This is a genomic window from Spongiivirga sp. MCCC 1A20706, from assembly GCF_046524175.1.
Lineage (GTDB): Bacteria > Bacteroidota > Bacteroidia > Flavobacteriales > Flavobacteriaceae > Spongiivirga.
This window is the reverse complement of record NZ_JBEFZF010000002.1, coordinates 57,672-173,014: the sequence shown is the minus strand read 5'-3', so window position 1 is coordinate 173,014 and position 115,343 is coordinate 57,672. Positions and strand designations below refer to the sequence as shown.

The window sequence follows — 115,343 nt, the reverse complement described above, 5'->3', positions numbered from 1 at the left end:
AAACTGAAATACCACTAGTGAGTTACGCACATTTGCATCTCCCATATTTTTTGAACTTAGGCCTTTGAGCACTTTGGCAGGAATGAACCTTGTCATAAAAAAAGCAGGATACCAGCCTGAGAATAATCCCAAAATTGCAGTCGCCACCAATAACATAATCCAGAAAACTGGGTTGAAAAATGGAATTTCAATCGACTTATCAGCCAAAGCATTGAAAAACGGTAACGCAAGAAATGCAATTACCAAAGCAAAAAGTAAAGAAATAAATGTAATAAGACCGGACTCGAATAAAAACTGCTTGATCAAGCTTATTTTGGTTGATCCTAGCGTTTTTCGAATGCCAACTTCCTTTCCTCTTTTTAGAGAATGAGCTGTAGATAAATTCATGAAATTAACACTGGCCAACACCAACAAAAAGAGCCCTATAAATGACAAAATATATACATTGTTAATCGTACTATTTGCGCTCATTTCGCCATCTAGATCAGAATACAAATGAATATCAGTCAATGGCGTGCTGCCAAAATATAGGTGATTCCCAGATGCTTCAAATTGCGCCGCGGTAATACCAGGAAAGAAGTTTTGGGCATAGGGTATAACATAGGTGTTGAACATTGATTGCAGTGCCTCCTGAAAATCATTCATATTTGTATTTGGCAAAAGCTTTACCAGGGTGTAATAATTATGACTCGTCCACTCTGTATCAGATGCGTCTTCAAGTCCTGCCATCGCCATAAAAACAGAATAATCCCGAAGAAATGAATTATTTGGCATGTCTTCTATTACCCCGGTAACAGTATACGTATCATTATTATCAAGAATTACTGTTTGACCAACTGCTTCATTAATACCAAAGTGTTTTTCTGCAGCAGTTCGGGTTAGTATTACTGTATTTGGCTCGTTTAATGCTGTCTTTTTATCCCCGCTCAGCAAATCTAAATCCAGCATTTCAAAAAAGGAAGCGTCGACAAATGTTGAAAATGGCTCCTTTGTATTTTTTTGTGAGTTTTCCTTTCGTATTAGCATATTACCTGTGCTATTAAATCGGGTGGCTAATTCAACCTGAGGAAAATCCGTAACCATTGTTTCTGCCATTGGAGCCGATACTTCAGCCATAACACTTTCTGTTCCTCCAAATTTGACATCGACATGAATACGATGAATACGATCAGCATCAGTAAACATTTTATCGAAACTCAATTCATCATAGATATATAGTGAAATAAGAAGGCCCCCCGCAATACCAATGGCAAGACCAAAAGTATTTAAGAAGGTAAAGAATGGCTGTTTCCTTAGGCTCCTCCAGGCAATTTTTAAATAATTCTTAAACATGATTTCCTGTTTTTGATTGATGATTTATTCACTTTGCAGGCTTTTCAAAGGTTGTATAAATGCAGCACTAATTGACTGGTAGCTTATTGTGAGTATGGCAATCCCAAGGGCAATAATTCCTGACAAGGCAAAAACCTTCCAATCAATATCAATTTTATACGCGAAATCTTCCAACCATTTTGACATGATATAAGCCCCAATTGGCGTAGCAATAACAATTGAAATGATAATAAGTTTCATATAACTCAAGGTTAGCAACTTATAAATGCTTTTAAAAGGAGCTCCTAATACCATACGGATACTAATTTCTTTTTTACGCTGCTCTACCATAAAAGCAGACAAGGCAAACAAGCCTAAGCAAGCCACAAAAATTGCGAAGAATGCAAAGCTGTTAAAAATCACTCCCATTCGTTTTACATCTTGATGCATCGTTGCAAAGTCTTGGTCTAAAAAGGTATAGCTGAAATTTTGATCGGGCATATTTTTATTCCAAACAGACGCTACCGATGAAACCGCTTCATTGATGGAGTTTCCTTTTAACTTAATCATGATGGCGCCGTAATTTCTGCCGATCACTAGAGACAGCGGTTGAATATCTTCTTTTAGCGATTTAAAATGAAAATCTTCAATAACCCCAACAATCTTCCAAGTGGCATAGTTGTTATTAATAAACTTACCTATCGGATTTTCAAGACCTAATTGGCCAGCCATTTTCTCGTTAATAATAATGGCTTCGGAGGCATCAGAGGCATATTCTTCTGAAAAATCTCGCCCCTGTTTTAATTTAATTCCAAGCGTATTTAGATAGCTATAATCAACTCGCCATATTTGACCTGGTACACCCCTTGTTTCCGCTCCCTCTCCTTCATTTTTAAATGTATTCCCATTGCGCTCGTAACCATCTACTGGTAAATACCCGCTTTGAGATACTTGGCTTACAAATGATAACTCACTTAACTGATTTTTAAAGCTCTCCACCTTTTTTCCAAGCGATTCAGCCCCGTTAATTACCAGTACTTGCTCCTTTTCATAACCCAATTCCTTTTGAAGGATAAAGTCCATTTGCTTATAAATAACCAATGTACTTATGATCAGAACAACCGAGGTCGTAAACTGAAATATGACAAGGCCACTTCTCAGTTTCCCGCTTTTAGCTCCTACTTGTAAACTCCCTTTTAATACATTGACCGGTCTAAATGCCGATAAATAAAATGCCGGATATAGCCCGGCAACAAGCCCTACTACTAAAGCGGCTAAAGGAAGAATGGTAACAAACCATACTTGTCCCCAAGGCATACTAATGCTTTTTCCTGCTATTTCATTGAATGTAGGAAGCAACAACCATGTCAATAAAATTCCCAGTGCGAACGAAGCGATGCTAAACAGCACCGACTCCGTTAAAAACTGGGTAACGAGATTTCGCTTGAAGGCTCCCACCGTTTTTCGTAATCCGACTTCTTTTGCTCGGTTAGCCGATTTTGCAGTTGATAAGTTGATGAAATTGATGCAAGCCAATAACAATATAAAAATTGCGATAGCACCAAACAACCAAACAAATCTGATATCTCCATGCCGCAATCCGTCGTTCATTCTTATATCAGATTTTAAATGTACATCTGCGATTGGCTGTAGCTTATACTCAATGGTTTTTAAAACTTCTATAAAATCTGCCGATCTACTTCGTTCAATTTGTGCGGGAATGATGTAATCTTCCATTATCGAAAACATCTTTTTTTCTAAATCGGCGACATTTGTGTTAGGAGCAACTTGTATATAGGTATAATAATTTTGATGCGTCCAATTCATGTTTTGATCCTCAATCCTCAACAAGAAATCAAAGTTTAAATGCGATTTATGTAATGAAGGATTTATCACCCCAGTTACGGTATACGTTTCGTCAGGATTGTCATCTAAAACCACTGTTTTACCAACAGCATTACCGTTAGGAAAGTAGATTTTTGCTTTTTCGTGTGACATTACCATGCTTTTAGGCTGCGTCATTGCGCTTTCAAGGTCGCCTTCTCCGAGTGATATTTCTAGTACCTCTAGTGCATTCTGATCCGCCAGTAAAAACCCATCTTCTAAGTTATTTCTTGACTTGCCACTAACTTTTAAAGAACGTTTGCCGGCTCCGAAAAGTTCTGAAGCGTTTACCTTTCCTGCCTTTGTTATTTCAGGAAAGTCGTTTTGAAGTGCTTCTGCAAAGGGCAATGGAAAATGAACACTTTTCATTACCTCACCATTGAACATCCCCTGAAAAACAACTCTGTAAATCTGATCTTTTTTCTCGTAATGCTTATCGTAACTTAACTCATCTTTTATAAAAAAGGTAATGAGTAAACAGGCGGCGATACCAACGGCAAAACCGCCAATTTTTATACTCGTAAACAGTTTATCTTTTAAAATACTTCGCCATGCTATTTTTAAGTGATTCTTAAACATTCTTTGATTGATTTATGATGATTGATTATTCGGTTCGTAAACTTTTTACAGGATTTGCGCGAGCTGCTTGAAAGGATACTCCTCCAACTACTAAAGCTATCAGTAAAAAAGTAAATAGCGGTACCAACAAAAAAACGGTCGGCTGTATTTGCACTTTATAAGCAAAGTTTGAAAGCCACTTTCTAATTACAATCCAAGCTATGGGCGCTCCTATTAGGAAAGAAACAATAATAAAAGAGATATATTCTTTTACCGATAATTTAAGTATCGCATACAATGAAGCACCTAATATTTTCCGAATCCCGATCTCCTTAGTCTTCCCTACTACTAAGAGTAAAGTGATACCAATTATTCCTGAGAACGCTAAAAATGTCGCCAAGAAGTTTAAAATAAAAATGAGATTAGCAGTTTTTGAATCCTGTTTATGTAATTCTTGAAAGCTATTATCTGCGTATTCTATTTGTAAAGGGTTTTTTTCATCAAGATCACTGTGTATGGCCTTTATTTTGTTAACTACTTCTGGCATTATTGAAGCATCAACCGAAACTATACTGCGCCCAGACATTCTAACTCTATCAGAAACAGTAATAAAATAACTGGTAATGTTTTCCTTTAATGAAAACACATTAATGTCTTCATAAATACCATCTACTGTAAAAGGAAACCCCATAGTACCATCTTCATTTTGGTAAGAAGGTTCTGTAACAACAGTCATTCCAATAATATTGTCAGGACTAACTTGCCTAATAGCCGCAAAGCGTTCAGCTGCCGATCTATTTATTAGTGTTCGCCTAAATCGCTTTTCAGTTGAATTAAAAATTTCAGGCGACAATGTGGTTTTTAATTGATAAGCCTGAATGGCATCATAATCAAGATAAAACTGATTTGAATCTGAAAAAACTTCATCAGAATCTTCAATTTTATAATTAATGTTGTTGAATGTTTCTATCGCGAAAGAGGACCCGTTACCCACATAATTAACTCCTGGTATTGCTCTTATTTCTTTTTGAAACAAGTCTAACGTCTCCTCTGAGGAATAGGTGTAAATTAAATTCTTGCTGTTATACCCTACATCTTTATCTTCTATATATTTTATTTGTTGATACATGAAATAGGAAACACAGGTAACACCAATTAAAATTGAAAATTGGCTGATCACAAGATATTTTCTTAGCGAAAACTGTTGAAAGCTCTTTTCTTTTAATTTTTCGTTGAATAACGTTATTGCCTTTCTTTTTGATAACAAAAATGCAGGAGCAATGCTGGACAAAACTCCAAATACCAATGCAAGAATAACAAAATACAGCAGGGTTAATGGTTCTGTTAGCATATTGGAGGCCAACTGTACTCCCATAAATTCATTAAAAATTGGAGTGATAACACTTATTAGTAAAAAAGTAACTGGCATACACAAAATGACTAATACTATTGCTTCTACCACAAACTGTTTGACTATGTTGTTACTAGATGCCCCCATTACTTTTCTTACCCCAATTGTTTTTGATTTTTTCGCTTTAAGCGCCAGCGTGAAATTGGTATAATTAAAAATGGTGATTACTAAAATCAAAAAACCCACTATCCCAATAATGTATATATACTGAATGTTACCGGGTGTTTTTAATTCATATAGAATATTAGACTTTAAATGGATATCAGTTATTGGTTGAAAAAAATGCCCTTTGTGTATTTCAGAATTGGCCAAACGAGGTATTATTTTTTTCATTTCAGAGTCAAACGTTGTTTTAAGGCCAGCTAAATCAATCTTAGGTGCTAGCTGTACATATAAATGACTCCCCCAATAGTTGATCGTTTTCTGATTTAAAGCAAGTTGAAAGTCGAAATGAGAATTTTTAGGAACATCTTTTATCACTGCTGCGATGCGAAAGTTTATACCATCGATTTCAACAGTTTCACCTACGACTTGCGAAATATCCTGTTCAAAAATCCTTTTCGCTTCCGATTCAGTTAACATAACGGTGTTTGGACTATCGTAGAAACTATCCAATGAGCCGGACAAAATTTGCCAAGAAAACATTTTCACAAATGACTCTGGGGTGTTGGTATGTAATACTTGCTTTATTTCATAATTTTTCCCATCCTTATTTAGGTATTCAACCTCATTGAAAACCATAAATTGAGTAGCATTCTTTATTCCGGTGATGTTCTTAATTGTCTCTATTTGCTTTTCTTGCTCCTCGGCAGTGCTATCATTAAAGCCCACAACTGCATAGTCTTGGGACCTTATCTTTCTTGCAACACGGTATAATTCTTCGCTGTTTTCATGAAATGTATCATAGCTATTTTCAAAAATTAAATACCCAGATGCTAAATACATTACAGAGAATCCTACTATCAAACCAAAAACATTTAAACCAGTAAATACTGGGTTGGCTATTAATGATCGAAATGTTGTTTTCAAATAACTAGTAATCATTTTTTTAATTTTTTGGTTAAAAACTACTCTGTACGCAAACTCTTAACTGGGTTTTGCAATGCCGCCCGAATTGTCCCTGTACTAATGGTTGCTAATGCGATCAGAACCGCCAATGCTCCTGCGGCAATAAAAAACCAAATAGAAAGGTCGACATGATAGGTATAGCCCTCTAGCCAATTTTTTGCAGCGAACCAAGCAAAAGGCACCACTAGTACAAATCCTATAACAACCAACTTTACAAAGTCTTTCGCTAGTAATACTGCAAGCGAAGCGACACTGGCTCCTACCACTTTTCTAACCCCAATTTCTTTGGTGCGTTGGTTAACCACCAGAAGTGAAATTGCCAACAATCCGATACAGCTAAGAATAATTGCTACAATTGCCCCACTAGTGATGATGGTGATCATTATTTTTTCACGACGCAATGCACGGTCGATATTCTCATCTAAAAAAGAACCCAAAAACTCCGCATTCGGTTCTATGGCCTTCCATGCGGTTTCAATTGCACTAAATGATGAAGCGAGATTTTCAGGTGCTACTTTGATATATGCATAGTATAGATCCCAATCATTATTCATGAAAAGAGTGAGAGGTTCTATTGTTTTATCCAATTTATGGAAGTGATAATCTTTAACAAGTCCAACGATTGTATAATTGATACTATCACTAAGAATGAAACGCTTTCCTACAGGATCTTCTTCTCCAAGTTCTTTCGCCATTGCCTCGTTAATCACTACCGATAAGCTATCGGCAGCAAAATCTCTATTAAAAGTTCGTCCGTTGATCAATTCTAGATCGAGTGTTTTTGGGTAATCATAGTCTACCACCAACATATGAGTTTTGACTGAACGGTCCTTATAATCGAAGCCTAATCGACTTATATAGGCGCTTCCATCTTTACCACGCCCCAAGGCATTATCTGATCCTGAAACGCTTAGAATATTACTATTTCCTGAAAGCTCTTCCCGTAATAACTGAACCGCGGTGTACGAGTTTTTCTTTCCGTTTAAAGGCACTGATACAACTTGCTCCTTATTATAACCAAGATCTTTGGTACGCATATACTCCAGTTGCCCCCACAGCACAAATGTGCCACTGATTAACAAAATTGCAATTGCAAACTGCACGACCATTAACACATTGCGCAAAGCGTTACCGCTTTTTACTTCTAACTTTCCTTTTAGGGCTTGAAGTGTTCCTAGTTTAGTAAGCAACAGTGCGGGATAACCCCCAGCAATTAATGTTATGATAAAAAATATGATAAACGCGCCGGTTAAAATCGCTGGAGAAAAGGTATTACTGTAGGTCGCTCCTGTTCTGAATAAGATTTTAAAGTCGTCTAGTAACAATGCACTTAATAAGGTTCCTATAATAATAGTTGCCAGAAATATTAAAATGCTCTCATTCCAAAATTGAAAGAATACATGTCGTTTTGCTGCACCTAATGTTTTTCGCATTCCAATTTCTTGCAGTCGCCCTGTGTTTTTGGCGATGCTCATGTTAATGAAGTTCACACTAGCGATAAACAGGATTAAAAAAGCGATTCCTAAAACGATATATGGAAGACTTTTATTAGTGGTCGCAGTACCTCTTGAGTAACCGGTAAAATAAGCATCCTTAAAAGGAGATAAGCTTAAGTTTACATATTGACCTTCCTTATCTACTGAAACGCCATCACGCTTTGCATTCTCAATTTCATTGGTGTAATGTAAATTGACAAATGAATTTGTGGCAGTCTCAAATTGTGCCGTGGTAACACCTTCATCTAATATTAAAAATACTTGATGATTGCTAGATCCCCAATCGTCCATTGCTTCATCATGACCCGGTATATTTTTGAAATTGACTAAAACCTCAAAATCCATTGTACTGTTTTGTGGTGCATCTTCAATAATAGCAGTTACCTGAAAAGGTCTTGCCTGGCCTTCAACCATTAAATTTATGGTCTTACCAATTGCATTGTCATCACCAAAAACGGCAGTTGCTAATTCCCTAGCTAATACAGCGGTATTTCCTTCTTCAAAAGGGTTTTGGCTGTTTCCCTCAAGTATCGGAAATGAAAAAATTGAGAAAAAATCGGGATCTACCCATGTAAGATCAGCTCCTAACTCCTTGTCTTTATAGGCGAGCAAGGTGTTTTCTTCTAAATGCCTCGTAATTTTTGAAATTCCAGGTATTTCTTCCTTTAAGGTTGATGCAAGTGGAATAGGATGTGAGGTATTTGCTTCGGGTCCTTTGATTCGCTGAGAAGTGATATACACTTGCTGAATATCGTCGGTATTTTCATGAAACTGATTGTACGATAACTCAAAAAGTGCGGCCATACTGAGTAGTATAGCAGCACCAAATGCAACCGAAAGTCCAATAATATTGAGGAACGTAAACCCCTTGTTCTTTAGGAGGCTTCTCCAAGCAATTTTTAGATAACTTTTAAACATGATTGATTATTTTGATGATGATTATTCAGTGCGTAAACTTTTAATTGGGCTTGTTGTGGCCGCCTTTAACGTTTGATAGCTGATAGTTATAAGCGTAATAAGCATTACCGCAGCAATTGCTAACACAAAGTACCACCAATGTATTTTGGTTCTATAGGCATATCCTTGAAGCCATTGTTCCATCAAATACCAAGCAAACGGAGTTGCCAAAGCTCCTGCGATAAGAATAAGCTTAAAAAAGTCAACTGTAAACAAGGTTAAGATGTTTACTACATTGCTTCCTAAAACCTTTCGAATCCCAATTTCTTTGGTGCGTAGTCCTACAAAAAATAGGATGAGTCCATACAACCCTAAACAACCAATGAAAATAGCTAAGCCTGCAAAAATTTTAGAAAGTGCAAGGTAGCGTTGCTCAGTCTCGTACTGCTCGGCAACACGCTCATCTAAGAAACGATAGTCGAAAATATAATCAGGAAAGGCAGTAAGCCACTCAGCTTCGATTGCCCCTAGGGTCGCTTTTGTACTTTGATGATTGATCTTTAATGCGATCTCACCATACCAATTATGATTTGCTACAATCATCACGGGTCGGATCTCTTGAGTGAAGTTTGCATCGTGAAAGTCTTTAACGACTCCTACAATTGTTGCATTAATATCTCCCCCATTGGCTTCTATTTTTTTACCTATTAATTCATCAGAAGATGCCACTCCGATCTTTTGTCCAAATTTTTCATTAACTAATACCTCAGAAATCGAGTCGCTTTTAAAAAAGTTGCGGCCAACAGCCAGTTCTATATCAAAAGTTTCCAGATAATTTACATCGGCTATTTTGGCTTGAATACTGAACTCTTCAGCTTCTGGTCTGTTATTGTATTTTACACTGGTGCCCCAATTATTTACCGCTCCGCCAGGACTACTTAAGCAAGCCGAAACATTTTGTACTCCGGGAATTTTAGCCAGCCTTAGCTTTAAGCTTTCAAATTTAGCTGGTTCGATATCTGCAGGAATTTCAGACATTACAATAGACTCTTTATCGAAGCCCAAATCTGTATTAATTGCATAGTCTATTTGTCTTGAAATAATAAGCGTTGCCACAATTAAAACAATAGAAATTGCGAACTGAGCCACTACTAAAAACTTTCTGATTGACGCACCTCCTGTATCATTATGATCCACCTTCCCTTTTAATGCTAGAACGGGAACAATACGAGACATGATGATACCCGGATAACTACCTGATAAAAATGAAACCAGCATTAATGCTCCCATCAAGAATGCGAAAAACTTATAGTCTAAAATGTCTTGAAATGACAGTTGGAGCTCGAAAAGACTATTAAATGATGGTAAAAAAACCAGCGCAAGTCCAATCCCAACTAATATTGCAAATAGGCTAATTACAAAGGTCTCAGATAAAAACTGCCAAAATAGATGCGTTTTAAAGCTCCCCAGTACTTTACGCACTCCTATTTCCTTTGAGCGGTAAAAGGTTTGAGCTGTTGATATATTTACAAAATTAATACAGGCTATTGCTAACAGAAAAACCCCTATGATGCCGAAAACCCATAAAATCACAGGATCAATCCCTGTATAATCGGGGTTTAGATGAATGTCTGAAATAGACTGTAGCTTATATACATGACGATTCTTACTTTTTGGTCTGTGTTTTGCCGGAAGTTCTTCAAGCGCCTTTTCAATTGCACTAACATTTTGTCCCGGATTAAGTAGCGCATAGCATTGTAAATTACTGGTAATGCCTCCCCAATTTTCACCTCCTGCGAACTCAAAAATGTCATTCACATTCTGAAAGGATACAAACATTTCAGAATTTAAGAAGGTTGTTTTAGGAAGATCCTTTAACACCCCGACAACCTCTATCGTTTTGTTATTATCAAGAACAAATGTCTCGCCAACTACATCAGTTTTACCAAAAACACGTGCAGCAGCTTTCTCTGTCAAAACACCAGTATTTGGAGCCTCAAGCCCCGTAACTTTTTGTCCGTTTAAAAGTGGAAAATTGAAAATTTGAAAGAAATCGGCCTCTACAAATGCGATATCTTCCTTTAGCTTTGTAGTTCTCCCATTTGCCTCGGCATTAATGGTCAGACCATCTTGAAATACAATTTTTGCAACCTTTTCTGCATACTGATAATCTTCTCGAAACACCTTAGCAAAAGCAGGAGGGACACTTGCTTCGTATTCAATCTCATCACGATGTTCTTCGGTATTAACTCTGTAAATTCTGTCCGAATTTTCATGAAACTTATCAAAGGAAAGATGGTAATTAAGAAATATATAAATCAAAATACTACTTCCAAATCCAAGTGCTAAACCAAAAATATTGATAAAGGCAAACACTTTGCGCTTGCGAAGATTTCTCCAAGCTATTTTTAGATAATTTTTAAACATAACGTATTCGTTTTTGATGCTGAATCAAGTTCGGCTAAGTTTGATTGATTATTCTGTACGCAAACTCTTCACTGGGTTGGCTACTGCAGATTTAATGGATTGAAATCCTACAGTAAACAGTGTTATGATCATTGCTGCTCCTCCGGCTAAGGCAAAAACCCACCAGCTGATGTCTATTTTATAGGCAAATTCTTCTAGCCATTGATTCATTAAAAAATATGCAATAGGCGATGCAATTACGAAAGCAATGACCACTAACTTCACAAAATCTTTAGTGATTAATTTCACCACACTTTGCACGCTGGCTCCTAAAACTTTTCGAATTCCTATTTCCTTTTTCTTTTGTTCGGCGATGTACGAAATAAGTCCTAATAAGCCCAGACAACTAATTAAAATTGCAAGGAACGTAAACACCTTGGCTATCTTACTAAGACGTTGCTCTTCAGCAAACATTTTCTGTACATTATCATCAATAAATGTATATTCAAAAGGAGCGTAGGGATTCACTGATTTCCAGCTTGTTTCTAAATTCGACAGCAAAGAGGCTAAATCTTTTGTTTCGGTTTTTAAAACCACCCAGTTGGGTTCATCTTCATAAAACAACAGCATGGGTTCTATACTTTCTTTTAGGCTTGCAAAGTGATAATCTTCTACAACGCCTACTATTTCATATTCGGTACTTTGACCTTCATAGCTTTGCACCAGTTTGGCACCGGCGGCTTTATCAAGCGGAATATTAAAGGCATCAATGGTCGATTTATTTACTAATACTTGGGTACTGTCGTTAGCGCGAAGCCTTCTACCTGTTAGCAAAGGAGTGCCTACCGTATTGAAGTAATTTTCAGATACTCCTGTATAATGCACAAGTGTTTGCTGCGAAGGGTCACCACCGGGAAGATGCATCCCTAAATCGCCCAATATAAATTCTGAAGGGTAATGATTACTCCCTGTAACTTCTGAAACACCTGCAACCTTAGAGATTTGAGTTTTGATAGCATCGTACTTATTAGAAAGCTCATCTGTTCCTAAACGAATTGCCAGTAAATTCTCTTTGTCAAAACCAATGTCCTTAGTTTGTACATATTTTATTTGCTGAGAGACTATAATTACCGTCGTAATGAGCCCAATAGAAACTATAAACTGAAAAACAACTAGTGCTTTTCTGAAGTTTCCATTAGAAGACTTAAGGTTCACCACACCTTTCAATACCTTGATCGGTTTTATCGATGATAAAACAAGTGCCGGATAAAAACCGGCTACCAATCCAGTAATCACCCCAAGTACCAAAAGCGCAATAAGGATTTTGACATTTAGTACATCCATTATAGTTGCACTCCCCTGAGTAATTTCATTTAAAAAAGGAAGCAGAATAATGGTCAGTGGTATTGTGATTAATGTCGCAAAAAGTGATAAAAACAATGACTCGCCTAAAAACTGTCTCACCAAAGAGCTCTTTTTTGCCCCAACGACTTTTCTTACACCTATTTCTTTACCTCTTTTATTGGCTCTTGCGGTGCTTAGATTAATAAAATTGATACATGCAACTACCTGAATAATCAATGCTAGTATCAACATGATATATAGCGTTTGAATATTGGACACTTTGTCTATTTGGTTGGCAATTCCCTTTGAGTATAAATGAATTTCAGTTAAAGGGTGTAAGCTTAGTCTCTTATCGAACCCCACTTGTGCCAAATCTTCAGCACCACGCTCTTGCAAAAATGCCGGAAGTTTCTTTTCTAAAGAGACTTCGTTTGCACCGGGAATTAGCTTTACATATGAATGAGTGAAGTTTTGAGTCGCATAATTATCTTCATTACGCACAAACTCTCCTAAGCCAGGAGAATTCATCGTTAAAACATAGTTTGGGTTCAGATGTGTTTTTCCAAAATTTTCATCAAAAACACCTTTTACAGTTACGTTCATTGCGTTTTCGCCCGCCCCCAATACTAGTACTTTGTTCAGCGATTTTTCATTACCAAATATCTTTTTTGCCAGTTCTGATGATAGAACCACTGAACTTGGCGATGACAATGCATCTTTTGCTGTTCCTTCTATAAGCGGATAGTTAAAAATATTGAAGAAAGTAGAATCTGCTACATATCCTCTGGGCTCATAATAGCCTGTATTACTATCTGCTGCTCGCATTAAACTTTCGTTTCCTTCACCGAAGTAAACAAGTCGGCAGGCTTCCGCTACCTCAGGAAAATCTTCCTTCATCGCAAATGCTATTGGAGGTCCGCTAGTAGCTGTATGCGTATTTTGTACAATTTCACCACTCATATTAATATGAGTTTGTATTCGGTAAATTGAATCTGCGTCTGCATAATGTTTATCGTACCCCAATTGACCGGAAACATAAACTAATATGCATAAACAACTAAGTGTTCCAACGGTTAGACCTAATATGTTTATGAACGACTGAAGCTTATTTTTTACTAAGTTTCTCCAGGCTACTTTAAGATATATTTTAAACATAACTAATTCGTTTTTTGATGCTGAAACAAGTTCAGCTTTTTGATTGATTGATTGATTACTCTGCTCGTAAACTATGAACAGGGTTAGCTAATGATGCCTTAACCGCATGAAAACCAACTGTTGCTAAGGCTATGATTGATGCTGTTATTCCTGCAAGAACGAATATCCACCACTGCAGATCTATTTTATAAGCAAAATTGTCTAACCATGATCGCATCGCGAACCACGCAATGGGCGCAGCGATTAAAAATGCAATCCCTACAAGTTTCATAAATTCTATTGAAAGTAAATTCACCACGGTGCTAACGGAAGCACCAAGTACTTTACGAATGCCTATTTCGCGACGGCGTTGCAACATGCTATAAGCAGCAAGGCCCAATAAGCCAAGGCACGAAATGAATATTGCCAATACGGCGAAATTGACAAATATCTTCCCAAAACGTTCATGAGTTCTGTATTGCCTGTCAAAAGCTTCATCTAAAAAATAGTAGTTAAATGGGTTTGTTGGCAAGACCTCATTCCATTCTTTCTCAATACCAGCCATCGTTTGGGCGATATCATTTGAGCTCACGGTAACGGATAAAAAATCTCCCCCTGATGGCGAAACCGTAATGCTCATAGGGTTAATGTTCTCCTGTAGTGACTTAAAGTGAAAATCTTGAACCACACCAATCACTTCTCCTTTTTTCCCCCACTGAGAAAAACTTGCCCCCAGCGCATCTTCTGGAGAGGCATAACCCAATAGCGCTACTGCTCGTTCATTAATAATCATTGAAGACGTAGAGTCTTTTGCAAAATCTTCAGAGAATGGTCTTCCTGCTAAGACTTTTAAGCCGTATTGATTCATAAAATCATAGTCAACAAAGAAAGCATCGATATGCACCACCAACTGTTCATTGGTGCTATCTTCAATTAATGAATATGCTACATTGCTTTGAACCCCGGGAATACTAGAGGTATAACTAGTTGATTTTATCCCTGGTATTCTATTTAATTTTTGCTGAAGGATTTTTCTTTCCGGCACATAACCGGTTTCTAAAACAACGACATGTTCTTTATTAAAACCAAGTTCTTGATTACTCATATAATCCATTTGCTTATAGATTACAATCGTACCTATTATCAACGCAATAGAAATGGTGAACTGGGCAATTACCAATCCTTTTCGTAATAAAATACCTCGAGTTCCGGTTGAAAAATTACCCTTTAATACATTAACTGGCTTAAAAGAAGAAAGTACAAACGCTGGATAAATTCCGGCAAGCGCGCCAATTAACAATGAGGTTATAAATAAGGCCAGTATGTAGTTTGGATTTGAGAAAATTCCCTCACTAATTTCCTTCCCCACTAGTTCCTTAAAAGCTGGTAAGGCAATAGCCGAAAAAACAACTGACACAAAAAATGCTAATATCGCTATGATAATTGATTCGCCTATAAACTGTCTTGACAGTTGGCTTTTTTCTGCACCAATTACTTTCCTTACTCCAACTTCTTTTGCCCGTTCTACCGATCGGGCTGTAGTTAAATTGATAAAATTAATACAAGCGATGAGCAGTATAAAAATGGCAATTATTGAAAAAATATAAATAGAATTCATGTCACCACTCAATCCTTGATTACGATTAGACCGCAAATACACATCTTGAAATGGCTCCATTTTTAAGGTAACCAACGATTTATCTTGACGCATTTGGTCCCCGGTATGTTTCTCTAAAAAAGCAGGAAACTTCGATTGTAGTTGTGCCACATTTACATTGGGGTTTATCCGGACATACGCCTCGGGATCATAAGTTCCCCACATATCATTTATGTTGGTCATGACCCCATCAAAATAAGTAGAAAAAGAAATAAGTAACTCCGGTCGAAAACGTGAGTTTTGTGGTGCCGCTTCCATAATGCCGGTGACCGTAAAACTTAAATCATTTATATCTTCATTTTTTATTTTTAAGGTTTTGCCTATGCTGTTTTCAGTACCAAAATATCGCTTTGATGTCTCGGGGGTTAGTACTACAGAATATGGTTCTTTTAAAACAGTTACTTGATCTCCTTGTATTAGGTTATAATCGAACATGTCGAAAAAAGTGGCGTCTACAGCAACTGCATTTTCCTCTTTAAATTTTAAATCCCCATTTCGAACCGCCAAGGATAGACCCATTACGCGAACGGCGTCTTCTATTTCTTCAAAGTCATCTTTTAAATGAGAAGGAACGGCCAGTGCTGGGCGATCAATTTCTAAAACATCATTTGGGACTTCGACATCAGCTATTAAACGATAAATATTATCTTTTTTAGTATGGAAAGTATCATAGCTTAGCTCAAAACTGATGTATAATACAATAAGAAACGTTGCGCTTAAACCTACGGCAAGCCCGATAATGTTAATTGCAGAAAACCCTCTTCTTCTCCAAAGGTTTCTAAAGGCTATCTTGATATAGTTTTTAAACATAACTGACTCGTTTTTTGATGATACTGAAACATGTTCAGCACAAGTGGTTAATAGGTAAAAGACTTACAAGGTTTATGGTTGTGGTTGATTGATTTTTGATTGATGATGTTTAGATTTTTAAAACCTTGTAAGTCCTGATTTAATTGGTTGATTGATGTCTTTTTTAAAAAACTGCGCTAGGCTGATGGAGCCGCAGCTGCAAATGGTTTGTTCTGACTTTCTGTTACAATTTGTCCATCAAAAAGGTTGATCACTCGGTGGGCGTAATGCGAATCACGATCAGAGTGTGTTACCATTACTATGGTAGTCCCTTCTTGATTAAGCTCGGTTAATAAGTTCATTACCTCAATTCCGTTTTTAGAATCAAGGTTTCCTGTTGGCTCATCAGCAAGAATTAGCTTAGGGTTAGTTACCACAGCTCTTGCAATAGCCACACGCTGTTGCTGCCCTCCAGATAACTGCTGCGGAAAATGCTTTTCGCGATGTGCAATTTTCATTCGCTCAAGGACCTTAAGTACCTTCTCCTTGCGCTCACTTTTTTTCATATTTAAATAAATAAGTGGCAACTCTACATTTTCAAAAACCGTTAATTCATCGATTAGGTTAAAACTCTGGAAAACGAACCCAAGATTTCCTTTTCTAATTCCTGTACGCTGATTTTCTTTTAACCCACCCACTTCATGATTTGCAAAATGATAGGTTCCTTCTGTAGGGTTATCTAACATCCCTATAATATTTAGCAGGGTAGATTTCCCACATCCTGAAGGTCCCATAATTGCGACAAACTCGCCTTCGGCCACACTTAGGTTTACGTTGTTAAGCGCTAAAGTTTCAACTTCTTCGGTTCTAAAACTCTTTTTTAAGTTCTTTGTCTGTATCATTTCTTGATTGTTATGAATTCTAAATCTTTAAATTTTCCTGCTGAGTTAAAGCCGGTCCAAAGCCCAACTTTATGTGATTTTGTCTTGGTAAGGCGTTTAACTTTAAGTGAGGGTGTTTTTGAATCATTTACAAAAACAGTTACATAGTTCTTATCAATATCAATTATTGCCTTAAACCATTCGTCTGGATTCGGCGGATTTACTATTTCATTCTCAAACTCACCTGTTCGCTCTTCTCTTAATTTTTTCCAGGTAAACTCAGGATGGTATATGTATTGAACCATATGAGATTTTCTTATTTGTTCTTTAGCAACAAAATTGAATGGGCGAAAATAAATTGCTTCGTACACGGAGTCATTTTGAATATTAAAAGCGAAGCCTACAAAACTTCTTCCTGGTTTATTCTCTCCTTTTATTGACAACATCAATTTGCCATGTTCAAATGATTGATCTTCTAATATACCGAGACCATCTCCTTCTTGCGCATTAAACACTATTGCATCGCGGTTTTTTTCATCCACCTGAATATCTCTGTTAACAGCACTAACTTTCTTTTCATTTTGCTTCTCGCCTATATTTATTGATTGGGATATAACGCTATTCCAATGCAACAACATTAAAAATGATACTATTAAAAACTGACCTGATTTCATTTTTTTTATTTTGCTTAGCTTATTTTAAAACGATTCGTTCTGCATCACCAAAGCTATCGTAACCTGATGTAATTACCTGTTCGCCAGCCTCTACTCCTTCCAACAGCTCATAATATCTTGAGTTTTGTTTTCCTATTCTAATAGGTCTTTTAAAGGCTTCACTTCCAGCAGCGTCTACTACAAAAATCCACTGACCACCGGTGCTTTGAAAGAAGCTTCCCTTTGGTAATAATAAAGCTTCATTAGACGCCCCTAGCTGTAATTTAATATTGTAACTCTGACCCGTACGGATGGTTTCTGGTTTATCTGATGTAAATACAAGATCTACTTTAAACCTCCCGTTTCTAACTTCCGGATACACCTTACGAACTCTTAGCTCATATTCTTTACCGTTTCTTTCGAAAGAAGCATTTAATTCGCGCTTTACTCGATCAATATAATGTTCGTCAATCTCCGCCTCAATTTTGTAATTGGTCAACACATTCACCTGACCTATACGTTGTCCTTGACCAATATTTTGCCCAATTTCTGCATCTAGAAACCCTAGTTGTCCATCAGCAGGAGCACGAACATTTAAATGGTCGAGTCGTTCATATACCATAGAAAGTGTTTTCTGCATTCTGTCAAGATCGGTATCTAAACCAGCTAATGACGTTTTACGTAATTTATCATCTTGTTCTGTTTGAATTTTAGCAATTTCGTATTGCTTTTTCGATAGTTCATAGTTTTCCTTAGCAGTCAAATACACTTCTTTAGAAATCAATTCTTCATCGAACAAGGTTTTATTTTGATCGTACGCTCTTTTGTTTCTTTGTAAATCGTATTCAGCAGTCGCTAATGACCGTCTTCCCTCCACCTGTCTAGAATCAAAATTCAATTTGGTAGAACGCAGGTCATTCTGCTTTAAGGCAAGGTTACTTTCGCTGGCCAAAATCTGCTCGTATAAACTACTGTTTTCTAATTTTAATATAATATCTCCCTTTTTCACCATCGCGCCTTCTTCGATCAATTTTTCACTGACGCGACCTCCTTCATAAGCATCCATATAAATCGTGCTAATTGGCGCAACCGACCCATTAATGGTGATATAATCATCAAACTTTCCGAAGGAAACAGCCGCAATAGACACCTTTTCTTTCTCAGCTCTATAGGTAGATCCTGAACTTCCTGAGGCCAATTTCCACACGGTGAACAGCACAAGAGCGGCAATTCCTATATATAAGTAGTGCTTTGGTCTAAGTCCTTTTTTCTTTTCTATTTTTATGTCCATTACTTTGTATTATCAATATTAAACACCGGTAGTCCGTTGTAAAAATCCAACGTACTTTTATTTACTTTTAATCGCAGGTTTACCTGCAGGTTTTCATTTTGCGCTGTCGCAAATAAGTTTTTTGCTTGATTAAGTTCAATAGCATTTATTAAACCTTTTTCATAGCGTTTCTGTGCGATTTTAAAAGATAGCTCTTGTGATTTTACACGCTGCGCACTTTGATCAGATTCGGTTGTCAATGCAGCACCGTCTTGAACTAATTGTTGTATAAGTTGAAATAACTCTTGCTTCTGCACCTCATAGTTATTCTGAGCCCTCATCAATTCCACTTTTTGTTGCTTCACTCTTGACCTTCCCGACCAGCCATTACTGATAGGAATATTAAGTGCAACCCCAACAAATTGTGAAGCATTATCCGTAATCTGAGTATTAAATGGTATAACGCTACCATCATCATTCGTATTGGTTTCGAAATAACCGGTACCATAACCGGCAAATAATCGCAACGAAGGATATAAATTTCCTCTTTCAACAGCCAGTTGCTTTCTAGCGGCCTCTGCTCTTAATTCTTGCGCTTTTACAATGGGAATAAACCCTTTAGCGTTTGTAAAAATAGAATCTTGATCAACGACTTTTGCCTCATTACTTTGGTCTGGGTCATAAGCAGAAATACTATTTATTTCTATGGTAGATTGACCCTCTAAGTTCATTTCTTGCATTAAGGTAAGCCTTGCTGTTTTTAATGTATTTTCATTTTGGGTAACTAATAATTTATCTGCCAATAAGGCTGACTCCGCTTCGTACAAATCAGCTCCTGCTCGTTGTCCTAATTCAACTTGCCTCTTTACCAGATTGTAATTTGTTTGTGATACTTCAACTTGCTCTTTAGAAATCTGAAGTAGGCCTTCCATGAATTGGATATCATAAAACGCTGCCATTACTCTAAAAGCGAGTAGGTACTTTTGTTGTTGCACCTCTTCTTGGGTCGCTTTATAAATGAGCTTCGAAGCCTTAATAGCGTTTAATTTTTGAAACCCTCTAAACAAGTCTAAATTAGCATCTACCGAATAGTTGTTCGAGAAAAAATCGGTAAATACAATGGCGTTGTTATTCGGGTCAATCGATCGGCCATATCTTACAAAATAGTTAGAGGATGCATCAACTGTTGGTAATAAATTTCGAACTGATTGTCTGTATGTCTCTTTACCAGAGTCTTTGTTGAATTCAAAATCCTTTAATTGCAGGTTATGCTCGAGAGCATAAGAAACACAATCATCCAAACTCCACATTTGCTGAGAATACCCAACATTGATTGTTAGTAGGGTAAGGATGATCGTGTATAAATACTTACTGTTCATTTATTGATTGTATATGATGCCAAACTATATACTATCGCCGTGCCACAAAATTATATTGTTGATTATCAGTCTTTTAAATATTATTTGTTTTTGGGTTTTATTATACTGTGTAAAAATTTTATACAAATAGTGTCTATTTTTTTTACAGTTTTAAAAATTGCTGCGATAAGAATTGTAGTTTTAAACAATCGATACACCTTAAGCTCCTAACTGATATTGTCTCGATAGGAATTGAGAGGAAAGGAGCTCTTCCTGCCGGTGTCAGAAAATGATGAAAATATGCAAAAAGCGAACATATTAATTGTAGACGATAATAAAAGTGTTTTGAGTGCACTTGAGATCCTTCTTCAATTTGAATTTGAAAAAGTTGAGGCAATCTCCAATCCAAATCAGATATCATCATACCCTAAATTAGAAGAGTTTGATATTGTATTACTCGATATGAACTTTTCTGCAGGGGTCAATACCGGAAATGAGGGTTTGTTCTGGTTAAAGGAAATCAAGAAAAAAGCTCCTGGTATTTCGGTAATTATGATGACTGCTTATGGTGCGATTGATCTTGCTGTTACTGCAGTAAAAGAAGGCGCATTGGATTTTATTTTAAAACCCTGGAAAAATGAGAAACTATTACTGACTATTAAGTCGGCAATTGAACTCAGAAAATCTAAAAAAGAAGTACAACAGCTTAAAAGCAGCCAAAAGAATTTAAAACAAGTCATCAATCAAGACAGAAATTTAATTGTCGGCAATTCGAAAGCATTGCATGATGTGCTGAATCTTGTTCGAAAAGTAGCGAGGACTGATGTAAATGTTTTAATCACCGGAGAAAATGGAACAGGAAAAGAGCTTATAGCTAGAGAATTACACCGCGAATCAACCCGTAAAAAGGAGGTATTTATCGGAGTTGATATGGGGTCGATCTCCGAAACACTTTTTGAAAGTGAATTATTTGGTCACACCAAAGGCTCTTTTACCGATGCAAAAGAAGATCGGGCAGGAAAATTTGAAGCGGCGAATTCCGGAACGTTGTTTCTTGATGAAATAGGAAATTTATCATTACAAACCCAAGCTAAACTACTTTCGGCTATTCAAAACCGGTCGATTGTTCGTGTAGGATCAAACAAAAATATTCCTGTTGATATTCGGCTCATTTGCGCTACCAATTGCAACCTTCCTGAAATGGTTTCAAATGGTATTTTTAGAGAAGATTTATTATACCGTATCAATACCATTCACATTGAAGTGCCTCCTCTTCGAGATCGCGAAAATGACATTATTGTACTGGCAGAATTCTTCTTAAATAAGTTCAGTAATAAATATGGCAAACCTCAGCTAAGGATGAATCAAACTGCGCAAGAAAAATTACTTGGCTACCGTTGGCCTGGTAATATTAGAGAGCTTCAACATACGATGGAACGTGCTGTAATTCTATCTGACGGAAATGTACTGAAACCAGAAGACTTTTTATTAAGTCCTTCGAAAAATGATATACCCGATAATAATCCCGCAACCTTAGATGAGATGGAAAAACAAATGGTCAAAAGTGCACTACAAGCTCATGACGGGAATTATAGCGCTGCAGCTGATCAGTTGGGTGTTTCCCGACAAACCTTGTATAACAAACTTAAAAAATGGGGGATGTCATGATTGGAGAAAACTTTTACACGCGAATTACCATCCGAGTGCTATTTATGGTCGTTACTATATTTTTAGCCGCCTATTTCTTTACTAAAACAGAGTACTTATTTGTAATCATATTGTTGGCTGTAGTGATCGTGCAAACGATTTCACTTGTTAAATATATTGATAGTACTAACCGAAAAATCGCCTATTTTTTTAATGCTATTAAAAACGAAGATTTTACACTAAAATTTCCCGATCAAAAAAATGTGACCAGTTTCAAGGAACTAAACAAAAGTATTAATCGCCTTAATTCATTAATACAAGAAGTTCACATTAAAAAGCAAGAGCAGGAACAGTACTATTTAGAAATTTTAAAACAAGCGCAAATAGGGGTCTTAACGCACAATGACAAAGGCCACATTTTATTTGTAAACCCTAGAGTTGAGCAACTTTTAAACTATACTCCTTTAAATCACATTAAACAGCTAAAAAAAGTTGACAATAATCTGTATGAGTTGTTTGAAGAAATGAAACCTTTTGAGCGAAAAGTGTTTCAACTTACCAATGAACGCGAAACTGTGCAATTAGCTATCAAATCGACTGAGATTAATGTAGACAAGCAGTTGCTTCGATTGATTACTGTTCAGGATATTAAAAGTGAGCTCGAGGAAAAAGAAACCGATTCTTGGATAAAATTAATTCGGGTGTTAACACATGAGATCATGAATACGGTCGCGCCAATTACTTCAATATCAGAATCGATATTAAACTATTTTAAAGTTGGTGATGACACTACAACCGTTGAAAACTTTGATCAAACTAAACTAGACAATACAGCAAAAGGGCTAGGTGTAATTAAAGATCAGGGTAAAGATTTAATGAATTTCGTACAATCGTACCGTAGTTTTTTAAGCGTCCCTAAACCTGATAAAAAAATAATTTTGGTAAAAGAACTGCTTGAACGAATTAAAATGCTTGCCATTCAGGAAGCCGGTTTTAATAAAGATGCTTGTACCATTACCAATCACCATCCGGAATTAGAGCTTTTTGCTGATGAAAAGCAACTTTCGCAAGTGCTTCTCAATCTTTGCAAAAATGCCATACAAGCAATGGCCACAACAGCAAACGCACAGCTTCATATTGAATCGGGAATGAGTAGTGAAGGCTACAAATTTATTACCATTAAAGACAACGGGCCAGGAATTCCGCAGGATGTTTTAGATCAGATTTTTGTTCCTTTTTTTACAACTAAAGAACAAGGTACTGGTATAGGTTTAAGTCTATCTAAACAAATTATGCAGTTACATGGAGGAAGTTTAAATGTGTATTCTATACCTAATAAAGAAACTGTGTTTAGATTGGTGTTTTAATAATCTAAGCATAACAGAATCAATCTTTTTTTAACATGGCTAAGAATAAAAATTGCATTTTCTGTACTAATTTATTTTAAAATCATTCTTCTTTTTCAATTAAAGCTAAAAAGAACAACATTTTCTTTATTAAATCACTGTTAATCTTTATGTAAGCAATGATTGTTACCTAAATATTAAGTCGAAAAAAATATGCACTTAATTGATATTTTCACTACCATTTGGTAATGAATGATATCCGGTTGTAAACATGGTCATGAAGTAATTTTGGTGTGTAATTAAAAACCTTTAAAACTTCAAATCATGAGAAAGTTAACTTTTATTATCCTTGTTTCTTTGGGATTACACATTGCTATCGCTTCTGACGACGCTAAGCCCGCAGAACAATTAAGAAACGAAATCGTTAAGTTATTGCAATCTCCAAGAATGGAGCTAGAAAATAATGAAGCTCAGGCAGTAATTAGTTTTACAATTACTACTGAAAGAGAGTTGGTCGTACTTTCTGTTAAATCAGAAAACAAACTAATGGATAGTTTTGTAAAAGCAAGATTAAACTATAAAAAAGTAGACTACAATGTGATTGAAAATGGTCAGGTCTTTCGAATTCCTTTAAAAATTGTCATAAAAAACTAAACCATCTAGCCACATAAAAAAAGACGCCAACTGCATTCAGTTGGCGTTTTGCTTTTTAGGCACATAAATTAGGTTAAGATCCGCAAGAAATTTTTAGATATACGCACATCATAGGAGTTTGGATCTTTAAAATCAGAAGTTTTGATAGCCAAGCTTTTATTTTTTGATTTGTCTCGTAATAGTAGGATCAATAATCGTATCATCTTCTGCCAATAAAAATGCCTTACTGAGAATTACCGACAATCCTCGATCTCCTTCAAAGGGTAAATACAATTTGTCTGTTGTATTTTTAACACCGGATGGTACTATACATAAATACTGGTCATTTGGTTCCATGAGAATATTGGTACTTCCTATGTGTATTTTATACGTACGAAGTTTTCCTTTTACCCTCAAAAACCGGCCTTCTATGGTACTTACATCTTTAATTTTGAGCCTAGGCACTAAGTTTTCGAGGATTGTTTTTCTGGTTTTTGCAACTTCCGTTAAATCGCCAAATGAATATGATTGCCAGTAGTCCCTATATTGGGGTAGCCCTCCATTATCTTGCCATTCGGGATCATTACCTACACTGCAAACTCCAACAAAAAGGTCGACATCGCGCATAATTTCAGAAAAGACTATTTTCGGAACATCAATTAAATCCAAAGGCTCTTCACCCTTAGTAAAACGGACTTGATCTGTACTCATGTATAATAAAATCCCAGCATCATTTATTTGACCATCATCATAAATTTCATTGGTCCAATATTCCGCAGTGAGGTTCCATTTATCCAGGTGCTTTCTTGCGATACAATCTGACCCATGATCCCAAGCGCCAATTAATTGGTATTGCCAGTTACGAAGCTTGGCTAGCGTATTAAATTGATGCTGCTTAACAATATGAGAAGCCATCCGATTGCTATAGGTTTTTGTATTTACCTCGGCAGGAGTCAAGATGTAAATTTCTCTAAAGGCTTGTTTTAGTGGTTGAACAATTTGATGATCGATTAACAACTGTCTCCAACGTAATACCTCATCAGTTTCAGCATAGATAGGATGCCATAGTTGAAACGTACAGTTGTTATCAATAAAATCAACTTCTTTGTTATATTGATCAACCCACTTGTTTTCAATCCATATTGCATCAACACTTTTTTCTTTCTTAGAAATCCTCCAAATTAGCTTTCTAGCAATGAAAGAGACCAGACCATGATTGAAATAATATTGATAAAACGCTTCATACGAAATCTCTTTTTCTTCAATAAATAAATCATCCAATCGATCTCGCTGCGAGGTCACAAATTTTTGAATCTCCTTTATCTCAGCTTTGGACTTTTTTAGCCTATTTGAAAGTGATTTATTGCTTTTTACAAATGCAGGAATTGATTTTTGGATTTTACCATCCGGTTTAATCCAAGCATTGGCGACTTTACCGATGCGTTCAATTTTAATTTCAAAATTGTAATCGTCAAATACAACTATTTTATATCCGTTTTCTAAGCCAAACTCCGGAACAACAGTTTGCTCTATATCCGACTTACTCATACCAAGCTTGTTCGAAAGCTCTACAATGTATTTTTCAATCAGTTTCTTAGTTGATGTTTGTTTGATTCGCTGTTTTAAAACGGTCAAATGTCCAATACCCTCAGTCCCTTTGGTATTTGCCAACACATAAATACAAGCATTGCCAAGAGCGGCAGCAGTAGGACCCTCTCCTGGAATTTTTTTAAAGCACTTTTCAGTCAACTTAGACAATAAAGCAAGCGATTTACTATCATGAAATTTGACCATGGTCCAAACCAGCCCCTTTAAAGTATTTAGGTTACTCGCATCAATAAACTGGTATGTATAATAAAACTGTTCCTCATTTTGGTATGTATATGACTGGGTTTTTCTGACAGGGTCAAGATCGATCACTTTTTCGCACAAGGATGCTATAAACTCTTTATATACTTTATAATTTTCCTTTGATAAAAGCTCGTCCGTCTGTTTTAGAAACTTTTTGGTGGGTTTAGAACCTGAAATCTTTATACAATTATGTAAAACAGGATGTAGCACCTTTTGTAATGAATCGCTACTTTTTGCTAATTGCGTATTGGCATATTGACCAAACTCATCTTTTCTAAATGAAAATGGATTGATCGCTCCCTCTTGGCCACTTACAGAAAATAGTATTTCTTCAATTCGTCTTTTTACTTTTCCCAAATCTGATCCATAATATGATTTTCCAGCATCAAGTTCAGACCATGTTATCATTTCATTTAAATACTTTTTCAAAGTATCACTACAACCAGATTTTTTAACATGACGATCTAGTTGCTGCACTAAAAACCCTATTGGCCAATACGACAAGTCATTTCGTTGATGAAACTTATTCTTTTTAAAATACGATAAGTAGTACATAAATTCCTCTTCTGTAAGGTCCAGATTAGACCGAAACAGTAGCGGTAGTAGCTCTTGTTCTACTAAAAAAGCATCATTTTCATATTTTTTAGGATAGGTGCGCATTCCAGAATTTCGCTTCCCAATCCTAACAATATCTTTAACTAGCCAATTAACAAACTTTTTCTTGTAGGCCGTATTAGCGGTTTTGAGTTTTTTGTACTCAGAAAGTTCCCCAAACTTCACATCATACACTGAAAAGTAATTGCTTTGTTTAGATTTTTTAATCTCTCTTATAATATCTGTCACAAGCCGGTAAAACTGGTGATCAGTTTCTGATGCAGGGTCTTTAAAAAGTTTTTTGAAAATCTCTATCATTGTATTATCCTCCAACTAAAGGCGTTAGTTTAACAAAACTAATTTCGGTGTTTTCATTAATGGTAACTTTTTCATCTATTTCGGACAATTGATGGTCATTCACTAAAATGAAAAAGCCGTTTTTTTGGAAAGCATCCAAAGCAACGTACACCTGTTTTTCGACATCTATTGGTTTAAACTTTTTATCGTTTAGTTGTTGTTCTCGATTAGTCGGCTGTACCAAACCTTTAAAAACATTTGCAGCTCGGCTGTTATAGTTTTCTACTTCTTGAGTAACTCTCGCTTTGATAATATCTTCCGCGGTAACCGATTCGTTTAGATCAACCTTAATCTGATTTTTGGTTTCTCCTGAAATGGTTTGATCAATTATTGTAACTAACATGACGAAAATTTTTGATGTAAGTTAAGTGAAATTGGCGTGCTCCAAGCTGCATCTACTTAATATTTTTCCAAGGCTCGCTCCAATTTCTTCCGAATTCGTTTTCTTAGTTGTCTTGGTTGCAAAACTTCAATGCTATCACCAAAACCAAGTATCAATCGCTCTAATTCAAAATTAAGGTGGACTTTCATCTTAAAAACAATTCCGTTATCCGGGGTTTTTTCTACCAATTCTTGTGAGCTATGGAATGGTTTCGTAAGCACGTATGGTGCGTTTTTATGATCGACTTTAATAACAACTTCCTGCAGTTGTTCTTCATTAAGCACTGTTACTCCAATGGTGCTTTCATAGTAAGAATCCCCATCAAAATCCTCTTTCAAAAATGGGATTTCAAGATCATAGTCAATAGAAATTATTCGGTCTAAAGCCAAGGTAATAATAGGCTTGTCAGCCGCATTTTTACCCACTAAAAACCATCGATTGTTAAACTCCTTCAATATAAAAGGATGAAATATTAATACGGATGGATGTCGTGCCTTAAATGACTGATAAGATATTTTAAGAACTAGTTTTTTCAAAATAGCTTGGTATAACACATCCAAATGTTCTAGTCCTTTCAAGCGTTCATTTTTATCTAAATGAATAATTGATGATTGATGTGTCTTCTCAGTATATACCTTATCTTCCAAACGTTGTATAATGCCACCTAATTCAGAAAACAATGAAAAATCTTTAAATTGTCTTAACATTTCTACGGTTTCAGATAAGACGTTCATATCATTTTCCGTAATTGGGATATCGGTAATAGAATAATTTGGATGTTCATAGCGATAATATTTTTTCTCATACACCTCTATAGGTGCATTGTATCCTAATTTATCACTTCGCATTAGCTGGATATCCAATTGAACAGTCCGCTTACTCACATTTACTTCTCTACCTTCATATTCGTACAGCGCATCGGAACAAGCAGTGATCAAATCGTCTAAAGTCCATTTTCTGTATATATTTTGAAGGCATTTGTCGATTGTTTTATATCGGATGAGTGCATTTTTGTTAAGAGCCATTTTTAATATCTATATTACTAACACAATGTAAAAGTACAACTACGCAAAACTATTGCGTACATAAAAATAACATTTGTATTGGAATTATGAATAAGTCAATTTATAAGACTTTACAAGTAGTGTCCTGCCGAACTTGGAGTCGGCAGGGCTTATCAAAACAAGAAAATGAAAAATACAATACATATAAACGGACAAACATTGATCGATCTTGGTTACAAGCCAGGTAAATGGTTTAAGGACGCGATAGAGCATATCAATACGCATCAATTAAACGGGATGGCAATGTTAGATTATTTAGAGCAGTTTAAACTGCCTCCTGAAATGGAATTGCATGAAACACAAATCCCATTTGCCGTGAACATAAAAGCGGAAAATGAGCTAGAAGAGTCCAATGTAAACACCGTAATACAATCAATGGAAACTTTAATGAAAACACCAACATTAGTAGGTGGTGCGATAATGCCAGACGCTTGTCCAACTGGTTCTAAAGGTACAATCCCAGTAGGAGGTGTTGCGGTAGCTAAAAATGCCATTCATCCAGGAATGCATAGTGCCGATATATGCTGTAGTGTGATGTTGACTGATTTTGGTAATGCGAACCCTAAAGATGTTTTAGATGCAGCTCACGAAAGCACCCATTTTGGCCCAGGAGGAAGAGATCGAAACGATCAATATCGTTTTCCAGATGAATTATTGAAGCAATTTGAACATAATTTTTTGCTAAATGATGACAACCTGATCAAGGCTGCACGTGCCCATCTGGGTACACAAGGTGATGGGAATCACTTTCTATTTGTTGGTAAATCAAAAGCGACGGGAAATACGATGTTAATCACGCATCACGGTTCTAGGGCGCCTGGTGCGAAATTGTACAAAAAGGGAATGCAGATTGCTGAGCGGTTTCGAAAGGACCTATCTCCTAAAACGCTCAAACAAAATGCATGGATTCCTTTTGACACGGAAGAGGGACAACAGTATTGGGAGGCTCTTCAAATAATTCGTCAATGGACAAAGACCAACCATGAAGTGATTCATAATGCAAGCCTAAAACGATTGCATGTAGAAGCACAAGATCGATATTGGAATGAACATAATTTTGTGTTTAAAGACGGTGATTTGTTTTACCATGCGAAAGGAGCAACACCACTTGATGCGAAGTTTATGCCTGATATTACAGGTCCACGTTTGATTCCATTAAATATGGCAGAACCAGTGTTAATCGTTCAAGGTGATACCACAAATACGAATTTGGGATTTGCCCCACATGGTGCAGGTCGAAATATGAGTCGAACACAACATAAAAAGAACAAAGCCCATCAAACCAATGATGAGGTTTTTGCCGAAGAAACTGCGGGATTAGATGTCCGTTTTTTCTCGAATGAAATTGACGTATCTGAATTGCCAAGTGCTTATAAAAATGCTGAAGCCGTAAGAAACCAAATGGAAGAATTTGGCTTAGGAACTGTTATTGATGAAGTCATGCCTTATGGTTGTATCATGGCGGGTGATTGGGAAAAGAATGCGCCTTGGAAGAAGCGAAAAAAGAAGAAATAATATGAGCTATTCAAAACAATATGTAAGACACTCAAGTATAAGTTCGGAAGAAAAGCTATCTAAACGGCTTGGTTTGTATTGGAATAAAAATGAACAAGATTGGGAAATAGTTGTATCCGATTTTCAAAGGATAGAAGAATTTCTAAAACTATATAAAAATGAACTATCTGATGATAACGAAAAATTTACTCTAATGGGTTTGATCGTTTCTTCATTGGATGATGGTATATCTGAATATCCCAACTAAGCAAAGAAAAATTGGGATGTCTGTAAAACCATTCTTGTTAAGGAATGTTTCTTGCATTTTTCAACTATTCATTATTGGAGTTTAATTGAAGATGAAACTGAAGAGGAGTTTTCAATTACACCATTTATAAAAGAGGTATGGAAAGAAGTAAAACATAATTTTATGGAGTAATAAAATAAAAACACCATATTTGCACCAACAAAAATGAAAACAATACAGAACCATAGCATTGAACGTAGGGCATATTGCCTGAACGATTTTCCATCAGTAAATACAGATGGACAAGGATGTTATAGTACTATATTAAAACGAAGTTGAATACAAAATAAACCAACCATTATAGTACTAAAGCGTCCAATTTCTTGGACGCTTTTTTTATGGGTTGCCAGATCGGGAATCCATTTTGATGCAATAAAAAATAAAAAAATATCGAACGAAGAATAACACATAAACAAGCAAGCTTTTGGGTCAAGTAATTGATGGACAAATGGTTACTAAAAAAGCGATTATCTGCTATAAAGCGGACAGGATTTCTATTGCCCATTTTTAATTTAACTACCTGAAAATCAACAAATTAAATTAAAATTTTATTTGGATAATTGAAAAAAGGATTTCATATTTGCACCGTTGAAAATTCAACAACAGGATGAGATCCCGCTATGCAGTGGGATTAGTTCAACAATCAATTTTGAATACGCCAAAAAAGGCTTTTCAAAACAGTGTTTCACTAAATTAAAAACGAAGTCATGCGATTTTATCACATACAAGAAAATGACAAAACGTCAAGATCGATACTTCGGCACCTTCCATAACCAGATTCTCTGGTAGTAGAAAGTCCGAAGTGTTCCAAGCGAATGTTTCGGACTTTTTTTATACTCAAATTTTAAAAAAGTAGTGCTCGTAGTAAAAAACAAGCCAGACAACTCATGTCAAAAATTTAGGCTTTTGAAAGTGTCTCTGGGTTTATAAATCAGTCTAAACATCAACATAAAAATTAGATAATACAAATTTTAGAACGGTTGTAATGAAACCGAAACACAAAAAAGAACAGCTCGAAAATCAGATTCGAAATGATTTAAAACGGTTGGGAGAGCTTCATTGGAGACGCAGAGATCTGGGCTATATCGAATTAGAAAAACCAATACGAAACGGTTGGTTTAAAGAAGCGATTATTGTTCGGGAGGTCGAAGCGTACAAAAATGAAGATGCGATAAAAGAGGTTTATAAAATTTTAGAAAAACAAGTCTGGGGAAGAACAAAGGACGAGGCGAACGAAAAGTGGTTGGCGATGACGAGTAAATATATTTCAAATAAAAATTTACCCACCATTAGCCGTAAACAATACAACCGCTTGAGCGATGCAGCTAAACGACTTTGCGTTCCTTTTAAGTATTACAATGAGAAGAAAAAACTTCGATTACGGTTTTATGTAAATCTGCCTCTGGGAAGTTATAGGATAAAATTTACCCGAGCCTATGTGACGCATAGCAAACGAATTGATCCTTTAATAGAAAGTGAAATCGATTTGATATGGCAGCGATTTTTAAAATCAGGATTTTATGAAGCTCGCGAACGAGTGGATGGTTGGAAAGACTATTGGAGTATAAATCAAAAGAGAAAACGAAGAAGAATTGACGAGCAAAAAATAAGAACGCTAAAACAATACCCGATTCATCAGCTTTTAAATGATGAAATCGAGTTTTAAATGATAACAAAATGGAAAATTTAATACATAACCCATATTTATTTAAGGCGTTGGCAGCCTACCCCTATGATTTAGAGGAAACGATGGAGGCATTGAATTATGCATTATCATATGACGATCAAAACGTACAAGCCCTTTGTTTATTAGGCAAAGTCTATGCTAATGATTTAAATGAATATGAATTGGCAAAATCATGTTTTGAAAAGGCCATGGCGAGCAACTTAGAAAATCCAAGTATTTATCTGGATTATTTATACACGTTAATCCGAAATGAAGATTTAAAGGAAGCTCAAAAATTACTAGACTTTGCAATGAAAATTAAGGGAGTTGACAAAGTATATTTGATGTTGATACAGGGCCAGCTTTTTGAAGTACAAAAGCGATTTAAAGAAGCTTTAGTTCAATTCAAAAAGGCTAAAAAGTCGGCTTTGAACAACCACTTTAAGCGCTTTGTTAATGATGAGATAAGCCGAGTAAAAGAGAAGTTGGGGGCTAAGAAAAAAAGAAAGCCCAAAAAGAAGAAGAGGGCAAAAAAAAGTAGCCTTTAACTCCCCTTTCTTAAGCAAAGCTGAATTTGAATTCATTCCCATCTTTATTAAAGAGGGAAGCTTTAAAATGGTATCTATAGTGTACTGGCTAGCACGAGAAGTATATCTTCTAAGATGAACGGGTTCGATTCCCCATAGATACCAATAATTTTTAACTACGCACAATAATTGCGTAGTTAATGTAGAGGTTTGTGGTGTTGTTAGGGTAAACCTAAGCTGGTAAAGGGTTTACTAGTATTCCCTGCAGCAACGAGGAGTGTTGCAGGGATTTTGAAAAAATGAAAAAGTAAATCGTGATTGCGGGACATAAGAGATTCCCGCCTTCGCGGGAATATATCAAGTTAAGTCCGGTTAGGTGTTTCGGTATAGCACCAATGTATAAATCATTGCAGTTTTTGTATGATGAATTTATATGCAACGAGGCTTGATACCTAGACTGTAGTTAACAGTCACTGTCAATAGGTCGTGGGTTCGAATCCCACTCTCAATCCATTTTTGAGATAGTTCAGTTTGGTTAGAACAATTGAAGACTTGCAGGTTCGAGTCCTGCTTCCGAAAAATCGGAATGGCGAAATTGGTAAACGCACCATATTAAGGATATGGCAACTTAAGCTGACCATCTTGTAAAACTGGTCTCCAAGCCACGCTGGGCATAAAACAGCAAAAAAGAACAGCATTTGTAACTCGGTTTTTTAGGTTAAAGCACCTTAAAAACAGTCTTGAAAATGCCTGAAATAGCCATTTTATTGATGGTTTAAGCAATTACTTTTTAGTATGCGGCTTTGCAAACGATATAGGGTTTTAATTTGATATCAGCTGCCAACTCAACTATTAAATACTGATTGTAGCGATTATACAAAAAATGAGATTTCCGCGATGGAAAGATGGGTTATTTATGCTGTTTTTAAATTAAAAAAGCGACCGGCGAAAGCCTGTCTGCAGACAGGCAGGCCCGACCATGATCGAGCAATTAAACAAGTATCATGGAAACGCCCAAAAATATGACATAGCCTCCGTTACAGCGCATGTCTTTGTCAAGATTATGTATTAGAACTTCGTTAAGAAGGTTGAAAATGAAATAGATTTTCTAATACTTAATCTTGGCTTTATTAATGTTGAACAGGTTTGAATTATCAAACCAAAAAATGAAAACGATGAAACGAGTAAGAATTAATGCAGGAAACATTGGTTTAGTTTTTAAAAGAGGTGATTATCGTAAGTTAGTTAAAGCTGGTACGCATTGGCTGCCATTGAATAACTCTGTGATGATATTTAATCTTGCTAAACAATTTTTAGCACCCATTGCGATTGAACTCTTATTAAAAGATACGGAGTTGGAGGCCATGCTTGAAGTTATTGAAGTTAAGGATGGTAACATTGCATTGCGTTTTGAAAATGGTAATTTTAAAGACGTGCTTACCGCTGGTAGATACTTTTTTTGGAAGGGGCTTATTGACCACAGTTACGTAATTGCAGATTTGAACAAAATTTACATTACCGAGCAGATTGATAAGACGACTTTGAGTACCTACAAGGTCAACCAATATGTGCGCATGTTTGAGGTTGCCGCTTACGAAAAGGCCGTACTTATAATTGATGACAAATATGAAAAAACACTTGGGCCTGGTGTCTACAGGTTTTGGAAAAACAGTACATCAATTAAAGTTGCAAAAGCCGACTTACGTATGCGACAATTAGAAATTGCTGGTCAGGAATTGTTGACAAAAGACAAGGCTGCAATTAGAATGAGTTTGTATGCACAATACAAGGTTATCGATATTGAAAAAGCTTTGTTGAGCAATAAAGATTACGAAAAGCAATTGTATGTTGCTTTGCAATTGGTATTGCGTGCCTACATAGGCGGATACACCTTGGACGAATTGTTGGAACAGAAAGAAGGTATTGGCAATGCCGTATTGGAAACTGTTAAAAAAGACATCGCAAAATTAGGTGTTGGCGTATTGAGCATTGGTATTCGAGATGTCATCCTTACGGGTGAGATGAAGGATATTATGAACCAGGTGCTTGTTGCCCAGAAAAGAGCACAGGCCAACGTCATTACCCGACGAGAAGAGACTGCTTCTACCAGAAGTTTGCTAAATACAGCAAGGCTTATGGAAGAAAACGAAATGCTCTTCAAGTTAAAGGAAATGGAGTATGTAGAAAAAATCGCTGATAAAATTGGTGAGATTAGTGTTACCGGAAACGGTGGTGTAGTCAAACAGTTGAAGGAGATTTTTTCGGTGAATAAATAGATAAATGCGTTGACGGTTGTTAACGCATTTTTTAATTTATAAAAAATCATATGAAAATAATCCAACACCAATTTTCATTAATGCTGGATTATAAAACTCTACTAAATATGAATAAAACTTAGGTCATTTGTATTACCTGCAAATACAATGGCATGCCTAACGTAATATTAAAAGGGAATGTAATGGCCAAAGCCATTGGTAAATACAAACTTGGATTTGCTTTGGGTGCGACTATGCGCATCGCTGCGGGCACTGCTATATACGAAGCACTTGCTGCTAAAATGGCCAGCAAAAACCGATCTCCATCCTGTGTTAAAAATGATCCTGAGGCACTCGCTATCATCAATCCATTGATACAGGGTACAATAATGGCAAATAACAATGCGAACCAACCTTTTTTTAGAAATGCCCCTATTTTCTTTCCGCTGGTAATACCCATGTCTAACAGAAAGACCGCTAGAAAACCTTTAAAAATATCAGTAGTAAAAGGTTTAATCCCCTGGGCTTGAGCGTCATTCGCCATAAATCCTATAATTAAACTACCCAGTATTAATAAAACACTACCGTTAGTAAGGGCGTGTTTTAGTATCGGACCCATGTCTTTACACGATTTTTTGCCGTTGGCATAAAATCGCATTAATAATACACCTACAATAATTGATGGAGCTTCCATGAGTGCCATGACAGCTACCATGTGTCCTCCAAATGAAATACCCTCCATTTCCAGAAAACTAATAGCGGTAACAAAGGTAACTGCACTTACTGAACCGTACGCTGCCGCAATTGCACCGGAGTTTTCAACACTAAACTTTAAACGTAAAATATAATAGGTATAAACTGGTACTAAGGCTGCTAACAAAAGTCCCGCTACAATCGCCCATACAATGTCTGCGCTAAAAGCGCTATGGGCTAACTCCTGTCCGCCTTTAAAACCAATAGCAAACAGGAGGTATAACGAAATAAATTTAGAGGAATTTGGAGGAATTTCTAAGTCACTTTTTACCTGTGATGCAAATAATCCCAACACGAAAAAAAGTAGTGCTGGGTTGGTTAAATTATCAACCAATAAGTGTAAATCCATTCGTTAATTGATCGCTATTTAGTCGACAACTTCTATTTCTAAAGTGCCGCTAATTCTTAAGTTTTTCCCTGAAGCCTTTACTTCTTGAAAAAATTCAACAAATTGTTCTCGATCCCTGTGTAATTGAGCTACACGACCATCGTCATAACTCGTATCGCTATTTTCATTTCCTTCACAAACGGAAAGTCTATGCAACTTATGAAAGTTGATCTTTTCTCTTATTAATGCATTGACCAAATCGAGTGCTTCAATGGCACTAAACTTACCCTCGACTAATTTTACCTGATGTTGAATGTCTACTGTTGTCATGATTTTATTGTTTTTAATTATTTCTTGTTGTTAGCCAGCGCTAAAAATGTCACGATACTGGTTATTATCCCTACTTTAACCAAGTTCCAAAAAAGAACCGTGCTTAGGCTATAAGCAGATAGCAGTGAAACTAAGAAGACAATGGCTAGAAGAATGATAAACATAATTCTAGCGTACTTGACAAGTTCTTTTAACTGTATGCTTATTAATAAAACTCCCGCTGTTTTGCGCAAATGAACTGTTTTATTCAATGTGGATATTAACTGTGTCATTTTATGGTATGTTCAAATTCTGAGCAAAGGTTAAACAGAAATTTCATATATTTTTATTTATATTTATTATTATATACATAAATATTATTTATGAATTATACGTTGCACCAGCTACAAGTATTCATTGAAGTGGTAAATAAAAAGAGTATTACCAAGGCTTCAGAAGCACTGTTTTTAACACAGCCTGCTGTATCGATACAACTAAAAAAATTTCAAGACCAGTTTCCTTTTCCCTTAACCGAGGTAATAGGAAGAAAGCTATACGTCACTTCATTTGGAGAGGAAATAGCCCATTTAGCAAAGAAAATTTTGAATGATGTTTCTAGTCTGGATCATAAAACCAAACAATATCAAGGAAAACTCGCAGGAAAATTATCGATTTCTGTAGTTTCTACCGGAAAGTATGTTATGCCGTATTACCTATCAGGCTTTGTGCAAAAACACAGCGGTATCGATTTTAGCATGGATGTTGCCAATAAGCTTAAAGTTGTTAATGATTTAGAGAACAATCTAGTGGACTTTGCATTAGTATCTGTTTTGCCCGATCATATTGAGTTAAATCGGTTTCCGCTTTTAAAAAACAGTTTGTACTTAGTTGGGGGTAGCGAACTTGAACGAAATAGAAAAGGAACGTCCTCGTTAATATTTAATGAACAACCTTTATTGTATAGAGAACCAGGATCGGCTACCAGAAATGCGATGGAAACATTTATTCAAGGAAAGAACTTTCCTGTCTCAAAGAAAATCGAACTAACCAGTAACGAAGCACTCAAACAAGCAGTTATAGCGGGCTTAGGATACTCAATTATGCCTATGATCGGTATACGAAACGCTATAGATATGGGACTTATAAAAGTGATCCCTTACAAAGGTTTACCCATACATACTCAATGGAATTTGGTGTGGTTAAAACAAAAGAAGCTCTCACCTGTAGCTGAAGCATTTCTTGATTACTTACAAGAAGAAAAGGATGTTATAAAGGATAAATACTTTAAGTGGGTACTCTAAAAAACAATTTTAATCAATCGTAAAAAACGAAACAACACCATTTTTTGGAGTCAAAGAGCTATAAAAAGCTAGTTAATTTTCGTAATTTTATTCGGCGATTGAAAACTACCATTCGTCGACACTAAAGCATCTATTCACCGAAATTTAATGTCAAATTATAAAGACAATAGACATCTTTATAAAAACCTTATGTCTATTTAAAAATGAAAACACTGTCGATCTTATTAATTGAAGATGATGAAATAGAAACTATTAAATTTAAAAGAGTGCTGGATAGCATGAATATAAAATACAATCTAACGCTATCAAAAAATGGTGAAGAGGCTCTTACTATTTTACAAGAAGAAAACAAAACCCCCGATGTGATCTTTTTAGATCTTAACATGCCTAAGATGAACGGAACAGAATTTCTGAAAATTCTTAAAAAGAACGCAGCCCTAAAATATATTCCGGCTATGATACTTACCACATCAAATAACCGAACGGATATTTTAGAATGCTATACCATCGGAATTGCTGGCTACATATTAAAACCTTTACGTTATGAAGACTACAAGGAAAAAATAAAAATTGCTGTTGCGTATTGGTCAAATAACGAACTAATTAAATTATAAATGAAAGGAATTGTATTTACAGAGTTTTTAGAACTTGTTGAAGATAAATTCGGATTGGAAATGGTCGATCAACTCATTCAGGAATCTGATCTTAAATCAAAAGGAATATATACCGCTGTCGGCACTTATGATTTCGCAGAAATGCTAAGTTTAGTATCAAATCTAAGTAAAAATACTTCCATTGCAGTTGATCAACTACTCTGTGTTTATGGAGAACATTTTTTTGATGTTCTTAAAAGAGATTACCCTCAATTTATCGCTTTATATGATGATCCTTTGGAAATGCTCTCTTCTATCGAAAATCACATTCATGTAGAGGTGCGGAAAATATATCCTGATGCCGAATTACCTACTTTTGAAATTATTGAGAAAAAAGAAAATTCCCTCATAATGATCTACCGATCGAACAGGGCTTTACATCAGTTTGGGCTTGGATTAATGCGCAAAACATTTCTTCATTTTGATGAAAAAGGTAGTATCGATACGGAAAATATAGCCAAAGACGGAACCGAAGTAAGGTTTAATATTAAAAGACTTTGATGTCCAAAGAAACAGACATATTAAAACGTGCTTTAGCCCGAGAAAAGAATGCTAGGAAACAAGCTGAAAAAATACTTGAAGAAAAAGCCTCTGATCTATTTCAATTAACAACAGAGCTCCGAACGGCCAATGAAAAGCTCGAAAGTTTAGTAAGCGAACGAACTTCAGAGTTGCAAGGTGTTTTTGAAAATATTGTAGACGCCTATGTGGTTATGAACTTATCTGGTGATGTCCTTAAAATGAATGATGCTGCAAAAACACTGTTCGGGTATGATATTGACAAAGAACCTTTAAACGTTGTTGGTCTTATCTACAAGCAAGATATCCCTTATGCGATGAAGTCTTTTCAAGAACTAGTGAAAAAAGGTGCTTTTACCAACTACAATGCCAGGGTATATACAAAACAACGGGAGGTGAGAAATGTGCAAATTAATGCCAGTTTAGTCTTCAACGCTAAAAAAGAGCCCATAGCCGCACAAGGTATCGTACGAGATACTACAGAGCAGGTTAAAAATCAACAAGTTTTTGAAGAGCAAAAAAAACAGTTAAGTGTTATTGTAGAAAACTCTTCTTTAGGGATTGCCTTAACACAACATGGAAAAATTTTACAAACAAACAGTGCTTTTCAACAGTTATTAGGGTTTACTGCTGATGAGCTAAATACAATGCAGGTTAAAGACATTTCTGTCAAAGATGAATACAATGCTTCTAAAGAAAAAATGGAAGCCCTAAATAATGGAGATATTGATAATTTCACCATTCAAAAAAAATACCGTAAAAAAGACGGAGGCATCTTAACGGCCAAAACAAGTGTAAGTGCCGTACGAAATGATTTGGGAAATATAAAGTATCAGGTTGCACTTATTGAAGACATGAGCGAACAGCTTAAACAACAACTAAAGGAAAAACAGCTGTTAAGCGATCTGGAAAAAAGTAACCAAGAGCTAAACGATTATGCTCACATCGTTTCGCACGATCTAAAATCACCTCTTAGAAGTATTAGTAGCCTAATTTCTTGGTTACAAGAAGACTATGCTGATGTCTTCGATAAAAAAGCCAATACTACTTTTGACATGTTGCATAAAAAAGTAGATAAAATGGACCAACTAATTAATGGAGTGCTAGAGTATGCCAGTGTAGACCGAATTGAAAAGAAAATTTATAGTATTAACCTCAACCAGATTGTACAGGATGTTATTGAGGTCATTTATGTACCAGAGCATATATCAGTAAAAATAACGAATACGCTACCAACTGTTCAAGGGGATGAGTTTAGACTGCAACAGCTCTTTCAAAACTTAATAAGTAATGCCATCAAATACAATGACAAACAAAAGGGCGTTGTCAAAATTAGCTGTGAAGAAAAAGAACGTTTTTGGGAGTTTTCTATTGAAGATAACGGTATAGGTGTTGAAAAAAAGTATTTCGAAAAGATCTTTAATGTTTTTCAAAGTCTTGAAAATGAGGATAATTCAACTGGAATAGGATTGTCAATTGTCAAAAAAATTGTCGATTTTTATGGTGGTAGAATTTGGCTTACTTCGCAAGTGGGTGAAGGCAGTACTTTTTACTTTACCATTAAAAAATGAGTGAAACACCCAATCTTAATTATATTAATGAGCTTGCTGCAGGAGATTTAGGTATCAAGACAAAGCTCATTAATATTATGAAAAATGAATTTCCTGAAGAACGTGCTGAGTTTGCTATTTATATGCAATCATCTGAATATAACAAAGCGTCAGAACAGGTACACAAACTAAAGCATAAAATCAATATTCTTGGTTTGCAAAAAGGTTACGTGTTGGCCAAAAACTTCGAAAACGACCTTAAAAATGAAAATACCTCCTTGAATGATCGCTTTAGAAAGTTATTAAATACCATAGAAAACTACCTAAATACACTTTAACCTACACTATGAATTGTATAATTATTGATGATGAAGCAACCGCTAGAGCAATTATTAACCATTTATGTGATCAAATATCACAATTAAAGGTGGTATCTGAATTTTCAAATGCTATAGAAGCCATAAAGTTCCTAAATCAAAATGAGATCGATCTGATTTTTCTCGATATTCACATGCCCGATTTTACGGGTTTTGATTTTATTCAGACATTAAAATCCCCTCCTAAAATAATACTAACAACTTCTGATGCCAATTTTGCCATACAAGCTTTTGAATATGATTGTATTGTTGACTATTTACTAAAACCTATTGAACTCTTGCGGTTTAAAAAGGCGATTGAAAAAGCTGAGCAAACAACCATAAGTGAAGAAAAAACCTCAGTCGAGAAACAAGATAATAACAATGACCTCTTTGTGAATATTGATCGTCGTTTAGTTAAAATAAACATTCCTGATATTTATTTAGTCGAAGCCAAAGGGGATTATATCAATATCAAAACTGAACAAAAAAATTACATTGTTCATTCGACTTTAAAGAAAATAGAAGAAAAACTACCTGATACGCTATTCCTAAAAGTACATCGATCATACGTAATTAATACCAATAAAATTATCGATATCGAAGATAATAGCGTTCTTATTAAACAAGATATCATACCTGTGAGTCGTGCAAATCGTCCAGAACTTAGAAAGCGGTTGAATTTGTTGTAAAATACGTTTTCAATACCCTTGTAAGCGCCATATTAAAGTCTCCCCTTGAGGAGAGATATAGAGGGGTGTTCTCTTCAGGATATTAAAATGTAATTGAACACCCTTCCCTCAAAGGAAGGGAGCAGTCTACCTCTTGATCCCTAAATATTTGAAATATAATTTCTAATCACCGAACTAAAAACTCCTCTCGTCGACACTAATTTACCCTTCTATCGATTAATATGATATAAACAACTTTATGGGGTTAGTTTGGCTGTATGAAAGCCCCAATTTTCATAGCACTTTTACTAGTCTCTACATTAGCTAAACCCCAAGAAATTGACTCTTTGCTGATGAAGAGTCATGTTATTTATCAGGATGCAAACACGCTCCTTCATTTTCCTTATTCATATGAAGATATCAACTTTGATATTTTCAAAATGCTTGATTCCATTAGTCCTACATGGCATGAAATAAGAATAAAAGATTTAGAATCAAATGAATACAAAAAAGACTGGGGCTTGCAAATAAAAGCTAATAGCTATCGCAATTTCCAAGGAGTTCTTGATGATGAAACAAATAACATAACGGTATCTAGATTTAATGCGGAATTAGAATGGGATATATTAAAGGGCGGATTCTTTGCAAATAGAACGAAAGCAACAACCGCGCTACTCGAAAAACAACTATTGAATGACGCTTTAGAGCGAGAAAACAAAATTATTTGGCGGCGCCAATTTCGGTTGCATTACAATTATGCTATTAATCAAGAACTCTTAAACCATTATACAAGCAAAAGTAAATTTCTAGAAAAATACTTTGACATTTTAAATGAACTCTACTCTCAAAAAATGATCAAAAGAGAAGAGGTTATCAAAATATCTAATGAGTTATATAACAGTAGAGAACAATCTAAGCAAATACAATTTTATCAAGATCATGTAGCAGATAGTATTCCTGCATTGTTCTTAAATGAGAAACTTCCATTAATAAAGATTGATTTAAATAAAGATGATATTTTCAAATCGCCTAAAAACGAAGACAAAAAAATATGGAAGCAACACATTATTAAGCTAAAAAATCGAGCATTCAGAGACATTAAGTTTTCGATTTATGCTAATTATAACTGGACGGAGACCATAACGAGGCAATTTAGTAGCCCTTTAATTGGTGCCAGATTCAGTGCTCCTATTCGTTTTAACAATCGGAAAAAAATTATTCAAACAAAAATACAACAAGCTACTGCTCAAGAAGATGATCGATTAGTGGGTAAACAGAATCAGCTTGTCACTTATTTAAATGCACATCAAGAAAAAATTAACGATCTATACACCCTTCATAAAAAATGGTTGATCATCCAACAGCGAAAAACCATCACCCAAATTATAAAGGAAGAACTAAATACCTATAACTGCGGTTTACTTTTGTTACAGTATACTAAGGAGCAATATGATATTATAGAAAATGTATTACAGCTAAAAAAACAATTGTATACGATTGTTTCTCATATTATCGAGCTTAGTCCGGAATCCAATATTCATCAATTTATCTCATCTGTTGCATTCAACACAGGTATTAGTTTAGACCCTGTGGTAATTACAAAAAGTTCTTTTTCGCAAAGACTACAACTACAATTTCTAAAAGCGAAAAACATACAACGTATTCAGATGACCTTTCAAGATGGTGCTTTTGAAAACCTACTGAAGAAAGAAGGCATCCAGGTCTCATTTGAACAACCAACTCCTAATGCTGTTTTTTTAAAAGACTTGATTTCAAACGAGTTAGAATTAATCTCTAAAAAATAAGAACATGAGGACATTTTCTTATCAAAAAGAAACCGCAAAGATTCGAACCCTTAAAGAACCGGTAGTGAAGAAGAAGAAATTCAACTTCGATAGGTTAGTATATTTTATTCTTGTATTAATCGCCTTTGGTTTCTTAGCAAAATATCTATATACCAAAGTGGCTATCGTTAAAGCAAATGGTATGGTTGTTATGGATAAAATAGATGTAAATTTTACACAAGATATTCGGATTAAACAACTATCTGTTCAAGAAGGTGATTCCGTACAAATAGATCAGAACCTATTTTCATATCAACAAAATGAGTTTGACAATGAAGCAGCTGTCTTATTACGATCTGAGGGGAAAAACGAGAAAAAAAATGATGCCTTGCAGGATTTAGCTTTCAAAATAGCCCAAAAGAGAATAGAACGAAACAACCTATACAATCATACAAATCAGTTAGATCAACAACTAGAAAAGATGATAAAACTGGTGTTATTAGATGTGTATACCAAAGAAAAATTAGAAGGGATTAGGAATCAAATTCTACTTGCCAAAAACAAGATTTCATTGCTTAATAACGAGATACGTTTTTTGCTTTCCCAGACTTCCCTATTAAGAAACAACAATAATCACGCAACACAACCTACTATTTTCGACCTAAGTACTGGTGGTTATTCCAGCCATAGAAGCAGTTACCTATCTCCTATTAATGGTATTATTGGTCAAATTCACAAAAATAGAGAAGAGTCTTGTTATAAAGGAGAGCGGGTAATGACCATACACAACACCGAAAAAGTATTTATAAAAGGATATTTTGATCTTAAAGACGCGGCACATCTTGACGAGGGGGACATCGTCGATATACTATTTCCGGATCAAACAAAAGAAAAAGGGGTTATTAATAAATTATATGTATCCACTTATACGGCTCCTATAGAATTCCAGAAAAAGTATGAGCCCACAGAACGAAATATTCTTGCAGAAATAATCCCTTTGCGAGCGGAACAGAAAGATCGCTGGGGAGCTTATCATATGTTAAACGTTTCCATTTCATTAAACAAGACTTTCCGCTAAAAACCATCCGTCTAAGGATAACGACCATTCATCTACAAGAGTCTTCTATCAAACTAAAAAGCAGCTCTTTACAACAATATCAAAACTAATTTAGTATCAGAAATTATAACCCATTAAATCTTACTATTATGAACACACAATTAAAATACAACCTACATGTAAATGATTTTGATCAACCTACACTTGGTTACAAGCAAAGTGATCTTTTCAAAAAACTAAAAAACAAAGAAGAACAAATCGCTGTCGTTGGTCTGGGATATGTAGGGCTTCCTTTAGCGGTACATATGGCTGCTCACTTTAAGGTAGTAGGTTTTGATATTAGCGAAGAAAAAGTTGTTCAAATTGCACAACATCAAGATCCCTGTGGCGAACTAGCCGCTGACGAATTTAAAGGAAAAGACATTGCTTTTAGTGCAAACGATAAGGTACTGGCTAGCGCAAAGTTTTATATTGTAGCGGTACCTTCTCCTATAGATCATTTAAAAAAACCGAACCTAAGACCGATAATGGCTGCTACTGCTACCGTAGCTCGTCATTTAAAAAAGGGCGATTGTGTTGTTTTCGAATCTACCGTATATCCGGGCTGTACAGAAGAAGTGTGCGTACCCATTTTAGAGCGTATTTCACGCCTAAAATATAATGAAGACTTTACCATCGGATACTCTCCTGAGCGAATTAATCCAGGGGATACACAACATACGTTTACAAGTATTAAGAAAATCGTTTCCGGAAGTACTCCAGAAGCTTTAGAAGTTATTGCTGATGTTTACGAAAGTGCTGTGAAAGCGGGCGTATACCGGGCAGCTACCATTCGAGTTGCAGAAGCCGCAAAAGTTGTTGAAAATATTCAACGAGATGTAAACATCGGTTTAATGAATGAGCTTTCTCAGATATTTAACAAATTGGATATTAATACAAAAGAAGTTTTAGAAGCTGCAGGAAGTAAGTGGAATTTTCATCACTACTATCCAGGTTTAGTCGGAGGTCATTGTATTGGTGTAGATCCTTATTATCTAATTCATAAAGCAAAGCAGCATAAAATCGAACCCAAACTTCTTGAACAAGTTCGCAAAGTCAATGAAAGTATGGTTCCACATATTGTAAGCGAAATTAGTAAACGAGTATATAGAAACGGTTTGCAAAAAAAGCAACACACTATTCTGGTAAAGGGAATCACCTTTAAAGAAAACGTCAATGATATTCGTAACTCAAAAGCTGCTGAACTTTGCCTTGCTCTAAAAGAAAAAGGATTTCAAGTTTGCGTACAAGATTATATGGCTAATGCTGATGAAGTAAAGCAGCATTATGGGATTGAACTTACTAAAAGCACTTCTGAACGTTTTGATGCGATCGTGCTAGCCGTTGATCATACAGATTATCAAGACTTAGGCTATTTCGATTTGTTGAAAAATGCAAAAGACGACGCCATCATCTTTGATATTAAAGGGAATATGAAAGATAAAATCCCTGCAAGCGTATATATGTCGCTTTAATTTTAAACTAGTCCCCTGACAATAGACCAAGTCATGTTAAATGTTCTACGACATAACGACCGTTCCAATAAGATTCAGTTCTCAGGTTACACCATGCTAAAAGTTGATCACCTATCGGTGCTGCTGCATGAGCCTTTAACCTATATCGATGCTGTTATTATCAACACGGAAAACAAAGAACATGCAACAGACTTGGTCTTTCATATTCGCAAAAACGCCGATTTGGCAATTGCGTTAAAACCCATTTTTATAAACGCTACTTGCCAATTACATAAGACTGTTGGCATACATACTGATGGATATATTGATATCGATCAGCTCCCAATAGCTGTCAACCGTATTGACGTGATCAGCAAGCGTCTTAAAAGGATATCGCTTACAAAAAATGGAGCCCACGATGACCAATTGCAATACAAAATCTTGGCTTTTCTTTTCACCAGAAATCATCCAATAGAACCGATTGCAGATAGAACAAGCTTAATTGGGTATATCCTTCCATTAATTGATCTTTTTTATAAAAAGGAGGAAGTACTGCCTAAATTATTAATGCTTGAAAAAAGCGTGGCATCTGGTCATCTGACGATGAAACTACATGACCATGTTCATTTATGTAAAAATTGTCACGGTAATTACTTGAATTTTATTGAAACCTGCCCTAAGTGTGATAGTATCGATATCAAAGCACAAGACATTGTACATCACTTCGTTTGTGCCCATGTTGCCCCGGAAAAAGACTTTAAAACAAAAGAGGGATTATCTTGCCCTAAGTGCGATAAGCAATTAAGGCATATTGGTATCGATTATGACAAGCCATCATCCATGTATAACTGCAACTGTTGTAACCATGAATTTCAAACACCGAATATGGTGGCTAAATGCATTGATTGCGAAACGGAAAATGAACTTTCCGCCTTAATAAAAAAGACCATTGGCACATACAGTATCACATCGTTAGGAGAAGAATGGTTACTAGGAAATGTGCAACAAAACAGCCAAATATCTATTTCTCCCGATGGCATAATGACCTTGTCTTTGTTTAAAATTATTGCAGGACAAGAGTTAAAAAGAATAACTATAAGTAAAGCAACAAGTCAAATGGCTTCTATCCGTTTTGAAAACAACCGCTTAGGTCATTTTGATGATGACACAAAAAAGGCATTAGTAAAGGAAATAGGAACAATTATTCAATCCTATTTATTACCAAGTGATGTTTTGGCCGCAGACGCTTATAATTCATATTACCTATTACTGCCCGACACAAAAGAACCACTACCTCAACGCCTTGAAACCATTCAATATAACTTAGGAAAACTTCTAGGTGATAATTTACAAGAGCAGTTGTTAGCTATTAATATCCAAACACATCAGCCTAAATCAGGTGAAACAATTGATGATATTTTAAAACAATTCAACTAATTGCATGTCATTACAATTAGAAAATATAGTACCTGAATATATTAACTATTGGAATGAAGTAGGGTTACCAAAATTCATTCGGGTTTTTTGGTATTTCATTTTGTTTGAGTTTACCCGATACATCATTATTGATTATATAGTGGCATTAATATTTTGGATTAACAGAAAAAAGCGCGCTAAAAAATTCGAAAAAGCCAGGCAATTATTACGTCTTGAAAATCCATTTGTTTCAGTTATAATTCCGGGTAAGAACGAAGGAAAACATCTTTACAAATTAACAAAATCATTAGCAGAACAAACTTTTTCAAACTTTGAACTCATTATTGTTGATGATGGCTCTGACGATGACACCCCAATTATCGGTAAAAACTTAGAACGCCTAGGTTTAATCGATAAATTTATTAGAAACGAAATGCGAGGAGGTAAAGCCTCTGCTGCCAATTTAGCGTTGCGATATAGTAGCGGCAAATACATTGTACATCTTGACGCCGATTGTTCTTTTGATTATGATGCTATCGAAAATGTATTGGTTCCTTTTTACATGAACGAAAAAATTGCAGCCGTGGGTGGCAATGTAAAAGTTAGAAATTATAAGGAAAGTTTATGCGCCAGATTGCAGGCAATTGAGTATCTAAAAACCGTTTCAGTAGGCCGAATCATCACCTCATATTTAGGAATTTATAAAATTATTTCAGGAGCATTTGGCGCTTTTAGAGCAGATGTCATTGATGCTATAGGAGGTTGGGATATTGGCCCCGGTTTAGACGGAGACATTACCGTTAAAATTAGAAAATCAGGTTATAAAGTTTGTTTTGAGCCCAGTGCTATTTGCTTAACCAATGCGCCTTCCAAATTTAAAGTATTAACCAAACAACGATTGCGCTGGGATAAATCGATCATACGATTTAGAGTTCGCAAACACAAAGATGTATACTTCCCCAACGCTAACTTCAACTGGTCGACCTTCTTTTCGCTTGCCGAAAATGTATTTTACAATGTAGTACTTGATATACTATGGTGGTTTTACATTATTGATATTATTGTTAATTACAGCAGTCAACTGCAATTTGTCATTCCCATGAACTTTACCCTATATTTTGTAATGAGCTATGTGCAAATGTGTAGTATTTACGTTTTTTCAGAACGCAGAAAAGAAGAACTGTACTTATGGCCATATGTTTCTTTGATGACCATTTATACTGGCACATACTTAAGAATCGTTCGTACAGCTGCCTACTATAAAGAATTCTTTTTTAAGCGGTCTTTTGAAGATACATGGAACCCTTACAAATCTTCTATCCAAGCAAAGAAAGCAGGCTTATAACCAATAATCCTCTTCTTTTTTCCATCCATCTACAGCAAACGTCCACCCGCCGAAAAACAACTCACTAAAGGGTAATCTAACGCTAAATTTATCATTGTAATTAAACCCCAAGTATTATGCAATGGACAGGAAATAAAGACTGGAAACACGTCAAAACAGGAGACGGATATCACCTTAAAGCTGAATTTTTAAAACCTTCAAAATTTTGGTGGATTGTATACAAAGGCAATCAAATGATTCGTGTTTCAAGAGACGAAACCGATTTTCAACCAACATTGAAAAAGGCACAAGTAAAAGCACAACAAACCATGATTCGTCATATACAAAATACCTCAAATTAAATAACTATGAAGACAGTAAAAATACTATTTAAAATAGTCCTTATTATAGGATTCCTAAGTTGTAGTACAGAAGAAAATACAGCTGAATTAATTGAAGCACCAATCGATGAAAATCCTTTTTCGGTAAACAATGACAGAAATGAGTTAACAAAACGGCTGCGTTTTATTAATAGAACTGCCACTATTAAACCAGTTGTAAAAACAAAGACCGGAAAATTTTCAACCGCTAAAGTAAATGGTGCGCAAGAAAATTACTTCTGGGAGCATGTTGCAGAAGTAGACCCTCTGGTTCTTGGAGGGTTTACCCTAAGCGCGACACATATTACCTTGGCTGACGACAAGGCATATGTAAGCTATCACAAGCAAGGTGATTTACACAAGGGTGCGGTTGAAATCATTGATCTTTCCAATCCTAATTTTCCTGAAATAATAAGTCAGGTTTACTTTAATAATGCCGATGTCAATGCGTTGACGTCTGACTTTGAAGGATCAAATAGTCTGCGGAAAATTTGGACTGCCATGTCGGATAATGTGCACGGAGCTCAATTATTTGAACTCACAACAACAAATGGGCAGTTCAACTCCGATTTCAAACGGGTTAATTTGTCAAATGTATTTGAAAACTCAGGAGTTTCTGCCTCAGCAAATGGTATTGCTTCTACTGATAATTATATCTATATCACTTCGGGAAAAACACATGGTGGTACCGTTATTCTAAATAAGGATAATCTCAATGCCTTAGACCACGAAGTATATGCCAATGCGAAGTACTTGGCGCTTAATTCCGACAACTCGAAAGTAGCAAGTCTGATCACAGGAGATGAGGCTTTTATAAGGGTTGCCGATGTAAATGATGCATTGAATACCACTAGCTTTCCTATAGGCAGCATTTTTCATCAAAATGTAGTAGAAACATATCGCGGTAAATCTACGATGGAATTTTCCCCAATACATAGTAATCAACTATATGTCGCTAAGGGCAAGTATGGTTTGGCCAATGTTGATGTCAATTCTGGCACGATCTTAAATGAATCTGAAGGGTTAATGCTAGTTGTTGGTAATACAAACGGAATTACTACCGATAATGACTATATCTATATGGCCAATGGTGCAGACGGTATTGCTATTGCGAAGCACCCTACGGTCGAAGGCGAAGAAATAAATCCGGTATTTTTCTGGGATATGCAGGAAGATGACGCCTCTGCTAACTTTATCATGGCTGATGGTGAATGGGTTTTTGTTGCCAAAGGTGGTGGCGGATTCAAAATTCTGCGCAAAAGAGAAAAGGACGAATACAAAACGGTTACTACCTATGATGAAAAAGGAGTGCCAGACGGAATGGAAGAAGATGTTGAAGTGTGCAGTACATTACTCCCTAATATCTACCAAAATGTTCTTCCGGAACGACAAAATGCGATGCAAGCACATCCCGAGTACTTTACAAACCCAGTAAAAGAATTATATATAAGTGAAGAAACCGATCTATACTTAACATTTATTGATGAAGGCGCAGGGTATAAAAATGTGCTAGGCTACTATACCTATAATCAGGATAATCCTCCGGCAAGTGTAAATGACCTGGATAAAACTGTCATATTTCCAAATGCTTCGGCACAAGGATCCGGTGGCGGACTCATTCGAGGTAATACAATGCGATTACTAGGTAGTTTTGAATCAGGTACGGTAGTTGGATTTTTCCTGATCGCCAACGGATGGAGAAACGGAAGTATCACTGATGGATATTATTCTCAACACACCGACATCAATTTTAATTTAAGCGGACGACAGCAAAGTATTCTGTTTTACGATCAAACCTGTCAGTCTACGGTCATTGCATTCGAAGACATTTCAGTACCTAACGGAGACAACGATTTTAACGATGCTATTTTTCAAATTGAAGCCTCTAACCCTAATGCAATCGACACATCATCATTTAACCAAATAGGACAATAATAACTTTTTAAAACATACTATTATGAACACGTTAAACACATTCTACCGAATCGGATTTTTAAATTTTGTAAGATTATTAAACGTATTGCTCGTTGCAATGTTGATGCTTATTCCGCTTACCATGATCTATCATGCGGTTGGTTAAACTGCAGTTCCCCTGTCTTACTCAAGTTGGCGCCAGTAGCAATACTGGCGCTTTCTATTTTAAACAAAAAATCCAATCTATTGAGTTAGATTGGATTTTTAATAGTGTGGTCCCACATGGGCTCGAACCATGGACCATAATTTCTTTACTTACAGTCTATTAATAGCTTGTCAACTTTTCTGGCAACCGAATTGTATGCCTATTTTAATAACAATTTATTTAGATTTGTGTCTATGAATTCAAGCAAAAATCAAAAAATGTTAAGTTGGATTATTTTTATTTGTGTGGTAATTGCAGCTGTTGCGGGACTTTTATATCGAAATAATGGTATTACAAAAAACCAAGAACAAGACAAAACTCTTAAAGAATTAAAGCCCCTTCTAGGGTTAGCAAGATATTTCAAAGAAAATGATGTAGATATAAACAACCCAGATGAAGCATTTGAAATATATATACAAAATCAATATAACTTAGATATAAAAGGATTGAAGTTATTTCTCGAAAAATCCAAATCCAAAAATGCTTCAAATACTCAAAAGGCAATAGCTCATTTTATCTCAGAAGAGTATAATGAGTCTTTGAGTTCTTTTGAAGTTGTTCTAAAGGAAGTTTTTGACCATAAAATTATTGCAATCGCTAACTCTTATATTGGACATATATTTCTACAAGGGTTAGCTTCTACTAAAAGAAATCCTGAACCATATCTTAAAAAATCCCTAGCATCCTTTAGTAAAATTTCTAATAAGGATAACTTTCTCTTAGCAAATGAAGCGGAAACCTTAAGGGATTTAGGTATATTTTACAGGACAAAAGGTTTAGGTGAAAAATCGTTCCATAATTATCAAAAGGCGATAGATATTTATAATAAATTAAAAAAAGAAAATAATAATAAAGGATATGATGCGGAATTAGGGGCAATAAATCAAAATATATTTGCGCTTTTAAATAACCCAAATATAGAATTTGAAATTGCTACAAATAAGGAAGATTATCTTCTAAATGCACTAAAACTAAAAGAAAAAGCCTACAAAAAAAACAACACATATTTTAGTGAACTAATGACAACTATTATATCTTCAATAAATCATTTTGGTCATCAGAAAAATTATGAATTAGTAGATGTATATTTTAAAAAAGCAGAAAAAATACTAAATCATTATCCCAATAAATCTGAATATATATACAAATTAAGATACGCTGCAATATTATCTAGTTACGCTATTGTAATTAAAGGAAATAAGGAATTTAAGAAAGCTAAATCGTTTTTTTTACAATCTGACAAATATTTTAAGCAAATATTACCTCTCAGAAGCACGTTTGATAAGGTTGGATATGCAAATAATCTACATTTTTTAGGTATGATTCATACTGATCTAAATGACTATAAAAACGCAAAAACTTTTTACGAAGATGCTATAGAAATTCTAACTAATATTAATAGCAAAAGACCTGATGTCAACTCTGCGGCTAGGTTAGCAGATTCTTATTTAGCTTTTGCCTTACTTTATATGAGATCCAACAAAAATAAAAGTCTCAGGTTAGCAAAGGAAAAAGCAGAAATAGCTAAACAACTTTATATTGGATATCCGCAACATAAGAAAGTTCTTGAAGGAAGAATTAATGAGTGTATTCGGATTTTGGATTTTAAATAAACTTAAACGCATACTTCCAAATAATATTAAATATTCTATTTATTTATCTTCGGTATTAAACCGATTGCGTATGTATACTTTTGTTTACTATCGATCATTAGTATTACCATATTAACATCTAAAAGAGGTTGTTGAGGCATAAGTAATTGATAGTCTTTGTAATTATCCGGATCAATTTTAACCCCCGTTTCTCCTCCCGAGATAGATACCCCATTAATATTAATTTTAAAATCTTTAAGTACAATTAAATAATCTTGGGTTTCCTTATCACGATATATTCTAGAGCCATAATATTCATAGTCTCTATGTTCGCCAAAAGCTTGAACGAAATCATCAAAATCCTCATTCTGCTTAACAACTGTATAACCCAAAGGGAAATCTTTTTTTAAATAAGAGAAATTAGTTTTATTAAAATAGTTTGATGACTCTACATAGTTTTCCATCTTTTTTGAAAGCCGAAGATTTTCCTCAGAAATTTCTTTTAATTCCTTTCTAAGTATACTATTCTTTTTTTCGAGATTATCAGATTCTCTTTTGTTTATTTCATTAGCCCAAATCCCAATGGCAGTGCCAACTAATATAAATACACCTGCAACTATATCCATTTTACCTTTTTTAATCATTTTATCCTATTAACCGAACAGATGTAAACTTACTACTTATATTCAGAAAATACGCATTTCTTGTTTACTAGCAGTTTCTTATGTCAGAAGACAAGACTTACTGATTTTAAGTATTTATTTTAAAAAATAGTAAGAATGATTTATTTATAAATCCATCTTTCTCTCAAAAAGTTTGTAAAAAAAATATTAGACAAAGCCTCTCTTATTTCTTTAATACCACTCACGTCATTTGTGGTGTCATTCACGACATTTTTTTGTTTTAATCATTGATTCACAGATAGTTTTACACAGTCAACCATAAAAACAATTGTCATGATTATACGTATTTCATTGTCTGTTATTTTCATCTTATTTAGTGTTCAGAGTTATTGTCAAGAAACAAAGGTTTTTGTTTTAGACATGGCAAGCCCAAAAGTTAATAGCTTTGCTAGTATTTGTATTGAAAACGATTCAGCCGACTGTTTGAAAGAAAAGCTGAGTGTGAAAACGAATCAACTTTTGGCATTCAAGTTAAAAAATGCAAATCCATTTAAATATACCTATGAACTCAATAAAAAAACTTTAGATCTATTTTCAGACTCAAAAGCAAGATTTGAAAAAAAACAAGAGGGGGTTATTGATTTGATAAAAAAAACTTCACCAACTGATCAAGAGTCAGAGGCAGGGAAAGCCATAAACGGGGTAACAACTATAGAGGCTTTCACTTCGAAGATTGATACGCTAAAAACTACTGTCTCAAATTTGAGTGATGAAATCTCAGAGATTAAGGTTAGAAATCAAGAATTAAGCAGTGAGACAAAACTAATTGAATACACAAGCTTTGACTTTGAAATTCAGAGTTTAATTGGCACTAACAAAAAATTAATCAAGGATAAGGAAAATTTAATATCTGAGTTAAATCAAAAAATTCAAAAAGGACAAATTGCTTTAGAACAAAATAGGAGAAAAAAAGAAGATTTAAATAAAAAATATGAAACCCTTCAAAATGATTTAAAGCCAATTAATGATAAGGCAAAAAAGCAAGAAAAAATAGATAACAAAGCAAAATTTAGAGGGTTTAGATTACAAATTGAAGCTAATTCCATTCGAATGAGAAAAGTCAATAAAGAAGCTGAATTGTATTTGTCCGAATTAGAGGCAAAAGATTACCTAATTATTGAAAAACACAAGGACAAAAGAACCTCGTTAGAAAAAAGATATGATGCCATTATTGATGCTACCAATAAAGTCACTCATAAGGCTGAAAATACTTTAAATATAGAGTATTCAGGCTTATTTAATGAAACCCTAAAAAACAAATTTATCCCTCTGGTAGAGTTAGCATCCAAGTCAATTGATAAATTGTATTCATTTAAAACTGAACACTACACTCTGCCTTATGAGTTTGACGGAAAAAATATTGACGCATTGGAATTTACATTGAAAAGAAGAGCTAAGAAAGAGAGTAGCTCGTTTTTAGATGAGAAAAAATATAACATATGGATAAAAGGTGGTTTTAAAATTGATATCAGCGCTGGTGTCTTCTTATCTACCCTGACAAACAAAGAATACTCAATACAAACTATGTCAGAAGAATTTAACGGTGTAAATGAAGAATATCAAATTATAAATGAAAAAAATTTAGGTTCGCTAAATTATGGTTTTGGAAGTGTTGCCAACCTATCTTATAGAACCGGCACATGGATTAAACCAACATTTAGCTTTGGAGCAATGTTTACTGATGAACAAAAATTTCAATTCCTGCTAGGAGGCGGTTTCATTGTTGGGAAAATGTCTCGTTTTGTTTTTCATTATGGAATATCTGTTGGTAGAACAACTACAATTCAAGATTCATTTGTCGCTGATGGAAACACCAGATACCAATTTTCAAGTAATGAGACTATTCCTACTGTTGAAAAGCTTGGTATCGGACAATTTTTTGGATTAACCTATAACTTAGGGAAAGCTAAGTCTCTAAAAAATAAAAACTGATTTTAATTAATTATCTAACTTTATTTAATGTTTAAGTTACTAACTGGTTATGCTTTAGGATTATTTCTTTCATCTGTTTTATATAACACTAATTTAAATTCAAAAAGGTTAGTTGAACCATATCAAAACCAAAAGACTCTTACAAAAAAACAACAGGATTCCTTAGACTATTTTAAAATACGAGACTCATTAAACTCTGGTTATGGAATAAGTCTAAGGTATTCTGACCTCCTTGGATATTTAGACAATAACATAGATTACATAACAGACTCAGTTCGTGATTCACTGAACAAAGTAGTTTGGTTTAAAATAAACTCACCAACTCTTTATTCTCCCAATAATAAATATTATGATTTCCAACCAGAAGAGTTTCGTCGTAGTTATAAAATTGTTGTCGTTAGTTTGATTTTTACCGAGAATTATACTGACGGTATCAGTAAAGAAAAAGTATCATTAAGTTTTGATCAAATGCTTAAATATTCCGGTGAAAAAAGTGTTGCGAGGGGGATGTATCATGAACTTTTGGCATTCTACTTATCCCATTGGCTTAAAGAGTATGATAATGCAGCACATCACTATTCAATAGCAGCTGAAATATATGAACAATACCCTATTTGGTATGAGTATTCTGGAATAAAAAGTATTGATTTGGGCACTGGGTTAAACTATCTAGCTAACAAACAATATGAAAAAGCCGTTCCATATTTAAAAAAACATATAGCTCGTGATACGGTGAAATCAGTTCAAATAACATCTTTAAAATGGTTAACAGAAAGCTATGAAAAAATAAATAAAATTGATAGTGCGTATTTCTTTCTAAAAAAGACTATTGCCCTGAGAAATTTAGAATTGAAAGAACTAAAAAAAAACGGAACAACTCCAAACTTAGGAAACCAAGCAAGTCTTTTAAAGGCTTATAACAATATTAATCGCCTTAGGAATAGATACATTTTTGTTTTCTTAATAATGGTTACAATCAGCATTGTTTTAATCATCGTTTTTGTCAGATACAAAAAATATCTAAATAAGTCTAGGTCATTAAAAATTGAAAAATTCGAAACCTTGCAAAAACTTGATGAGCTTAAAAATATTGTGATAAAAAATCATGTGGTTCTAAAAGATAAAACCAAGATTTATAGTTCAGATTTGATCTATCTCAAGTCAGATGACCACTACTTGAATATTTTCACTTCTAATGGGAAAAACCATTTCGTTAGGGGGAAGTTAAGCAAAATCAAAGAAGAGCTACCACCAAACTTTATTCAATGTCATAGATCATTTATAGTCAACTCTAACTTTATCAAACAAATAAATAAGGACTACCTAGTTCTAATGAATAAAGAAATCATACCATTGTCAAGGTCGTTTAAGAAAAATTTCTAATGTTTCTTTGACACATACTTAAGCAGTGCATTGGGTTATACAAAAAAATCCAACCTAACTAATAGGTTGGATTTTTAATAATGTGGTCCCACATGGGCTCGAACCATGGACCCCCTGATTATGAGTCAGGTGCTCTAACCAGCTGAGCTATAGGACCTATTGTTAGTAGAAAACTAACTTATTGTATTTTGCAAGTCCTAAAGCGCCTTAACTATTACGTCAGGTGCGCTAACCTCCCGATAACTATCGGGATGAGCTATAGGACCCCGTTTTTCTTCAAAACAGTCGGCAAATTTACATATTTAAAAACCACATCCCAAACAAATTTTAACTTATCATCATTATAAGTCTCCCCTTTAAGGGGAGATTTAGAGGGGTGTTCCTTAAAGCTCCATAAATGTTAATTATTATCCGGATCATCCTGACACAGCTCTACCAAAACCCCATTCGTCGTTTTTGGGTGCAAAAAGGCCACCAGCTTATTGTCAGCTCCCTTTTTTGGAGTCTCATTTAGTACGGTAAAGCCCTCATCTTTCAATCGTGCTATTTCAGCTACTATATCATCGACGGCAAAAGCAATGTGATGAATGCCCTCACCCTTTTTTTCTATGAATTTAGCTATCGGACTATCCTGTTTCGTTGCTTCTAACAGTTCTATTTTATTCGGGCCAATCATAAAAAAAGAAGTATTCACTCCCTCGGTCAGCACTTCTTCTATTTTATAATGTGGCTCACCAAAAAGCTTAGCAAATAGGGCGTTGGAGTTCTTGATACTTTTAACTGCAATACCTATGTGTTCTATCTTATTCATGATCAAAAAGATGAAAGAGTCAAGAGCCAAGAGCCAAGACCAGATTACGTCTTTTTTCTTGCTTCTTTAATCTTGTTTCTAACAAGGGTAAATATAAAACTATCCGCCTAAAAAATACCAAATGGAATATAAGAATAGACTAAAAATACGAAGATGCTTTTTTCTTTTTCGAAGCCGTAAAAGTGTTGCGTAGCAATAGCTACGGAATTCTTTTTCAATAAAGAAAAAGGGGAAATGATCGAGTAGTAAAGTCTATTTTTATGTTTTAGTTGGTATAACGTACCTTTGCGGTATGGAAAGTAATAGACAGAAAAAGATCGCCAGCGTTATTCAAAAAGACCTTGTCGATATTCTTCAAGGAGCAGTGCGTGAAGGTGGGCTCAAAAATGTGATCATATCAGTAAGTAAGGTCTCGGTTACTGTCGATCTATCTATTGCTAAAGTATATTTGAGTATTTTTCCTAATGACAAAGCACAGGAACTGCTCGACGGTATTTCTTCAAATACACCATTAATCAAACACGATCTTGCGCAACGAGTAAAAAATCAGCTTCGGAAAGTGCCCGATCTTATTTTTTACATAGACGATTCGTTAGCGTATATTGAAAATATAGAAAAGTCTCTAAAAGGTGTTGATGACCCTGTGAAAAATCGTGATCTTCTGGATAAAAGAAAGAAATTGTAACCTTGAATTTCTCCCTCTATATAGCGAAGCGATACCTCTTCACCAAGAGCAGTCAAAACGCTATTAATATTATCAACTTTATTACTGCTGCTGTGGTCGTTGTAGCAGCACTCGCATTGTTTATTGTACTTGCTGGTTTTGCAGGTCTTAAAACATTTAGCCTTTCGTTTAGTAATGCTTTTGATCCAGATTTAAAAGCTGTTCCAGCGACTGGAAAGGTTTTTACCATTACTCCGGACCAAGAACAAAGTCTTTCGTCAATAGATGGTGTTGCACACTTTAGCAAAGTACTGGAAGAGCGTGTTTTCTTAAACTACAACAACAAAAATTATACACCATTTATTAAAGGGGTTGATACTAACTTTAATAAAGTAACTGGTATTGATAGCATTATTCGCTTAGGTAGTTGGTTGCAACCTGGACAAGACGAAGTCGTTGTGGGTCAAACGATCGCTTCTCAACTGGGAATAGTCATTAATGACTACAGTGATCTGCTTGAAATTATTGTTCCTAAACCCGGAAAAGCGTCTATTTCTAGTTTGCAGGAAGCAAAACCGTATTACAACAAATTAGTGGTAACCGTAGGGATGTTTAATATCGATTTAGAGAACAACAGTAAATATGTTTTTTCTGATTTGCAACTCGCCCAAAACCTGCTAAAACTAAAAGCCAATCAGATTAGCGGAGTTGAGTTTAAACTTTCGGCGAATACCGACGAGGAAATCATCAGAACTAAAATTTCTCGCGTCCTCGGAACCGATGTTTTAGTAAAAAACAGAGCGGAACTTAACGATTCGCTTTATAAAATGCTCAACACTGAAAATATTGCTATTTATCTCATTTTTACCTTGATCTTGATCATTGCATTGTTCAATGTTGTTGGGAGTACTATCATGACCATACTTGATAAAAAAGCCAATCTAAAAACCCTGTTTAGCATGGGGGCAACAGTAAAGCAAATACGTCGTATTTTCTTTGTACAAGGCACATTGCTTTCTGTATTTGGTGGATTACTCGGAATTGTTCTTGGGTCTATTATAACGGGGCTCCAAATGGTTTTTGGTCTTATTGCGGTGCCCGGAACGAACCTACCATACCCTATGGAACTGAAATTAGAGAACTACCTTATCGTTTTCCTGACAATTACTATTTTAGGAATTATTGCTTCAAAAATTGCCTCGAATGCTGTAGGAAAAAGGCTGATTGAAATCTAAACAAACTCGTACCCGGCGAACTTTTCCAACACCTCATCAAAAGCAGCAAAAACATCTACAGAATGGTCGCTAGTCACCATTTTCATTCGGTAGGGTTTAAAATCTCTTATCCCCTTAAAGTAATTTGTGTAATGACGTCGTGTTTCAAAAACGCCGAGCTTTTCTCCCTTCCAAGCAATTGACATTTCTAAGTGGCGACGGGCTACCTCAACTCGCTCTTCAATAGTCGGGCCGGGAAGATGCTCTCCTGTTTCAAAGAAATGCTTTACTTCATTAAAAAACCAAGGGTAGCCGATGCATGCTCGCCCAATCATAGCCCCATCAAGTCCATATGAATCTCGCATTTCCATTGCTTTTTCCGGTGTATTAACATCGCCATTGCCGAATACCGGAATATGCATTCTTGGATTGTTTTTTACTGCTGCTATCGGCTTCCAATCAGCATGGCCTTTATACATCTGTGCTCGAGTACGACCGTGAATTGAGATCGCTTTTATACCAACATCCTGAAGGCGTTCAGCCACCTCAACAATTTTAATCGAATCATGATCCCAACCCAAACGGGTTTTTACAGTAACCGGTAGTTTGGTTCGCTTTACAATCTCTCCTGTTAATTTTTCCATCAGACAGATATCTTTTAAAATACCTGCACCGGCTCCTTTACTTACCACCTTCTTAACTGGACAGCCAAAGTTGATATCAATAATATCAGGATTCGATTTTTCAACGATCTCCGTCGCTTCTAACATGCTGTCCAAATTGGCACCAAAAATCTGAATACCTACCGGACGTTCTTTTTCATAAATATCTAGTTTCATGGTGCTTTTTGCAGCATCACGAATTAAGCCTTCACTTGATATAAATTCTGTATATACCACATCAGCGCCGTTTTCTTTACACAAAGCACGAAAAGGCGGATCGCTTACATCCTCCATAGGTGCAAGTAATAATGGAAAATCAGGAAGTTCTATGTCAGCAATTTTCACCAAAGCAATTCATTTGATCTTGCAAAATTACATATATCAAACAGATATACACAAAAATGATACCTTTAACCAAAGTATATCTCACATTTGGAAATTCCTTTCGAACCCATATTATTTGGCACCAAAGTCAATATTCATCTTATTTTAGAGTATACCGCTTTTTTTATTGCTTTTCGATATTATGTGGTTTTAAGAAGAAAATCTGCCGACCATATTTCATCTAATAACCGTCTTTCTATCATTTTAGGCGCGGCAATCGGGGCACTTATAGGTTCTCGATTAATAGGTTTTTTTGAAAACCCAATACTTCCAAATTCCATAGAAGCAGTGATTCAACTTCTTAACACCAAAACTATTATGGGGGGGCTTTTTGGTGGATTAATCGGAGTAGAACTTACCAAAAAAATGATTGGCGAAACACGGTCTTCAGGTGATCTTTTTGTTCTTCCAATAATCATAGGAATCTTTGTGGGTAGAGTCGGTTGTTTTTTATACGGTATTAATGAATTCACCTACGGGAAAGAAACAGCCTTTTTTACTGGTATGGATTTGGGTGACGGACTGCTAAGACATCCTTTAGCATTGTATGAACTTATTTTTCTTGTTCCTTTATTCTTCATTTTTAAAGGAATGTTGAAACACCAATCAAGGGAAAGTGGATTGCTATTTCAATATTTTATGATCAGCTATTTCAGCTTTCGTTTTCTGATTGAGTTCATAAAACCCAATGTTTTTTTCACTTTTGGACTAAGCAGCATTCAGTGGCTCTGTATAATTTGCTTAACTTACTATCATAAAACCATTCGACAATTCTTTTCAACCCGTATTATGTATTAGAACTTCGTAATGAGGGTTGAAAATGCAATAAAAGCTGATGTTTTCTAAGTTTAACCGTAGCGATGCTACGCTTAAACTTAGAAACTTAGCAGAGCAACAGGTTTTGAAGCAGTTTCAAGCAGTAATAGATTTTTTAATACATAATCCGGGTTAAATGCCTACAAGAAAATACACCTATTATGACTTTACCTTAAGTCTATGTCCTGAATGTTTAAAGCGCGTTGATGCAAAAATCGTGTTTGAAGATGACAAGGTTTTTATGTTAAAGCGCTGTCCTGATCATGGGAACAGTAAGGTGTTAATTGCTGATGATGTAGCGTACTACAAAAACATCAGAAACTATAATAAGCCTTCAGAAACTCCTTATACTTTTAACACTAAAACCCATTATGGGTGTCCTTACGATTGTGGGTTGTGTCCGGATCACGAACAGCATTCATGCCTTACTGTAGTTGAGGTAACGGATCGCTGTAACCTTACTTGCCCTACCTGTTATGCAGGTTCATCGCCTCATTATGGCAGGCATAGAACATTGGATGAAGTGAAGGCGATGTTAGACACTATTGTCAAAAACGAAAAAGAGCCTGATGTGGTTCAAATAAGTGGTGGTGAGCCGACCATTCACCCAGCGTTTTTCGAAATTCTTGATTATGCAAAGACCCTTCCCATCAGGCATTTAATGGTCAATACTAATGGAATAAAAATTGCCAAGGACAAAGCATTTGCTAAGCGATTGTCAACCTATGCGCCAGATTTTGAAATCTACTTGCAGTTTGATTCATTTGATAATAATGTGCTTCAAAAAATGCGGGGAGCAGACTTGGCTGATGTTAGAAAGGAAGCGGTTAACAACCTTAACGAACTGAACCTTTCAACCACGCTTGTTGTAACCGTTCAAAAAGGATTAAATGATAATGAGATTGGTAAAATAATTCAATACGCCTTAAAACAAAAATGCGTTCGTGGGGTTACGCTACAACCCACACAAATAGCAGGAAGACTGGATGATTTTAATCCGGAAACTGATCGGATTACACTCACAGAGGTTCGCAGAAAAATATTGGAACAAAGTCCTATTTTTAATGGCGATGATTTAGTGCCTGTTCCCTGCAACCCTGATGCATTGGTAATGGGTTATGCGTTGAAATTAGAAGATGAGGTGTTCCCGCTTACCAGATATATAAATCCGTCTGATCTATTAGACAATAGTAAAAACACCATTGTTTATGAACAAGATGAAGCCTTACACGGCAAAATGATTGAGTTATTTAGTACAGGAAATAACGTCGAACATGCCGAAGAAAATTTAAAATCGATCATGTGTTGTTTGCCTCAAATTGATGCTCCCGAATTAGGATATGATAACTTGTTTAGAATTATCATTATGCAGTTTATAGATGCGTATAATTTTGATGTTCGTTCCATTAAAAAATCCTGTGTTCATATTGTAGATAAGGATAATAAAATTATTCCTTTCGAAACCATGAATTTGTTGTATAGAGATGATAAAAAAGAAATACTGGAAGAACTAAAAGCTGAAAGTGTATGATCTTACTATTTTTTGAACCTGGAAACCTTTTTTGGCCTGTGGTTATTATGTCGTTAATGTTTGTAGTAGGGCCCGCATTGTTGCTTACTATTATCGGGTTGATAATAAGAAAGAACAATAAAAAAGCGGCAAAGGTCTTATTCATAATTGCTGCTGTTTATTTTGTAATCGGAGCAGGTTTTTGCGGTACCATGCTTTCTTAAATTTATAATTATGACGCTACCTTTAGAAGCTTTTAATGCAGACTATAGCGGAATCATCATACTGATATTCCTTATCATGTTCGGTCCGGCATTACTTTTAGTAATTATCGGATTGATTGTTAGAAAAAGAAATAAGAAAGCGGCAAAAGTGCTCTTCATTATCGCAGCAGTATATCAACTCATTAGCTTGGGCGTTTGCGGAGCTCTAGTCGGTGGGTTTTGATTATTAAAGAGATCAGATTCCTACTTTGTGAAACCGCTAATGCTAATGCGACAAGCGGTCGCAAGAATGACATTTTGCCACTTAAAATTTAATCTCAGCCTCTATCTGTTCGCCATTTCTGTTAACTACAACTTTAGTAGCATCTCCTTCTTCAAAAATTGATAGTGCTCGCATATAACTCATCATATCGACCACTGTACTATCACCTAATTGTATGACGACATCCCCCTTTTGAAGGCCTGCTTTCTGAGCCGGTTTATCTTCGCTCACTCCATCGATACGCATACCTTTTCCATCAAATAGATAATCCGGTACCACACCTAAAGCAACTTTAAAACGAGGCACATCTTGACTTTCATTTTTGGTTTTTCTAAAAGCTAGTTTGCCATTATCATCTAAATCTTTAATAATCGCTTCAATATAATCAGCAATCATTTTCATGCCTTCATAATTCAATTTTTCAGCATCGTCTCCTGGCTTATGATAATCTTCATGCTGCCCTGTGAAAAAATGCAGCACCGGGATGTCACTTAAGTAAAAAGAGGTGTGGTCAGAAGGTCCTACTCCTGACTCTTCTATAATTAACTTAAAATTGGTGTTGGTAGCATTCACTGTTTGGTTAAATACTGGTGAGGTACCCACTCCGTAAACCGCGAGGGTATTTTCATTTTTTAACCGACCAACCATATCCATATTGATCATATAGTTGATGCTTTCTATAGGAATTGTGCTGTTTTTTACAAAGAAATTACTTCCTAGCAATCCCATTTCTTCTCCCGAGAATGCCATAAACAAATAGTTGTTTTGGGTGTGTTTTCCTTGAAGACGTTTTGCAAGATGCATCATAATCGCAGTACCACTGGCATTATCATCAGCCCCATTATGAATGGCCGACCCCTCTCGATGCAAAGAGCCTTCTCCGCCAAGACCTAAGTGATCGTAATGTGCTCCTATCACTATCGTTTTATCTGCTTTGTTATCTAAAAATCCGATAACGTTCGTTCCTGTAGTAATACTATCACCACCAGATTCGGTATAGGTAATTTCCTGATGTGGGTCAGTTTTAGGCTTAAAGCTAAAGGTTTGTAAATAGGTGTTTGCATTACCCTTGGGTGTTAGGCCTAAATCTTCAAATCGTTTTGCAATAAAAGATGCTGCTTTTAGTTCAAATTTCGATCCTGTTTGTCGCCCTCCAAGAGAGTCGCTTGCAAGCAATATTACATCAGCCTTCATGGTATTTTCCGGAACAACAACCTCTTTTTTACAACTGCTTAAAACCGCCAAAAAACCAAATGTTACTATGAATGCCCTCATTACCTTATTTTTGTATAAAAATAATAATTCTCATGCGGGTAAGAATCCTCTTCATTGCATTTATCGCTTCACTTTCTATTGGTTGTAAATCGGAAAAAGAAAAGAGGTCTCAAACCTCAGAAACCCAAGTTCAAGCCACCAAAGATTCCCTGATATATCCAGAAGAAAAACATTTTAAGTCTATCAGACAGATTACATTTGGTGGCGATAATGCAGAGGCATACTGGAGTTTCGATGATAAACAAATTGTATTTCAATCAAACTTTAAAGAGTGGGGTGTTAACTGTGATCAGATGTTCTTAATGAATATTGACGAAACGTTTAAAGACAAGCAGCCCCCTATGATTAGTACCGGAATGGGACGCACTACATGCGCATATTTCCTTCCAGATAATAAGCATTTTGTATATGCTTCTACCCATTTAGGCGACAAGGAATGCCCTGAAGTTCCGCTACGAAAAAATGGGAAATACGTCTGGCCTGTCTATGACGATTTTGACATTTTTGTTGCCGATCTTGAAGGAAATATTGTGAAGCAATTGACTACCGAAAAGGGATATGACGCGGAGGCAACGGTTTCACCAAAAGGAGATAAAATAGTATTCACCTCAACCCGTAGTGGCGATTTAGAGTTGTACACAATGGATATTGATGGCGGTAATGTAAAACAAATAACGGATGAATTAGGGTATGATGGTGGTGCCTTTTTTAGCCCTGATGGCACTAAACTTATTTTTAGATCGAGCCGGCCTAAGACCGATGAAGAAATCAAAGCATATAAAGACCTATTAGCCCAAGGCCTAGTCGAACCCACTGACATGGAGCTGTTTATTTGCAATGCCGATGGAAGCGACCTAAAGCAACTTACGTTCTTAGGTAACGCCAATTGGAGTCCGTTTTTTCACCCTAGTGGAAAGAAAGTCTTATTCTCTTCTAACTATGAAGCTGAGCGTGGATTTCCTTTCAATCTTTATTTAATTGATATTGATGGAAAGAACCTCGAACGTGTTACTCATGGCGAGACTTTTGATGCGTTTCCTGTATTTTCGAATGATGGCAAAAAACTATTGTTCTCTTCCAACAGAAATAACGGAGGTGGTCGCGACACCAACCTATTTATGGCGGAGTGGGTTGATTGATTTAGTCTTCAGTTTGCAGTAGCAGTGCGCAGTTAACCTGCAAGGTGTTGCCTGAAATGAAGTACGAATACAAGGGCTCCTTGTAGGTTTGACTATGAAAATTCTTGCTAGCAGTAACACTAGGAAAAAATAGCAAGCCTAAGTGGTGCCTATTTGCAATTTGACCATTCAAAACCTTACTTCTAAATAAACTTTAATCAGTCTAGATTCTTGGCTCTAGATTCTTGGTTCCATTACAAACACTTTGAATAAAGCACTATATTTGCAAACCACAAAATGTGCTATGAAGAACATCAGGAATTTTTGCATTATCGCCCATATTGACCACGGTAAAAGTACTTTGGCAGATAGGCTGCTGGATTTTACGGGCGCTGTAACGGAGCGTGAAAAACAAGAGCAGCTTTTGGACAGTATGGACTTGGAACGTGAACGTGGTATTACCATAAAATCGCATGCGATCCAAATGGAATATGAATATGAAGGAGAGCAATATATTCTGAATTTAATTGACACCCCGGGTCATGTAGATTTTTCTTATGAAGTATCCCGATCAATCGCAGCTTGTGAAGGTGCGTTGCTGGTTGTTGATGCCGCACAGAGTATTCAGGCACAGACCATCTCTAATTTGTACTTAGCGCTTGAAAACGATCTGGAGATTATTCCGGTTTTAAATAAGGTCGATTTACCAAGTGCTAATCCAGAAGAAGTAACGGATGATATTGTTGATCTTCTTGGATGCGATGCAGAAGAAGTAATTCCTGCTAGTGCTAAAACCGGTATTGGTATTGAAGATATCTTAAAAGCGATTATCGACCGTGTACCTGCGCCTGAAGGTAAGCCTGAAGAGCCACTTCAAGCATTGATTTTTGATTCAGTATATAATCCATTTCGCGGCGTAGAAACTTACTTCCGTGTAATGAATGGTGAAATTAAAAAAGGGCAGCAAATTAAGTTTGTCGCGACTGGAAATACCTATTATGCTGATGAAATTGGGACATTAAAATTGAATCAGGTTCCTAAGCAAACTATTAAAACAGGAGATGTGGGTTATCTAATTACTGGTATAAAGGATGCCCGCGAGGTAAAAGTAGGGGATACCATTACTGATGCCAAAACACCAACCCAAAATGCCATTGAAGGTTTTGAAGACGTAAAACCTATGGTTTTTGCTGGTATTTATCCGGTAGATACAGAGGACTATGAAGAACTTCGAGCCTCTATGGAAAAATTGCAGTTAAACGATGCTTCTTTGGTATTTACGCCTGAAAGTTCGGCGGCGCTTGGATTCGGTTTCCGTTGTGGTTTCTTAGGAATGCTGCACATGGAAATTATCCAGGAACGATTGGAGCGTGAGTTTAATATGACGGTAATTACCACTGTCCCCAACGTATCGTATCACGCATTTACTAAAAAACATCCTGATGAAATAATTATTGTAAACAATCCTTCTGACCTACCAGATCCCTCTGGCCTTGATCGTGTTGAGGAACCATATATTAAGGCGACCATTATAACTAAATCAGATTTTGTTGGAAACGTTATGTCGCTTTGTATTGATAAACGCGGGCAAATTACCAATCAAACGTATTTAACAACTGAGCGTGTTGAATTGTGTTTTGATATGCCACTTGCTGAAATCGTTTTTGATTTTTATGATCGCCTGAAAACGGTTTCAAAAGGGTATGCGTCATTTGATTATTCGCCTATTGGAATGCGAGCTTCAAAACTGGTTCGTGTTGATATTTTATTAAATGGACAACCTGTTGATGCACTTTCCGCTTTGGTTCACTTTGACAATGCACAGACAATAGGAAAGAAAATGTGTGAGAAGTTAAAAGAACTTATTCCGCGTCAACAATTCGATATCCCTATTCAAGCGGCTATTGGTGCAAAAATCATATCTCGTGAAACCATTAAAGCCTTGCGTAAAGACGTTACCGCCAAATGTTATGGTGGTGATATCTCTAGAAAACGAAAGCTACTCGAAAAGCAGAAAAAAGGGAAAAAGCGCATGCGTCAAGTAGGTAATGTAGAGATCCCGCAACAGGCATTTATGGCGGTATTGAAGTTGAATGACTAGAAGGTAGCTTGACACCATCGAAAACACGTTGTTACCACATCTTCGATCATTCGCTTGTTTTTCTAATTATAAGATTAAACATCAACTTAAGCTCCCAGCCTTTATTATCCTGCTTATAAATTGGCTTTAACCAACCGCCAGTGTAACAAATCGCTTCATTATTAGACGTATAAAATGGAGCGTTCAAAAATACAGCACAGTATATGTTGTGTTTCTGTTCTTCAAAAGGTTTAGGTTTAATTAAAAAGAAAAAGTTATGATACAGGTTAAAGGCGCATTGGTTTTGGGAACACTCATTGGTACGGGAATTGGTTTGTTGGTCGCGCCAAAAAAGGGAAGTGAAACGCGTAGCAATCTAAAAAGAGAAGGTAGCGTCGTAAAAGACAAATTGGTTAACGATTACAAGGAGGTTACAGATACCTTATCTAAAGCTACTACTTCTGGCAAAGAGAAAGCGAGAAAGCGTTTCTCCGATTTTAAGGTAAAAGCAAGTCATAAAACCGAAAAAGCAATTACTTATTTAGAGAAAAAGTTGGCACTCTTGAAAGAGAAAAACAAAACCTTTCAGCAAACAAGTTAAGTTTTTGCCATTTCATCTAGAAGTTGATTTATTTGATTACAAAATCATACAATCGCTGTAATTTTAATGTTTGCCTTCCACCACTATTCATCTAATAATACTAGAGGAATACTTGCCTGAGAATACCTCATATATATGAGGTGTTGGATATTATCCAATGTACTACCTGTCGTAGTCCAAGGAAAATTTGCTTTATCAAAATCGATAAACCAATCTTTCTCCTTAAAAATTGGATCCTTCATCAAATCAATGGATGTTATTTGGGATTTGAAAAGTGCTTTCAAGGCTGAAACGCCTTTCATTACCTCCTTACTAGAGTCTCCATCTAATTTTTTCGATTTGGTATAGTTACAATACCGTCCTTTTCTGAATGCTACGCCTTTTAAAACTATCTTACCGTCCTTACAGATTTTTAGATCATCTAAAACTTCAGAGTCCGACATCACTCCTAAAATCGATTTCACCTGAAAGTGCTTATTTCTTTTTAGGTAATAGCCTAAAAACTTCCTGTCATTTATTTTTTCTTGAAAAACATGAGCATAGCCAAAGTTAGCGTACACTTTTTCACCCTTTTTGATAATTGGTACAATATGTTTTTTCCAATTTTCATAAATTAAAGAATCTCTATTTCTCGTAAATTCTTGATCAAGCACATATTTGGCAACTATTGAATCTTGCCCAAAGCTCAACAAGGTGTTCTTTGGGTTTTCTTTGTAAAAAGCCTTAAGCCTATTATAAAATTTGGTTTTTTCAGTATCAAAAAAGTACCCAAATGATTTGCCGGATTTCAGTGCGGGTTTACCTGAAATAACAACTATTGAGTCAAAGTCATAATTTCTAAAATACTTTAAACTGTCAACTATTGGACTTGCATTTGCGCGCGATTTATATAAGAATGCAAGATGGGTTAAGGTTGATTCTGGATGTACCTCTATATCCGTTCCTATAATTCTTATTTTTTCACTTTCAGGAAGCCTTAGATTAAACTCATAAATCTTTATCCACTTATTATAAAAATCTACCGATGCGTCCTGAGGAACTCGATGTTTATACTTTTTAGTTATTAATTTCAATAAATACTCATTTCCGTTAGCCAAATACTGATTCAGTAACTCGGCCAGTGAAAAGTCGACCTCTGGAGCGTAATATCGAACGCCTTGGGAATGTAGTTGTTTTAAAATTTCAAAATCGACGAACTGCGGGGTTTGTGAGCCATGAACAAAACCGAATAAAAAGACATTTTCCTCAACACTCACCGGAATATCCAAACTGATATTAGTTACTGAAGATTCCTTACCAAGTATTTTTAATTTCTCTTTAAGAATTTCTTGCTGACCACTCAAAAAAAGTGGGGTCAGAAATATTACAATAAATAAGTAAACTCTATTCATGTTAGTTTATTCGCTGATTTTACAGAAAAATTAATGTTCGATTTTTAGGCCTTCCTCTCAATCTATAAAAGATTTAAAAGCCTTGTAGCAAATTTTTTTATCTTTTCTTTTGTAATTGTATCATAATCTGCCCTACTTCGTGTATATAGGTTAACAGACGAAAACCCTTTTGAGCCATCACTATTTGGAACAACAACTGCAAAGCTTTTTTCATTATAAACAAGCATATAAATACCGAGACTGTTCTTAAAAACAAGCTCTCCAAATCCTTCACTTAACTGCTCCTCTAAAGTAAATGTGGCGGGGAAACAACTCCCACATAATATAACCGAAAGGATAGGCTTGTCATCTTTTAAAGCCAGTTTGATTTTTCTTTCTGGTGTAGGTTGTAACCCTCCCTTTTCTTCAAACTTAGCTAAGTAAGACGTATCTATTTCGTCCGGCATAGCAGTCTGACCGATCGAAATAGCTGTAAAACACAAGAATAAAATAATAACGTGTTTTTTCATGTTGAATGTTTTTAAATGTATATGTAATAAGTAAAAGAAAGGCCCGTAGCACATACGAAACCCTTCTTTTTCAACCAACCTTTATAAAGTCATTCTAATTTCTATTATTGGTCGCCTTTATTAAAGCGGTGAAGCGGGTAATTGCCAACCACTATGCGCCGGAACGGTTCCTTTATTTTGGTCTTTGCTGTATAATTTAGATTTTCCTGTTTGCGTATCCCATACCAGAACCATCCAATAAATTTTCTTGTCCTCAGAGTCTTCTACTATTTGAAGATTCATTTGATACCTCCCGTTGCTGGATTGTATCATGTTCATATTGTCTTTCGAGAGGGTTTCAGGAAAATCAAAAGTATTGTCATTGCTCTTTGCAGTTATGCTATTGATTGAAAAACCCAATAACGCACTCCCGAATAATACTACAGCCAACAACTTTGTTATTGCATTAATGTTTGAAATTTTGACGTTTGAATTCATTTTATATAGTTTTAAGGATTCATATTTAAGTTAACTTGTTTGCTACCGGACTGTTACCGTACCACCACATGAAGAGTTAGCTGAATACGCCAAAGGTCCAGCATTGCCTACTCGAGAGCCCGAGTTACCATCAAACGCATAGTAATACGAAGTGCTACAGCGAAAGGAGCCCGAACTGCCCGCATTGAGGCGACTGCCATTCATAGACCCCGATTCATAGATATAAATATCACGACCTGTATCGTTTTTCAAGGTTACATTATTCTTGGCAGCGGCTGCATTCGCCAGTCTATTGTTTTCTTGAATACGTCGCCATTCCGGGGTATCCATCAAATCGTCATTATATTTTTTCATCGCTGCGAACATTAACTCGCGTCGTTCTTCAACAAGCTTGACTCGTTGCGCATTGTTCGCATTTTGCTTCCATTTTGGTTCTACCTCTTTTTGTTTAGCAACGGCATCTTTCAAATAATTTTGAACCACGCCAACTGCGTCCATTGCCTTCAATTTTTGCACAGCGTTGAAAATCCCTTTCATTTCAGGGTTTTTGTTTGCTAATTTTTTCATCATGGCCTGCTCCATACGCTCTTTTAAAGACAGCTTCTTTTTTTTCTTTTTATCAGCTGATTTTTTATCAGTCTCTTTAAAATCGTTGCCAAAACTTTCGTGAACGTATAAGCGATATGGAATATGGGTTTCGGCATTGTCTTCCTTAAACTTTGTGCTTAGATCAAAGACCACTCCATCGACAACACATACCCTATTTGTTGAACCGGGTCTGATTTCCCTTGGTACATAACCCACCTGTTTTTTCAGCTTGTCGTTACCCTCGTAAAACAATTTGGCATAGGTTACAGGAAAGGCCATATTATCCGGAATAAAATTTTCGTCCGTACCGTAAATCTTCATTTCAAAGTACTTGTGCTCTGGAAAGTTGGGCTCTGTTTGCACGGACAGCAACTCGTGTTCTCCCTTTAAATCTCCGTATTCGTAATTGCCGTTTTTATTTTTCTTGACATCAAAGGCGATGTATTTTCCGGTTTTAAGGGATTTGAGTTGTTCGGTTTGGTTAATGATTTCTTGTGCCCTTATTGTAAAAAATGCACAGGTAGTTACAAAGACAGATAGGAGTATTTTTTTCATTAATCTGATATTTATAAATTTTAAATGATTGTTTTAAGGCTCCTTGATTTGTGAATTCATAGGAGCCTTATTTTCTGCTATTAATGTTAAAATTGAATAAAGCGTACTTGATTATTTCTAGTATCTCCCACGTACAGGTTTCCTGATGCATTTACCTCAATACCCGCTGGACGTGAAAAAGATGCTGTACTCAATGGCCCGTTGGCAGCACCGGCTTGATTACCAGCCGTAAGCGTTGTAACATCTGAATTTGAAGTGATCTTACGAATAGTGTTATTACCGCTATCTGCTACATAAATTATATCGTTACCGTCTAGTGCTAATGCTGCAGGTTCGTTAAAACGTGCAGCTGTACCATTGCCGTCAGCAAAGTCTGCAGTAAGATTCGAAGTGTCACCAGCAACTGTTCGTATTCTCCAATTTGTTGTATTTACCTTTTCAACTGACCGTATTAAATGATTACCTCGATCTGCTACGTAAATTTTTCCATTCGAATCAACCGCTACATCAACAGGATTATTAAAAAATGAACTCGAGGTAAAACTATCCTGAAAACCAGATTGACCGCTAGTATTTGCTATGGTGTTGATAAAACCTGTAGGCCCCACGATTCTGATACTGTGATTACCCACGTCGGCAACGATTAAATTATCATTAGGGTCAAAGTCTATACCTGCGGGGCGATTAAATGTTCCTGAATTTCCATTGGTAAAACCAGCCGTATTGAGTTCACCCGCAAAAACAGTTAAATCATTCGTTGTGGAATTCCATGAATAAATAACATGGCTGAAAGAATCGGCAACATACAAAACGTCATTACTATCTACGGCCAATCCTGCAGGAATTAAACGTCTTACTCCAGAAGGTCTGTTAAAGGTGAGCGTTGTCACTTGATTATTGGTATCAATTCTCTTTACGTTACTGTAATCAGAATTCAACACATAAATAATACCCTGCGAGTCTATTGCAATATGTGATGGGTTACCAAGCGCTGAATCGTTTAGCGCATCACCATCGATATCTCCTGCTATGCCATTTACGTTACCGGCAAATCTGGATACGGTTCCAGCATTTTCATCTACATCGGTTACATTAACAGTGACATTAACTACAATAGATGCCACACCGTCAGTAACGAAAAAGCTAAGTTGATGTGAAGTTTGGGTTTCAAAATCAAGATTTTGTCCCGAGTTCAATCGTAATTCACCAGAGCTAGAAATATTAAAAAGGGTGCTATTTCCTAAGTCAAATGAAAACGTAAGTGCATCTCCATCTTGATCCGTAGCCACAATTTGACCTATCAAAAAACTATCATCTATATCTTCGGCAACGGTAAATGTCTGGGCACTTGCTTCTGGAGCATCATTTTCATCAGTCACATTTATGATTACTCTGACCACAATAAAATCGGAACCATCTGATATGGAAACACTAATTTCATAAAGGCCTTTTGTTTCAAAATCCAAAATTTTATTTGGTTGTAAACGCAACTCACCCGAACTAGAAATTGTAAATAAATCATCATCGTCTATAGTGATAGCATAAGTAAGCGTATCACCATCTTGATCTGTTGCAACGATTTGGCCGATTAACGCGGTTTCATCAATATCTTCGGCAACGGTAAATGTTTGATTATTTGACGCCATAGGATTATCATTAGCATCCGTTACATTAATGGTGATATCTGCTGTTGATGTATCGGTACCATTACTAACATTAATCGACAGGGTATGACTTGTTTTGGTCTCAAAGTCTAACGCCTCCCTTGCTAGTAGACTAAGTTCACCAGAATTTGTTATTTCAAATAAAGCGTCCGTATCCGTGTTAATGCTAAACGTAAGTGTGTTTCCATCTGGATCGGTAGCGATTACTGTTCCGATAATCGAATTATCCGCAATGTTTTCTGGCGCAGTAAAACTTTGATCTGAAATGATGGGGCCACTACTCCCGCTATCATTCACATCAGTAACATTAATCGTAACATCAACGCTAGTATTTAAACTACCATCACTTACACTTATAGTAAGAACATGACTTGTTTTTGTTTCAAAATCGAGTATTTTCCCTTGTTGTAGACTAATTGCGCCACTATTTGTTATCTCAAATAAGTCATCAACATCAGTGGTGACACTATATATCAATGTATCATTTTCAGGGTCAGTTGCTGCCAATTGTCCAATAATGGTCACGTCTGTTATATCCTCTGCCGCACTATAGGTTTCATCGTTAATTTCAGGCGCTTCGTTGACATTGGTTACGTTAACCGTGAATTGCGCATTGGCGGAAGCCGTTCCATCAGTTACCGAAATTGTTAGTGTATGGCTGGTTGCTGTCTCAAAATCGAGCGTTTGACCAGAAGCCAAGCTAATGGCGCCATCATCGGTAATTTCGAATAGATTGCTGCTGTTTGTGCCAATACTAAATGTTAGGGCATCATTATCCGCATCTATAGCTACTACGGTACCAATAACCGTATTTTCATCGATTGCTTCTGAAGCATCGAAACTTTGTGCTTGAATTTCAGGAACGTTGTTCATGGGCGGTGGGGGATTGTCATCATCTTTACCGCATGACGTGACGATTAGAAAAGCACCTAATAGCAGCACCTTTCCAAGTAATGTTTTTTGTGACATAAGTAAATTTTTGAATTAAGAAACCGCCCCTTAGTTGAAAGAAAAAAGAGGGGCGGCATACCTTTAAATCATTTAAAATTCGATTTTTCTGATACTGTGATTGCTTGTGTCTACGACGAGTAAGTCTGTGCTATTTTGAAAACAAAGGGCTTTAGGCCGATTAAAAGAAGCTGCCGATAAGTCGCCATCGGTAGCGCCTGCCGCGTTTGTGGTTAAACTTATCACGTTACCGTTTGAATCGATACGTCTTATGGTATTGTTACTAGCATCTGCAACGTATATGAAGTCATTCTCATCAACCACAATTCCGGTCGGTGTATCAAACTGCGCTTGCGTTCCTTGATCATCATTAAAACCTGAGGTAGAACCGGCAACGGTAACCACATTGGTCAATGATGCATCTACGCTTCGTATTCGGTGATTTCCTGTATCAGCAACATAAATGACGCCATTAGCATCAACAGCCACGTCATTCGGACTGTTAAAACGGGCTACTGCGGAAGAACCATCTTGGTTTCCCGATTGTGTTCCTCTTCCCATAATAGTAATAACTGCATTTCCACTGCCCGTACTACTACCTACCCCACGAATAACATGGTTTCCTGAATCTGCAACCAATACCCTTCCATTATTAGCTATTGCTAAACCAGCAGGTCCGTTAAAACGAGCATTTGTACCCGGTTGATCCGTGTAGCCAGATGTACCATCGGTTGCTCCCACATGAATTCGAAATGTCGGACTTGCAGCACTTAGCCCGGTCACCATCAAGATTCGATTCCTATTAAAATCTGATATGAAAAGACGACCTCTTGGATCGACAACCAAGCCTTTACAAGTAATATCAGCAGTTCCGTTCAATACAGTTGAAGGAATGCCAAATGTGCTTACATTTCCATTTACATCTATCTTTCGAATTCTTTGATTGGCAAGATCACTTACATAAATATTTCCTTGCGCATCTTTCGCGATAGCTTCTGGTCCGTTAAATCTTGCGGTGGTTGCGATTCCATTTGTACTTCCAGAAGTGCCCGATTCCCCTGCAAAAGTAGAGACTGTACCTTGAATAGCTTCAACTACGTCAGTAACACTAATGTTAAACGTGTTGATAACGGTTTCCGTACCGTCAGTTACACTAACATCGATCGCGTGAGAAACTGCCGTTTCAAAGTCCAATGACTTGCCTGTTTGTAGCGATACATCTGTTCCATTTGTAATTTCAAACAAATCGTCAGGATCTGATTCTATCGCAAACGTAAGCGTATCGCCGTCTTGATCCGTCGCAACCAAACTGCCAATCACAAAAGTGTCATCCACGTCCTCTGCAACAGTGTATGATCCTCCTCCGAATACTGGCCGATCGTTAAAATCAGTTACATTAATAGTAATGTCAGCCTGCGTTTGAGCCATACCGTCACTTGCAATCACTGATACGACATATTGTGGTGTTGTTTCAAAGTCAAGATCTCCTTGGGCGTTGTTGACCGTTCTGATTTCACCCGTATTGCTGTTTAATTCAAAGGCAGTTACATTCCCCGCTGGATCCCAAGAAAAAGTAATCGCATCATTATCAGGATCTGTCGCTACCAATGTAGCCACCACTGCTCCTCGACCAGTCACATTTTCTTGCGCACTGAATGTCTGTGCATCGAACACGGGAGCACTATTGGTGTTTTCATCAATGTCTGTAACATTAATCGTAACAGTGGCGGTCGTTCCAAGTTCACCGTCATTTACTTCAACCTCAATTGTGTGACTTGTTTTTGTTTCAAAATCAAGTATTTTTCCTGATTCCAACGTAAGTTCGCCATCGTCAGAAACTTCAAATAAATCATCTGCATCAGTCACCAGACTAAATGTCAAATCATCATCATCCGGATCCGTCGCTTGTATCTGGCCAATTTCAGTGGTGCTACCAATGTTTTCCGCAGCAGTAAAAGTTTGTGCTTGAATAACCGGACTTGCATTTTGCGGTGGCGTCGGGTTATCGTCATCACCTCCACACGAAATTGACGCGCCAATTATCAATAAGGATAGGGCGGCCTTTGATAAAAAAGATTTGTTCATAGTACGATTTTTTAAATTCGTTTTAGATTATTGGTGCTTTTAGCCAAACCGCTGTAGCTTCTTTAGCTATAGCACATCAATGCACGAAGTTGAAGGAAAAATGAAAAGAAAACTCAGGCTAGCTTATTAACGTAGTTTTTTAGCTTATTAAAAGAGTGGAGATTGTGAAGATTCTGTTTCTAAAAGATAAATATCAGGTGTAACATACCCAGACTTATCTAGATCATGTATAATGCCGGTTTACTTGGCAGCAATAGTATATTCCCAAAAAATCTGCTGGCAGAAGTTAGGTTTTGGCAATTTCGCCCATTTACCCAATCCAAATACAGAGCCCGCTCTACTATATCTCCCCTCAAGGGCTGGCCTTTTAAGTTGTATAGGTATTTGAACCTAACTATGCGTTAAGCCTTAGTACAGCAATGTTTTTAAATATTTGAAACAATAGCAAGAAACTCATCTTTCTTTTCCTTACTGATTGACACGTGATAATCATTATCTAGTAGAATGTAACCCCCATCACTTTTTACATACTGCTTAATGTATTTAAGATTGATTAAGAAGGATTTATGCGGTTTGTAGAAATACGAAATGTCAGCTAATAAATCTGAAAAATATTTTAAAGGCTTACTTATATATAGTTGCTCCTTATTGGTTTGAATTTTGGTGTACATGCCATCGCCCTCGAATACCATAATTTCCTGCAATGCTACAAACTTAATACCGTTGGCTACGGGAAGGCCGATTTTTTTGAATTCAGAAAGTGATAAACTTTCTTTTAACTCTTGTAATTTCAAATCAATTTGAGAGCTCCCCTTTATAGCTACGCATTTTTCAACCGCCTTTTTCACTTGAGTTGGGCGTAATGGTTTTAGTAAGTAATCGACCGCTGCCAATTCAAAGGCTTGTGTCGCAAAATCATTGTAGGCTGTGGTGAATACAATTTCAAAAGTAACGGGTAAGTCCGCTAGAAAATCTAATAATTCCAAACCAGAATGATCTGGCATCTCGATGTCAAGAAAAACAATGTCAGGATTGATACTTTTAATTAGCTCCACACCCTCCAAAACATTTTTTGCGGTCTCTATCTGTTTAATTTGCTCACAATTCTCCTCTAAAATGACTTTTAGCAGATTTCTTGCTTGCGGTTCATCATCAATAATTAGTGCTATCATATCTAAATAATAGGAATATTTAAAATCACTTTGGTTCCTGACGCTTCTCCATTCATAAACAGATCCTCAATTTTGACACCAACCTTTCTCTTAGCTTCTGAATTAAATAACTCTAATCGATCTTTTGTTGCTTTTTCTGCAAACGACTTATGGGCGGCATTTCGCTTTTGTCGTAATTGTATCCCTCGTTTTCTGCCCACGCCGTTATCTTTAATTTTACAAACAACAGTATCCTCTTTGATTACGAAATAAACACTTAGTCTTTTGGTTCCCTTTTTATGTAACAGTCCGTGGCGTATAGCGTTTTCTACATAGGGTTGTACCATCATTGAAGGTATAACAATGTCACTATCATCTAGTTCATCTTCATAAATCACCTGATATTTAAAATCATCTTCGAATCGCAATGTTTCAATTTCTAGATATAACTTTAGGCTCTCAATTTCTTCTGCTAGAGAAATTCCTTTAGCATTACTTTGATTAAGATACCTTCGTATTAGATCAGAAAATCGACCTAAATAATCGCTGGCTTCATTCTTTTTATTAGTGATGATATATTCTTGAATCGAATTAAGTGCATTAAAAATAAAATGAGGATTCATCTGTGATTTCAAAGCCTTCAGCTCGCTTTCTTTATATTTTTTTTCAATATGTAACCGTTTTTGCGTTTCGGCTAATTCCGTAGCCATCAAGGCTGACTTCTTGCTGGCCTTTAACCTTGTAGTATACAGAAAAGCACTAACCAATATCAAAATTCCAATAAGTGATGCACCAATAAAGTAAGCTTGGTTCTTCTTGCTTTCTACCTTTGCTAACTTTGCATTGGCCAGAGCCGTTTCCTTTTCAGCCTTTATTTGGTTCGTTTGATATTGCGTTTGTAATTCAATCATCTTTTTATCAATCTTCACCTCCTCGTTGGCATTCCGGTTTATAATAGCTTGCTTAATTGCAAAATCAGTACTATCAGGTTGGTTATTATATGCATATAATACGCTTAAAAAGAAATTTAAACTAGACTTTTGGCTGTGATCTTCTTCACGTGCGTCTTGTACTAGGTCCTTCACAATATTTTTTGCTTGTTTGTATCTTCCATTATCTTTTAAAATAACAGCGTAGTAAAATGGGGCATTGAAATCTACCTGAATTGGTCTTTGCTCTATGGGCAGATTAATTACAGTTTCAATTAAAGACAAGGCTTCATGATGTTGACCATTGACATTTAAAAAATCAGAAAGTACTATGGTACTTTCATATATTCCATTCCCGTAATTACTTTCTTTGGCAAGTTTTAATGCTTTTTTTCCGTAAAATATAGCAGAGTCTAAAACACTTGTAGTGCGCTGACGGCTTAGTTTTAAATGCGATTGCGCGACATTAATATAAACGTCAACTAATAATTCTTTAAAATCATTTTTTTGCGCAATGTCCAATGCTTTTTTCTGGTATGTAAGAAACTCTTTATGTTGGCGGTTCAAATAATAAGCATCACCCATATCAATATAGGCTATAGTTTTAAAAAATGGCTCTTTCATTTTTTCTGACAATGCCATTTCTTGAGATGCATAAAGAAACGAACTGTCCTGTTTCTTTTCGATCAAGGCGCATTCATAAAGAATATGTAAATCCTTGAATAACGCCATGGAGTCCTTCAAAAATTCATGTGCTTCATAAGCCGCTTTACCATATATTCTTGCAGAATCTATTTGCTGAAAAATTTTGAGGGATCGCATTGCTTTAACCGATTGCATGAGTGCAAGAGATCGTTCTGTATTTTCATGCTCGGCTACCTGGATTAATCGATCTGCGGTCAACTTGGCTTTTTCCCTTGAAAACGACAACTCATTCTCAAACTGATTAAATAGCGTTAGTAACCTATTCCTTTTACCAGATTGAGTATAGCCAACACTAATCCCAAGAAAAAGTAAACAAAGAAACCTCAATAAAAATCGCATAATTTCAGTCTATGTAATCCTACGTTTTATGCCCATTAAAAGATGATCAATATGACATAATAATCGAGAAATGTATTGGCTTCATACAGATCTCGTTAAAGACTAAAATTGTCTTCACAGCAAACATAATATTTTGTAGTAGTAAAAAAAGTATTGATTTATTAAGTGCATTTGTCAACTTACTAAAATGAAATAAAAACGACTTCTACCATATTGGGAACTGTAGACAATTTTTATATCTGAACAGGCACTTCCTCCTGATCTACCTCTTCCTCAGGTAATTCAATAGGTTTTCCTAAATAAACAATTTTAAACCCTTCTTTAATCTCAATTTCGCCAGTAAGCCCGCGAGTGATAATATGTAACTCTCCTCCCGGTTCTTTTAAAAACATTGAAATTGATTCCTTTTTGCTGTTAATTGCCTCAAGTAAATCATCATATTCGGCATTGCTTTTAATATCAAGTTCGTTTATTTTAGGAAAATCCCTTGCTATTTCACTTAAGTTAATATAATCATCAGTTCCACAAAACAGGCCACCATCTGGTAGTTTACTACTATTTTTCATCTCTTGTGTCGTTACTAAGCGGAATGCACCATGCTCGCCTAATTGTTTTTCAAAGCGGTTAATTGCATATTTATTAACCGATTCACTACCTGTTAAGGCCATTAAGTATCCTATATCACTTAGTTCCACATCATTGGCTAGATCATCAGAAAATACATTTGCTGTTTCAGCATCCAAATCCATCGCTTTCGCCTTTTCGATATTTTCATTGTTGCTATCAATAAGCACAACATGTCGACCGTTTTTGTCCAAATATTTTGCAATTAAGCGGGCAACTTCGGAAGCACCTACAATTAAAATTCCCTCTGATTTGTTTAAGAAAACCCCTACTAATTTAGCAAACAAACGAGCAGTAGTTGCATTTAATAATACAGTGCCAAGCACCATAGTAAATACTAAGGGTGTAATATATTCAGCACCAGGTTCTCCTTTTAAAACAAGCTTAGTTCCAAATAGCGATGCGATGCCTGCCGCAACAATACCTCGCGGGCCCACCCAACTAATAAACAGTTTTTCATTAAATTTTAATCCGGAGCCTTGTGTGCTTAAAAAAACCCCTATCGGTCGCACTATGAAAATTACAATCGCCAGTAAAATAGCAGTATTCCAATTATAAACGAGCATTAAATCGTCAATAGTAATGTTGGCAGCTAGAAGTATAAATAAAATTGAAATTAATAAAACACTAAGTGATTCTTTAAAGTAGAGCAACTCCTTTAAACTAGGTACATCGCTATTACCCAAAAACATCCCCATCACAACAACGGCTAATAGTCCGGATTCATGAGCAAACAAATCAGACTCCACAAAAACTAATAACACTACCGAAAGTGTTGCAACATTCAGCAAGTAGTGCGGAATCCACTTCTTTTTTATAAACCAGTAAAGCGCATAACCTGCAGAAATTCCGAAAGAAAAGCCTATCAACACGATCTTACCAAATTCAATAAATGCTTGTTTCGTAAAACCACCTTCATCTCCAACACTTATAAACTCAAAAACCAAAACCGCAACCAATGCTCCAATTGGGTCGATCAAAATACCTTCCCATTTCAATACTGCAGAGATGTCTTTTTTAAGTGGAATATTCCTAAGAATAGGAGAGATTACTGTTGGTCCAGTAACAATAATTAATCCGGCAAACAACATTGATATTTGCCATGATAATCCAAAAAGATAATGCGCAGCCACGCCAGCCCCTAAAAAGGTAACGACACTGCCCAAACTGATCAGTTTTACAATAACAGGACCTACTTTTGATATCTCACTTCTTTTTAAGGTAAGACCTCCCTCAAAGAGAATAATACCAATGGCAAGCGATACAAAATGAAAGAGTCCTTCGCCAGGAAACAAACCTTTATTTCCGTCCCAAATGGGTTCTATCCACTTGGTACCATCAGCAGAAAACAAAGTAGAAACCGGACCTACTAATAGGCCGATCAAAATTAAAGGTAAAATAGCAGGGATCTTAAATTTCCATGCTACCCACTGTGCCAATATTCCTAATATGATAATGCCACCCAGTTCTAACATATCCTAAATTTTGTGTAAAATACTACTTTTTAAAAATTTACTCTCAAAAAGTGTTCTTCTTCAAGCAAAGGAATTTCTGTTAAAATCCCCCCAATTATGGTCTTATTTACAAAAAAATGTTGTCTGCTTTTAGTATTTTGCTTCGCTTTAAAAAATTCATATGAATTTGTACTCTATTGAAGCTGGGAATTTTAAATTAGACGGTGGCGCTATGTTTGGTGTTGTGCCAAAATCAATTTGGCAAAAAACCAATCCTGCTGATGCCAATAACATGATCGAGTTGGCAACTAGGTGCTTACTAATTGAAGATGGTGATCGCCTTATCCTGATCGATACAGGAATGGGTAATAAGCAATCAGAGAAGTTTTTTGGTTACTACTATTTATGGGGGGATCATAGCCTGGATACATCTCTTGAAAAAGTCGGATTTCACCGAGATGATATCACCGATGTTTTTATGACTCACTTGCATTTTGATCATTGTGGGGGTAGTGTACAATGGAATAAAGACAGAACCGGATATGAAGTGGCCTTTAAAAATGCCAGGTTTTGGACCAATGAAAGTCATTGGAAATGGGCTACTGAACCCAACAAAAGGGAAAGAGCTTCTTTTTTAAAAGAAAATTTATGGCCTATGCACGAAAGTGGTCAATTAAATTTTATTCGTAGTACAAACAGCAATATCGCCGAGACATCTGTTCTTGGTTTTGGTGTTTTCTATGCTGACGGACATACTGAAAAACAGATGCTTCCCATGATCAATTACAAGGAAAAAACTATTGTCTATATGGGTGATTTGTTACCAACAGTGGGTCACATTCCCGTACCTTATGTGATGGGTTATGACACACGCCCTTTACTAACACTATCTGAAAAAGAACAATTTCTAAAAATGGCAGCTGATGAAAACTTCTACTTATTTTTAGAGCATGATGCCCATAATCAACTAATTACTGTAAAACACACTGAAAAAGGGGTGCGACTTAATGAAACTTTTCGCGCTGATGAATTATTTAAATAAAGATTAATGAAAAAGACCATTTACTCAATAGTATCATTGCTATTGCTTACTGCTTGTGGTAGTACAAATATTGTTTCAATACCCATTGAGAATATTGATAACACACCATTAAAAGTTACTGAGCTTACTAAGGATCAGGAAAAAACATGGGGCCATCTTGATTTGATCAAAGATACCGTTCCAGGAATGAGTGTTGATAAAGCCTACAATGAGTTACTTAAAAACAAAAAAGGAAAAAAAGTAATTGTTGCCGTAATCGATTCTGGTATTGACATTGATCATGAAGATTTAGATGGTGTTATTTGGACCAACGATGATGAGGTTCCAAATAATGGAAAAGACGATGACAATAATGGGTTCGTAGACGATATACATGGGTGGAATTTCCTTGGAGACTCGTATAATGAACAATTGGAATTTGTGCGAATACTAGCAAAGAATGATACCAGCAATCCGGACTACGGAAGAGCGCAAAAGGACTTTGAAAAAGAGTATAATGAAACGGTGCAAACCAAACAAAATGTAGATCAACTTGTTCAAATTGAACCTCAAGCAAGAGCCATTATAAAACAGCATTTAGGAAAAGAAGATTTTACGGAAGAGGATGTAAAAAAAATAACTTCTGCTGATCAGGCAGTTGCCCAGTCTAAAGGCTTTTATATGTTTTTATATGAAAATGGACTTAACGCTCAAAAACTAAAAGATGCTGCTACCGATTTTGCAGATCGATTAAACTACAACTTAAAAAAAGACTTTAATGGTCGTACTCCTGTAGGTGATAATCCTTATGATATAGGTGATTCAAAATATGGAAATGGTAATGTAAAACCAGTTAAAAAAAGTGAAAGCCACGGCACTCATGTTGCTGGAATCATCGCCGCTGAACGCAACAATGGTAAAGGTGTAAATGGGGTTGCCAACAATGTAGAAATTATGGCTATTCGCGCTGTGCCTAATGGTGATGAATATGATAAAGATATTGCATTAGCTATTCGGTATGCTGTTGATAATGGTGCAAAAATTATCAATACCAGTTTTGGTAAATACTACTCGCCCAATGCAGATTGGGTATACGACGCGATTAAATATGCTGCATCAAAAGATGTACTCATTGTAAATGCCGCAGGGAACGAATCGTATAATCTGGACGATACCTCTAAAACGGTTTTTCCAAATGATCAGGTAGCTAATGGCAAGGAAATTGCTAACAATTTTTTAAGCGTTGGAGCATTAGCCAATACCTATGGAGGTGAAATGGTAGCAAGCTTTTCTAATTACGGAAAAATAAATGTAGATGTTTTCGCGCCAGGAGACGACATTTATTCGACCATGCCTGAAAACGAATATGAATTTCAGGGCGGTACTTCAATGGCTGCGCCTGCAACGGCAGGAGTCGCTGCTTTGATGCGTTCATACTATCCTAATTTAAGCGCTACTCAAGTAAAGGATATTATCATGCGTTCGGGCCTTCCGGTGACAACAAAAGTCGTGGTGGGAGAGGCTAAAGAAGCAAAACCATTTTCGGATATTTCATCATCAGGAAAAATGGTTAACGCCTATAATGCACTCGTATTAGCAAGTAAAACAAAGTAGCACCTAAGACATAAAAAATGATCAAAAGAATTATAATCGCAGCCTTTATCCTCACAACTATGGGAGTTCAAGCACAATCTAGTTATTGGCAACAACATGTTGACTATAAAATGGATGTGCAAATGAACGTGAACACTTTTCAATACACAGGTACACAAGAGTTGGTGTATACCAATAACTCTCCCGAAGTGCTAAACAGGGTATACTATCATTTATACTACAATGCATTTCAACCTGGTAGTGAAATGGATATCAGGCTTCAGAATATTGCTGATCCTGATGGAAGAATGACCCAAAACTTGGGGACAAAAGAAAATCCGAACCGCGTTAGTCGTATTAGCCAGTTATCTCCCAATGAAATAGGATATATGCATGCGGTTAGTCTCACACAAGATGGTAAGAAAGTACAGTTTGATGAGGCTGGTACAGTGCTCGAAGTAGATTTGGTGACACCGATTAATCCAGGAGAATCGACCAAATTGAATATGGAATTTAAAGGGCAGGTACCAGTTCACATTCGTCGTGCAGGCAGAAATAATAAGGAAGGTGTTGCCCTTTCAATGGCACAGTGGTATCCTAAAATGGCAGAGTATGATTTTGAAGGGTGGCACACATCTCCTTATATCGCTCGGGAGTTTCATGGTGTTTGGGGTGACTTTGACGTAAAAATCACTTTAGATAAAAACTACACCATAGGCGGGTCGGGATACCTTCAAAACCCTAATGAAATTGGCCATGGATATGAAGATGAAGGGGTAAAGGTTAAAAAACAAAGGGGTAAAACACTGACTTGGCATTTTAAAGCTCCAAACGTTCATGATTTTACCTGGGCAGCAGACGCAGAATATGTTCATGATAAATTGGTAACTCCTAGTGGTGTTACGCTTCATTTCTTTTATAAAAATAAGAAGGACGATACCACTTTTATGGCTAATTGGAAAAAGTTACAACCCGATACAGCCAAGTTGCTTGACTTTTTTAATAAAAATGTTGGCGAATATCCGTACAAACAATATTCTGTAATTCAAGGCGGAGACGGTGGTATGGAATATGCCATGTGTACCTTAATTACCGGAGAACGAAGATACGGAAGCCTTTTTGGCGTCACCGCTCATGAAATGGCGCACTCTTGGTTTCAGCACGTTTTGGCAACTAACGAATCGAAACACGAATGGATGGATGAAGGTTTTACCAGTTTTATTTCTGAATTAGCGGAAGATAAAATAACTGGCGCAAATAAGCAGAACCCTTTTGAAGGAACCTATCGAGGCTACTTTAGTCTAGCGGCCTCCGGCAAAGAAATGCCTCAAACAACCCATGCAGACCGTTTTGTAGATAATTTTGCTTATGGAAGATCAGCATACAGCAAAGGAGCTGTTTTCCTTGCACAATTAGGATATGTCATTGGTCAGGATAATTTGATGAAGACGCTTAAAAAGTATTATGCTGATTTCAAATTCAAACACCCTACGCCTAATGATATTAAACGAACTGCAGAAAAGATTTCAGGAATTCATTTAGACTGGTACTTAACGGATTGGACCCAAACCACCAACACCATTGATTATGGCATCAAATCTTTAGAAGACAAAAACGGAAAAACAGCTGTTACCTTAGAGCGTATCGGGCTTATGCCAATGCCTATTGATATTATTGTCATTTACAAAGATGGAACAAGAGAATCGTTTTATGCACCGTTACGAATGATGCGTGGTGAAAAAGAAAATCCGTATCCTGCAATTAGCCGTACCGTTTTAGACGATTGGCCTTGGGCATATCCAACCTATACTTTTGAGATCAATAAGCCTAAAAGCAGTATTGCAACTATCGTAATCGACCCTTCAGAACTGATGGCTGATGTTGACAAACGAAATAACTTTATACAGCAGCAGTAAACCTATTATAGACTTAAATAAAATCCGCCTTAGGGCGGATTTCTTATTTTTGAATTGATAATCACATATGTCTTCGGAGGCCTTCCATTAAATTAAACGTCATTTCCCTAAGAATTCCTTTTAGGCCCCTCCCTAGATTGTTGACTATATCCTAATTCTCATTGAATCAGAAATACCCACATAGCGAAAAACTAAAGAGCCAAAAGCTAATTGAGAAGGTTTTTGCTGAAGGAAAGTCAGTAAGTCAATTTCCTCTGAAAATGGTGTATTTAGCGACGCCCTTAAATACCTCTAGCCCGTTACAAGTTGGCGTATCTGCCCCAAGACGAAAGTTTAAAAAAGCTGTCACTAGAAATCGAATAAAACGATTAATGCGAGAATCGTACCGATTAAATAAGCACCTTATTTTTAACAACTTGCCAACATCCTACGCTTGTATGATTTTGTATCTTGGCAATGAAGAGCCTACATTTAAAGGCCTTCAAATAACAACGCAAAAACTATTTAAGAAGTTTTTGGAAAAAGAAAAGTCGAACCAACCAGGCTAATTGTTTCAACATTTTAAACACCTTATTTTATGAAAAAGTACGTTTGGTTCGTTCTGTGTTTGTTCATTTTTTCATGCGGCGACGAGAATTCTGGTAATGCTTCGCGAGAATTTGCTATTACTGAGAATTTATTGGCTGACACCGAATACGATGTTGCTCCTTCGCCTACAGAAGCTGTTCAGGCTGTAGTCGAGCAAAAGCTAATCCGCGAAGCTTATCTTCGATTTCAAACTCAAAATATAGATACCACTTTTAAAAACATAAGCGCTTATGTAAAACAAAGTGGTGGATACATTCAAAATGATCGGTCTGATAAAAGTTATAATCAGCTAACCAGAACTTTAATTGTTCGGATACCGAATAAAAATTTCAATAAGGTTGTTAACGATATTGACAATGATGTTGAGTATTTCGATTCTAAGAATATCTCGTCTAGAGATGTCACTGAAGAATTTATTGACCTAGAAGCCAGGCTAAAGGCCAAAAAAATACTTGAAGAACGATATTTACAGTTATTAACCAAAGCAAAAAATGTAAAAGAAATTCTTGATATTGAGCGTGAACTTTCTAAGATTCGAGAAGAAATAGAAGCCAAACAAGGCCGACTAAAATATTTAGAAAATAAGGTTTCGATGAGCACACTTACCATCGAATTTTATAAAATAACTAGTAACACTGGAGTGACCGTTTCTTATGGTTCAAAAATGTGGAATGCTGTAAAATCAGGCTTTGATAGCATGTCGTCATTCTTCTTGTTTTTGTTAAACATCTGGCCATTCCTTATTATTGTTACTATCTTAACCTATTATATCAGAAAAAAATGGAAAAAATCTCGTTCAAAAAAAGAGTAGTTATTCCTGTTCTTGCCATTGTAATTTTATTTACTGGCGCCTCATTTAAGTCAGACTTTTTTGAGATCGCAAAACAAATAGAGATCTTCACTACTCTCTTTAAAGAACTCAACATGAATTATGTTGATGAAACCAACCCAGCACAATTAATGGACAATGCCATTAAGGGTATGTTGGGTAATCTTGATCCCTATACGCAGTATTATAACGAACAAGATGTAGAGGCCAGTAAGATTAGAAATAGTGGTGAATACTCAGGTATTGGGGCTCTCGTAAGGCGGCATGACAACAAAATGATCATAGTTGAGCCTTATAAAGATTATCCGGCAGATAAGGCCGGATTAAAAGCCGGTGATGAAGTTATTCAAGTTGGTGATGTTGTTATTGCCGATTTTAAAGATGAAACTAGTGAGTTGTTAAAAGGTGCTACTAACAGTGAAGTAAAAATCACGTACAAACGTCAAGGCAAAACACAAACTACATCATTAAAAAGAAGTGATATCGAGATCGACGCCGTCCCTTTTTATAAAATGATGAATGAAGATACTGGTTATATTGTTTTGGCGAAGTTCAACAGAAAAGCTTTTGCCCAAACTAAAGAAGCAGTGATTACGTTAAAAGAGGATGGTGCAAAAAAATTAGTGCTTGACCTAAGAAGTAATCCTGGGGGTTTGCTAAATGAGGCAATTAAGATTGTCAATTTGTTTGTTGATAAGGGCCAAGTAATAGTGAGTACCCAATCTCATATTAAAAAATATAACAAAGAGTATAAAAGCAGAATGCAACCCTTAGACACTGAAATCCCCCTAGTAGTGTTGGTTAATGACCGCAGTGCATCAGCTTCTGAGATCGTTTCAGGCGCATTGCAAGATTTAGATCGTGCGGTGGTAGTAGGGAATCGCAGTTTTGGTAAAGGGCTGGTGCAACGGCCTAAAAAGCTTACTTACGGCACCCAACTTAAAGTAACAATTTCTAGATACTATACACCTTCAGGAAGATGTATTCAAGCGTTAGATTATTGGAATAGGGATGAGTTTGGTAATGCAACTAGAACCGCCGAAAAAGACTATAAGGCATTTAAAACCAAAAAAGGTCGCGAAGTGTATGATGGCGGTGGTATTGAACCTGATGTAAAAATGGCAAGTTCTGAAACCTCCCCGCTCGTAAAATCGCTTATCGCTAACTACGTGATTTTTGATTATGCTACTAAATACTACTACGACAATCCGAATAAGAGTATGGACTCTTTTGTATTTACTGACGCAGATTATGCTTCATTTAAAACTTTTGTTGCCAAAAAGGGCATTGCTTATGAAACGGTTACAGAAAAGCGTTTAAAAGCATTATTAGAATCAGCGAAATTAGAAAAACTTGAAAATGCGGTTAATAAAGATTATAACGATATGCTTGCGAGTTTGTCAAAAAGTAAGATAAGTGCATTAGATGATTACAAAAAAGTCATTAAAAAAGAACTAGCTGATGAAATTGTAAAACGCTATGCCTACCGTGAAGGTCTTTATAAATATCACTTACAAAATGATGAAACAGTAAGTAAAGCTGGAGAGTTGTTAAGTGATGAAAGTAAGTATCTGGCAATTTTAGAGTAAAATATATTAGATTGAGTTAGAAGAAAAGTTAATATATAAGGAAACCAACCCATAAATGGGTTGGTTTTTCTTTTTGTCAGTATAAACACTTCTTTCTAAAACATAAAACGAAAAAACAACAACGGCTACTTTAGCTTGTTTTCTAAAATTATTGCATCAATCGAGCCTTCATTCCACCCTTTTGAGAGTGTATCTGGAACCGGGGTAAATACATATGAAAAAGAACTTAGTACAATATCTAAATCACCATCCCGATCTACATCTCCGGCGTCCATCAAGAACCAACGTCCCAAAGCATGTTCTTTTATTGTATAGCTTTTAAATTGGTAATTCGATGCCTCTTCATTTTCTAGGTAAACGAAAGATAGCTCTGGTTTTTTGTCATAATCAGGAAAAGTAGAAATTAACGCAAAGTCAATATCCCCATCCTGATCAAAATCACGGGCTAGTAGACGCGTTGCCCCGTTTAAAGAATAGAAATAGGTTTCTTCAAAATTATTGTTTCCATCATTAATATGAATCCGCATACCGTGATAGGGTTTATGTACGTATGATTTATCTGCGTTATCTCCGTTAACCGTGATGATGTCCTTAAATCCGTCTTTATTATAATCAACTAACTCAAACCAACTGCTACCATAAATTGGGCTAAATCGTATCACTTTTTCCGCGCGAAATTCCAAGGGTTTTTCTTGGTATAAAATGGTCATTGACTCATCTCCTTGAGAAGTAATAGCAATAATATCGGCTAATCCATTGTTGTCCATATCTTCGACTAACGTTCTAATAGCTCCTGGTTGGGCTAGTAACGTTTTCTTATCATATGCTCCCTGTTCGTTTTCAATAAGAATAGAGAGTTCACCAACAAGGTTCCCAAATTCGCAAACAACTAATTCATCTTTTCCATTACCATCAAAATCATATACTGTATTATGCACTGGTCTATGCAGTGTGTTTTTAAGTCTTGTTTCACTTGGTCCTTTCTTTTTTACAATGGCACCTGATGCTATTTCTGAAGGATCCAATTTACCTACTTCTGTCACATAGGCTATACTGTCTTTTTCATCATAATCAACCACTCCGGTTTCAAAATTTCCTAAACGCTCGTTTTTCTTTGAGGCAAAATCATACTCAAATAGCCCCCCCATAATAGTCCCGTTTTTTAAGGTGTTTTTTTCTTTATCGTATTCTAAATAAGTGATAAAGGTTCCAGGATTTTTGTCTAAACTAATAGGTATTGTTTCAAAAGAGGTTAGGGTAGAAGTATCTACTTCTGGAGCAGTTGATACTAATGAGTCCGGAGCATTATCTATAATGTAGGACTTCAACAACGCCCAGTCTTCAGCACCTATTATAGGTTTTAATGGATAAATACCGGTTTTTAAAACAGCCTCTTGGTCTCTAAAACTCAACCCTTTCATAGGATTATAGCTGCTATCCTTTATTCCCATTCTAGCACCCATATCTGGTAAAATAGCTTCGGCCCATATGTTTTTAGGTAGCGATTGTATAGAGGGTGCTACATGGCAACTTGCACAATGCAACTTGTACAATGCCTCTTGTTTTTTTATTTGATTGGATTGTTGACAAGCTAAAAAAAGCATTGCTATAAATAGTAGTCCGATTGTTTTATTCATTAGTTGGTTTTGATCATTGCTATATGCGGTATTCCATCTTCTAAATATTCATTTCCTGTTTGATGAAAACCGTGTGAGTAATAAAAGTCTTTTAAATATGTCTGTGCCGAAATTTTTATGGTAGATTCTTTAAAGTGTTCTCTAATTGCTTCAATACTTACTTTTACCAAATCGTGACCATAACCGTATTTCCGTTCATCTTTTTGAACAACTATACGGCCCATACTTGCATTTTCAAAATAATCTCCCGCATTAAAAATCCGACTGTAAGCAATAATTTTTTCGTTTTTTAAACCTACAACATGTATCGCTTTTTTGTCCTTACCATCAACATCTTGATACGCACATTCTTGTTCAACAACAAACACTTCAGCTCGTAGCTGTAAAATGGAATAAAGCTCATTTATACTGAGCTCTTGAAATGGTTTTATTTTAAACTTTAATGGTGTATTCATCTAATCTTGTACAATAACATCCTTTGCATCGCATTTACCAAACTCTGGCTGAATATTAACATGATTGATATCAAAATCGTGATAAAGGAGTTCTTCAATGGTATTCAAAATGCGATCAAATTCTGAAAGTTGGATATCTTCATCAAAATCAATATGAGCTTCTAAATGCACTTCATTTTCATTTAATTGCCAAACATGTATATGATGCATATTTTTTACTGAGGGAATATTTACAACGGCTTCTACAATTTTTTTGATATTAATCTCTTCTGGAGTAAACAACATAAGCACTCTAGTTGATGAACGCAAAAGGTCATAACCCATATAAATAAGATAAATTCCTATTAGTAAGGTTAATACACTGTCAATCCAAAAAACATCAAAAAACTTCATTAACAGTCCGCCTATCAATACTGCTACCGATGCCATCATGTCAGTCAATAAATGCAAATATGCCGATTTCATGTTCATATTAGTATCAGCATCTTTTTTTAACAATAGTACACTAAAACCATTTGCAACGATGCCTAGTAGTGACATCCAAATGACAAGATTCGATCCTATTTCTTCTGGATTTTGAAACCGTTTTACCGCTTCTATTATCAATAAAACAGCCACAACTACCAAAGTAGACGAATTAACAAAGGCGGCAATTATCTCTGCTCGTTTATAACCAAATGTTTTATTAGTTGACGCTTTTTTTTGAGACAATTTATTAGCAACATAACTAATAATTAAAGACAGGACATCACTAAAGTTATGAAGTGCGTCAGAGAGCAATGCCAGGCTCCCAGAAACAATACCACCTATTACCTGAGCAAGGGTAATAAGTATATTTAGAAAGATAGAGATAAGTAAATTTTTACCTTTTAAATTCCCATGATGGTGGTGAACATGATTATGGTTATGTGTGTGTGCCATTGTATCCTTTAAAATTAGGATAAAAACGGCTTAATCAACTATTTCGAAATAGGAATTTTAGCAAGATAATTCGCTAATTTTTTTAACCCTGTTCTCATGTCTTCCACCTTCAAAGTTGGTCTTAAAAAAGGTTTCAACCATTGCAACAGCCTGCGGTAAAGAAGTAAATCTTGCAGGAATACAAAGCACATTCGCATTATTGTGTTGTCTAGTTAGCTCAACAATTTCTTTGGTCCAACATAAGCCTGCACGCACCTTCGAATATTTATTGGCTGTCATAGCAACACCGTTACCGCTGCCACAAATTAAAATACCAAAATCAGCTTTTCCTTGATGAATATCACTTGCAACAGGATGTACAAAATCAGGATAGTCAACACTACCATTTTCATTGGTACCATAATTAGTTATTTCGTAACCTTGTTCTTTTAGCTTATCAACAATTGTTAATTTGTATTCAGTACCCGCGTGATCGTTACCAATGGCTATTTTCATGATGTTGGTTTCAATTTTTAAACTCTATTATCAACAACAAAGTTACTTTTTAAGCTTTTATATTATTCTTAAATCGTGAATAATTTACACACAGTTAATAGTTGGTTAATAACTAAGACATGACTGTTGTTTATATTTATTCATGAATTTGGATAACTATTTTTTGATTATTCACAAATATTAGTAAGCAAGATGTTAGTGAGAATTTCCAAATTTTTTATTTCTTTTTTATAAGTGAGAAATAATCAAAATCCATCTCTCTTATTAACCAAATTTGCCTCTAATTTTATCAAAAATCTACTGTTTATTTGATTTGTCAACAACTGTTAAGTAATCCATTAAAAACACTTTAAACCAATGCTTTAAATATTTTATAAGATGTTAATTACTGTTGATTCATTTTAATAAATGAAATTTACAAGACACTGCTAAAAAAGATATGCCAGCTATTAACACCCTATAATCATCATCATTTTATTTTAAATTTTAAAAAGAAAAAATGAATTGATGTTTAATATTGTTGATAAACCTTTTTATTGAAAAGTAAACTTAAACAATGTTTAGAGGAGAACTATTATTAAAATCTGTTATGAGTTGTTTTACGTAATCAACGTAGTCTTCGTGAACCTTTAAGTGTATACCTCCTAAAGCATTTGAATAGAAAGGAGCTACCTGAATCATAGTCTCATTTTCAAATATATGAGGTATCCCTTCTTCTTGCAATTTTGCTTTTAAGATGGCATATTCGAAAGGGTAGGTGTATGTGGCAACAACTCTAAAGTTTTGCATAACAGGATTTTATTAAAAAAATGAAGTTATGAAATTTTCGGAAGAACGACTTTTTGTAGTGTCACTTTTTGAGTGTTGTTTATTACATCTTCGGTATGCGTATTAGTTTCATCGGTTAACGAGTTATTGATGTAACCCATAAATACCCCAATTCCTATCAAGAAAATGATAATAAAAAAGATGATTATTTTATGAACACGTTTCACTATTTGTGATTGATTGATTGATGATTGTTTTATAAAGACGTTCTATTTTGCGAAATGTTACACAAAAATTGTATTTTTTTTAACTTTTTATTTAGTAGACGTTCACATTTAAAGAACCTTACTAGTTTAACGGTAAGAAATAGCGTTCTAGTACATATCTAATTATTAAACAGTACCTTTACAAAAAAATTGAAATAAGAGCATTCGTCATTCAATCATCTTTTTACCTTCTTATAAATCATGCGAATGCTAATTAATACCTAATAAATAACAATAATTTTAATACATAAAAACCTACTTAGATAAATCTGTGTTGACATAGATAATGGTAGGCATAGCTATAGAAAATGGCAAGAAAGAAAAAACGAAAAAACAGTAAAAATAAAATACCCAATCTTACTGCAACTATTTTTAGTATACTCAAGAAAAACAGAAACCAACATTTCAATTATAAACAGATTGCTGCCAAACTTGGTGTTACTGATGCTAGCGGTAGAAATCAGATAATTAAAAAGCTTCAGCAGCTTAAAGAAAAAAAGCAAATTGAAGAAGTTGAACGAGGTAAGTTTAAGGCGATAGTATCAACAGAGTATTATCGAGGAATTTTGGATCTTACCAGTAATGGTAATGGATATGTTATTTGTGATGCTTTTGATGAGGATATTTTCATAACAAGTAATAATATCAATAAAGCTTTAGATGGTGATGAGGTAGAGGTCTACGTATACAAACGCCGTCGTAGTGATAAAATGCAAGGTGAAATTGTTCAGGTAATAAAGCGCAATAAAACAGAGTTTGTTGGGGTTTTGCAAATTGCTAAGAGCTTTGGTTTTGTAAGCGTATCGAACCCTAAAATGTATACTGACATTTTTGTGCCTAAGAATAAAATCAAAAGCGCAGAAGATGGTGATAAGGTGGTTGTACGAATTGAAGATTGGCCAGAAAAAGCCGATTCTCCTTTTGGTGTAATTACACAAGTATTAGGTAAACCGGGTGAGCATCATACCGAAATTCATGCAATTTTAGCAGAATATGGTTTACCCTATCAGTTTCCAGATGAAGTACAATTATTCGCAGATAAGTTAGATACAAGTATCACTGCTGATGAGATTGCTAAGCGTCGTGATATGCGTGAAGTATTGACGTTTACAATTGACCCAAAAGATGCTAAAGATTTTGATGATGCACTTTCATTTGAAGTGTTGGAAAATGGGAATTATGAAATTGGAATTCACATTGCTGATGTTTCGCATTATTTAAAAGAAGATACGATTTTGGATAATGAAGCCTATGATAGAGCAACGTCTGTTTATTTAGTTGATAGGGTAGTACCTATGCTTCCTGAAATCTTATCAAACGGGGCATGTTCATTACGACCTCATGAAGAAAAATATACATTTTCAGCGGTATTTGAGATGGATAAAAATGCCAAGGTTATTGATCAATGGTTTGGGCGCACGGTAACTTATTCTGATGAGCGTTTTGCATATGAAGAAGCGCAGCATATTATAGAAACTGGGGAAAATACCATTCCTGAAGATATTTCTATTAGAGAGGGTGGAGCGTACTCAGTAAGTGATGACATTAAAGATGCAACATTAACCTTAGATCGCTTAGCAAAAAAAATGCGCGCAAAACGGATGGGTGCGGGAGCAATTTCTTTTGATAAAGTAGAGGTAAAGTTTATGCTCGATAAAGAAAATGAACCAGCTGGTATTTTCTTTAAAACATCAAAAGATGCTAATAAACTTATTGAAGAATTTATGCTATTGGCTAATAGAAAAGTGGCAGAATTTATAGGTAAGAAAAAAGCAGAAGGCGGCAAACCAAAGACCTTTGTTTACAGAACACATGATGATCCTGATGAGGAAAAATTAATGAACTTGAATAATGTGATTTCAAGGTTTGGTTATAGTGTAAATCTTAAATCAAGAAAAACAATTACGGCTTCATTAAACGATCTTTTACAAGAAGTGCAAGGTAAAAAAGAGCAAAACCTTGTCGACACTTTAGCAATACGAAGTATGAGTAAGGCTGAATATACAACGCATAATATTGGTCATTATGGTTTAGCTTTTGATTACTATACGCATTTTACGTCGCCTATACGACGTTATCCTGATGTGATGGTGCATAGATTACTTCAGTACTATTTAGATGGAAATAAAAGTGCTAACGAAAAGATATATGAAGAAAAATGCCAACATTCTTCAAATATGGAAAACCTTGCAGCGAAAGCAGAGCGTGATTCTATAAAATACATGCAGGTTAAGTTTATGCAGAATCACCAGGACGAGGAGTTTTTAGGAGTAATATCTGGTGTAACAGAGTGGGGGATTTATGTCGAGATTATTTCAAATAAATGCGAAGGCATGGTTCGTATTCGCGAGATAAAAGATGATTATTATACCTTCGATGAAAGACAATATGCCTTGGTTGGTGATGTAACAAAAAACACGTATCAATTAGGTGATGAAGTATACGTAAAAGTAAAAAATGCCGACTTAATAAAGCGGCATTTAGATTTTACGTTGATTGGTAAAAAAGAGAACTAATTGTTATTACTATAAAACAGTAATGCACAAAAAGACTTACGTTTTTATGCTTGTATGGCAGCAATACCAGGTAAGGTTTTTCCTTCAAGGCTTTCTAGCATAGCACCACCACCGGTACTTACATAGCTTACCTTATCGGCAAAACCAAATTGCTTTACTGCTGCAACAGAGTCACCACCACCTACTAGTGAGAAGGATCCATTTTTAGTAGCTTCAGAAATGAAGTTACCAAGTTCAATGGTGCCTTTGGCAAAATTTTCCATTTCAAAAACACCTAATGGACCGTTCCATAAAATGGTTTTGCTGGCTAATACAACCTCTTTAAATCGCTGCATGGAAACCGTACCGGCATCAAGACCTTGCCAACCATCGGGTATATTGGTTACATCTACTTCTTTAGTGTTAGCATCATTAGAAAATGAATCAGCCGCAAGTACATCAACAGGTAAATGAATTTGTACCCCTAAAGCTTCTGCCTTTTTCAAAATTTCAAGAGCCAGTTCTTGCTTATAATCTTCACAGATTGAATCACCTATTTTACCACCTTGTGCTTTTACAAAGGTATAGGTCATTCCACCACCAATAATTAAATGATCTACCTTTGGTAATATGTTTTCAATGATGGTGATTTTAGAAGAGACTTTGGCACCACCTAAAATGGCCAATACTGGTTTTTCTCCTGTTTTCATCACCTTATCAATGGCGTCAATTTCTTTAGCAAGCAAGCTTCCAAAACACTTAGCATTTTCAAAAAATTGGGCGACAATAGTTGTAGATGCGTGTGCTCTGTGTGCAGTGCCAAAAGCGTCATTTATATAAATATCACCAAGTTTTGAAAGCTGTTCAGCAAATTGTGTATCTCCTTTTGTTTCTTCACTGTAAAAACGCAGGTTTTCTAGTAATAAAATCTGTCCAGGTTGAAGATTAGACACCGCCTGTTCAGCTTTTTCCCCAACGCAATCATCAACAAAAATTACATGTACTCCGATAATTTCTGAAACGGTATCGACAATATGACCTAATGACAATTCAGGATTAACTTCACCTTTGGGTCTTCCCAAATGTGACATTAAAATGGCACTTCCACCATCCTCTAGAACTTTAATGATGGTTGGCTTCGCAGCATGAATTCGCGTAGTATCTGTTACTTGTTGTTCTTCATTTAAGGGAACGTTAAAATCTACACGAATTAGGGCTTTTTTATCGTTAAAATTAAAGTCTTCAATGGTTGCCATTAGTCAATAGGTTTAATAGAAATTATGAATTTATTGAAGCGCAAAGATAGGGCAATGATTAGAATGATATGGACTTAAATGCGTTATATTTGTTACATGAGGTTTGCTGATGTAATAGGCCATGAAAGGGTGAAAAAACACCTTATTAAATGTGTACAGAACGGTAGGGTTCCGCACGCTCAAATGTTTGTGGGTCCTGAAGGTTGTGGTAAGCTTCCTTTAGCAATTGCCTATGCGCAATACTTGGTATGTGCGAATACAGGTGATGATAATGATGGGGGAAAGAATAACTGCAATTTAATGTTTGAAAAATTTGCGCACCCAGATGTGCATTTTAGTTTTCCAATCACCGCTACTAAAGAGATTAAAAAGGAACCTAAGTCTGCGGATTTTATTAATGAGTTTATTGGTTTTTTAGGTAACGAACCATATGGTAATTTGCTTGATTGGCAGAAGGCGATGGGTGTTGAGAAAAAACAGGTGATTATTAATGTTCATGAGGCGAAAAGTGTTGACAGATTTTTAAGTATGAAGTCGTATGAAGGAGGGTATAAAGTTGTAATTCTCTGGATGGCTGATACTATGAATGAAGCTGCTGCAAACAAGTTGCTTAAATCAATTGAAGAGCCGCCTGATAATACAGTGATATTGTTGCTGGCGGAGTCCGAAGAAAATGTAATAGGCACGATACGATCTCGTTGTCAAGTTATTCATTTAAATGCGTTAGCAGAAGTTGATGTTGCCAAGGAGTTAGTTACTAAAGGTGTTGCAGAAAATAAAGCAACAAAGATAGCCCACCTTTCAGCAGGTAATTTTAACAAGGCTTTGGACCTGGTAGAAGGAAGATCTGAAGACTCTGTTTTTGAAGAATGGTTTATTACCTGGGTGCGAAGTGCGTTTCGTGCTAAGGGTAATAAATCTGTGATTAATGATTTGGTAGATTGGAGTGAGCATATTGCAGGAACTGGAAGACAAACTCAAAAAGAGTTTCTAATTTATAGCACGGAAGTATTTAGACAGGCGATGTTGATAAATTATGGGCTAGAGACACTTTCTTATTTCGATTTTGAGGAGAACGATTTCGATTTAAAAAAGTTTGCACCTTTTGTGCATAATAAAAATATAGTGGAGTTGATAAGCCATTTGGAAGAGGCAGCGTATCATATTCAAGGAAACGGGAATGCGAAGATCATTTTGACGGACCTATCAATTAAGTTAACACGTTTATTACACACAAAACAATAGGTATGGGATTAGTAACGGACAGTGCGTTTGAATTATTGTTGATGCTATTTATTATCATCACTTTTATACAATCAGGGGTTGATAAAATTGTGGATTGGAATGGGAACGTCGGATGGTTAAAAGAGCATTTTTCAAAAACATTTATGGGAAAAATGGTGCCCATGATGTTAGGTATCATTTTGGTACTTGAAGTAGTTTGTGGAGTACTTGCAATAGGAGGAATCTACGAACTACTCATAAATGATAATAGCGCACTTGCTATTTACGCCAGTGTATTATCAGGGCTTACATTATTAATGTTATTGTTTGGCCAACGTGTGGCAAAAGATTATGCAGGCGCGCTTACCATAGTATGTTATTTTATGGTGGTGATGCTTGGATTATTCGTAATGATTAAATAAAGTTATTCTTTGTTGTAGGCTTTGTTTAGCTCGGTAAGTAAAGTTGTGGTAATGTCGTTTTCTTCTTTACCATAAAGAACGCTACCTGTTTGGTTAGAACCATATATATAGGTATAACCATTATTCTTCCCGTAATCTTTAATAAAGTCTTTTACTTTCTTTACTAAAGAGTCTATTTGCTGTTGTCCTTCAAGTTGAATTTGTTGTTGCTCGTTTTGAAATTGCTGACCTAATATTTGCCCTTTCTGTGCAAGCAGTTGATAATTCTCTTCTTGTTGCTTACGGGTCATTTTTTGAGCTTTAATTCTGAAATCTTGCTCTTCTAATTGATAGGCTTGAACAACACTATCTCTTCTTTTGGTAAAACTTGCAGTTTTAGTTTCAAAAGCTGATTTAACATCTTTCATTTCTTCATAGTCATCGACCAGTTTCGAGATATCAACGAAAGCGGTTTTTGGTTGCTGACAGGAGAAAGATAAAAATGCAATGCTTAAAAGAAGTATTTTTTTCATGATATATTTTTTCAGTGCGTAAAAATAGAAATATGATTTTAGATAGAAATAGAGTTATGTTTTTTACACATAGATTTTTCTTATAAAAACAATTTTAAGATAAGATTTTACTATTAAAAATGAAGGGAAATAAGACGTTTAGAGCGCATTATATTTTTAGCCAAGGTATATGTGTCAGATTAGCAGATAAAGTGTAATGGATCGACTAAATTGAGCTATTGGCTTTTTTTAAGCACATAAATGATAGAAGAGTATTCTTTAGAGCGGATTGCGGAAAAATTGGAACGTAGTCCTATGTATAATGCTTTGATCCAATTATTATTTCCTGTTTTGTGCTGCTCAGATAATAATGAGACATAAAATGAATCGAACCACATGGGTTTTGTGTGTTCAACCACTAGATGATGTTGCTTGGCAAGTTGTGAAATTCCTTTTCTCGAGAAATGCCAAAGATGTCTTGGCACATCAAAAGCTGCCCAGTGATTGTTATAGTGTTGGGCGTCGAATGATTTAAAGTTTGGTACAGCAATGATTAGTCTACCATTTTGGTGTAATAAAGATGACAATTTAGAGAGGTCTTGAGTAAGATTGGGTAAATGTTCTAATACGTGGAAGAGCGTGATGGTATAGAAGGTGGAGTCTGGGTTTAATTGGTCAAGGGAACTTAATAGCTGAATATTTTGTTTATGAGCGATGGCTCTTGCGGCATCGGAGGGTTCTATTCCGATGGAATGATAGCCTTTTTGATTCATTGATTTAACAAGGGATCCGGTACCAGCGCCAAGATCAAGATGGGCATCAGAGGCAGTCATAAATTTGCCAATCAATCTTGTCTTGGAACGCAGGGATATGGACTTTACAAGCTGATAAAGTTTGTCAAAAATAGTAGCAGCGGAATTAGTGTGAGAAATGTAATCATCACTTTGGTAGTAGTTAGGTAATTCAGTTGTTGAGGGTTGAGGCTGCGTCACCAACAAATCGTAATCACGATGTTGGTGTAGTGTAAATTGTTGTTTGCTTACAAGATGATCGGTACAAGTAAATAGTTGTTCATCGTAAGTGTGGGTCGGGTCGAATACATTCATTGAGTAGTGTTCCACGTGGAACGTTTTAGGTGCAAATGTAAGATTGGGTTAGGAAATAAAAAACTGGCCCGTTATTAAATGCCTAAGTGTTTTCATAAGAAGAACTATGAGGTTATATAAATGGTAAGGTCCGGGTTAGTTTTTGGCCATGAAGCGGTAGGTTCTGAAAGAATGTTGGCGCGAACTATAAATTGAATGTTCCACGTGGAACGCTAATGTGTTTTATCTATAAGTTCCACTTCAAGAAGGGTTGAAAGTTCTTTTGCTTTGGTTTTTAAGAGGGAAATGTTTTTAGTACGAAAGAGCGTAAAGTGAAGTTTTCCGTAAAAGATTCTGATAAGATAGTTTTGCTCTTTTGAAGTGGTTCCCATTGCAGAAACAGGCCCCCATTCGTTGTCCGTTTTTTGAGTTGCACTGAATATAGAGATGTATTCAGGAAACGGAATATTGAATCCGTATTTAAATATGGTAATACCAAAAAGCTGAAAGTGCTTTTTGTTTTTGTAGTCCTTTCGGATTTCAAGAGAGACAGAATATGAAATGATCAATAATCCAAAAAATGCCAAGGTTATAACTTGAGGAAGTTGATCAGGATTCGCAATAAGCATTAGAATAACCAGGGCCAAAAGAAAATACCCAAGAATAAGTGCTTTTAAAGGTTTCGGTTGTTTAAGAAAAACTGAATTCATTAGCGGCCCATGTATACCAAAAGTACGGAAATATCACTTGGTGATACGCCACTAATTCGGGATGCCTGGGAAACAGAAGTTGGACGAATGGCAGATAATTTTTCTCTAGCTTCAAATGACATTGACTTTAATTTTGAATAGTCGAAGTTTTCAGGAATAGAAATATTTTCTAGTCGTTGAAGTTTATCAGCATTTTGTTTTTCTTTATTGATGTAACCTGCATACTTCACTTGAATTTCCGCTTGCTCTAGAATTTCATTGTCAAGTTTGTTCTCTTCAATAAAGGATTTCGCATCATTTATTTTCAAGATGTCCTTCAAAGTAATGTTCGGTCTTGAGTATATTTTGAAAAGTTTATCAGATTGTTTTATTGTTGCAGACTTGTTTTCTTCTAAAACGGGATTAATTTCTTCAGGTTTTACACTGGTTTTTTTGTAAAAGTTGATTAAACTTTCAGATTTTTTAAGTTTTTCTTCCATTCGTTGAAGACGATCGTCTTTAGCCAAACCTATTTCATGTCCTTTTGGGGTTAATCTGAAATCAGCATTGTCTTGACGAAGTAACGTTCTGTATTCAGCGCGACTAGTAAACATACGGTAAGGTTCTTCAGTTCCTTTGGTAATTAAGTCGTCAACTAAAACACCGATATAAGCTTCGTCCCGTTTTAAAGTAAAAGCGTCTTTTTGCTGAACTTTTAATGAAGCGTTTATGCCGGCAATTAAACCTTGAGAAGCAGCTTCTTCATAACCCGTGGTGCCGTTAATTTGACCAGCAAAAAATAGTCCGTCAATAATTTTGGTTTCTAGCGTATGGGTTAATTGTGTAGGAGGGAAATAATCATATTCAATCGCGTAGCCAGGTCTAAAAAATTTGACGTTTTCAAATCCAGCAACTGATTTTAATGCTTTAAACTGAACGTCTTCTGGCAAGGAAGTGGAGAAGCCGTTGACGTATACTTCGACAGTATTCCACCCTTCAGGTTCGACATAAATCTGGTGTCGATCTTTATCAGCGAAACGGTTAATCTTATCCTCTATTGACGGGCAATATCTTGGACCTAAGCTTTTAATTCGGCCGTTGAACATTGGTGATCTGTCAAAGCCTTCTTTTAGTAATTCATGCACCTCTGGACTAGTATAGGTCATATGGCAAGCACGTTGTTCTTTAAGAGCACTGGTGATATTAGAATATGAGAATTTGTCCGGATTTTCATCACCTGGCTGTATGACCATTTTGCGGTAGTCAAGAGATCGACCATCAACTCTAGGCGGTGTTCCTGTTTTCATTCTTCCGGATTCAAAACCTAGAGCTACTAGTTGCTCGGTAATACCGGTTGCGGCACGCTCTCCTGCTCTACCGCCACCAAATTGTTTTTCGCCAATATGAATTAATCCGTTAAGAAAAGTTCCGTTGGTAAGCACGACGGTTTTGGCCTTCACTTCTATTCCTAACGATGTTTTTACCCCGGCTATTTTTCCATTTTCAACGATCAATCCAGAGACCATTTCCTGGTAAAAATCCAGATTCTCCGTTTGTTCTAAAAGCAGTCTCCACTCCTCAGCAAAACGCATGCGGTCCGATTGAACACGCGGACTCCACATAGCAGGCCCCTTACTTTTATTAAGCATTTTAAACTGTATGGCCGATTTATCAGAGACAATCCCACTATAACCCCCTAGCGCATCAATTTCACGAACAATCTGCCCCTTTGCAATACCTCCCATGGCAGGATTGCAGGACATTTGTGCTATGTTCTGAAGGTTCATAGTAATCAATAAAGTTTTTGAGCCCATATTGGCTGCGGCTGCGGCTGCTTCTGACCCAGCATGGCCTGCGCCTACTACAATAACATCGTATTTTGATTCGAACATATTTATTCTTTTAAACTCTCCCCTTGAGGGGAGATTTAGAGGGGTGTCAAGCTAGATTTAGAAAAACCATAAAGAGAACACCCATCCCTTACCATTCCCTCGAGGTAAGGAAATATTCCTTTGTTTATTATCTCTATGTCAGGCTGAGCGCAGTCGAAGCCTTTTTGAAAGCTGTTCTCGACTCCGATCGAACTGACCTTGTTCTAATGTTCCACGTGAAACATCTGGATTTTTTCATTTTCTTTATTGGTCATCTCGGCTTGGTCGGTTTCAGACTTGTCTTTATATCCACAGTAATGAAGTATACCATGAATGATGACACGTTTTAATTCTTCATCAAAAGTAGTACTGAACTCATTTGCATTTTCCTGTACCCGCTCGACGGAAATGAAGATGTCTCCATTAATTTGATTACCTAAGCAATAATCAAAACTAATAATGTCGGTAAGTGTATCGTGGTTTAAATAATCAACATTAAGTTGATGTAGATACGCATCATCACAAAATATGTAGCTAATTTCCCCCTCAGACTTTTCTTCAGATGCGATTACCTCGCCTATCCAATTGCGAATCTGTTCTTCATTTTCTAACCTAAAATCAGTTTCATAATTAAACGTGATCATTGCTTCTTCTTGACACGAAAGTACTCTTGTACTTTACGTTGGTAAATTTGCCGCAAAGGTAATACTTGTCTGTTTAATATTTCAGTAGCGTTAAAATATTGTTTGATGCTATTAGTTTGATCCTTAAGGTTGTTATTAAATTGCTGTTGGTTGGTTTTCGATTTACGCTTGTTATCCTGACCCTGTTGGAAGGTTGCATTTTCTAACTTTAATAACTCGTGTTGTAGCTGTGTCATTTTTTGCATGGTGCGTTCCGTGAACCCTTTTTCAAGTAACTCCTTCTCTATTTGTTCCATCATTCGTACAAGCCTATCTCCTGCTTTACTGCCTTTTCCTTTTTTATCACCAAGCTGTTCGTCAGCCTTACGCAAGTTTTCTTCAAGCTGTTGTCTTAGTTGAGCCTGTTTTTTATAGATGTTATACAACTGCTCAGAACTCATTTCCTGACCCTGACCTTCTCCTTCTTTTGGCTGACCGTCATTTAGACGTTGCATTTTTCCTTCTCCTTGCTTCTCGCCTTCTCCAGGTTTTTTAGGCCCGCCATCTTGTTTTTCACCTTCCTCACCCGGCTTTTTCTGCTCGCCCTCCTTCTTTTCACCCTCTTTTTTACCTTCTTCCATCATTTTTTTCATTTCTTCATTAAGCTGTTGCTGACTTTTAATAATATCTGGCAACTGTTGATCTTGCTCTCCTTGACCTTGACCCATGCTCATTTGGTTTTGCATATTATCAAGAATTTTGCTTAGTAAATCGGCTAAATTATTAGAAGAAGTCAAAGCATATTGCTGACTACCTACACCCTGATACATTCGGTTTTCTGCCAATCGCTCCAGCGCCTTATCAATATTAAAATACACATCAATAATTTCTTTATTGACTCTCTCACCTATTGCAGGTTGCCTTAATGATAGCGCAAATAAACTATCATCCACATGCTCAAATAGGGAACGCAGCTCATTTTGACGGCGTAGTTTCTGACCGAAACTCGCATTGCGGTTGTCTATTTCCTTAAACTGATCCATGATGCCCTCCTGCTCAAATGAGAAAATAACCAGATTATCAAGAATCTGTCTTAGCATCTCAGCATCTTCTTGCTGTTGTTCTCCGCCACTGCCCATCATTGACTGTTGCATTTGCTGACTCATCTGTTTCATCTTTCGGGCTGCCTGCTTTTGCTTCTGTTGTGCCTTTTGCTGTGACTGTTGTTTTTGCTGTTGATTGTCAGATTTTTCTTTCTTTTCAAGATTTTCTGAGGCTTCTTTTTGAGCTTCTTTAATCTCCTCTTCTGCTCTTTTATCTTTAGGAAGTTTCAATGGTTTTCTCAATTCATTGTTTTCTTCCTCGAGCTGTTTCATTTCTTCAAGCGCCTCTTCAAACGCTTTATTTATTTTATCCTGTTCCTCTTTGTTGTTGTCGGCTCCATCTTTTTTAGAAAGCTCCTCTTGCTTTTTAGCGAGTTCGTTAATTTTCTGATTCAGCTTTTCTGCTTTTTTGGCAACATAATACCGCTTTGTCAATTCCAAAATTTGCTGTAAACTTCGCTTATTGTTTTTCTGCTGTTTCGCTAGCTCTTCCAGTTTGGGTGAGAGGTCCTCCTTTTTAATTTTCTCGGCAATCTTTTCTATTTCCTCTAACAGCTTTTCATTTTTCTTAAGCTCCTCTTCATTTTGTTCTAACCGCTTATCCAGTTGTTCTTTAAATTCGTCTTTTTCCTCTTTTTGAAATTCTTCAAGATTCTCCTTCATTTGCTTGTTGAACTGTTTCATCATTTGCTCCTGTTGACGTTGACGCTGTAAAAACTGTTCAAGCTTTTTCTTATCGTTAAAGTTGAGTTGATTCTTCTCTTTTTGTGTTTTGTTAAGTTCTTCGAGCGTTTTTTGGTCCTGATCCATTTTCTGTAATGAATCATTCAAATCATCGATCATTTGGTTTTGCTGCTGTAGCTGCTCTTCCTCCAACTGCTCTTGGGTTAACATGGTATAGTTAAAAACTTGGCTTTTAGTCGACTTACCGCCCCGTATTCCGTCATTATCAACGACTTCAAAATAAAACTCGTAATCAACCCCTCCTTTAAGTGGCAGATCTCCTGGAAATGTGGTAGCGAATTCGTCAAACGTACCCTTGTTTAGCGGAAGCGGAAAATTCTCTTTTTTGCTATCATTTCCTGTGGGATAATAGACCAGTCGCAATTTAGATAGTCCATAATCATCTGAAACTCGACCCAGAAAGTATAGCGTTCTGTTATCAACAGAGTCTTTTTGAGACTGCAAATTCATTTCGGGATACGCATCTTTAACCACGCTAATGGAATAACCTAGCCGTTCATGATCTTTTAATTGATCATTACTGGTCGTAATCTCATAAGCAGTATCGTTATAAAGTCGCTTCTGAAGCGTGAACAAGGATTCATTTTTAAGAAAAAGTAGTGTGGTGTCTTGTTCGTAATAGTGTACCTGATCGGTCTGGGTAGTATGTAGCGCCCAAGTAATGTTGGTGCCTTCAGGGACCACAGTGTTCCCTGTGTTTTTTAATACTTCATCTGTTTTTCTAGTATATGCAGGATAATCAAGCTGCATTTCGAAAGCAGTTACATTCGGTGTTTTGATAACCTGCAGGTTGTAGTTTCTAGAATTGAATCCACCGGCCGAAATGTAAAAGTCAATATCCTTGGTGGGTTGGTCAAAAACATATTGAAATGTGTTGGCCCCGGTCTGTCTTAAAAAATAATACTGATCGTTAAAATAGATAGAGACATCTTCAGGAACAATCTCTCCGGTTGTAGAAACATTTAAGGTGAAATTAGTATTCTCAATTGCTTTAAGCTGTTCATTATCAATGATAAATTGAAAAGGTGCCGGAAGCTCATATGCTAGTTGATAATTCACCACCCGCTCATAGGAATCAGAAAAAACATTGAGATTTCCTGTTGCCAAAAACAACAAAATCACAATTATAGGAATCGCAGCGTACTTCAGGTACTTTTTGTTCGATGCAAAATTTACCGCCAGCTTAAAAGGAATAGGTGATAATTTTGCCGCTTTTTGTTCGATACTAGCCAGTAGTAATTCTGATGCTGTGCCTTCATTTTGTAGCTGTAAAAGATTCAATAGTTTATCATCCACTTCCGGAAAATGATTACCAATAATCTTGGATGCTTGAATAGTATCAATCCCATTTTTTAAGTTAAAAAGATAGGCTAGCGGAATTAAAATAAACTTGAAAAGCAGCAATAATGCTACGGTTACAAAAAACCAGAACAATAAAGACCGACCGGTCTGTCCAAGCCATAAAAAATGCTCAATAAGCAGGGTTGCTATCAAGTACAATAAGCCAATTGAAAAGAACAAAATTGCACCTTTGATTAATTCATTAGTGTAATAGCGTTTAATAAATTGGGTTAGTTTTTCTTGTACAATTTGCAATTGCGTCATCTTCAATTTCAATCAATTTTTAATATATAAATGCCAACTATTCAACTGAATGAACAGGTTGATGTATTTATAACTACGGAATTTACAATTTTATTTTTTGCTGCAAATGGGCTAATTTGGTAAGGTTGTGTTAAATCAGATGAAAATATAAACTAGAAAGGGCGCACCCATCCCCTCCCGATAGCTATCGGGACCTTCCCTTGAGGGAAGGAAGCCAACAATAAGAAATTAAAGTAAAGATTTCTCCCCTTGAGGGGAGATCAAGAGGGGTGTCTAACGTATGCTGTGTTTGCTTGTATTATTAATTGAAGTATAAAGATAATACCCATCCCCTCCCGATAGCCATCGAGACCTTCCCTTGAGGGAAGGGAGCCGACAATAAGAAATTAAAGTAAAAATTTCTCCCCTTGAGGGGAGATTAAGAGGGGTGTCAAGTGTCAATTCTAATAATTCTAAACCAAAACTGTAACACTACTGAACATTATATATCCTTAACTACAAACCAATTATTCATAAAATGAGAACGTATTTTTTGCTGCTGCTATTCCTATCCCTCTTATTAGGATGTAAGGAAAAACCAACTGCTACAGATTCAGAAGCAGTAACATCGCAACGAGATTCTCTGGAGTCAGAATTAAAAAGTATTGCTGAAAGCAAAGTGCTTCCCGGCTTTGGTGTTTCGGTTTTTACAAAAGACAGTATTTTGTACCAAAGAGGTTTTGGCTTTTCTAATATTCAAAAAGAGACTCCCTATACAACAGATAATGTTCAGATAATCGCCTCCGTAACCAAAACATTGGTCGGAATCGCCTTGATGAAAGTTGTGGAAGACGGACTAGTGCATCTCGATGATGACATTAACCACCACCTCGCATTCGATGTTAAGAACCCGAATTTCCCGGATGAGAAAATCACAATACGGATGCTCGCGGCCCATACCTCATCAATAGGAGGAACTAAAAAATCAGATAAAGGCTACCGTTTTGAATCTAAACTACTGGCTTCACAATTTCCTGAAGCATATGGTCCGTTGCTGGATGTTTACAACAAAGATGAGGAAATAGCGCTAGCCGATTTTTTGAAGTATAAATTGAGCAAGGGTGAAAAATGGTATGAAAAGGCCATTTTCAACACAGAACAACCCGGAACCTCTTATGAGTATAGTAACTTAGGGATCGCCTTGCTGGCCCATATTATCGAGCTAAAAACAGGACAGTCATTTGATCGTTATGCGAAGGAATTAATTCTAGACCCACTAAAAATGACCGCTTCCACATGGCACGTTTCAGAGGTATCACCAGAAAAACAAGTTACTTACTACAACGAAATTTTGAATGTAGTACCCAATTATCATATTATCACCTATCCTGATGGTGGGTTATACAGCTCGGTGGAAGAGTTAACCCTCTTTTTGCAAGAAATGATAAAAGGCTATAATGGTGAAAGTAATGTCCTATCAAAAGGATCATTTCGTGAAATGATGCGTAAACAATTTAAGGGAGATGAATTACCCGATGGTCTTTGTTGGGATCTTTCTTTTGATGGTCTGGTGGGTCATTCAGGCAACGATTTTGGTACCGCCACCCTTATGTACTTCAATCCTAAAACAGGAATAGGGCGTATACTTTTTACCAATATTTCAGTGGAAACCGAAGCGCAAGAAGATGCATTTTACGGTGTTTTTAATACCCTATTTTCCTATGATTTAAATTGAGATAAAAATAAGGGGGTGAAATGTGGTTTTTTACTTTTAGCTTAAAATTGGCTATTTTGTTGATGATAAACCAAATTGTAGATAAAATAGACCTTAAAGACGTCCTTTTTATAGGAAAGTAATTTCTCCCCTTTGAAGGGAGATAAAGAGGGGTGTCTAGTTTATATGGTTGTTATTTACGTTAGTAATTGGGGTAGAGGGTTAACGCACTCCCTCAAGAAAGGGCAAAAACAAATCAAGATATCTTATTATGAAAGATCTGAAATATCTAGCTGCATTTTCAATTCCCCTAGTAGCGTATATTGGGATATGGCAACAGGGAATCTGGAGTTTTCTAACCCCTGTTTATGTCTTTGGATTGATTCCTATTATGGAAACCCTCTTACCGGTCGATACCGAAAACTTGGATGATGAAGAGCGCGAAAGCAAGAAGAAAAGCAAGATTTTTGATTGGTTATTGTATTTAAATGTGCCCATTGTTTTTGGTTTGATCGCGTTTACCTTAATTCAAGTGACCACAAACAGGCTGGAACTTTATGAAATTGTTGGCCTGGTATTTTCATTGGGCATCGTCCTAGGATCAAACGGGATTAATGTGGCGCATGAGCTTGGACACCGATCACTTAAACATCAGCAATTGTTGGCGAAACTGCTATTGATGCCCTCCCACTATATGCACTTTTATATTGAGCATAATTTTGGGCATCACCTGTTAGCCGCTACTGAGGAAGACCCTGCAACGGCAAAATACAATCAAAACCTATATTCATTTTGGATTACCTCCGTTTTCAGACAATATGTAAGCGCCTGGGGCATTCAAAAAAAGCTTTTAAACAATAACAACAACAGCTTTTTCAGTATCAAAAACGACATGTTTTGGTATCTGTTATTTCAGGCGGCATATCTCATTTCGTTATTTTTTATTTTTGGATTAGCCGGACTTCTGGTTGGTGCTGCAGCCGGTATTGTTGGCTTTTTGTTGTTAGAAACTATCAACTATATTGAGCATTACGGACTGCGCCGTGCCAAAAAAGCATCGGGTCGTTATGAACGTGTTCGCGAGATACATTCTTGGAACTCTAACCATGTTGTGGGCCGGGTAGTGTTGTATGAGCTCACCCGTCATTCTGACCACCACTACAAATCGTCTAAAAAATATCAAATTTTGGACCATTATGATCAAAGCCCACAAATGCCATTTGGCTACCCAACGTCGATGGTGCTTTCTACGGTTCCGCCCCTCTGGTTTTATATCATGAATAAACGTGTACCGGAAGAGATGAAGGTGTTGGCAGTTTAATGTCTCCTCTAGCTTAGTTTGGAGGCCACTACATCAACTCATTTATCTCATTTTAAACACCTTAACGATTTTTTTGAACCACATACGGAAACCCTATTACAATTAACAAGGATTTCCCTACATTTCAATATCCCTTAGCGCAGACTATTTTCGGTCTGTTTTTCCTTATGATTTATTAAGTAAATGGCTTTTGAATAGAGAGCCCATGTGTTTTGCATTTCTTTTTGTAAACAAGTTGTAATCAGGAACTAGATTTTACAATTAATACAACCGGGAGGAAGTAATAAAAGAAAGAACAAAAACTACCAACAAAATATAAAGGAAATAGTACTCTGCAGAAGATTACTATTCATATTCTAGATGTGCTCAATAATAGAGAAACAATAATGTATGAAAGATGAACTTGAAAATTCACTAATAAATTCTATTGGCAAAGAAAATTTGGAAAATATAGCTATTGATTATGGTGAGATTGCTTTAGATTCTTTGATAACAAACAACACCTTGAAAGACATTCCTGTAATAAATACAGTTATAGCTATCGCAAAAACGGGCCTTAGCGTTAGAGATAGTATTCTTATGAAGAAGATCCTATTGTTTTTATTTGAAACTAAATCAATGGGATATAAAGAAAAGAAAGAGTTTATGGCTTCAGTAAATTACGAGAGTAAATATAGAACAAGAGTAGGGGAACAGCTTATGATTTTTCTAGATAAAGTTGATGACTTTGAGAAGCCTAGAATAATCGGAAGACTATTCAAAAATTTGGTAAACAAAAACATTAGTTATGATCTTTTTTTAAGATTATGTTCTATTACTATCAGATCATTCACACCTGACTTCAAGGAGCTTGCAAGATTTAGTGCTGGAAAGGAGATTGAAACTTATTCTATTGAAAACTTGACAAATCAAGGTCTTTTAAGTGTGGATATCGAGAATAAAGAAAAAAAGAAATTGACTTTTAAAGGAATTGAGGAAAAAAGTAATCCGAATCTCAAGTATAAGATGAATCAGCTATCGGAATTGTTTTTGAAATACGGATTAAGCTAACCAAATATGGATAAACAAGATCACAAGTTATTAAATCAAACTATTCTAGCTCTATTTCCGAGAGCGGAAAAATATAGTGAATTTCACCTTGAAAATAGTTTTGTTGACATAGCCAACCTATCGACTTTACTTTCAATTCCGGTAAATCAAATAATATACGGGAGGAGAGGCACTGGCAAAACACACTTATTTACTTATCAGTCCTTTAAACTTAAACAAAAAGGAGCTATGACGGTGAATATTGACCTAAGAACTGTTGGCTCTAATGGCGGGATATACGGTGATAAAAAAACATCTTTAAATGAAAGGGCATCAGCATTGACTAGAGATGTCCTAATCTATACAATTAATGAATTCTTAAATTATGTCTTATATACTAAAAAAGAGGAAGTTGTATTAGAAGATTTTGAGGAAATATATGAACAGTTGCATCAAGCAATTAACCAAATAGAGATAGTAGGGACTTTACAAAGTAATCAAAATGAAAAACACATAGAACTTAACGAAAACCAAGAATCAAAGGAAAAAACTACAGGTAATATAATTAAGGGCCGCCCTTATAATCGCATCAGCTTTCCAAGTATCAACAAGCTTTTTAATAAACTAATAGAAATAATGAAAATAGATTCTATTTTTATATTTCTTGATGAGTGGAGCGAAATTCCAATAGAACTTCAACCTTATTTGGCAGATTTACTTCGTAGAACTCTATTTCCCATTAAAAAGATATCACTTAAGATTGCAGCAATTCAATATAGGTCTAATTTTATCATCCAGAAAGATTCTCATAGTTATATAGGGTTAGAGCTAGGTTCAGATATTGCAACATCAATAGATTTAGATGAATTAGTCGTGTTTGAAAACAACTTTGATACATCTCGTGATTTCTTTTCTAGATTTATTTTTAATCATATTACTAATCAGGGATATAATAATGACATTCTTCAAAAATATAGAATAACAACCTCAAAAGAACTCATTGACATTATGTTTTCTGATCAGGATGCATTTGACGAGATTATAAAAGCCTCAGAGGGGAATCCAAGAGACGCAATCCAGATTCTCCAAGAATCAGCAATGAAAGCAAATGGGTTTAAAATTTCTCAAGAACACATTAGAGAAGGAGCTAGACAATTCTTCAACAAATCAAAAGAATACAATGTGAGAGCTAGAGAAGACGCCTATCCATTCCTTCAGTGGATTATTAGAAGCGTAATTAAGGAGCGGGGAGTAAGAGCTTTTTTACTAGGAGCTTCAAGAAGAAATGAACTTATTGATTTTCTGTATTCCAATCGCGTACTACATATTATTAAATCAGGAATTATAGACTTAGATAATCCTGATAGGCGATATAGAGTTTATGCCATTGATTATGGATGTTATATTGATCTTTTAAGGGCAGATAAAGCACCTCAAGGATTATTATCATACAAAAATGAGAGAAACAATGTTAAGTACATTAAAGTGCTAGAAAACCAGTATGGACCGTTGGTTCTTGAAAGAGCTGTATTAAAGTTGGAAGAATACAGAAAATCAATGAATAAATAAAGTAATAGATGATTAAATAAAAAATCCAATTAATTATGTTTTCAAAACAATACTTCAATTTGGATATCGATTCGGAAACCATAAAATCTGATTTAAACGATATCTTACTTTTTAAACATTACACGTTTCTTTTGCGGTGGACTAATAATACGGAAATTGTTCTTCTAGGGCTACTAATAGAGGTTAACGGAAATTTACACTCTTTGATAGGTCAACCCATATCAGATTTTGATGGAGCAATTGCCATACCAATTGGAAATCTTGATACGGACGATTTCAAAATTCATTTTAGGATTTACAATCCAAGCACGACTGTGAAAATTCCAAAAGCTAAAGTTTTTATTATCAATGATACTGATAGTAAAGTTCATAAAACAAAACCCGCTGGAAATCAAAAAAGAGCATTAGAACCTAAAGCGTTATGGCAATCAAAACTTTAAGTAAAATTCAGTTATTATGTTTATTTGTTTTAACCTTTTCTGTTGTAAAAGGTCAAAATGATGCACCCACAAAAAATGATTTACCGTTAAATTATTTATATAGTTCTTACACGGGATTAAATGCAGATACTAACATATTTAATGATGTTAGTCTCAATTCATTTGAATTGCTTAGCACAAATATTCAATTTTCGAAAGATGATGATTTACAGAAAGTTGTTATTGCCCCTTTTCAATTGAACAATATTTCAGCAAATGAAACTTACGCTGATAGTTTTTTGAGAAACACAAAATTAAATCTGGCCCAAAAAAACGGCATATCTACATTGGGGTTAGGTTTTACCTGGGATAATTCAATGCATAATTCAAAAAGGGGAAGGCGTATAGGAAGAGAAGTCATTCAGGCTAATGCGATCCGCTCAAATGAGATAATTAATAAGGAATTTATAAGTGTACTTAAAAAGGATATTGAGTCAAGCAAAAATTCTCAGGGTATTTATAAGTTATCTGAAAAAATGATTTCTTATCTAAATTCAATAGTGCAACTTTTAGAAGCTCAACCAAAAGCTGGCTTTATTCCATCTAAAGACAAAAAAGACTTTGACAGGGATTCATTAACAATAGATGATTATCTATATTATAAAGACTTATATAAGAAGTATTCTGAGAAATCAAAAAAGATATTAGATAGAGAATTAGCACTTGAGTATTTCAAAGCATTACAAGAAAATAGCGTCAAAATTACCTTCGGTGGTAATTTATCTTACTTTAATATTTTGAGAAGTGATGATGTTGATTTAGACAATGATAACCTTAATGATAACGAGTTTAGTTTAAAACAACAAAACTTGTCGTTGGGTTTTACGCATATTGTTAATGAATGTTGGGGATACAGTATTACAGGGTATTATTTAGAAAAAAGAGCTGCCGCTGAAGCAGAAAATGACCTGCAGCCATATGTTGGCTTAAGTGCTGCTATAGGTTTTAGGACTTGGATATTGGATAAGAATTACAAAAGCAGTAAAAACTACTTAGAAAGTCTTTTTGTCCCGTCCATACATACAGGATTCGCTTTTGAATATTTAGACTGCAATGCAGATGAAAATGGCAATTGCGCAGACGGCGTGCTTAAAACCACAAGCATAACGCCATATATTGAGTTCAAGATGAATCCAAAAAATCAATTCAGATTAGGAATACCAATTTCCAGTAACGAAAGATTAAATGCAGACAAAGCCGAAGTAGGACCTTTTATTCAATGGAGATTGCAACTTACCGGAAAAAACTAAAACCAAACACCATGGATATTTTTAAGAACATTGAATTTGTAGGAATGCTATGTATGGGTGCTTTTGTAGGTGGGGTGTTAAACTATGGCCTTTCTAAAATAAAAGACGACAATTCATTTAGCAAGATCGTCACTACCATTTTTGGCGCGGCCTTTAGCGGGGTTGTTTTTGTGTTCCTCGAAAAATTGGCAGACAACCCAAGTGTTGATTCCAGGCAAATTTATATGTACCCAATAGGGTTGATACTGGCACTGTTATGGGCACAAATTCCAAATACAATCGAGAAAAGAATAAAAGCCGAAAATGTATATGTAAAAGTAATAGGGATCATCCATTTTATAGGAGTTTCTGGAATCACCATATACCTGATTTTTAAAATTTTTGCTGGTGATAAAATAAACACCATGTTACAATAACAGGCTTAGTGGCGGCAAGAGTATCATATTATAACTACCAAAATCAATAAAAGATGCTGAATAAATATTTTAAAAATATATGGCTTTTGGAATGGCAAGATGACGTTTCATTAATAGAAAGACTGGTAATTATGGTCATACTATTAAGTCCTTTTTTAGTATTTATTCTTTACCTCGTGTTAAATTAAAACACGATAGCATTAAATAGCTCATTACAGTGACACTCACTGTAATGAGCTATTTAATTTTAAATTGCGATGCTTGATGCAAAAAACCATATTCAAGGCTTTCGTGGTATTTAACATACTGATTAAAACACCTCAACGATTATTTCCTCCCACTTACGGAAAACCATAGTGTGCCCGGCAATTATTTTCATAGATTTAAACATCCCTTAACACAGACTATTTTCGGTTTGTATTCCTTATAGTTTTTACGAATAATTGGCTTTTTATAACTGCCAAAAGGAAGTGTATGTCTTTATATACATTTCTGATAATAAACAACAAAACTGACTGTTATCCGGAAATAATCTCCGGATAAAAATGCAATCGTGATTGATATAACAAGTTGTACACTATTAAAATCTCTCAAACATATAGATGGCTGAAAAACTAAAAAGAAAAAAGGCAAAAATTAAAGAACTTGATAGAGCTCTGAAACAGTCTACTAAGATTTTACCTGTAATAGTCGGAATTTTTGCTTCATTATTAGGAGTGATATCAACTTATCAAGAAATAAATAAGAAAAACGAAACCCAAAATATTGGAACTCAAATAGAGAATTTAGATGATATCTCTAAAGATTTGAAAAACCTTCAAACATTCGTAGAAAGTCAAAAGAAAAAATTGATTTCTGAAAATGAGGCTTTGGAGAATCTAAAGAAAGAAAAAGAGAACTTAAAACCTATAATAGAAGCTGATAAAAAAATATTGGAAGCGGTGTTTTTGGAACAAGAAAAACGTCAACGCAAAGAAGTTTGGTATGAAAGAGCATTCGGTTTCTTTATTGGAATAT

At 35.8% G+C, this 115,343-nt stretch carries 93 protein-coding genes and 1 tRNA gene (2 of these 94 cut by a window edge); 51 read left to right on the top strand and 43 right to left on the bottom strand.

What is annotated here, in order from left to right; all coding sequences use genetic code 11:
- The 11 genes from ABN763_RS04825 to ABN763_RS04775 form a co-directional block, all read right to left on the bottom strand.
- On the bottom strand, positions 1–1,332 hold the 5' portion of the coding sequence (locus ABN763_RS04825) for an ABC transporter permease (RefSeq protein WP_410484301.1). The gene continues 1,104 nt to the left of window position 1, outside the view; 1,332 of the gene's 2,436 nt are visible here — the first part of the coding sequence; its start codon is at positions 1,330–1,332; the stop codon falls past the left edge of the window.
- A 24-nt stretch (positions 1,333–1,356) separates the two neighbouring features.
- On the bottom strand, positions 1,357–3,774 hold the full coding sequence (locus tag ABN763_RS04820) for an ABC transporter permease (protein ID WP_410484300.1): 2,418 nt from the start codon (positions 3,772–3,774) through the stop codon (positions 1,357–1,359).
- Positions 3,775–3,799: 25 nt separating this feature from the next.
- A complete protein-coding gene (locus ABN763_RS04815; RefSeq protein WP_410484299.1) occupies positions 3,800–6,208 on the bottom strand; it encodes an ABC transporter permease in 2,409 nt (802 codons plus the stop codon).
- Between the two features lie 23 nt (positions 6,209–6,231).
- On the bottom strand, positions 6,232–8,646 hold the full coding sequence (locus tag ABN763_RS04810) for an ABC transporter permease (protein WP_410484298.1): 2,415 nt from the start codon (positions 8,644–8,646) through the stop codon (positions 6,232–6,234).
- 21 nt (positions 8,647–8,667) lie between these two features.
- Positions 8,668–11,052: an ABC transporter permease gene (locus tag ABN763_RS04805; protein ID WP_410484297.1), complete on the bottom strand. Its 2,385-nt coding sequence runs from the start codon at positions 11,050–11,052 to the stop codon at positions 8,668–8,670.
- 48 nt (positions 11,053–11,100) lie between these two features.
- Positions 11,101–13,530 carry an ABC transporter permease gene (locus ABN763_RS04800; RefSeq protein ID WP_410484296.1) on the bottom strand — a complete coding sequence of 810 codons (2,430 nt, stop codon included), beginning with the start codon at positions 13,528–13,530 and terminating at the stop codon, positions 11,101–11,103.
- Between the two features lie 55 nt (positions 13,531–13,585).
- Positions 13,586–15,976, bottom strand: coding sequence for an ABC transporter permease (locus ABN763_RS04795; RefSeq protein ID WP_410484295.1), 2,391 nt, complete (start codon positions 15,974–15,976; stop codon positions 13,586–13,588).
- A 176-nt stretch (positions 15,977–16,152) separates the two neighbouring features.
- Complete coding sequence (locus ABN763_RS04790; protein WP_410484294.1) at positions 16,153–16,857, bottom strand: ABC transporter ATP-binding protein; 705 nt, start codon at positions 16,855–16,857, stop codon at positions 16,153–16,155.
- Entirely contained in the window at positions 16,854–17,510 is a 657-nt protein-coding gene (locus tag ABN763_RS04785) for a hypothetical protein (protein ID WP_410484293.1), read from the bottom strand. The genes ABN763_RS04790 and ABN763_RS04785 overlap by 4 nt, the downstream gene beginning before the upstream one ends.
- A gap of 19 nt (positions 17,511–17,529) precedes the next feature.
- On the bottom strand, positions 17,530–18,780 hold the full coding sequence (locus ABN763_RS04780) for an efflux RND transporter periplasmic adaptor subunit (protein ID WP_410484292.1): 1,251 nt from the start codon (positions 18,778–18,780) through the stop codon (positions 17,530–17,532).
- Positions 18,780–20,138: a TolC family protein gene (locus ABN763_RS04775; RefSeq protein WP_410484291.1), complete on the bottom strand. Its 1,359-nt coding sequence runs from the start codon at positions 20,136–20,138 to the stop codon at positions 18,780–18,782. Before ABN763_RS04775 ends, ABN763_RS04780 begins: the two co-directional genes overlap by 1 nt.
- A gap of 279 nt (positions 20,139–20,417) precedes the next feature.
- Here ABN763_RS04775 and ABN763_RS04770 point away from each other — a divergent pair, with 279 nt between their 5' ends.
- The 3 genes from ABN763_RS04770 to ABN763_RS04760 all read left to right on the top strand — a co-directional run bounded on the left by ABN763_RS04770 (position 20,418) and on the right by ABN763_RS04760 (position 23,764).
- Positions 20,418–21,785, top strand: a complete 1,368-nt coding sequence (locus ABN763_RS04770) for a sigma-54-dependent transcriptional regulator (RefSeq protein ID WP_410484290.1) — start codon at positions 20,418–20,420, stop codon at positions 21,783–21,785.
- A complete protein-coding gene (locus ABN763_RS04765) occupies positions 21,782–23,131 on the top strand; it encodes a sensor histidine kinase (protein WP_410484289.1) in 1,350 nt (449 codons plus the stop codon). The genes ABN763_RS04770 and ABN763_RS04765 overlap by 4 nt, the downstream gene beginning before the upstream one ends.
- Positions 23,132–23,434: 303 nt before the next feature.
- A complete protein-coding gene (locus ABN763_RS04760) occupies positions 23,435–23,764 on the top strand; it encodes a hypothetical protein (RefSeq protein ID WP_410484288.1) in 330 nt (109 codons plus the stop codon).
- Positions 23,765–23,920: 156 nt separating this feature from the next.
- Here ABN763_RS04760 and ABN763_RS04755 read toward each other — a convergent pair whose 3' ends face one another.
- Genes ABN763_RS04755 through ABN763_RS04745 form a run of 3 tightly spaced genes read right to left on the bottom strand, consistent with a single transcriptional unit; the run spans position 23,921 to position 27,952 of the window.
- The gene (locus ABN763_RS04755) at positions 23,921–26,506 is read right to left on the bottom strand and encodes a DUF4132 domain-containing protein (protein WP_410484287.1); all 2,586 of its coding nucleotides are present in this window, start codon (positions 26,504–26,506) and stop codon (positions 23,921–23,923) included.
- 4 nt (positions 26,507–26,510) lie between these two features.
- On the bottom strand, positions 26,511–26,888 hold the full coding sequence (locus ABN763_RS04750) for a hypothetical protein (RefSeq protein ID WP_410484286.1): 378 nt from the start codon (positions 26,886–26,888) through the stop codon (positions 26,511–26,513).
- A 56-nt stretch (positions 26,889–26,944) separates the two neighbouring features.
- Positions 26,945–27,952 carry a helix-turn-helix transcriptional regulator gene (locus tag ABN763_RS04745; protein WP_410484285.1) on the bottom strand — a complete coding sequence of 336 codons (1,008 nt, stop codon included), beginning with the start codon at positions 27,950–27,952 and terminating at the stop codon, positions 26,945–26,947.
- Positions 27,953–28,117: 165 nt separating this feature from the next.
- Here ABN763_RS04745 and ABN763_RS04740 point away from each other — a divergent pair, with 165 nt between their 5' ends.
- From ABN763_RS04740 to ABN763_RS04720, 5 genes are all read left to right on the top strand, one after another.
- Positions 28,118–29,506 (top strand): RtcB family protein, encoded by a 1,389-nt coding sequence (locus ABN763_RS04740; protein WP_410484284.1) that lies wholly within the window; start codon positions 28,118–28,120, stop codon positions 29,504–29,506.
- A gap of 1 nt (position 29,507) precedes the next feature.
- Positions 29,508–29,753 carry a hypothetical protein gene (locus tag ABN763_RS04735; protein ID WP_410484283.1) on the top strand — a complete coding sequence of 82 codons (246 nt, stop codon included), beginning with the start codon at positions 29,508–29,510 and terminating at the stop codon, positions 29,751–29,753.
- A gap of 1,024 nt (positions 29,754–30,777) precedes the next feature.
- Positions 30,778–31,458, top strand: coding sequence for a hypothetical protein (locus ABN763_RS04730; protein WP_410484282.1), 681 nt, complete (start codon positions 30,778–30,780; stop codon positions 31,456–31,458).
- Positions 31,459–31,469: 11 nt separating this feature from the next.
- A complete protein-coding gene (locus ABN763_RS04725) occupies positions 31,470–32,006 on the top strand; it encodes a tetratricopeptide repeat protein (protein WP_410484281.1) in 537 nt (178 codons plus the stop codon).
- A gap of 1,154 nt (positions 32,007–33,160) precedes the next feature.
- On the top strand, positions 33,161–34,261 hold the full coding sequence (locus tag ABN763_RS04720) for a slipin family protein (protein WP_410484280.1): 1,101 nt from the start codon (positions 33,161–33,163) through the stop codon (positions 34,259–34,261).
- Between the two features lie 118 nt (positions 34,262–34,379).
- Here the strand turns inward: ABN763_RS04720 and ABN763_RS04715 are convergent, their stop codons facing one another.
- The 3 genes from ABN763_RS04715 to ABN763_RS04705 are packed head-to-tail and all read right to left on the bottom strand — an operon-like array spanning position 34,380 to position 35,923.
- A complete protein-coding gene (locus ABN763_RS04715; RefSeq protein ID WP_410484279.1) occupies positions 34,380–35,342 on the bottom strand; it encodes a sodium-dependent bicarbonate transport family permease in 963 nt (320 codons plus the stop codon).
- A gap of 18 nt (positions 35,343–35,360) precedes the next feature.
- Positions 35,361–35,651 (bottom strand): hypothetical protein, encoded by a 291-nt coding sequence (locus tag ABN763_RS04710; protein WP_410484278.1) that lies wholly within the window; start codon positions 35,649–35,651, stop codon positions 35,361–35,363.
- A 17-nt stretch (positions 35,652–35,668) separates the two neighbouring features.
- Entirely contained in the window at positions 35,669–35,923 is a 255-nt protein-coding gene (locus ABN763_RS04705) for a hypothetical protein (RefSeq protein WP_410484277.1), read from the bottom strand.
- Positions 35,924–36,013: 90 nt separating this feature from the next.
- On the opposite strand from ABN763_RS04705, the gene ABN763_RS04700 reads away from it, so the two are divergent.
- From ABN763_RS04700 to ABN763_RS04630, 15 genes are all read left to right on the top strand, one after another.
- Positions 36,014–36,931 carry a LysR family transcriptional regulator gene (locus ABN763_RS04700; RefSeq protein ID WP_410484276.1) on the top strand — a complete coding sequence of 306 codons (918 nt, stop codon included), beginning with the start codon at positions 36,014–36,016 and terminating at the stop codon, positions 36,929–36,931.
- Positions 36,932–37,134: 203 nt separating this feature from the next.
- Positions 37,135–37,545, top strand: a complete 411-nt coding sequence (locus tag ABN763_RS04695; RefSeq protein ID WP_410484275.1) for a response regulator — start codon at positions 37,135–37,137, stop codon at positions 37,543–37,545.
- Positions 37,546–38,085 (top strand): heme NO-binding domain-containing protein, encoded by a 540-nt coding sequence (locus tag ABN763_RS04690; RefSeq protein WP_410484274.1) that lies wholly within the window; start codon positions 37,546–37,548, stop codon positions 38,083–38,085. It abuts the gene before it with no gap.
- Positions 38,085–39,674, top strand: coding sequence for a PAS domain S-box protein (locus ABN763_RS04685; protein ID WP_410484273.1), 1,590 nt, complete (start codon positions 38,085–38,087; stop codon positions 39,672–39,674). The genes ABN763_RS04690 and ABN763_RS04685 overlap by 1 nt, the downstream gene beginning before the upstream one ends.
- Positions 39,671–39,991 carry an Hpt domain-containing protein gene (locus ABN763_RS04680; RefSeq protein ID WP_410484272.1) on the top strand — a complete coding sequence of 107 codons (321 nt, stop codon included), beginning with the start codon at positions 39,671–39,673 and terminating at the stop codon, positions 39,989–39,991. The genes ABN763_RS04685 and ABN763_RS04680 overlap by 4 nt, the downstream gene beginning before the upstream one ends.
- 8 nt (positions 39,992–39,999) lie before the next feature.
- Positions 40,000–40,701 (top strand): LytR/AlgR family response regulator transcription factor, encoded by a 702-nt coding sequence (locus ABN763_RS04675; RefSeq protein ID WP_410484271.1) that lies wholly within the window; start codon positions 40,000–40,002, stop codon positions 40,699–40,701.
- 332 nt (positions 40,702–41,033) lie between these two features.
- A complete protein-coding gene (locus ABN763_RS04670) occupies positions 41,034–42,485 on the top strand; it encodes a hypothetical protein (RefSeq protein WP_410484270.1) in 1,452 nt (483 codons plus the stop codon).
- Between the two features lie 4 nt (positions 42,486–42,489).
- Positions 42,490–43,542 (top strand): hypothetical protein, encoded by a 1,053-nt coding sequence (locus ABN763_RS04665; RefSeq protein ID WP_410484269.1) that lies wholly within the window; start codon positions 42,490–42,492, stop codon positions 43,540–43,542.
- Positions 43,543–43,670: 128 nt separating this feature from the next.
- Complete coding sequence (locus ABN763_RS04660; RefSeq protein WP_410484268.1) at positions 43,671–45,035, top strand: nucleotide sugar dehydrogenase; 1,365 nt, start codon at positions 43,671–43,673, stop codon at positions 45,033–45,035.
- A gap of 33 nt (positions 45,036–45,068) precedes the next feature.
- On the top strand, positions 45,069–46,451 hold the full coding sequence (locus ABN763_RS04655; RefSeq protein WP_410484267.1) for a hypothetical protein: 1,383 nt from the start codon (positions 45,069–45,071) through the stop codon (positions 46,449–46,451).
- A 4-nt stretch (positions 46,452–46,455) separates the two neighbouring features.
- The gene (locus ABN763_RS04650) at positions 46,456–47,775 is read left to right on the top strand and encodes a glycosyltransferase family 2 protein (protein ID WP_410484266.1); all 1,320 of its coding nucleotides are present in this window, start codon (positions 46,456–46,458) and stop codon (positions 47,773–47,775) included.
- A gap of 116 nt (positions 47,776–47,891) precedes the next feature.
- Positions 47,892–48,116, top strand: coding sequence for a hypothetical protein (locus ABN763_RS04645; protein ID WP_410484265.1), 225 nt, complete (start codon positions 47,892–47,894; stop codon positions 48,114–48,116).
- Positions 48,117–48,122: 6 nt separating this feature from the next.
- The gene (locus ABN763_RS04640; protein ID WP_410484264.1) at positions 48,123–50,069 is read left to right on the top strand and encodes a DUF4114 domain-containing protein; all 1,947 of its coding nucleotides are present in this window, start codon (positions 48,123–48,125) and stop codon (positions 50,067–50,069) included.
- A 22-nt stretch (positions 50,070–50,091) separates the two neighbouring features.
- Entirely contained in the window at positions 50,092–50,214 is a 123-nt protein-coding gene (locus ABN763_RS04635) for a hypothetical protein (RefSeq protein ID WP_410484263.1), read from the top strand.
- Between the two features lie 233 nt (positions 50,215–50,447).
- On the top strand, positions 50,448–51,866 hold the full coding sequence (locus ABN763_RS04630) for a tetratricopeptide repeat protein (protein ID WP_410484262.1): 1,419 nt from the start codon (positions 50,448–50,450) through the stop codon (positions 51,864–51,866).
- Between the two features lie 35 nt (positions 51,867–51,901).
- On the opposite strand, the gene ABN763_RS04625 is transcribed toward ABN763_RS04630, so the two are convergent.
- Entirely contained in the window at positions 51,902–52,471 is a 570-nt protein-coding gene (locus ABN763_RS04625; protein ID WP_410484261.1) for a hypothetical protein, read from the bottom strand.
- 330 nt (positions 52,472–52,801) lie between these two features.
- Here ABN763_RS04625 and ABN763_RS04620 point away from each other — a divergent pair, with 330 nt between their 5' ends.
- The gene (locus ABN763_RS04620) at positions 52,802–54,460 is read left to right on the top strand and encodes a hypothetical protein (protein ID WP_410484260.1); all 1,659 of its coding nucleotides are present in this window, start codon (positions 52,802–52,804) and stop codon (positions 54,458–54,460) included.
- Positions 54,461–54,487: 27 nt separating this feature from the next.
- Positions 54,488–55,843 (top strand): LytTR family transcriptional regulator DNA-binding domain-containing protein, encoded by a 1,356-nt coding sequence (locus ABN763_RS04615; protein WP_410484259.1) that lies wholly within the window; start codon positions 54,488–54,490, stop codon positions 55,841–55,843.
- Between the two features lie 83 nt (positions 55,844–55,926).
- Here ABN763_RS04615 and ABN763_RS04610 read toward each other — a convergent pair.
- Together ABN763_RS04610 and mce are read right to left on the bottom strand one after the other, a co-directional pair.
- Positions 55,927–56,000 (bottom strand) — tRNA-Ile (locus ABN763_RS04610).
- 243 nt (positions 56,001–56,243) lie between these two features.
- Entirely contained in the window at positions 56,244–56,654 is a 411-nt protein-coding gene (gene mce, locus ABN763_RS04605) for a methylmalonyl-CoA epimerase (RefSeq protein ID WP_410484258.1), read from the bottom strand.
- 292 nt (positions 56,655–56,946) lie between these two features.
- Here mce and rbfA point away from each other — a divergent pair, with 292 nt between their 5' ends.
- Positions 56,947–57,339, top strand: a complete 393-nt coding sequence (gene rbfA / locus ABN763_RS04600) for a 30S ribosome-binding factor RbfA (protein ID WP_410484257.1) — start codon at positions 56,947–56,949, stop codon at positions 57,337–57,339.
- Between the two features lie 2 nt (positions 57,340–57,341).
- Entirely contained in the window at positions 57,342–58,553 is a 1,212-nt protein-coding gene (locus ABN763_RS04595; protein WP_410484256.1) for an ABC transporter permease, read from the top strand.
- Here the strand turns inward: ABN763_RS04595 and dusB are convergent.
- Positions 58,550–59,542 (bottom strand): tRNA dihydrouridine synthase DusB, encoded by a 993-nt coding sequence (dusB, locus tag ABN763_RS04590; RefSeq protein ID WP_410484255.1) that lies wholly within the window; start codon positions 59,540–59,542, stop codon positions 58,550–58,552. The genes ABN763_RS04595 and dusB overlap by 4 nt on opposite strands.
- 84 nt (positions 59,543–59,626) lie before the next feature.
- Here dusB and ABN763_RS04585 point away from each other — a divergent pair, with 84 nt between their 5' ends.
- The 4 genes from ABN763_RS04585 to ABN763_RS04570 all read left to right on the top strand — a co-directional run bounded on the left by ABN763_RS04585 (position 59,627) and on the right by ABN763_RS04570 (position 62,351).
- Positions 59,627–60,376: a prolipoprotein diacylglyceryl transferase gene (locus tag ABN763_RS04585; RefSeq protein WP_410484254.1), complete on the top strand. Its 750-nt coding sequence runs from the start codon at positions 59,627–59,629 to the stop codon at positions 60,374–60,376.
- Between the two features lie 154 nt (positions 60,377–60,530).
- Positions 60,531–61,925, top strand: a complete 1,395-nt coding sequence (locus tag ABN763_RS04580; RefSeq protein WP_410484253.1) for a radical SAM protein — start codon at positions 60,531–60,533, stop codon at positions 61,923–61,925.
- Positions 61,922–62,128, top strand: a complete 207-nt coding sequence (locus ABN763_RS04575) for a hypothetical protein (protein ID WP_410484252.1) — start codon at positions 61,922–61,924, stop codon at positions 62,126–62,128. The genes ABN763_RS04580 and ABN763_RS04575 overlap by 4 nt, the downstream gene beginning before the upstream one ends.
- Positions 62,129–62,138: 10 nt before the next feature.
- Positions 62,139–62,351 carry a hypothetical protein gene (locus ABN763_RS04570; RefSeq protein WP_410484251.1) on the top strand — a complete coding sequence of 71 codons (213 nt, stop codon included), beginning with the start codon at positions 62,139–62,141 and terminating at the stop codon, positions 62,349–62,351.
- Between the two features lie 81 nt (positions 62,352–62,432).
- On the opposite strand, the gene ABN763_RS04565 is transcribed toward ABN763_RS04570, so the two are convergent.
- Positions 62,433–63,665 (bottom strand): M28 family peptidase, encoded by a 1,233-nt coding sequence (locus ABN763_RS04565; protein WP_410484250.1) that lies wholly within the window; start codon positions 63,663–63,665, stop codon positions 62,433–62,435.
- Positions 63,666–63,697: 32 nt separating this feature from the next.
- Between ABN763_RS04565 and ABN763_RS04560 the strand changes: the two genes are divergently transcribed.
- From ABN763_RS04560 to ABN763_RS04550, 3 genes are all read left to right on the top strand, one after another.
- The gene (locus ABN763_RS04560; protein ID WP_410484249.1) at positions 63,698–64,804 is read left to right on the top strand and encodes a TolB family protein; all 1,107 of its coding nucleotides are present in this window, start codon (positions 63,698–63,700) and stop codon (positions 64,802–64,804) included.
- Positions 64,805–65,087: 283 nt separating this feature from the next.
- Positions 65,088–66,884 carry a translation elongation factor 4 gene (gene lepA / locus ABN763_RS04555; RefSeq protein WP_410484248.1) on the top strand — a complete coding sequence of 599 codons (1,797 nt, stop codon included), beginning with the start codon at positions 65,088–65,090 and terminating at the stop codon, positions 66,882–66,884.
- Between the two features lie 256 nt (positions 66,885–67,140).
- Positions 67,141–67,464: a YtxH domain-containing protein gene (locus ABN763_RS04550; protein WP_410484247.1), complete on the top strand. Its 324-nt coding sequence runs from the start codon at positions 67,141–67,143 to the stop codon at positions 67,462–67,464.
- Between the two features lie 83 nt (positions 67,465–67,547).
- On the opposite strand, the gene ABN763_RS04545 is transcribed toward ABN763_RS04550, so the two are convergent.
- The 9 genes from ABN763_RS04545 to ABN763_RS04505 form a co-directional block, all read right to left on the bottom strand.
- The gene (locus ABN763_RS04545) at positions 67,548–68,855 is read right to left on the bottom strand and encodes a hypothetical protein (RefSeq protein WP_410484246.1); all 1,308 of its coding nucleotides are present in this window, start codon (positions 68,853–68,855) and stop codon (positions 67,548–67,550) included.
- A 62-nt stretch (positions 68,856–68,917) separates the two neighbouring features.
- Positions 68,918–69,364: a hypothetical protein gene (locus ABN763_RS04540; RefSeq protein WP_410484245.1), complete on the bottom strand. Its 447-nt coding sequence runs from the start codon at positions 69,362–69,364 to the stop codon at positions 68,918–68,920.
- Between the two features lie 120 nt (positions 69,365–69,484).
- Positions 69,485–69,841 (bottom strand): hypothetical protein, encoded by a 357-nt coding sequence (locus ABN763_RS04535; RefSeq protein WP_410484244.1) that lies wholly within the window; start codon positions 69,839–69,841, stop codon positions 69,485–69,487.
- Between the two features lie 42 nt (positions 69,842–69,883).
- On the bottom strand, positions 69,884–70,984 hold the full coding sequence (locus ABN763_RS04530; protein WP_410484243.1) for a hypothetical protein: 1,101 nt from the start codon (positions 70,982–70,984) through the stop codon (positions 69,884–69,886).
- A gap of 86 nt (positions 70,985–71,070) precedes the next feature.
- On the bottom strand, positions 71,071–73,617 hold the full coding sequence (locus ABN763_RS04525; protein WP_410484242.1) for a cadherin domain-containing protein: 2,547 nt from the start codon (positions 73,615–73,617) through the stop codon (positions 71,071–71,073).
- Positions 73,618–73,689: 72 nt separating this feature from the next.
- Positions 73,690–75,681, bottom strand: coding sequence for a cadherin domain-containing protein (locus tag ABN763_RS04520; RefSeq protein WP_410484241.1), 1,992 nt, complete (start codon positions 75,679–75,681; stop codon positions 73,690–73,692).
- A gap of 425 nt (positions 75,682–76,106) precedes the next feature.
- Entirely contained in the window at positions 76,107–76,853 is a 747-nt protein-coding gene (locus ABN763_RS04515; RefSeq protein WP_410484240.1) for a LytR/AlgR family response regulator transcription factor, read from the bottom strand.
- 2 nt (positions 76,854–76,855) lie between these two features.
- Positions 76,856–78,805: a histidine kinase gene (locus ABN763_RS04510; protein ID WP_410484239.1), complete on the bottom strand. Its 1,950-nt coding sequence runs from the start codon at positions 78,803–78,805 to the stop codon at positions 76,856–76,858.
- 233 nt (positions 78,806–79,038) lie between these two features.
- The gene (locus ABN763_RS04505; RefSeq protein WP_410484238.1) at positions 79,039–80,904 is read right to left on the bottom strand and encodes a cation:proton antiporter; all 1,866 of its coding nucleotides are present in this window, start codon (positions 80,902–80,904) and stop codon (positions 79,039–79,041) included.
- Positions 80,905–81,064: 160 nt separating this feature from the next.
- Here ABN763_RS04505 and ABN763_RS04500 point away from each other — a divergent pair, with 160 nt between their 5' ends.
- From ABN763_RS04500 to ABN763_RS04475, 6 genes are all read left to right on the top strand, one after another.
- Positions 81,065–81,925 carry an MBL fold metallo-hydrolase gene (locus ABN763_RS04500; protein WP_410484237.1) on the top strand — a complete coding sequence of 287 codons (861 nt, stop codon included), beginning with the start codon at positions 81,065–81,067 and terminating at the stop codon, positions 81,923–81,925.
- Positions 81,926–81,931: 6 nt separating this feature from the next.
- Positions 81,932–83,518, top strand: coding sequence for a S8 family peptidase (locus tag ABN763_RS04495; protein ID WP_410484236.1), 1,587 nt, complete (start codon positions 81,932–81,934; stop codon positions 83,516–83,518).
- Between the two features lie 17 nt (positions 83,519–83,535).
- On the top strand, positions 83,536–85,413 hold the full coding sequence (locus ABN763_RS04490) for a M1 family metallopeptidase (RefSeq protein WP_410484235.1): 1,878 nt from the start codon (positions 83,536–83,538) through the stop codon (positions 85,411–85,413).
- A 161-nt stretch (positions 85,414–85,574) separates the two neighbouring features.
- Positions 85,575–85,961, top strand: coding sequence for a ribonuclease P protein component (rnpA, locus tag ABN763_RS04485; protein WP_410484234.1), 387 nt, complete (start codon positions 85,575–85,577; stop codon positions 85,959–85,961).
- A 29-nt stretch (positions 85,962–85,990) separates the two neighbouring features.
- Entirely contained in the window at positions 85,991–86,812 is an 822-nt protein-coding gene (locus ABN763_RS04480; protein ID WP_410484233.1) for a DUF4349 domain-containing protein, read from the top strand.
- Positions 86,782–88,419 (top strand): S41 family peptidase, encoded by a 1,638-nt coding sequence (locus tag ABN763_RS04475; RefSeq protein ID WP_410484232.1) that lies wholly within the window; start codon positions 86,782–86,784, stop codon positions 88,417–88,419. The genes ABN763_RS04480 and ABN763_RS04475 overlap by 31 nt, the downstream gene beginning before the upstream one ends.
- A 125-nt stretch (positions 88,420–88,544) precedes the next feature.
- On the opposite strand, the gene ABN763_RS04470 is transcribed toward ABN763_RS04475, so the two are convergent.
- The 5 genes from ABN763_RS04470 to ABN763_RS04450 all read right to left on the bottom strand — a co-directional run bounded on the left by ABN763_RS04470 (position 88,545) and on the right by ABN763_RS04450 (position 92,716).
- On the bottom strand, positions 88,545–90,056 hold the full coding sequence (locus tag ABN763_RS04470) for an FG-GAP repeat domain-containing protein (RefSeq protein WP_410484231.1): 1,512 nt from the start codon (positions 90,054–90,056) through the stop codon (positions 88,545–88,547).
- On the bottom strand, positions 90,056–90,511 hold the full coding sequence (locus ABN763_RS04465; RefSeq protein WP_410484230.1) for a GNAT family N-acetyltransferase: 456 nt from the start codon (positions 90,509–90,511) through the stop codon (positions 90,056–90,058). The genes ABN763_RS04470 and ABN763_RS04465 overlap by 1 nt, the downstream gene beginning before the upstream one ends.
- Positions 90,512–91,432: a cation diffusion facilitator family transporter gene (locus ABN763_RS04460; RefSeq protein WP_410484229.1), complete on the bottom strand. Its 921-nt coding sequence runs from the start codon at positions 91,430–91,432 to the stop codon at positions 90,512–90,514.
- Positions 91,433–91,489: 57 nt separating this feature from the next.
- Complete coding sequence (gene rpiB, locus ABN763_RS04455) at positions 91,490–91,927, bottom strand: ribose 5-phosphate isomerase B (RefSeq protein ID WP_410484228.1); 438 nt, start codon at positions 91,925–91,927, stop codon at positions 91,490–91,492.
- 549 nt (positions 91,928–92,476) lie between these two features.
- Positions 92,477–92,716, bottom strand: a complete 240-nt coding sequence (locus tag ABN763_RS04450; protein WP_410484227.1) for a DUF2007 domain-containing protein — start codon at positions 92,714–92,716, stop codon at positions 92,477–92,479.
- A gap of 553 nt (positions 92,717–93,269) precedes the next feature.
- On the opposite strand from ABN763_RS04450, the gene rnr reads away from it, so the two are divergent.
- Positions 93,270–95,477, top strand: coding sequence for a ribonuclease R (rnr, locus tag ABN763_RS04445; protein WP_410484226.1), 2,208 nt, complete (start codon positions 93,270–93,272; stop codon positions 95,475–95,477).
- A 44-nt stretch (positions 95,478–95,521) separates the two neighbouring features.
- On the opposite strand, the gene ABN763_RS04440 is transcribed toward rnr, so the two are convergent.
- A complete protein-coding gene (locus ABN763_RS04440) occupies positions 95,522–96,712 on the bottom strand; it encodes a phosphoglycerate kinase (protein WP_410484225.1) in 1,191 nt (396 codons plus the stop codon).
- Between the two features lie 96 nt (positions 96,713–96,808).
- Between ABN763_RS04440 and ABN763_RS04435 the strand changes: the two genes are divergently transcribed.
- On the top strand, positions 96,809–97,957 hold the full coding sequence (locus tag ABN763_RS04435; protein WP_410484224.1) for an ATP-binding protein: 1,149 nt from the start codon (positions 96,809–96,811) through the stop codon (positions 97,955–97,957).
- A 2-nt stretch (positions 97,958–97,959) separates the two neighbouring features.
- A complete protein-coding gene (locus tag ABN763_RS04430; RefSeq protein ID WP_410484223.1) occupies positions 97,960–98,358 on the top strand; it encodes a DoxX family protein in 399 nt (132 codons plus the stop codon).
- Between the two features lie 2 nt (positions 98,359–98,360).
- On the opposite strand, the gene ABN763_RS04425 is transcribed toward ABN763_RS04430, so the two are convergent.
- The 6 genes from ABN763_RS04425 to ABN763_RS04400 all read right to left on the bottom strand — a co-directional run bounded on the left by ABN763_RS04425 (position 98,361) and on the right by ABN763_RS04400 (position 106,569).
- Entirely contained in the window at positions 98,361–98,870 is a 510-nt protein-coding gene (locus ABN763_RS04425) for an OmpH family outer membrane protein (protein WP_410484222.1), read from the bottom strand.
- A 215-nt stretch (positions 98,871–99,085) separates the two neighbouring features.
- The gene (locus ABN763_RS04420; RefSeq protein WP_410484221.1) at positions 99,086–99,970 is read right to left on the bottom strand and encodes a class I SAM-dependent methyltransferase; all 885 of its coding nucleotides are present in this window, start codon (positions 99,968–99,970) and stop codon (positions 99,086–99,088) included.
- A 197-nt stretch (positions 99,971–100,167) separates the two neighbouring features.
- A complete protein-coding gene (locus ABN763_RS04415; RefSeq protein WP_410484220.1) occupies positions 100,168–100,644 on the bottom strand; it encodes a hypothetical protein in 477 nt (158 codons plus the stop codon).
- The gene (gene mnmG / locus ABN763_RS04410) at positions 100,644–102,515 is read right to left on the bottom strand and encodes a tRNA uridine-5-carboxymethylaminomethyl(34) synthesis enzyme MnmG (RefSeq protein ID WP_410484219.1); all 1,872 of its coding nucleotides are present in this window, start codon (positions 102,513–102,515) and stop codon (positions 100,644–100,646) included. The genes ABN763_RS04415 and mnmG overlap by 1 nt, the downstream gene beginning before the upstream one ends.
- A gap of 203 nt (positions 102,516–102,718) precedes the next feature.
- A complete protein-coding gene (ybeY, locus tag ABN763_RS04405) occupies positions 102,719–103,138 on the bottom strand; it encodes an rRNA maturation RNase YbeY (RefSeq protein WP_410484218.1) in 420 nt (139 codons plus the stop codon).
- The gene (locus ABN763_RS04400) at positions 103,135–106,569 is read right to left on the bottom strand and encodes a DUF4175 family protein (protein WP_410484217.1); all 3,435 of its coding nucleotides are present in this window, start codon (positions 106,567–106,569) and stop codon (positions 103,135–103,137) included. Before ABN763_RS04400 ends, ybeY begins: the two co-directional genes overlap by 4 nt.
- Before the next feature lie 517 nt (positions 106,570–107,086).
- Here ABN763_RS04400 and ABN763_RS04395 point away from each other — a divergent pair.
- The 8 genes from ABN763_RS04395 to ABN763_RS04360 form a co-directional block, all read left to right on the top strand.
- Positions 107,087–108,283, top strand: a complete 1,197-nt coding sequence (locus ABN763_RS04395; RefSeq protein WP_410484216.1) for a serine hydrolase domain-containing protein — start codon at positions 107,087–107,089, stop codon at positions 108,281–108,283.
- A 250-nt stretch (positions 108,284–108,533) separates the two neighbouring features.
- Positions 108,534–109,583: an alkane 1-monooxygenase gene (locus ABN763_RS04390; protein ID WP_410484215.1), complete on the top strand. Its 1,050-nt coding sequence runs from the start codon at positions 108,534–108,536 to the stop codon at positions 109,581–109,583.
- 390 nt (positions 109,584–109,973) lie between these two features.
- The gene (locus ABN763_RS04385) at positions 109,974–110,633 is read left to right on the top strand and encodes a hypothetical protein (RefSeq protein ID WP_410484214.1); all 660 of its coding nucleotides are present in this window, start codon (positions 109,974–109,976) and stop codon (positions 110,631–110,633) included.
- A gap of 6 nt (positions 110,634–110,639) precedes the next feature.
- On the top strand, positions 110,640–112,181 hold the full coding sequence (locus ABN763_RS04380; protein ID WP_410484213.1) for a hypothetical protein: 1,542 nt from the start codon (positions 110,640–110,642) through the stop codon (positions 112,179–112,181).
- Positions 112,182–112,216: 35 nt separating this feature from the next.
- Positions 112,217–112,621, top strand: coding sequence for a hypothetical protein (locus ABN763_RS04375; protein WP_410484212.1), 405 nt, complete (start codon positions 112,217–112,219; stop codon positions 112,619–112,621).
- The gene (locus ABN763_RS04370; RefSeq protein ID WP_410484211.1) at positions 112,603–113,910 is read left to right on the top strand and encodes a hypothetical protein; all 1,308 of its coding nucleotides are present in this window, start codon (positions 112,603–112,605) and stop codon (positions 113,908–113,910) included. The genes ABN763_RS04375 and ABN763_RS04370 overlap by 19 nt, the downstream gene beginning before the upstream one ends.
- An 11-nt stretch (positions 113,911–113,921) precedes the next feature.
- Entirely contained in the window at positions 113,922–114,326 is a 405-nt protein-coding gene (locus ABN763_RS04365) for a hypothetical protein (RefSeq protein WP_410484210.1), read from the top strand.
- 602 nt (positions 114,327–114,928) lie between these two features.
- Positions 114,929–115,343, top strand: partial view of a hypothetical protein gene (locus tag ABN763_RS04360; RefSeq protein ID WP_410484209.1) — the 5' portion only. It continues 80 nt past the right edge of the window; only the first 415 of its 495 coding nucleotides appear in the window; it begins with the start codon at positions 114,929–114,931; the stop codon falls past the right edge of the window.

Bases quoted from the DNA above. Each gene is read 5' to 3' on its own strand.
- ABN763_RS04520 (WP_410484241.1), bottom strand. From the start codon at position 75,681: ATGAACAAATCTTTTTTATCAAAGGCCGCCCTATCCTTATTGATAATT.
- ABN763_RS04505 (WP_410484238.1), bottom strand. From the start codon at position 80,904: ATGTTAGAACTGGGTGGCATTATCATATTAGGAATATTGGCACAGTGG.
- ABN763_RS04675 (WP_410484271.1), top strand. From the start codon at position 40,000: ATGAATTGTATAATTATTGATGATGAAGCAACCGCTAGAGCAATTATT.
- ABN763_RS04390 (WP_410484215.1), top strand. From the start codon at position 108,534: ATGAAAGATCTGAAATATCTAGCTGCATTTTCAATTCCCCTAGTAGCG.
- ABN763_RS04475 (WP_410484232.1), top strand. From the start codon at position 86,782: ATGGAAAAAATCTCGTTCAAAAAAAGAGTAGTTATTCCTGTTCTTGCC.
- ABN763_RS04525 (WP_410484242.1), bottom strand. From the start codon at position 73,617: ATGTCACAAAAAACATTACTTGGAAAGGTGCTGCTATTAGGTGCTTTT.
- ABN763_RS04440 (WP_410484225.1), bottom strand. From the start codon at position 96,712: ATGGCAACCATTGAAGACTTTAATTTTAACGATAAAAAAGCCCTAATT.
- ABN763_RS04730 (WP_410484282.1), top strand. From the start codon at position 30,778: ATGAAACCGAAACACAAAAAAGAACAGCTCGAAAATCAGATTCGAAAT.
- ABN763_RS04565 (WP_410484250.1), bottom strand. From the start codon at position 63,665: ATGAGGGCATTCATAGTAACATTTGGTTTTTTGGCGGTTTTAAGCAGT.
- ABN763_RS04635 (WP_410484263.1), top strand. From the start codon at position 50,092: ATGAACACGTTAAACACATTCTACCGAATCGGATTTTTAAATTTTGTA.
- rnr (WP_410484226.1), top strand. From the start codon at position 93,270: ATGGCAAGAAAGAAAAAACGAAAAAACAGTAAAAATAAAATACCCAAT.
- ABN763_RS04695 (WP_410484275.1), top strand. From the start codon at position 37,135: ATGAAAACACTGTCGATCTTATTAATTGAAGATGATGAAATAGAAACT.
- ABN763_RS04450 (WP_410484227.1), bottom strand. From the start codon at position 92,716: ATGCAAAACTTTAGAGTTGTTGCCACATACACCTACCCTTTCGAATAT.
- ABN763_RS04375 (WP_410484212.1), top strand. From the start codon at position 112,217: ATGTTTTCAAAACAATACTTCAATTTGGATATCGATTCGGAAACCATA.
- ABN763_RS04545 (WP_410484246.1), bottom strand. From the start codon at position 68,855: ATGAATAGAGTTTACTTATTTATTGTAATATTTCTGACCCCACTTTTT.
- ABN763_RS04460 (WP_410484229.1), bottom strand. From the start codon at position 91,432: ATGGCACACACACATAACCATAATCATGTTCACCACCATCATGGGAAT.
- ABN763_RS04490 (WP_410484235.1), top strand. From the start codon at position 83,536: ATGATCAAAAGAATTATAATCGCAGCCTTTATCCTCACAACTATGGGA.
- ybeY (WP_410484218.1), bottom strand. From the start codon at position 103,138: ATGATCACGTTTAATTATGAAACTGATTTTAGGTTAGAAAATGAAGAA.
- ABN763_RS04435 (WP_410484224.1), top strand. From the start codon at position 96,809: ATGAGGTTTGCTGATGTAATAGGCCATGAAAGGGTGAAAAAACACCTT.
- ABN763_RS04625 (WP_410484261.1), bottom strand. From the start codon at position 52,471: ATGGATATAGTTGCAGGTGTATTTATATTAGTTGGCACTGCCATTGGG.
- ABN763_RS04535 (WP_410484244.1), bottom strand. From the start codon at position 69,841: ATGAATTCAAACGTCAAAATTTCAAACATTAATGCAATAACAAAGTTG.
- ABN763_RS04690 (WP_410484274.1), top strand. From the start codon at position 37,546: ATGAAAGGAATTGTATTTACAGAGTTTTTAGAACTTGTTGAAGATAAA.
- mce (WP_410484258.1), bottom strand. From the start codon at position 56,654: ATGAATAAGATAGAACACATAGGTATTGCAGTTAAAAGTATCAAGAAC.
- ABN763_RS04575 (WP_410484252.1), top strand. From the start codon at position 61,922: ATGATCTTACTATTTTTTGAACCTGGAAACCTTTTTTGGCCTGTGGTT.
- ABN763_RS04510 (WP_410484239.1), bottom strand. From the start codon at position 78,805: ATGCGATTTTTATTGAGGTTTCTTTGTTTACTTTTTCTTGGGATTAGT.
- ABN763_RS04630 (WP_410484262.1), top strand. From the start codon at position 50,448: ATGAATTCAAGCAAAAATCAAAAAATGTTAAGTTGGATTATTTTTATT.
- ABN763_RS04790 (WP_410484294.1), bottom strand. From the start codon at position 16,857: ATGATACAGACAAAGAACTTAAAAAAGAGTTTTAGAACCGAAGAAGTT.
- ABN763_RS04785 (WP_410484293.1), bottom strand. From the start codon at position 17,510: ATGAAATCAGGTCAGTTTTTAATAGTATCATTTTTAATGTTGTTGCAT.
- ABN763_RS04745 (WP_410484285.1), bottom strand. From the start codon at position 27,952: ATGGCTCTTAACAAAAATGCACTCATCCGATATAAAACAATCGACAAA.
- ABN763_RS04750 (WP_410484286.1), bottom strand. From the start codon at position 26,888: ATGTTAGTTACAATAATTGATCAAACCATTTCAGGAGAAACCAAAAAT.
- ABN763_RS04680 (WP_410484272.1), top strand. From the start codon at position 39,671: ATGAGTGAAACACCCAATCTTAATTATATTAATGAGCTTGCTGCAGGA.
- ABN763_RS04430 (WP_410484223.1), top strand. From the start codon at position 97,960: ATGGGATTAGTAACGGACAGTGCGTTTGAATTATTGTTGATGCTATTT.
- ABN763_RS04515 (WP_410484240.1), bottom strand. From the start codon at position 76,853: ATGATAGCACTAATTATTGATGATGAACCGCAAGCAAGAAATCTGCTA.
- ABN763_RS04650 (WP_410484266.1), top strand. From the start codon at position 46,456: ATGTCATTACAATTAGAAAATATAGTACCTGAATATATTAACTATTGG.
- ABN763_RS04500 (WP_410484237.1), top strand. From the start codon at position 81,065: ATGAATTTGTACTCTATTGAAGCTGGGAATTTTAAATTAGACGGTGGC.
- ABN763_RS04425 (WP_410484222.1), bottom strand. From the start codon at position 98,870: ATGAAAAAAATACTTCTTTTAAGCATTGCATTTTTATCTTTCTCCTGT.
- ABN763_RS04760 (WP_410484288.1), top strand. From the start codon at position 23,435: ATGAGAAAGTTAACTTTTATTATCCTTGTTTCTTTGGGATTACACATT.
- ABN763_RS04780 (WP_410484292.1), bottom strand. From the start codon at position 18,780: ATGGACATAAAAATAGAAAAGAAAAAAGGACTTAGACCAAAGCACTAC.
- ABN763_RS04740 (WP_410484284.1), top strand. From the start codon at position 28,118: ATGAAAAATACAATACATATAAACGGACAAACATTGATCGATCTTGGT.
- ABN763_RS04735 (WP_410484283.1), top strand. From the start codon at position 29,508: ATGAGCTATTCAAAACAATATGTAAGACACTCAAGTATAAGTTCGGAA.
- ABN763_RS04400 (WP_410484217.1), bottom strand. From the start codon at position 106,569: ATGACGCAATTGCAAATTGTACAAGAAAAACTAACCCAATTTATTAAA.
- ABN763_RS04365 (WP_410484210.1), top strand. From the start codon at position 113,922: ATGGATATTTTTAAGAACATTGAATTTGTAGGAATGCTATGTATGGGT.
- ABN763_RS04470 (WP_410484231.1), bottom strand. From the start codon at position 90,056: ATGAATAAAACAATCGGACTACTATTTATAGCAATGCTTTTTTTAGCT.
- ABN763_RS04560 (WP_410484249.1), top strand. From the start codon at position 63,698: ATGCGGGTAAGAATCCTCTTCATTGCATTTATCGCTTCACTTTCTATT.
- rbfA (WP_410484257.1), top strand. From the start codon at position 56,947: ATGGAAAGTAATAGACAGAAAAAGATCGCCAGCGTTATTCAAAAAGAC.
- ABN763_RS04620 (WP_410484260.1), top strand. From the start codon at position 52,802: ATGATTATACGTATTTCATTGTCTGTTATTTTCATCTTATTTAGTGTT.
- ABN763_RS04795 (WP_410484295.1), bottom strand. From the start codon at position 15,976: ATGTTTAAAAACTATATCAAGATAGCCTTTAGAAACCTTTGGAGAAGA.
- lepA (WP_410484248.1), top strand. From the start codon at position 65,088: ATGAAGAACATCAGGAATTTTTGCATTATCGCCCATATTGACCACGGT.
- ABN763_RS04715 (WP_410484279.1), bottom strand. From the start codon at position 35,342: ATGGATTTACACTTATTGGTTGATAATTTAACCAACCCAGCACTACTT.
- ABN763_RS04465 (WP_410484230.1), bottom strand. From the start codon at position 90,511: ATGAATACACCATTAAAGTTTAAAATAAAACCATTTCAAGAGCTCAGT.
- mnmG (WP_410484219.1), bottom strand. From the start codon at position 102,515: ATGTTCGAATCAAAATACGATGTTATTGTAGTAGGCGCAGGCCATGCT.
- ABN763_RS04770 (WP_410484290.1), top strand. From the start codon at position 20,418: ATGCAAAAAGCGAACATATTAATTGTAGACGATAATAAAAGTGTTTTG.
- ABN763_RS04810 (WP_410484298.1), bottom strand. From the start codon at position 8,646: ATGTTTAAAAGTTATCTAAAAATTGCTTGGAGAAGCCTCCTAAAGAAC.
- ABN763_RS04550 (WP_410484247.1), top strand. From the start codon at position 67,141: ATGATACAGGTTAAAGGCGCATTGGTTTTGGGAACACTCATTGGTACG.
- ABN763_RS04495 (WP_410484236.1), top strand. From the start codon at position 81,932: ATGAAAAAGACCATTTACTCAATAGTATCATTGCTATTGCTTACTGCT.
- ABN763_RS04665 (WP_410484269.1), top strand. From the start codon at position 42,490: ATGAGGACATTTTCTTATCAAAAAGAAACCGCAAAGATTCGAACCCTT.
- ABN763_RS04655 (WP_410484267.1), top strand. From the start codon at position 45,069: ATGTTAAATGTTCTACGACATAACGACCGTTCCAATAAGATTCAGTTC.
- ABN763_RS04775 (WP_410484291.1), bottom strand. From the start codon at position 20,138: ATGAACAGTAAGTATTTATACACGATCATCCTTACCCTACTAACAATC.
- ABN763_RS04820 (WP_410484300.1), bottom strand. From the start codon at position 3,774: ATGTTTAAGAATCACTTAAAAATAGCATGGCGAAGTATTTTAAAAGAT.
- ABN763_RS04710 (WP_410484278.1), bottom strand. From the start codon at position 35,651: ATGACAACAGTAGACATTCAACATCAGGTAAAATTAGTCGAGGGTAAG.
- ABN763_RS04660 (WP_410484268.1), top strand. From the start codon at position 43,671: ATGAACACACAATTAAAATACAACCTACATGTAAATGATTTTGATCAA.
- ABN763_RS04700 (WP_410484276.1), top strand. From the start codon at position 36,014: ATGAATTATACGTTGCACCAGCTACAAGTATTCATTGAAGTGGTAAAT.
- ABN763_RS04685 (WP_410484273.1), top strand. From the start codon at position 38,085: ATGTCCAAAGAAACAGACATATTAAAACGTGCTTTAGCCCGAGAAAAG.
- ABN763_RS04645 (WP_410484265.1), top strand. From the start codon at position 47,892: ATGCAATGGACAGGAAATAAAGACTGGAAACACGTCAAAACAGGAGAC.
- ABN763_RS04480 (WP_410484233.1), top strand. From the start codon at position 85,991: ATGAAAAAGTACGTTTGGTTCGTTCTGTGTTTGTTCATTTTTTCATGC.
- ABN763_RS04540 (WP_410484245.1), bottom strand. From the start codon at position 69,364: ATGAAAAAACACGTTATTATTTTATTCTTGTGTTTTACAGCTATTTCG.
- ABN763_RS04380 (WP_410484213.1), top strand. From the start codon at position 110,640: ATGGATAAACAAGATCACAAGTTATTAAATCAAACTATTCTAGCTCTA.
- rpiB (WP_410484228.1), bottom strand. From the start codon at position 91,927: ATGAAAATAGCCATTGGTAACGATCACGCGGGTACTGAATACAAATTA.
- ABN763_RS04415 (WP_410484220.1), bottom strand. From the start codon at position 100,644: ATGAATTCAGTTTTTCTTAAACAACCGAAACCTTTAAAAGCACTTATT.
- ABN763_RS04765 (WP_410484289.1), top strand. From the start codon at position 21,782: ATGATTGGAGAAAACTTTTACACGCGAATTACCATCCGAGTGCTATTT.
- ABN763_RS04815 (WP_410484299.1), bottom strand. From the start codon at position 6,208: ATGATTACTAGTTATTTGAAAACAACATTTCGATCATTAATAGCCAAC.
- ABN763_RS04395 (WP_410484216.1), top strand. From the start codon at position 107,087: ATGAGAACGTATTTTTTGCTGCTGCTATTCCTATCCCTCTTATTAGGA.
- ABN763_RS04670 (WP_410484270.1), top strand. From the start codon at position 41,034: ATGAAGAGTCATGTTATTTATCAGGATGCAAACACGCTCCTTCATTTT.
- ABN763_RS04530 (WP_410484243.1), bottom strand. From the start codon at position 70,984: ATGAAAAAAATACTCCTATCTGTCTTTGTAACTACCTGTGCATTTTTT.
- ABN763_RS04725 (WP_410484281.1), top strand. From the start codon at position 31,470: ATGGAAAATTTAATACATAACCCATATTTATTTAAGGCGTTGGCAGCC.
- ABN763_RS04580 (WP_410484253.1), top strand. From the start codon at position 60,531: ATGCCTACAAGAAAATACACCTATTATGACTTTACCTTAAGTCTATGT.
- ABN763_RS04720 (WP_410484280.1), top strand. From the start codon at position 33,161: ATGAAACGAGTAAGAATTAATGCAGGAAACATTGGTTTAGTTTTTAAA.
- ABN763_RS04615 (WP_410484259.1), top strand. From the start codon at position 54,488: ATGTTTAAGTTACTAACTGGTTATGCTTTAGGATTATTTCTTTCATCT.
- ABN763_RS04755 (WP_410484287.1), bottom strand. From the start codon at position 26,506: ATGATAGAGATTTTCAAAAAACTTTTTAAAGACCCTGCATCAGAAACT.
- ABN763_RS04805 (WP_410484297.1), bottom strand. From the start codon at position 11,052: ATGTTTAAAAATTATCTAAAAATAGCTTGGAGAAATCTTCGCAAGCGC.
- ABN763_RS04800 (WP_410484296.1), bottom strand. From the start codon at position 13,530: ATGTTTAAAATATATCTTAAAGTAGCCTGGAGAAACTTAGTAAAAAAT.
- ABN763_RS04570 (WP_410484251.1), top strand. From the start codon at position 62,139: ATGACGCTACCTTTAGAAGCTTTTAATGCAGACTATAGCGGAATCATC.
- ABN763_RS04370 (WP_410484211.1), top strand. From the start codon at position 112,603: ATGGCAATCAAAACTTTAAGTAAAATTCAGTTATTATGTTTATTTGTT.
- ABN763_RS04385 (WP_410484214.1), top strand. From the start codon at position 109,974: ATGAAAGATGAACTTGAAAATTCACTAATAAATTCTATTGGCAAAGAA.
- ABN763_RS04640 (WP_410484264.1), top strand. From the start codon at position 48,123: ATGAAGACAGTAAAAATACTATTTAAAATAGTCCTTATTATAGGATTC.
- ABN763_RS04705 (WP_410484277.1), bottom strand. From the start codon at position 35,923: ATGACACAGTTAATATCCACATTGAATAAAACAGTTCATTTGCGCAAA.